Annotated in this window: 96 protein-coding genes and 1 tRNA gene (1 of these 97 running past the window's edge); 58 read left to right on the top strand and 39 right to left on the bottom strand. The window is 58.6% G+C overall.

Annotated features, from left to right (window positions below; genetic code table 11):
- The 7 genes from K3G63_RS09280 to K3G63_RS09250 form a co-directional block, all read left to right on the top strand.
- Positions 1 to 2,733: the 3' portion of a SusC/RagA family TonB-linked outer membrane protein gene (locus K3G63_RS09280; protein ID WP_220613754.1), read on the top strand. The gene continues 333 nt to the left of window position 1, outside the view; 2,733 of the gene's 3,066 nt are visible here — the last part of the coding sequence; the start codon falls outside the window, past its left edge; its stop codon occupies positions 2,731 to 2,733.
- 22 nt (positions 2,734 to 2,755) lie between these two features.
- The gene (locus K3G63_RS09275) at positions 2,756 to 4,321 is read left to right on the top strand and encodes a RagB/SusD family nutrient uptake outer membrane protein (RefSeq protein ID WP_220613753.1); all 1,566 of its coding nucleotides are present in this window, start codon (positions 2,756 to 2,758) and stop codon (positions 4,319 to 4,321) included.
- Between the two features lie 107 nt (positions 4,322 to 4,428).
- Positions 4,429 to 5,997: an alpha,alpha-trehalase TreF gene (treF, locus tag K3G63_RS09270; RefSeq protein ID WP_259404320.1), complete on the top strand. Its 1,569-nt coding sequence runs from the start codon at positions 4,429 to 4,431 to the stop codon at positions 5,995 to 5,997.
- Between the two features lie 306 nt (positions 5,998 to 6,303).
- Entirely contained in the window at positions 6,304 to 7,578 is a 1,275-nt protein-coding gene (locus K3G63_RS09265; protein ID WP_220613752.1) for a glycoside hydrolase family 2 TIM barrel-domain containing protein, read from the top strand.
- Positions 7,579 to 7,695: 117 nt separating this feature from the next.
- Positions 7,696 to 8,055 carry a hypothetical protein gene (locus K3G63_RS09260; protein WP_220613751.1) on the top strand — a complete coding sequence of 120 codons (360 nt, stop codon included), beginning with the start codon at positions 7,696 to 7,698 and terminating at the stop codon, positions 8,053 to 8,055.
- 17 nt (positions 8,056 to 8,072) lie between these two features.
- Positions 8,073 to 8,579 carry a GNAT family N-acetyltransferase gene (locus tag K3G63_RS09255; protein ID WP_220613750.1) on the top strand — a complete coding sequence of 169 codons (507 nt, stop codon included), beginning with the start codon at positions 8,073 to 8,075 and terminating at the stop codon, positions 8,577 to 8,579.
- Entirely contained in the window at positions 8,576 to 9,103 is a 528-nt protein-coding gene (locus K3G63_RS09250) for a GNAT family N-acetyltransferase (protein WP_220613749.1), read from the top strand. The genes K3G63_RS09255 and K3G63_RS09250 overlap by 4 nt, the downstream gene beginning before the upstream one ends.
- 160 nt (positions 9,104 to 9,263) lie before the next feature.
- Here the strand turns inward: K3G63_RS09250 and sbcD are convergent, their stop codons facing one another.
- The 5 genes from sbcD to K3G63_RS09225 all read right to left on the bottom strand — a co-directional run bounded on the left by sbcD (position 9,264) and on the right by K3G63_RS09225 (position 13,150).
- The gene (gene sbcD, locus K3G63_RS09245; RefSeq protein ID WP_220613748.1) at positions 9,264 to 10,496 is read right to left on the bottom strand and encodes an exonuclease subunit SbcD; all 1,233 of its coding nucleotides are present in this window, start codon (positions 10,494 to 10,496) and stop codon (positions 9,264 to 9,266) included.
- 69 nt (positions 10,497 to 10,565) lie between these two features.
- Positions 10,566 to 10,919 (bottom strand): DUF6970 domain-containing protein, encoded by a 354-nt coding sequence (locus K3G63_RS09240; RefSeq protein ID WP_220613747.1) that lies wholly within the window; start codon positions 10,917 to 10,919, stop codon positions 10,566 to 10,568.
- Positions 10,920 to 11,032: 113 nt separating this feature from the next.
- Positions 11,033 to 12,415 carry an MBL fold metallo-hydrolase gene (locus K3G63_RS09235; protein WP_220613746.1) on the bottom strand — a complete coding sequence of 461 codons (1,383 nt, stop codon included), beginning with the start codon at positions 12,413 to 12,415 and terminating at the stop codon, positions 11,033 to 11,035.
- 277 nt (positions 12,416 to 12,692) lie between these two features.
- On the bottom strand, positions 12,693 to 13,034 hold the full coding sequence (locus K3G63_RS09230; RefSeq protein ID WP_220613745.1) for a hypothetical protein: 342 nt from the start codon (positions 13,032 to 13,034) through the stop codon (positions 12,693 to 12,695).
- Positions 12,974 to 13,150, bottom strand: a complete 177-nt coding sequence (locus tag K3G63_RS09225) for a hypothetical protein (RefSeq protein WP_220613744.1) — start codon at positions 13,148 to 13,150, stop codon at positions 12,974 to 12,976. Before K3G63_RS09225 ends, K3G63_RS09230 begins: the two co-directional genes overlap by 61 nt.
- A 213-nt stretch (positions 13,151 to 13,363) precedes the next feature.
- Between K3G63_RS09225 and K3G63_RS09220 the strand changes: the two genes are divergently transcribed.
- The gene (locus K3G63_RS09220; protein WP_220613743.1) at positions 13,364 to 14,950 is read left to right on the top strand and encodes an amino acid permease; all 1,587 of its coding nucleotides are present in this window, start codon (positions 13,364 to 13,366) and stop codon (positions 14,948 to 14,950) included.
- A gap of 114 nt (positions 14,951 to 15,064) precedes the next feature.
- Here the strand turns inward: K3G63_RS09220 and K3G63_RS09215 are convergent, their stop codons facing one another.
- Positions 15,065 to 15,274: a DUF2945 domain-containing protein gene (locus tag K3G63_RS09215; RefSeq protein ID WP_220613742.1), complete on the bottom strand. Its 210-nt coding sequence runs from the start codon at positions 15,272 to 15,274 to the stop codon at positions 15,065 to 15,067.
- Between the two features lie 185 nt (positions 15,275 to 15,459).
- Between K3G63_RS09215 and K3G63_RS09210 the strand changes: the two genes are divergently transcribed.
- The 7 genes from K3G63_RS09210 (at position 15,460) to K3G63_RS09180 (ending at position 28,508) form a co-directional block, all read left to right on the top strand.
- Complete coding sequence (locus K3G63_RS09210; RefSeq protein WP_220613741.1) at positions 15,460 to 18,522, top strand: amidohydrolase family protein; 3,063 nt, start codon at positions 15,460 to 15,462, stop codon at positions 18,520 to 18,522.
- 158 nt (positions 18,523 to 18,680) lie between these two features.
- On the top strand, positions 18,681 to 19,985 hold the full coding sequence (locus K3G63_RS09205; protein ID WP_220613740.1) for an amidohydrolase family protein: 1,305 nt from the start codon (positions 18,681 to 18,683) through the stop codon (positions 19,983 to 19,985).
- A 230-nt stretch (positions 19,986 to 20,215) separates the two neighbouring features.
- On the top strand, positions 20,216 to 20,893 hold the full coding sequence (locus tag K3G63_RS09200; protein WP_220613739.1) for a response regulator transcription factor: 678 nt from the start codon (positions 20,216 to 20,218) through the stop codon (positions 20,891 to 20,893).
- An 893-nt stretch (positions 20,894 to 21,786) separates the two neighbouring features.
- A complete protein-coding gene (locus tag K3G63_RS09195) occupies positions 21,787 to 23,829 on the top strand; it encodes an RICIN domain-containing protein (protein ID WP_220613738.1) in 2,043 nt (680 codons plus the stop codon).
- Positions 23,830 to 23,966: 137 nt separating this feature from the next.
- Complete coding sequence (locus tag K3G63_RS09190) at positions 23,967 to 24,884, top strand: DUF6929 family protein (RefSeq protein WP_220613737.1); 918 nt, start codon at positions 23,967 to 23,969, stop codon at positions 24,882 to 24,884.
- 136 nt (positions 24,885 to 25,020) lie between these two features.
- Entirely contained in the window at positions 25,021 to 28,014 is a 2,994-nt protein-coding gene (locus K3G63_RS09185) for a DUF2723 domain-containing protein (RefSeq protein WP_220613736.1), read from the top strand.
- A gap of 215 nt (positions 28,015 to 28,229) precedes the next feature.
- Positions 28,230 to 28,508, top strand: a complete 279-nt coding sequence (locus tag K3G63_RS09180; RefSeq protein ID WP_220613735.1) for a hypothetical protein — start codon at positions 28,230 to 28,232, stop codon at positions 28,506 to 28,508.
- Positions 28,509 to 28,617: 109 nt separating this feature from the next.
- Here K3G63_RS09180 and K3G63_RS09175 read toward each other — a convergent pair whose 3' ends face one another.
- The 8 genes from K3G63_RS09175 to K3G63_RS09140 all read right to left on the bottom strand — a co-directional run bounded on the left by K3G63_RS09175 (position 28,618) and on the right by K3G63_RS09140 (position 36,934).
- Positions 28,618 to 29,700: a hypothetical protein gene (locus tag K3G63_RS09175; protein ID WP_220613734.1), complete on the bottom strand. Its 1,083-nt coding sequence runs from the start codon at positions 29,698 to 29,700 to the stop codon at positions 28,618 to 28,620.
- Positions 29,701 to 29,810: 110 nt separating this feature from the next.
- Positions 29,811 to 31,037 carry a carboxypeptidase-like regulatory domain-containing protein gene (locus K3G63_RS09170; RefSeq protein WP_220613733.1) on the bottom strand — a complete coding sequence of 409 codons (1,227 nt, stop codon included), beginning with the start codon at positions 31,035 to 31,037 and terminating at the stop codon, positions 29,811 to 29,813.
- Between the two features lie 199 nt (positions 31,038 to 31,236).
- Positions 31,237 to 32,877 carry an NAD(P)/FAD-dependent oxidoreductase gene (locus K3G63_RS09165; protein WP_220613732.1) on the bottom strand — a complete coding sequence of 547 codons (1,641 nt, stop codon included), beginning with the start codon at positions 32,875 to 32,877 and terminating at the stop codon, positions 31,237 to 31,239.
- 256 nt (positions 32,878 to 33,133) lie between these two features.
- Positions 33,134 to 34,711, bottom strand: a complete 1,578-nt coding sequence (locus K3G63_RS09160; RefSeq protein ID WP_220613731.1) for a polyamine aminopropyltransferase — start codon at positions 34,709 to 34,711, stop codon at positions 33,134 to 33,136.
- On the bottom strand, positions 34,704 to 34,919 hold the full coding sequence (locus K3G63_RS09155; RefSeq protein ID WP_220613730.1) for a DUF350 domain-containing protein: 216 nt from the start codon (positions 34,917 to 34,919) through the stop codon (positions 34,704 to 34,706). The genes K3G63_RS09160 and K3G63_RS09155 overlap by 8 nt, the downstream gene beginning before the upstream one ends.
- A gap of 124 nt (positions 34,920 to 35,043) precedes the next feature.
- Positions 35,044 to 35,235: a hypothetical protein gene (locus K3G63_RS09150; protein WP_220613729.1), complete on the bottom strand. Its 192-nt coding sequence runs from the start codon at positions 35,233 to 35,235 to the stop codon at positions 35,044 to 35,046.
- Positions 35,236 to 35,252: 17 nt separating this feature from the next.
- Positions 35,253 to 36,500 carry a DUF4178 domain-containing protein gene (locus K3G63_RS09145; protein ID WP_220613728.1) on the bottom strand — a complete coding sequence of 416 codons (1,248 nt, stop codon included), beginning with the start codon at positions 36,498 to 36,500 and terminating at the stop codon, positions 35,253 to 35,255.
- An 80-nt stretch (positions 36,501 to 36,580) separates the two neighbouring features.
- Positions 36,581 to 36,934: an S-adenosylmethionine decarboxylase family protein gene (locus K3G63_RS09140; protein ID WP_220613727.1), complete on the bottom strand. Its 354-nt coding sequence runs from the start codon at positions 36,932 to 36,934 to the stop codon at positions 36,581 to 36,583.
- A gap of 368 nt (positions 36,935 to 37,302) precedes the next feature.
- Here K3G63_RS09140 and aspA point away from each other — a divergent pair, with 368 nt between their 5' ends.
- The 10 genes from aspA (at position 37,303) to K3G63_RS09090 (ending at position 49,294) form a co-directional block, all read left to right on the top strand.
- Positions 37,303 to 38,721 (top strand): aspartate ammonia-lyase, encoded by a 1,419-nt coding sequence (gene aspA / locus K3G63_RS09135; RefSeq protein WP_259404319.1) that lies wholly within the window; start codon positions 37,303 to 37,305, stop codon positions 38,719 to 38,721.
- Between the two features lie 93 nt (positions 38,722 to 38,814).
- A complete protein-coding gene (locus tag K3G63_RS09130) occupies positions 38,815 to 39,246 on the top strand; it encodes a hypothetical protein (RefSeq protein ID WP_220613726.1) in 432 nt (143 codons plus the stop codon).
- A gap of 146 nt (positions 39,247 to 39,392) precedes the next feature.
- Positions 39,393 to 39,848: a hypothetical protein gene (locus K3G63_RS09125; protein WP_220613725.1), complete on the top strand. Its 456-nt coding sequence runs from the start codon at positions 39,393 to 39,395 to the stop codon at positions 39,846 to 39,848.
- 382 nt (positions 39,849 to 40,230) lie between these two features.
- Complete coding sequence (locus K3G63_RS09120; protein WP_220613724.1) at positions 40,231 to 40,518, top strand: helix-turn-helix transcriptional regulator; 288 nt, start codon at positions 40,231 to 40,233, stop codon at positions 40,516 to 40,518.
- 241 nt (positions 40,519 to 40,759) lie between these two features.
- Positions 40,760 to 41,914 carry an efflux RND transporter periplasmic adaptor subunit gene (locus K3G63_RS09115; protein WP_220613723.1) on the top strand — a complete coding sequence of 385 codons (1,155 nt, stop codon included), beginning with the start codon at positions 40,760 to 40,762 and terminating at the stop codon, positions 41,912 to 41,914.
- Between the two features lie 15 nt (positions 41,915 to 41,929).
- The gene (locus tag K3G63_RS09110) at positions 41,930 to 45,109 is read left to right on the top strand and encodes an efflux RND transporter permease subunit (protein ID WP_220613722.1); all 3,180 of its coding nucleotides are present in this window, start codon (positions 41,930 to 41,932) and stop codon (positions 45,107 to 45,109) included.
- Between the two features lie 5 nt (positions 45,110 to 45,114).
- A complete protein-coding gene (locus K3G63_RS09105) occupies positions 45,115 to 46,542 on the top strand; it encodes a TolC family protein (RefSeq protein ID WP_220613721.1) in 1,428 nt (475 codons plus the stop codon).
- Between the two features lie 88 nt (positions 46,543 to 46,630).
- The gene (locus K3G63_RS09100) at positions 46,631 to 46,906 is read left to right on the top strand and encodes a helix-turn-helix transcriptional regulator (RefSeq protein ID WP_220613720.1); all 276 of its coding nucleotides are present in this window, start codon (positions 46,631 to 46,633) and stop codon (positions 46,904 to 46,906) included.
- A 190-nt stretch (positions 46,907 to 47,096) separates the two neighbouring features.
- Positions 47,097 to 48,221: an LLM class flavin-dependent oxidoreductase gene (locus K3G63_RS09095; protein ID WP_220613719.1), complete on the top strand. Its 1,125-nt coding sequence runs from the start codon at positions 47,097 to 47,099 to the stop codon at positions 48,219 to 48,221.
- A 26-nt stretch (positions 48,222 to 48,247) separates the two neighbouring features.
- The gene (locus K3G63_RS09090) at positions 48,248 to 49,294 is read left to right on the top strand and encodes an LLM class flavin-dependent oxidoreductase (RefSeq protein WP_220613718.1); all 1,047 of its coding nucleotides are present in this window, start codon (positions 48,248 to 48,250) and stop codon (positions 49,292 to 49,294) included.
- 249 nt (positions 49,295 to 49,543) lie between these two features.
- Here the strand turns inward: K3G63_RS09090 and K3G63_RS09085 are convergent, their stop codons facing one another.
- The 6 genes from K3G63_RS09085 to K3G63_RS09060 form a co-directional block, all read right to left on the bottom strand.
- Positions 49,544 to 50,365: an SDR family oxidoreductase gene (locus K3G63_RS09085; protein WP_220613717.1), complete on the bottom strand. Its 822-nt coding sequence runs from the start codon at positions 50,363 to 50,365 to the stop codon at positions 49,544 to 49,546.
- Between the two features lie 86 nt (positions 50,366 to 50,451).
- Positions 50,452 to 51,354: an AraC family transcriptional regulator gene (locus K3G63_RS09080; protein WP_220613716.1), complete on the bottom strand. Its 903-nt coding sequence runs from the start codon at positions 51,352 to 51,354 to the stop codon at positions 50,452 to 50,454.
- Positions 51,355 to 51,528: 174 nt separating this feature from the next.
- Entirely contained in the window at positions 51,529 to 51,927 is a 399-nt protein-coding gene (locus K3G63_RS09075) for a DUF2809 domain-containing protein (RefSeq protein ID WP_220613715.1), read from the bottom strand.
- Positions 51,928 to 53,300: 1,373 nt separating this feature from the next.
- Complete coding sequence (locus tag K3G63_RS09070) at positions 53,301 to 54,170, bottom strand: SDR family NAD(P)-dependent oxidoreductase (protein ID WP_220613714.1); 870 nt, start codon at positions 54,168 to 54,170, stop codon at positions 53,301 to 53,303.
- Positions 54,171 to 54,291: 121 nt separating this feature from the next.
- On the bottom strand, positions 54,292 to 55,194 hold the full coding sequence (locus K3G63_RS09065; protein ID WP_220613713.1) for an AraC family transcriptional regulator: 903 nt from the start codon (positions 55,192 to 55,194) through the stop codon (positions 54,292 to 54,294).
- Positions 55,195 to 55,632: 438 nt separating this feature from the next.
- Entirely contained in the window at positions 55,633 to 55,962 is a 330-nt protein-coding gene (locus tag K3G63_RS09060; protein ID WP_220613712.1) for a PDDEXK nuclease domain-containing protein, read from the bottom strand.
- A gap of 763 nt (positions 55,963 to 56,725) precedes the next feature.
- Here K3G63_RS09060 and K3G63_RS09055 point away from each other — a divergent pair.
- From K3G63_RS09055 to K3G63_RS09045, 3 genes are all read left to right on the top strand, one after another.
- The gene (locus K3G63_RS09055; protein WP_220613711.1) at positions 56,726 to 57,001 is read left to right on the top strand and encodes a hypothetical protein; all 276 of its coding nucleotides are present in this window, start codon (positions 56,726 to 56,728) and stop codon (positions 56,999 to 57,001) included.
- 144 nt (positions 57,002 to 57,145) lie between these two features.
- On the top strand, positions 57,146 to 57,967 hold the full coding sequence (locus tag K3G63_RS09050) for a GLPGLI family protein (RefSeq protein WP_220613710.1): 822 nt from the start codon (positions 57,146 to 57,148) through the stop codon (positions 57,965 to 57,967).
- Between the two features lie 135 nt (positions 57,968 to 58,102).
- Positions 58,103 to 60,799 carry a carboxypeptidase-like regulatory domain-containing protein gene (locus K3G63_RS09045; RefSeq protein WP_220613709.1) on the top strand — a complete coding sequence of 899 codons (2,697 nt, stop codon included), beginning with the start codon at positions 58,103 to 58,105 and terminating at the stop codon, positions 60,797 to 60,799.
- Positions 60,800 to 61,156: 357 nt separating this feature from the next.
- Here K3G63_RS09045 and K3G63_RS09040 read toward each other — a convergent pair whose 3' ends face one another.
- From K3G63_RS09040 to K3G63_RS09015, 6 genes are all read right to left on the bottom strand, one after another.
- Positions 61,157 to 61,375, bottom strand: a complete 219-nt coding sequence (locus K3G63_RS09040; RefSeq protein ID WP_220613708.1) for a phage integrase SAM-like domain-containing protein — start codon at positions 61,373 to 61,375, stop codon at positions 61,157 to 61,159.
- A gap of 68 nt (positions 61,376 to 61,443) precedes the next feature.
- Entirely contained in the window at positions 61,444 to 61,773 is a 330-nt protein-coding gene (locus K3G63_RS09035) for a hypothetical protein (RefSeq protein WP_220613707.1), read from the bottom strand.
- 109 nt (positions 61,774 to 61,882) lie between these two features.
- Positions 61,883 to 61,964: transfer RNA gene (locus tag K3G63_RS09030), tRNA-Leu, on the bottom strand.
- 25 nt (positions 61,965 to 61,989) lie between these two features.
- Positions 61,990 to 62,526 (bottom strand): Fe-S protein assembly co-chaperone HscB, encoded by a 537-nt coding sequence (hscB, locus tag K3G63_RS09025; protein ID WP_220613706.1) that lies wholly within the window; start codon positions 62,524 to 62,526, stop codon positions 61,990 to 61,992.
- Between the two features lie 124 nt (positions 62,527 to 62,650).
- The gene (locus K3G63_RS09020) at positions 62,651 to 62,965 is read right to left on the bottom strand and encodes a putative quinol monooxygenase (protein WP_220613705.1); all 315 of its coding nucleotides are present in this window, start codon (positions 62,963 to 62,965) and stop codon (positions 62,651 to 62,653) included.
- A gap of 151 nt (positions 62,966 to 63,116) precedes the next feature.
- A complete protein-coding gene (locus tag K3G63_RS09015; protein WP_220613704.1) occupies positions 63,117 to 63,899 on the bottom strand; it encodes an S-adenosyl-l-methionine hydroxide adenosyltransferase family protein in 783 nt (260 codons plus the stop codon).
- Positions 63,900 to 64,086: 187 nt separating this feature from the next.
- On the opposite strand from K3G63_RS09015, the gene K3G63_RS09010 reads away from it, so the two are divergent.
- From K3G63_RS09010 to K3G63_RS08950, 13 genes are all read left to right on the top strand, one after another.
- Entirely contained in the window at positions 64,087 to 65,193 is a 1,107-nt protein-coding gene (locus K3G63_RS09010) for a PhoH family protein (protein WP_220613703.1), read from the top strand.
- A 169-nt stretch (positions 65,194 to 65,362) separates the two neighbouring features.
- Positions 65,363 to 65,800, top strand: coding sequence for a GNAT family N-acetyltransferase (locus tag K3G63_RS09005; protein ID WP_220613702.1), 438 nt, complete (start codon positions 65,363 to 65,365; stop codon positions 65,798 to 65,800).
- 149 nt (positions 65,801 to 65,949) lie between these two features.
- On the top strand, positions 65,950 to 68,187 hold the full coding sequence (locus K3G63_RS09000) for a ComEC/Rec2 family competence protein (RefSeq protein WP_220613701.1): 2,238 nt from the start codon (positions 65,950 to 65,952) through the stop codon (positions 68,185 to 68,187).
- 177 nt (positions 68,188 to 68,364) lie between these two features.
- Positions 68,365 to 69,177, top strand: a complete 813-nt coding sequence (locus tag K3G63_RS08995; protein WP_220613700.1) for an enoyl-CoA hydratase/isomerase family protein — start codon at positions 68,365 to 68,367, stop codon at positions 69,175 to 69,177.
- Positions 69,178 to 69,362: 185 nt separating this feature from the next.
- Positions 69,363 to 69,863: a sterol desaturase family protein gene (locus K3G63_RS08990; RefSeq protein ID WP_220613699.1), complete on the top strand. Its 501-nt coding sequence runs from the start codon at positions 69,363 to 69,365 to the stop codon at positions 69,861 to 69,863.
- A 27-nt stretch (positions 69,864 to 69,890) separates the two neighbouring features.
- Positions 69,891 to 70,817 carry a MerR family transcriptional regulator gene (locus K3G63_RS08985; protein ID WP_220613698.1) on the top strand — a complete coding sequence of 309 codons (927 nt, stop codon included), beginning with the start codon at positions 69,891 to 69,893 and terminating at the stop codon, positions 70,815 to 70,817.
- A 296-nt stretch (positions 70,818 to 71,113) separates the two neighbouring features.
- Positions 71,114 to 71,629, top strand: coding sequence for a sigma-70 family RNA polymerase sigma factor (locus K3G63_RS08980; protein ID WP_088843003.1), 516 nt, complete (start codon positions 71,114 to 71,116; stop codon positions 71,627 to 71,629).
- A 219-nt stretch (positions 71,630 to 71,848) separates the two neighbouring features.
- Positions 71,849 to 73,330, top strand: a complete 1,482-nt coding sequence (locus tag K3G63_RS08975; protein ID WP_259404317.1) for an NAD(P)/FAD-dependent oxidoreductase — start codon at positions 71,849 to 71,851, stop codon at positions 73,328 to 73,330.
- 97 nt (positions 73,331 to 73,427) lie between these two features.
- A complete protein-coding gene (locus K3G63_RS08970; RefSeq protein WP_220613697.1) occupies positions 73,428 to 74,270 on the top strand; it encodes a phytoene/squalene synthase family protein in 843 nt (280 codons plus the stop codon).
- An 80-nt stretch (positions 74,271 to 74,350) separates the two neighbouring features.
- Positions 74,351 to 74,878, top strand: coding sequence for a hypothetical protein (locus K3G63_RS08965; RefSeq protein WP_220613696.1), 528 nt, complete (start codon positions 74,351 to 74,353; stop codon positions 74,876 to 74,878).
- Between the two features lie 317 nt (positions 74,879 to 75,195).
- A complete protein-coding gene (locus K3G63_RS08960) occupies positions 75,196 to 76,395 on the top strand; it encodes a carboxypeptidase-like regulatory domain-containing protein (protein WP_220613695.1) in 1,200 nt (399 codons plus the stop codon).
- A 385-nt stretch (positions 76,396 to 76,780) separates the two neighbouring features.
- Entirely contained in the window at positions 76,781 to 77,629 is an 849-nt protein-coding gene (locus tag K3G63_RS08955) for a 4-hydroxy-3-methylbut-2-enyl diphosphate reductase (protein WP_220613694.1), read from the top strand.
- Positions 77,630 to 77,696: 67 nt separating this feature from the next.
- Entirely contained in the window at positions 77,697 to 78,449 is a 753-nt protein-coding gene (locus K3G63_RS08950; RefSeq protein WP_220613693.1) for a fatty acid desaturase, read from the top strand.
- A gap of 49 nt (positions 78,450 to 78,498) precedes the next feature.
- Here the strand turns inward: K3G63_RS08950 and K3G63_RS08945 are convergent, their stop codons facing one another.
- A complete protein-coding gene (locus tag K3G63_RS08945; RefSeq protein WP_220613692.1) occupies positions 78,499 to 79,236 on the bottom strand; it encodes a LytTR family DNA-binding domain-containing protein in 738 nt (245 codons plus the stop codon).
- Between the two features lie 272 nt (positions 79,237 to 79,508).
- Here K3G63_RS08945 and K3G63_RS08940 point away from each other — a divergent pair, with 272 nt between their 5' ends.
- Positions 79,509 to 80,078: a hypothetical protein gene (locus K3G63_RS08940; protein WP_220613691.1), complete on the top strand. Its 570-nt coding sequence runs from the start codon at positions 79,509 to 79,511 to the stop codon at positions 80,076 to 80,078.
- 88 nt (positions 80,079 to 80,166) lie between these two features.
- Here K3G63_RS08940 and K3G63_RS08935 read toward each other — a convergent pair whose 3' ends face one another.
- The 3 genes from K3G63_RS08935 to K3G63_RS08925 form a co-directional block, all read right to left on the bottom strand.
- Entirely contained in the window at positions 80,167 to 80,538 is a 372-nt protein-coding gene (locus K3G63_RS08935) for a heavy-metal-associated domain-containing protein (protein ID WP_220613690.1), read from the bottom strand.
- Between the two features lie 102 nt (positions 80,539 to 80,640).
- Entirely contained in the window at positions 80,641 to 82,935 is a 2,295-nt protein-coding gene (locus K3G63_RS08930) for a TonB-dependent receptor domain-containing protein (RefSeq protein WP_220613689.1), read from the bottom strand.
- A 76-nt stretch (positions 82,936 to 83,011) separates the two neighbouring features.
- Positions 83,012 to 83,461, bottom strand: a complete 450-nt coding sequence (locus K3G63_RS08925) for an HYC_CC_PP family protein (protein ID WP_220613688.1) — start codon at positions 83,459 to 83,461, stop codon at positions 83,012 to 83,014.
- 306 nt (positions 83,462 to 83,767) lie between these two features.
- On the opposite strand from K3G63_RS08925, the gene mraZ reads away from it, so the two are divergent.
- The 13 genes from mraZ (at position 83,768) to ftsZ (ending at position 100,388) form a co-directional block, all read left to right on the top strand.
- Complete coding sequence (gene mraZ, locus K3G63_RS08920) at positions 83,768 to 84,244, top strand: division/cell wall cluster transcriptional repressor MraZ (protein WP_220613687.1); 477 nt, start codon at positions 83,768 to 83,770, stop codon at positions 84,242 to 84,244.
- The gene (gene rsmH, locus K3G63_RS08915; protein WP_220613686.1) at positions 84,241 to 85,182 is read left to right on the top strand and encodes a 16S rRNA (cytosine(1402)-N(4))-methyltransferase RsmH; all 942 of its coding nucleotides are present in this window, start codon (positions 84,241 to 84,243) and stop codon (positions 85,180 to 85,182) included. The genes mraZ and rsmH overlap by 4 nt, the downstream gene beginning before the upstream one ends.
- Before the next feature lie 9 nt (positions 85,183 to 85,191).
- Positions 85,192 to 85,932 (top strand): FtsL-like putative cell division protein, encoded by a 741-nt coding sequence (locus tag K3G63_RS08910; RefSeq protein WP_220613685.1) that lies wholly within the window; start codon positions 85,192 to 85,194, stop codon positions 85,930 to 85,932.
- Complete coding sequence (locus K3G63_RS08905; RefSeq protein WP_259404316.1) at positions 85,916 to 88,273, top strand: penicillin-binding protein; 2,358 nt, start codon at positions 85,916 to 85,918, stop codon at positions 88,271 to 88,273. Before K3G63_RS08910 ends, K3G63_RS08905 begins: the two co-directional genes overlap by 17 nt.
- Before the next feature lie 81 nt (positions 88,274 to 88,354).
- Positions 88,355 to 89,830, top strand: coding sequence for a UDP-N-acetylmuramoyl-L-alanyl-D-glutamate--2,6-diaminopimelate ligase (locus tag K3G63_RS08900; protein WP_259404315.1), 1,476 nt, complete (start codon positions 88,355 to 88,357; stop codon positions 89,828 to 89,830).
- 109 nt (positions 89,831 to 89,939) lie between these two features.
- Positions 89,940 to 91,160, top strand: a complete 1,221-nt coding sequence (gene mraY / locus K3G63_RS08895) for a phospho-N-acetylmuramoyl-pentapeptide-transferase (protein WP_220613684.1) — start codon at positions 89,940 to 89,942, stop codon at positions 91,158 to 91,160.
- 83 nt (positions 91,161 to 91,243) lie between these two features.
- The gene (gene murD / locus K3G63_RS08890) at positions 91,244 to 92,614 is read left to right on the top strand and encodes a UDP-N-acetylmuramoyl-L-alanine--D-glutamate ligase (protein ID WP_220613683.1); all 1,371 of its coding nucleotides are present in this window, start codon (positions 91,244 to 91,246) and stop codon (positions 92,612 to 92,614) included.
- A gap of 57 nt (positions 92,615 to 92,671) precedes the next feature.
- Positions 92,672 to 93,853, top strand: coding sequence for an FtsW/RodA/SpoVE family cell cycle protein (locus tag K3G63_RS08885; protein ID WP_220613682.1), 1,182 nt, complete (start codon positions 92,672 to 92,674; stop codon positions 93,851 to 93,853).
- Positions 93,854 to 93,918: 65 nt separating this feature from the next.
- A complete protein-coding gene (murG, locus tag K3G63_RS08880; RefSeq protein ID WP_220613681.1) occupies positions 93,919 to 95,028 on the top strand; it encodes an undecaprenyldiphospho-muramoylpentapeptide beta-N-acetylglucosaminyltransferase in 1,110 nt (369 codons plus the stop codon).
- Positions 95,029 to 95,055: 27 nt separating this feature from the next.
- Positions 95,056 to 96,498 carry a UDP-N-acetylmuramate--L-alanine ligase gene (murC, locus tag K3G63_RS08875; RefSeq protein WP_409070861.1) on the top strand — a complete coding sequence of 481 codons (1,443 nt, stop codon included), beginning with the start codon at positions 95,056 to 95,058 and terminating at the stop codon, positions 96,496 to 96,498.
- Complete coding sequence (locus K3G63_RS08870; protein ID WP_259404314.1) at positions 96,482 to 97,246, top strand: cell division protein FtsQ/DivIB; 765 nt, start codon at positions 96,482 to 96,484, stop codon at positions 97,244 to 97,246. The genes murC and K3G63_RS08870 overlap by 17 nt, the downstream gene beginning before the upstream one ends.
- 84 nt (positions 97,247 to 97,330) lie before the next feature.
- Positions 97,331 to 98,734: a cell division protein FtsA gene (gene ftsA, locus K3G63_RS08865; protein ID WP_220613680.1), complete on the top strand. Its 1,404-nt coding sequence runs from the start codon at positions 97,331 to 97,333 to the stop codon at positions 98,732 to 98,734.
- A 115-nt stretch (positions 98,735 to 98,849) separates the two neighbouring features.
- Positions 98,850 to 100,388 carry a cell division protein FtsZ gene (gene ftsZ / locus K3G63_RS08860; protein WP_220613679.1) on the top strand — a complete coding sequence of 513 codons (1,539 nt, stop codon included), beginning with the start codon at positions 98,850 to 98,852 and terminating at the stop codon, positions 100,386 to 100,388.
- Positions 100,389 to 100,668: 280 nt separating this feature from the next.
- Here the strand turns inward: ftsZ and K3G63_RS08855 are convergent, their stop codons facing one another.
- From K3G63_RS08855 to K3G63_RS08830, 6 genes are all read right to left on the bottom strand, one after another.
- Positions 100,669 to 101,784, bottom strand: a complete 1,116-nt coding sequence (locus tag K3G63_RS08855; protein WP_220613678.1) for an acyltransferase — start codon at positions 101,782 to 101,784, stop codon at positions 100,669 to 100,671.
- 58 nt (positions 101,785 to 101,842) lie between these two features.
- On the bottom strand, positions 101,843 to 102,976 hold the full coding sequence (locus K3G63_RS08850) for a cytochrome-c peroxidase (protein WP_220613677.1): 1,134 nt from the start codon (positions 102,974 to 102,976) through the stop codon (positions 101,843 to 101,845).
- Positions 102,977 to 103,102: 126 nt separating this feature from the next.
- Entirely contained in the window at positions 103,103 to 103,630 is a 528-nt protein-coding gene (locus K3G63_RS08845) for an NADPH-dependent FMN reductase (protein WP_220613676.1), read from the bottom strand.
- Positions 103,631 to 103,765: 135 nt separating this feature from the next.
- Positions 103,766 to 104,521 carry a succinate dehydrogenase/fumarate reductase iron-sulfur subunit gene (locus K3G63_RS08840; protein WP_220613675.1) on the bottom strand — a complete coding sequence of 252 codons (756 nt, stop codon included), beginning with the start codon at positions 104,519 to 104,521 and terminating at the stop codon, positions 103,766 to 103,768.
- Positions 104,522 to 104,713: 192 nt separating this feature from the next.
- Positions 104,714 to 106,648 (bottom strand): fumarate reductase/succinate dehydrogenase flavoprotein subunit, encoded by a 1,935-nt coding sequence (locus K3G63_RS08835; RefSeq protein WP_220613674.1) that lies wholly within the window; start codon positions 106,646 to 106,648, stop codon positions 104,714 to 104,716.
- Between the two features lie 19 nt (positions 106,649 to 106,667).
- Positions 106,668 to 107,342 carry a succinate dehydrogenase cytochrome b subunit gene (locus tag K3G63_RS08830; RefSeq protein ID WP_220613673.1) on the bottom strand — a complete coding sequence of 225 codons (675 nt, stop codon included), beginning with the start codon at positions 107,340 to 107,342 and terminating at the stop codon, positions 106,668 to 106,670.
- A 235-nt stretch (positions 107,343 to 107,577) separates the two neighbouring features.
- Between K3G63_RS08830 and K3G63_RS08825 the strand changes: the two genes are divergently transcribed.
- Positions 107,578 to 110,442, top strand: a complete 2,865-nt coding sequence (locus K3G63_RS08825; RefSeq protein WP_220613672.1) for a gliding motility-associated C-terminal domain-containing protein — start codon at positions 107,578 to 107,580, stop codon at positions 110,440 to 110,442.
- Positions 110,443 to 110,674: 232 nt separating this feature from the next.
- Positions 110,675 to 111,562, top strand: a complete 888-nt coding sequence (gene fabD, locus K3G63_RS08820; protein WP_220613671.1) for an ACP S-malonyltransferase — start codon at positions 110,675 to 110,677, stop codon at positions 111,560 to 111,562.
- A gap of 189 nt (positions 111,563 to 111,751) precedes the next feature.
- On the opposite strand, the gene folK is transcribed toward fabD, so the two are convergent.
- Both folK and K3G63_RS08810 read right to left on the bottom strand, forming a co-directional pair.
- Positions 111,752 to 112,234, bottom strand: a complete 483-nt coding sequence (gene folK, locus K3G63_RS08815) for a 2-amino-4-hydroxy-6-hydroxymethyldihydropteridine diphosphokinase (protein ID WP_220613670.1) — start codon at positions 112,232 to 112,234, stop codon at positions 111,752 to 111,754.
- A 620-nt stretch (positions 112,235 to 112,854) separates the two neighbouring features.
- On the bottom strand, positions 112,855 to 113,724 hold the full coding sequence (locus K3G63_RS08810) for a S9 family peptidase (protein WP_220613669.1): 870 nt from the start codon (positions 113,722 to 113,724) through the stop codon (positions 112,855 to 112,857).
- A 160-nt stretch (positions 113,725 to 113,884) separates the two neighbouring features.
- On the opposite strand from K3G63_RS08810, the gene K3G63_RS08805 reads away from it, so the two are divergent.
- Positions 113,885 to 114,865 carry a polyprenyl synthetase family protein gene (locus K3G63_RS08805; protein WP_220613668.1) on the top strand — a complete coding sequence of 327 codons (981 nt, stop codon included), beginning with the start codon at positions 113,885 to 113,887 and terminating at the stop codon, positions 114,863 to 114,865.
- Between the two features lie 95 nt (positions 114,866 to 114,960).
- Here K3G63_RS08805 and K3G63_RS08800 read toward each other — a convergent pair whose 3' ends face one another.
- Positions 114,961 to 115,269 carry a hypothetical protein gene (locus tag K3G63_RS08800; RefSeq protein ID WP_220613667.1) on the bottom strand — a complete coding sequence of 103 codons (309 nt, stop codon included), beginning with the start codon at positions 115,267 to 115,269 and terminating at the stop codon, positions 114,961 to 114,963.
- Positions 115,270 to 115,343: the final 74 nt, after the last annotated feature.

Genomic DNA, 115,343 nt, shown 5'->3' with positions numbered 1-115,343 from the left:
ACCGGCAAGACTTCGGTGCAGGTGACGCTCCGCGACGACGCCAAGGCCCTAGAAGAGGTAGTAGTAGTAGGGTACGGGACGGTGAAAAAGACTGACCTGACGGGGGCCGTAAGCGCCCTCGACCCCAAAGATTTCAACAAAGGTACCTTTGCTTCCCCCGATCAGCTGATTCAGGGCCGGGCGTCGGGCGTGCAGGTAACCCAGAACAGCGGACAGCCCGGCGGCGCTTCTACCATCAAAATTCGCGGCAACTCGGCCGTAACGGGCACCGGCCAGCCCCTGTACGTGGTTGATGGCGTACCGCTCGATGGGCGCTCGGCCCGCCCCGGCCTGAATACGGCCTTCGGCGACAGTCCTGATAGTAACCCGCTCAACTTTTTGAACCCCAACGATATTGAGTCGATTGATATTCTGAAGGACGCCTCCGCCACGGCCATTTACGGCTCGCGGGCGGCCTACGGGGTAGTAATTATCACCACCAAAAAAGGCAAAGCCGGGGAGCCCCGTCTGGACGTGAGCGTATCGGGCGGCTTCTCGGAGATTATGCGGCGCATTGAGGTGCTCAACGCCAACGAATTCCGGCAGGCGCTGGCCTACTACGGCGCCTCACCTACCAACGACCTGGGCCAGAGCAACGACGCGCTGGGAGCCATTTTGCGCACTGCCCCGCTCCAGAACTACAACGCGGCCATCAGTGGGGGCAACGAAAACGCCCGCTACCGCCTTTCCCTCGGCTACCTCGACCAGCAGGGCATCATCAAGAAAACGGGCTTTAAGAAGTACAGCGCCAGTTTCGGCACCAACATCAAGTTTCTGGAAAGCAAGCGCCTGGGCGTGGATGCGAGCATCACGGCCAGCCAGTTCCGCGAGCAGCTGGCCCCCATCACCAACAACGGCGACTTTCGGGGTAGCCTCATCGGGCAGGCTTTGCAGTGGAACCCCACTGACTCGTTGTACAGCGCCAACGGGCAGCCGGTGTCGCGCCTGGGTAGCTCCGTGATTAACCCGGTGGCTATGCAGCAGTACTACAACGATAACTCGCGGGTAACGACGGCCCTGGCGTCGATTTCGCCCTACTACAAGTTTACCGACTGGCTGGAATACCGCGCCCTGGTTTCGGCCAACTACAGCACCGGCATCCGGCGCACTTCCATTGATCAGCGCCTGAACATCTCGGACTACCAACGCCTGGGTTTCGCCGCCATCGGGAATAGCGAGCTGCTGACCCAGCAGATGACCCACACGCTGACCTTGAACCGCAGCATCAACACGTCTTTGCGCGTGAATGCCCTGCTGGGCTACGAGTACCAGCGGTTCAACAACTCGGGCACGAACCTGAGCGGGCGGGGGCCCGTCAACACGCTGACGGGGGCGCCCATTGGCTTCGGTACCTACGGGCTGGATTACACCAACTACCTGCAGTTTTCCAACCCCTCGGGCCGACTTATTTCCTCCTACGTTGACCCCATCACGGAGCTGCAGTCGTACTTCGGGCGGGCCATCCTCAACTACAAAGACCGGTACCTGCTGACGGCCACCCTGCGGGCCGACGGCAGCACCAAGTTTGGCGAAAACAACAAGTACGGCTACTTCCCGTCGGTGTCGGCGGCCTGGGACATCAGCCAGGAAGACTTTTTCTCGGTGGAAGCCGTGAATCAGCTGAAGGCGCGGATTGGCTACGGGCGCACCGGCAACCAGGAGTTTCCGGCCGGCTCGGCGCGGGGGCAGGTGGTGTTTCTGCCCAACAACGAGGGCACCCGCCAGGTCAACAACCCCAACCCCGACCTGAAATGGCAGTCGGATGAGCAGTATGACGCGGGCCTCGACGTGGCCTTGTTCAACAACCGCCTGACCCTGACGGCCGACTACTTCTACAAGCGCACTACCGATCTGCTGTATCCGCTGGCGCCCATTCAGCCGGCGGCGCCCGGCGGGGCCGTTACCTGGAGCAACCTCGACGGGGAAATTGTAAACAAGGGGGTAGAGCTGATTGCCGGCATTACGGCGCTGGATAACCCCCGCTTCGGCCTGAGCTTCAACGCTAACGCCACCTTTGTCAAGAACACTGTATCAGGAGTGCGCGGAGTCATTCAGACGGGGGCGCTCAGCGGGCAGGGGCTGTCGGGGGTAACGGTAGAGGTAATCCAGAGCGGTCTGCCCATCAACGCCTTCTTCACCCAGCAGTTTCTGGGCCTTGACCCGGACACGGGCCAGTCGTTGTACGCCGATAACGGGACGTTCCGCTACCTGGGCAACCCGAACCCTACTGCCCTGGCAGGGCTGAGCGCCAGCCTCCGCTTTCTGAAGCTCTCGATGACGGCCAACTTCAACGGGGTGTTCGGCAACAAGATTTACAACAACACTTTCAACAGCGTGCTCAACGTGAGCCAGATTCAGGGCGGCAAAAATATTGCCCGGGATTTCTACGAGTCGTCCACTAAGGAAGCCCTCAGTAACCGGCTCGCGCCCTCCTCCCGCTTTCTGGAAAGCGGCAACTACGTGAAGCTCTCCAACCTGACGCTCTCCTACGGCCTCGGCGACGTAGCCCAGGTGTTTAAAGGGGCCACCGTGTCGGTTATCGGCCAGAACCTGTTTGTGCTGACTAAGTATCGGGGCTTCGATCCGGAAATCAACACCAACAAGGCCGTGAACGGGGTGCCCTCGGCGGGCATCGACTACACTGGCTACCCCACGGCCCGCACGTACACGCTTGCCCTCAACTTCTCCCTGTAAGCCACCCACTAGTAGTTGCGTTATGAAAAAGGTACTTAGCGCGGCGGCTTTGCTGGCCGCGTTGCAGCTGGCCACGAGCTGCGAGATAAAAGAAGAATTTCAGGGGGCTACGCTGGCGCAGCCCGGCACCAGCGGCGCTTCCAGCGCCGCCTCCCTGCTCGACGGGGTATATAGCTCTATGCGGAGCCCATTTCAGGGAGCTACCCAGGTATTTGCCCTCTCGGAGGTGACCACCGACGAGCGCCTGATGCCCACGCGCGGGGGCGACTGGGACGATAACGGCAAGTGGCGGCAGCTGCACCTGCACAACTGGGATGCTAACCACCAGGAAATCCGCGACGCGTTCAACAACCTCAATGGGGTAGTATTCGCGGCTACTGATCTGCTGCGCTACAACCCCTCCGCGCAGCAGCAGGCGGAAGCGCGCTTCCTGCGGGCCTGGGCCATGTACTGGATTCTGGACCTTTACGACCAGGTACCCTACCGGGAGCCCGGCGAGCAGGTAACGCAGTTGGCCCGTGTGCGCAAAGGCACCGAGGCCCTCGACTACGTCATCAGCGAGGTGAATGCCGTGCTGACCAACCTGCCCGACGCCCCAGCCTACCGGGCCAACAAAGACGCGGCCCGGGGCTTGCTGATGAAGTGCTACCTTAACCGGGGAGTGTACGCTAACCGCGCTGCCCCCACGTTTGCCGCCGCCGACATGAACCAGGTAATCAGCCTGGCCGACCAGATCATCAACACCGGGCGTTACCGGTTTGCCACCAACTACTTCGACAACTTTGCGCCGGACAACACCAACATTGGCACCGAGAACATCTTCACGGAGCTGAACGTGGGCGGGGTCAGCAGCGGGGCTCAGTTTGACCTGTGGCGGTTTATTTCGCACTACAACATGCTGCCCAGTGGTTACAACGGCCCTACGGCGCTGTCAGATTTCTACGATAAGTTCGGGGCCAACGACATCCGCCGGGGTACGGTGTACACCTACGCCAACGGCCCGACCAACCCCGGCAAGCGCCAGAACGTGGGCTTCCTGATTGGCCAGCAGTACAACCTGAACACGGATGCTCCCCTGACGGACCGTAGCGGTGCCCCGCTGGCCTTCACCCGGGAGGTAAGAATCATTGAAACCGACGCCAGAACCCTGGAGCGAACGGGGATTCGGCCGATGAAATACCCTCCCGACTTCACCAACAACTCCGCCGGCACCACCGACAACGACATGGTACACCTGCGCCTGCCCGATGTGCTGCTGATGAAGGCCGAGGCTATTCTGCGGGGCGGCACGGGCACTACGGCCGGTGCCTACGGCGCTACCCCGCTGGCGCTGGTTAACTCCATCCGTACCCATCCTTCGCGCAATGCCGGGGCCCTGGCCAGCGTAGACCTAACCACCCTCTACGATGAGCGGGGCCGGGAACTGTACCTGGAGCAGTGGCGCCGCCAGGATATGGTACGCTTCGGTACCTTCCTGGGCCCCATTCAGGAAGGCCCCACCAGCAGCTCGCCAACCTACCTCATTTTCCCCATCCCCAACCAGCAGCTAGCCGTAAATACCAACCTCACCCAGAACCCAGGGTATTAACCCAAGAGCAGCAAGCAGTGCCGCAAAACAGCGCAGCGGGTAGCGTCAGCTGGCCGCTGCGCTGTTTTGCGGCCTCGTTTTAGCTTTCACCCGATGCACGTTTACCTATGCTGACCATAAAGAAAATGGGAGCCGCCGGCCTGCTGTTGCTACCCCTGCTGGCCCTGGGGCAGCCCACCCCGCGCCAGCTCTACCCGGGCCTGTTTGAGGCCGTGCAGATGGGGCAGGTGTACCCCGATGGCAAAACCTTCGTGGATATGTTGCCCACGGCGGCGCCAAGTGTGGTGCTGGCCGCCTATCAGCAGGAGAAAAGCCGCCCGGGGTTTGATCTGAAGGCGTTTACCAAGCGCTACTTTTACCTGCCTGCCGCCGATACGGCCGTGTACCGCAGCGACGTGAAAGCCGGTATCCGTGCCCACCTCGATACGCTCTGGACCGTGCTGCGCCGTCCGGCCCAGCAGCAGGCTCCGCCCTATTCCTCCCTTATTCCGCTGCCGCATCCCTACGTGGTGCCGGGGGGGCGTTTCCGGGAAGTGTACTACTGGGATTCGTACTTCACCATGCTGGGTTTGCGGGAAGCCGGCCGCCAGGACCTGGTGCGCAACATGGTGGATAACTTTGCCTACCTGCTGGATAAGCTGGGCTTTATTCCCAACGGCAACCGCACCTACTACCTTACCCGCTCCCAGCCCCCTTTCTTTGCCCAGATGGTAGGCCTGCTAGCCGAAGGCCCTGACTCCGTAGCCGTGCTGGCCCGCTACCGGCCCGCCCTGGCCCGCGAATACGCCTACTGGATGGCCGGCGCGGAAGCTCTCGGGACCGGGCAGGCCGACCGCCGCGTGGTGCGCCTGTCTGGGGGCGAGGTCCTGAACCGCTACTGGGACGACAGCGACCAGCCCCGGGAAGAATCGTACCGCGCTGATGTGGAAGCGGCCCGCCTCACTACGCAGCCGCTGCCGCAGTTTTACCGCAATGTGCGCGCCGCCGCTGCCTCGGGCTGGGATTTCAGCACCCGCTGGTTCGGACCCGATGGGCAGCTGGGCTCTATCCGCACTACGGAGCTGGTACCCGTCGATTTGAATTGCCTGCTGCTGACCCTGGAGCAGTCGTTGGTGCGTGCCTACCGTGCCGCGGGACAGGCGGCGCGGGCCGCTGAGTACCAGCAAAAGGCCCAGGCGCGGGCCGCCGCCATCCGCCGCTACTGCTGGGACGCCGACGCGGGCTGGTTTGTCGACTACGACTGGCGCCAGCGCCGCCTGGCTACGGCGCGCACCCTGGCCGGCGTGTTTCCGCTTACGTATGGGGTAGCCACCCCGGAACAGGCGCGTCTGGCCGCCCGCCGCCTCGAAACCGAGTTTCTGGCCCCTGGCGGCTTGCTTACTACTACCCGGGCCAGCACCCAGCAATGGGACGCCCCCAACGCCTGGGCGCCCTTACAGTACACGGCCATAACCGGCCTGCGCCGCTATGAGCAGGCAGGCTTGGCAGATAGGATTTCTGGTCGTTGGATAGAGCTGAATGTGCGCGTGTTTACTCAAACCGGTAAGCTGCTGGAGAAGTACAACGTCACCGATTTGAACCGGCCCGCCGGTGGCGGCGAGTACCCGCTCCAGGATGGGTTCGGCTGGACCAATGGCGTGTTGCTAAAGCTTCTCAACGAACAGAAAAATCAGTAAGGCAAGTCTTCTGACCAGGGCTACTCGGCTGCAAGCCCGCTTCTGTAACCCGGGAAACGGAGGAAGCTGGCAGTTTAGGTATTGAGCAGGGGTAAGGCCCGCCAGGATTCTTCCTGCTAGGGTGCTGGGCTGAAGCGGTATCGGTGGCTCGAAGGAGGTAAGCTGAAGCGCCAGGAAGCCTAAACGAGCCAGGTTTGTGGTGGAGCGTGGGGTAGCAAAGAAGGATTAGCAGGTGTGTGCTACGAGGCTGGAGAAATACCGCTTAATTTGGGCGCCCCTGCACTCCTCTATTCCTTTTCCTACCCCATGAAATCCCACTTACTTTTTCCGCTGCTCGCCCTGACAGCTACTGTTCATGCCCAAACCAAGCCTGTAAAGGTGGAAGTAAAACAAGCCAACGGCCGCTACGAGCTGCTGCGTGGCGGGCAGCCCTATTTCATCAAAGGAGCCGGGGGCGGCCAGTATCCGGAGCGTGTGAAAGCCTACGGTGGCAACTCCCTCCGGACCTGGAGCACCCACAACGCCGATCAAGTGCTGGCCGAAGCCCAGAAAAACGGCCTCACCGTGATGCTGGGCCTCGATGTGGCCCGGGAGCGGCACGGCTTCGACTACAACAACCCCCAGGCCGTGGCCGAGCAGCTGCAGAAGCTCCGTGCCGAAGTGCTCAAGTACAAAGACCACCCCGCCGTGCTGTTCTGGGGCATCGGCAACGAGCTGAACCTGGAGTACACCAACCCCAAGGTGTGGGACGCCGTGCAGCAAATTGCCCAGATGATTCACGAGGTAGACCCCAACCACCCCACCAGCACCGTGCTGGCCGGCCTCAACCAAAAGGAAGTCGACTACATCAAGGCCCAGTGCCCGGCCGTGGACATCCTCAGCATCAACACCTACGCCGGCCTGGCCGAAATTCCGCAGCAGGTGCGCACCACCGGCTGGACCGGCCCCTACGTGGTAGCCGAGTGGGGCCCCACCGGCCACTGGGAAAGCCCCGTTACGCCCTGGAAGGCTTCGGTGGAGGAAACCAGCAGCCAGAAAGCCGCCGTGTACCAGAGCCGCTACGAGGCCTCCGTGGCCAAAGACAAAACCCAGTGCCTGGGCACCTACGTGTTTCTCTGGGGCCAGAAGCAGGAGCGCACGCCTACGTGGTACGGCATCTTCACCGAGGATGGCAAGGAGTCGGAAGTGGTGGATGTGATGCAGTACCTCTGGAGCGGCAAGTGGCCCCAGAACCGCGCCCCGCACCTGACTAGTTTTAAGCTCGATGGCAAGCAGGCTACCGACAACGTACAGCTGCAGCCCGGCCAAAGCTACCCCGCCGTAGTGGCCGTAACCGACCCCGACAAGGACGCCCTAACCTACCGTTACGAGCTGCTGCCGGAAAGCACCGACCTCAAATCGGGCGGCGACCGGGAAAGCCGCCCCGCCGCCATTCCGGGCCTCATCCCGGCCGGGGCCAAAGCCCAGACTACCCTTAAAGCCCCCACCAAGGAAGGTGCCTACCGCCTGTTCGTGTACGCCTACGACGGCAAGGACAACGTGGCGACGGCCAATATTCCGTTTTATGTGAAGGGGAAGTAGATTATGGAAACCAGCCTGAAATTACACGAACGTCATTCCGAGCGCAGCCGAGGAATGACGTTGTTTCACTCCAAGTTTACTACTAACTCAGGTAAGTATTCTGCTAACGAATAGGGAATGAATGAATACTCATTTAATGAGGAGTTATGCTCTTATCTTGAAAAATACCTTTCCGAAGCTTTTCGTGAGTCGGAGCAAAAAGAAATTAAATCATTGTGGTGTGATGGTGTATTACTGCCGATACTAGAAAGTCAGCTTACAAAAAAGAGTGTGAATGATACAAGAGAAGTAAGAACCAGCGCATTCATTGGATGTGGCGATACTCATAAATTCGAACTCATCATTTGCTTCGGAAAATATTCTCTGAGGAGGTATGCAAAAGAAAAAAGCCTACTAGATTGCCTCGCAGCTGAACAGAAGATGAGATGGATAAAAGTGGATGTTACTGGGCGTACCATAGAGTTACAATTAAAATAACTAGTTGACCTTGCCCTATGGCCTCTTACTTCACCCTCCGTCCCTGGGCTCCGGCCGATTTGCCTAGCCTCGTCCGCTACGCTAACAACCCGGCTATTGCCCGGTACATGAACGACCAGTTTCCGCATCCCTACACGGAGGAAGATGGTCGGGACTTCATTGCTATGGCTATGGAGGAAACCCCAATCAACATTATGGCCATTGAGGTAGGGGGCGAGGCGGTGGGCGGTATCGGGCTGCATGTACGCGCCAACATTGAGCGCAAGAATGCCGAGCTGGGCTACTGGCTGGGTGAGCCGTTCTGGGGTCAGGGCATCATCACGGAAGCCGTGCGGCAGATGGTGGACTACGGCTTCCGCACCTTTGATATCACCCGCATCTTCGCCCGACCGTTTGGCACCAACCCCCGCTCCCAACGGGTGCTGGAAAAGGCCGGCTTTGTGCTGGAAGCCCGCTTCGAGAAAACGTTCTTCAAGCACGGCCAGTACATCGACGAGTTGATTTACGCGGTGCGCCGGCCATGACCAGCCTGCAAACGCCCCGCCTGCTTCTGCGCGAAATCACCTTGGCGGACGCGTCCGGTATCCTGGCCCTCGACTCCAACCCGGATGTGCTGCGCTACGTGCCCAACCGGCCCATCAGTACCCTCCCCGAAGCAGAGGCCATTATCCGCTACATCCGGCAGCAGTATGAGCGCAACGGCCTCGGCCGCTGGGCCGTGGAGCGCCAGGATACGCGGGAGTTTATCGGTTGGTGCGGCCTCAAGCTGGTGAATGACAGCGAGGTGAACAGCCGCACGAACTACTACGACATTGGCTACCGTCTGCTACCCCGGCACTGGGGCCAGGGCTTTGCCTCCGAAGCCGCCAGCGCTACCCTCCGCTACGGCCTGGACGTGCTGCAACTCCCGGAAATCAACGCCACCGTCAGGCAGGAAAACACCGCCTCCCGCCGGATTTTGGAAAAGCTGGACATGCAGCTACGGGAAGAATTCACGGAGCCCGATGGCAGCTTGTGGTGCTGGTATGGGAGACAGAATGCTCGGTAGTAAACCAAGCGTTACAGAGTAAAAAGGGCGTGTCATGCTGAGCTGATCGAAGCATAACACGCCCTTTTTGCTACCCTAATTGATTCGCCAGAAGTAGAGAGGCTTCGGCTGCGCTCAGCCTGACACGCCCCCTAGTAGCACCACCGAACTTTCTATCTGCTTACATCCGCTCCAGCAGCTCATCGAAGGTGCGGAGCAGCTCGGCGCGGTGGTCTTCGGGCTCGGCTTCTAGGCGCTGCTCAAATACCTCGCGTGCCGTATAGTCGTGGAGGCTGCGGGTGAGGGGCGTATCGTCGGTTTCTTCGGCCTCGCCGAGGGCACGGAGCTTTACGAGGCGGAAATGGCGGCGGGCCAGCACCTCCACGTGGCGGCGGTCCAGCTCCTGAATTACTTTGAGCAGGGCTTCGGCTACTTCCAGCTGCGTTAGCTCCGAGTGAACCTGCACATCGGCCCAGGCGGGGAGGAGGTAGCCGGTGTTGTCGTAGGTAGTAAGGCCCTGAGTTACCTCGTCCAGAGTACCGTGGAAGCGCACCAGCCGCCGCGCCCCCGGCACCGGCAGGCTCTGCAACTCCGCCAGCTTGCCCTCCCGGAAATCCAGCAGCAGCACTTCCTTGGGGTGGTCAATTTCTGAGAACGACAGCGGAATAGGCGAGCCCGAGTAGCGAATATGCTCCCGGCCGCCTACCCGCTGCGGGCGGTGCAAGTGCCCCAAGGCCACATAGTCGAACACGGCGGGGAAGTGGTCGGCGGTAATCTGGCCGAGGTTGCCCACGTGAATGGTGCGCTCCGAGTCGGAAGGGGCGGCGCCGGCAGCGTAGAGGTGGCCGGTAGCCAGCACGGGCAACCCCAGGCCTTTTAGTTGCCAGACCTGCTCTACCTCGGCGCAGCGGGCATAGTGGTCGGCAATGCCTTGCTTGATGCGGGCCTCGCGCGCCTCCGCCGATTCGCCGGGCACCGAAAGCCGGATGTCCCGGTCGCGCAGGAAGGGTACGGCGCACACCACCAGGCCGGGCTTGCCCTGGGCATCGTCCAGCACCAGCACCTGGTCCTCGAAGCACTCGGGCACACAACCCACCACGTGCACGCGCAGGTGACGGAGCAGGCGGGCCGGGGCGTTGAGAGTAGCCGGCGAGTCGTGGTTGCCACCTACCACCACAATGTCGCGGCAACTGGTTTGGCGCATGCTCAGCAGAAAGGAGTAATATAGCTCCAGGGCCTGGTTGGAGGGTGAGCCGGTGTCGAAAATGTCGCCGGCCACTACCAGCACTTCTACCTGCTGCTCGCGCACGGTTTGCACCAGCCACTCCAGAAAATGACGGTGCTCTTCGGTTCGCTCGTGGCCCTGAATAAACCGCTGGCCCAGGTGCCAGTCGGCGGTGTGTAGTACGCGCATGACTACGAAGATACTTCTTCTCGGCGGGAAGAAGAAAGCCCCGGCAGAACCACCGCTTTGGCCCGGGGGCTAGCCGCCCGTGGCCTGCTGCCAGATGGTGCGTCTGAATTCAGCCTTGGCAAAACTCTCGCCGTTGATGGTGGTAGTGCCAACGAAGCCGCCCAGGTAGCCCAACTGGTTGCAGTTCTCGTCTACTACCTCGTCGCTGCCATCGGCAATGCAGTGGCCCGAGCTGAGCACGTATACCGTACGGCCCTGGAACAGGTATTCTTTCACGAAAGCTCCCTCGTCGCAGGGCGTTTCCCGACTCAGGTTGATGGCTTTCTGCCGGATGCAGTCCGGGGTTTCCTTCTCGATGTCAATTTCATCGCAGGCGCTCAGCAGGAGCGCAAAAGCAGCCAGCGGGTAGACGATTTTTCTCATAGTTAGGAAGTAGAGGGAGCCTGATATAAAAGCACATGACCAGGACTGCTACCAGCCTGGTCATGGGAAGAGCAACCTCTGGACGAAGAGGTTGCACCACTACGGAATCTGCGCTAGGCGTGGGCCGACTGGGGCTGGAAGGTGGTAATAGCCTCGCCTAAATCGTAGACGGGCACGCCAGCCGGGAGGGCGGCTTGCAGGATGCTGGCTCCGGCCGCCGAACGGTAGCCCCCGGCACAATGTACCAGCACCGGCTTGGTGGTAGGCACCTCATAGGCCCGCTCGCGCAGCTCGGGCAGCGGAATCAGCAGGGCGTTATCAAAAATAGGCTGCTGCGCCTCCGTGCGGTTGCGGATATCAACAATGGTAAACTCGTGGGGCTGCTGGCGCACGCGCTCCACGTCGGTGGCCGGACTGGTAGCCGGCAACTCGCGGGGCGCCAGCAGTGCGGCTTTAATGTTACCCTCGTAGCCAATTTTGGCGGCTTTACGGATAACTGTGTCCAAGGCAATCTGAGAGTCGGCAATCAGGTAGAACGACTCATCAGGTCCCACCACCGAGCCAAGCCAGGTTTCAAACTTGCCGCCGTCCATCAGGTTAATGGCCCCAGGCAGGTGGCCGGCCCGGAACTGCTCGGCCGGACGCGTATCGATGATAACTACGCCGGGCTCCAGCACGGCACCGGTGTACAGTCGCGGCACGGCCCGCACGCTGTCCTCGAAGGACGAGGCGCCTTGCTTGTTCAGCAGCACATCGTGGCCGAAGTACTTCGGCACGAAGGGCTGATCTTCGAGCAGTACTTTGATAAACTCTTCCTGCGACATGGGTTGCAGGGCGTAATTGCTTTTCAGCTCCTTGCCAATGGTGCTGTCGAGGTCCGGGCTGGTGGTTTTCCCGCACAGTGAGCCGGGGCCATGAGCTGGATACACCCGGGTAGTAGCAGGCAGGGTCATGAGCTTTTGGCGGGTGCTTTGGTAGAGCTGGGCAGCCAGCTCCTCGCGGCTGTGCCCACCCACGATGTCGGATTCGCGCAGGTCGGGCCGGCCCACGTCGCCTACAAATAAGGTGTCGCCGGTGAAAACGGCCCGCGTCTGACCTATCTCGTCCATCAGCAGAATGCTGATGGAGTCGGGCGAGTGACCGGGGGTATTAAGGGCATGCAGCTCCACCGTGCCGAGCGTAATGCGCTGCCCGTCGTCAAACGTCTGGTGGGGGTAGGTGGCTTTCACCAGCTTGCTGGTGTAGATGGTAGCGCCGGTTTCGCGGGCAATTTCCAGGTGGCTGCTGACGAAGTCGGCGTGAGGGTGGGTTTCGATGACGGCGACAATCTTCGCGTCGTGCTCGTCGGCGAAATCATAGTACTGCTGCGGGTCGCGGGCCGGGTCGATGATGGCCACTTGGCGGCCGCTGCGGATGGCATAGCTCGCGTGGGCCAGGCCTTTGTCGTAAAACTGCTGAATCTGTACCGAACCGGTACTACTAGGCAGAGGACTCATGGGGTGTTGGATGTGGTGGTGCCCCGGGCTGGCTTAGCCGTTGCCCGGGTGCATATTCTCAAATATAAGCAAGAAGACAGCCCTGCCTATGGTTGAGTTAAATATTGGGGGTAGCCGATACAGTACCAACCTACCGGCTGGCGCGTTGCGCAGCCGGTAACGAGGAATAGTAGCCAGCCGGTTCCGGACTAGTTGGCCTCCGTGCGGCCGCCTACCCTGCGGGTAAACGAAAAGCCCCGGCCAACTGGCTGGGGCTTCATGAGAAAAAGAAAAGAAATTAGCTTTTGGCCGGGGCCTTCATTTTGCCGGCGCCTGCTTTTCGCTGCTTTGGGTTGTCGCGTTTGTCATCGCGCAGGTGGTCGTACGTGGCGTACTGGTCGGCGGTGAGTACAGCTTTGAGCTGGGTGTCGTGTTTGTCCTGGAGCGCCTTCAGTTCCTGGCCCCGGCCCGAGCCGTTGCCTGGGGCAGCAGACTGCGCGCGCAAAGCCTGGCGCTCCTGCGCCAGGGCAATAGTGCGCACCTGCGCCGTTTGCTCGGCTGAAAGGCGTAGCTGCTTGGTCAGGCGTTGAGCTTGGATGGCAGCGCGTTGGCCGGGCGTGAGCTGCTGGCGGCCACCCATGCCCCCTGGTGGGCCATGCTGCGAGGCTTGGCAGAAGTGGAGGGGGTAGTGGTTTGGGCAGAGGCTACCCCAGCAGTCAGGGCAAACGCGGTGAGCAGAAGAAGCATCTTTTTCATCGGGAAGGAGTCTTTGGAAGAGTTCTGCCGGGTTAGAATCCTAAGTGTAGGCCGGGTTTAGTCGGGTAGCCAAAATCTTCCCGACAACAACCCAGCTAAGGTCAGCAGTCCGGATAAAGGGCTATATTCGGCCCACGTAGCTGCTTGCAGGCGGCTTTTTTTGCAAATTTCATAATCCCCGTCTCACCTCTTTCTTTTCTCTCATCAACCTGTATGGCAAATATTTTCGCCAAAAAACCGCTGGCCACGCTGCTGGGTGAAGCCAACTCCTCGGGGGAAGGCTCACTGAAGCGCACCCTGGGCGCGGGTAACCTCGTGGCGCTGGGCGTCGGGGCTATTATTGGGGCTGGTTTGTTTGTGCGCACGGCTGCCGCCGCTGCGCAGGCCTCAGGTCCGGGCGTTACGCTGGCCTTCATTGTGGCGGCTATTGGCTGCGCCTTCGCTGGCCTCTGCTACGCCGAGTTTGCGGCCATGATTCCGATTGCCGGCTCGGCTTACACCTACGCCTACACCACCATGGGCGAGTTTGTAGCCTGGGTTATCGGGTGGGCCCTGATTATGGAATATGCCCTGGGGGCCGCTACGGTTAGTATTGCCTGGAGCGAATACCTCAACAAGCTCTTAGAGGCGTTTCATATATCCCCGATAAGTTACGAGTGGAGCCACTCGCCGTTTGAAAGCGCCGCCGTTGATGGCGTTATGCACAGCGGTATCATCAACCTGCCTGCGCTGCTCATCATCGTGGCGTTGTCGTTGCTGCTCATCAAAGGCACCCAGGAATCGGCCATGTTCAACGCCATTGTGGTGTTTCTGAAGGTAGCTATTGTGCTGGTATTCATTGCAGTTGGCTGGCAGTTCATCAACCCCGCTAACCACGAGCCCTACCTGATTCCGGAAAATGCTGAGCCGGTGAAAAACGCCGCCGGCGCCGTAGTGCGCGAGTACACGGGCTGGAACAAGCACGGCTGGGGTGGGGTGCTGGGCGGTGCGGCCATCGTGTTCTTTGCCTTTATCGGGTTTGATGCCGTGTCCACGGCGGCCCAGGAAGCCAAGAACCCCAAGCGCGACATGCCCATCGGTATCCTTGGCTCGCTGGCGGTGTGCACGGTGCTCTACATCCTGTTCGGCCACGTGCTGACGGGCGTTGCCAACTGGCGCGAGTTTGCCGACCCGGCCAAGGGCGGCGAGGCTTCCGTGACGTACGCCATCAAAGCTCACATGCCCGGCTACGAGTGGCTGGGTACGGCCGTAACCATGGCTATTTTGCTGGGTTTCTCGTCCGTAATTCTGGTAATGCTCATGGGCCAGAGCCGCGTGTTCTTCTCCATGGCCAAGGATGGCCTGATGCCCAAAGCCTTTTCCGACCTGCACCCCAAGTTCCGGACGCCCTACAAGTCGAACCTGGCGCTGCTTGTGTTCGTGGGTGCCTTCGCGGCCTTCGTGCCCGGTGCCCTGGCCGGCGACCTAACCTCCTTCGGTACGCTGCTGGCCTTCGTGCTGGTGTCGGCTGGCGTCTGGATCATGCGCAAGTCTGACCCCGCTCAGCCCCGGCCGTTCCGGGCTCCGCTTTCGTCGCCTACCTTCCCCTTCGTACCCATCATGGGGATGGTGGTGTGCTTGGGCATGATTGCCGCTCTCGACGAGTTCACCCTGAAAGTAGCTCTGGGCTGGATGCTGCTCGGCTTCATCGTCTACTTCATCTACGGCAAGCGCAACTCCAAGCTCCAGCAGGGCATTGTGGTAGTGCCCACCGAAATGGAGGAGCAAGCGTTCATCGAGCCCGACCCCAAGAACGCCTAGGGTACACTAGCGCACAAAACAGCAGCCCCACCGATACCTCGGTGGGGCTTTTTGTTGCGTTAGGGGGTAGGAAGTAGGGCAGTACTTCGCGGCTTAACGCAGCTGGGCGGAGCATTACTTGGCCGGTTTTACCTCGCTTTGAAGCTTAAGTACCCGGTCGCCGTTCTCTTGCACAATAAGGTAGGCGGGGTTGTCGGGGGTGCCGTGGCGGGTGATTTCGGCGCCTTGCAGCTTCTTCGTGACCGACTCTTTATGCGTTTCCTCGATTTTGCCGGTGGCCGTGCCCGTGCCGTATTTCCAGGTTACTTGGGTGCCTTTGCGCATGAGATGGTGGATTTGTCGGGTTTTGGTGCGTAGTTAGGTCGTCATTCAGGCATACTGTCGCGGTGCAACTCTGGTTGCTGCAGGTGCTTCTTTCCTAGCCCATCCGCTAGCTAGAGGCAGCCACACCACCTGGGCACTTGCCTTGCACGCTTTCATTTTTTTCCTATTCCCCATACCTCTACTCCATGCACATTGACCTTCGCCGGCTAGGGTTGGCCGGTGGGCTCGTGGCCAGCAGCCTCACGGCGGCTCAGGCCCAGCAGCCCGCTACCTTCCCCCGCAACGGCGTCTACGACCAGCGCCCGGGCGTGTACGCCTTCACCCACGCCACCATCTACACCGACTACAAAACCCGCCTTCAGGATGCTACCCTGCTCATTCGGGACGGCAAGGTGGAGGCCGTGGGGCCGAACGTGAAAATTCCGGCCGGGGCCGTGGTGCAGGACCTGAAAGGCCGCTTCATCTACCCAGGCTTCGTGGATTTGTACGCTTCCTACGGGGTGCCCGAGGTGAAAGCGCCCGAGCGCCAGGGCCGCCGCGCCGGCCCCCAAATGGAAAGCACCAAGGCCGGGGCCTACGACTGGAACCAGGCCGTGCACCCGGAAGTAAACGCCGCTGAGCTGTTCCGCGTCAACGCCGACCAGGCCGACGCCTACCGCCGCCTGGGCTTCGGGGCGGTGCTCACCCACCAGCCCGACGGCATCGTGCGCGGTACGGCCGCGTTGGTGAGTTTGAACACTACCCGCCGCGAAAGTGAGGTGTTGCTCCAGGACCGCGCTGCCACTGCCTTCAGCTTTGATAAGGGCAGCAGCACCCAGGACTACCCCTCATCCTTGATGGGAAGCATTGCCCTCCTGCGCCAGAGCTACCTCGATGCCGACTGGAACCAGCGCAACCCCACCCGCGAACAAAACCTCTCGCTCCGGGCCCTGAACCAGCAGCGCAGCTTGCCGGCTATTTTTGAGGTGCGAGACAAGTTGAGTGCGTTGCGGGCCGATAAGCTCGGCGACGAGTTTGGGGTGCAGTATATCATCAAGGGCCGCGGCGACGAGTACCAGCGCGTAGCCGACCTGAAGGCCACCAAAGCTCCGCTCATCCTGACCCTGAACTTCCCCGATGCCTACCAGGTCGATGACGTGTACGACGCGGCCCGGGTGAGTTTGCAGGAGCTGAAGCACTGGGAAATGGCCCCGGCCAACGCGGCTATGCTGGCCAAAGCCGGCGTGCCCTTTGCCTTTTCCGCCGCCGACCTCAAGGACAAAAAGAAGTTTCTACCCAACCTGCGCAAAGCCGTGCAATACGGCCTATCGGAGGAGCAGGCCCTGCAGGCCCTCACGGCTACCCCCGCCGCCCTGGTAAACGTGCAGGATAGGGTAGGGGCGCTGAAGCCCGGCATGGAAGCCAACTTCCTGGTGTGCTCCGGCCGCCTGCTCTCCGACGACAACGTGCTGCTCGACAACTGGGTACAGGGCGAGCGGTACCAACTCAGCACCATCCCGGCCGACTACCGCGGCGTGTACACCCTGCAAGTGGGCCAACAGCCCGAAATGAAGCTGCTGCTGGCTGGCAAGCCCGAAGTGCCCGAGCTGAAAATTGCCAAGGCCGCCGGCGACACGGTGAAAGGCTCCCTGAGCGTGAACGGGGAACTGGTTACCCTTGTCTTCAACCCGAGCCCCAAAACCAAAGGCAGCGGGGCCATCCGCCTCAGCGGCTACTACACCGCCGAGAGCCGTACCTTCCAGGGGGACGGTCAGCTGCCCGACGCTACGAACGTGAAGTGGACGGCCCGCCGCTTGGAAGAAGCCTCCCGCGCCGCCCGCCGCGACTCCGTGAAAGCGCCCGTGCCGCCCCAGCTGGGCGCGGTGCAGTATCCCTTTGTAGCCTACGGCCGCGCGGAAGTGCCCACCCAGCAAACCGTTCTGATTAAGAACACCACCGTGTGGACCAGTGAGGCTGCCGGCAAGCTCGAAAACACCGACGTGCTGCTGCAAAACGGTAAAATCACGAAGATTGGCCGCAACCTCTCCGTGCCCAGTGGGGGGCGCAGCATTGATGGCACCGGCAAGCACCTCACGCCTGGCATCATCGATGAGCATTCCCACATTGCCATTTCTGAGGGGGTAAACGAAGGCACGCAGTCGGTAACTTCCGAGGTGCGCGTGAGCGACGTGGTGGACCCCGAGGACGTGGACGTGTACCGCGACCTGGCTGGCGGGGTAGTGGCCGCCCAGCTCTTGCACGGCTCCGCCAACCCCATCGGCGGCCAGTCGGCGCTGATTAAGCTGCGCTGGGGCATGACGCCGGAGCAGATGAAGATTGCCGGGGCGCCCGGCTTCATCAAGTTTGCCCTCGGCGAGAACGTAAAGCAAAGCAACTGGGGCGAGGCCAACGTGGTGCGCTTCCCCCAAACCCGCATGGGCACCGAGCAGGTGTTCGTAGATGCCTTCACCCGGGCCAAGGAGTACGAGCAGGAGTGGAAAGCCTGGAACAAGCTCAGCAAAGGCAAGCAGAAAAAGGGCGAGGCCCCGCGCCGCGACCTGGAGCTGGAAGCCCTGGTAGAAATTCTGAACAAGCAGCGCTTCATCACCTGCCACAGCTACGTGCAGTCGGAAATCAACATGCTCATGGGCGTGTCGGACCGCATGGGCTTCCCGGTGAACACCTTCACCCACATCCTGGAAGGCTATAAAGTGGCCGATAAGATGAAGCAGCGCAACATCAACGCCAGTACCTTCTCCGACTGGTGGGCCTACAAAAACGAGGTGCGCGACGCCATTCCCTACAACGCCGGCATCATGCACGACGTGGGCCTGAACGTGGCCCTCAACTCCGACGACGCCGAAATGAGCCGCCGCCTCAACCAGGAAGCCGCCAAAATGGTGAAATACAGCAACCTCTCGGAAGAGGAAGCCTTGAAGATGGTGACCATCAACCCGGCCAAAATGCTGCACCTGGACAAGAACATGGGCAGCATCCGGGAGGGCAAGGACGCCGACGTGGTGCTCTGGACCGATAACCCCCTGAGCGTGTACGCCCGCGCTGAGCGCACCTTCGTGGATGGCCGCGAAATGTTCAGCCTGGAAAACGACCAGCAGCTACGCCAGCAGATGCAGCAGGAGCGCCTGCGCATTGTGCAGAAAATGCTGGAGGCCAAGAAAGGCGGCGCCGCTACCCAGCTACCCACCGCCAAACCCAACAAGCACTACCACTGCGACACGATGGGCGAGGAGAAAGAGCTGGATAAGTAGCTTTTGGCTGTTCAGTCTACCATCCTTCGTCATGCTGAGCGCAGCCGAAGCATCTCTACCGCTTCGTTGCACTAGCATGGATTAGTCAGAGGTAGAGATGCTTCGACTACGCCTCCGGCTTCGCTCAGCATGACACGTTCCAGATAAATAACAACCCCATGAAACATATCTTCTTTTCCCTGGCTTTGCTGGCCGCTACCCCCGCTCTGGCCCAGGTGCCGGCCCCGGCGCCGGCCCAGAACAAGCCGGTGCTGCTGCTGGGCGGCACCCTGCACGTGGGCAACGGCACCGTAGTGCCCGATGCCGCCGTGGCGTTCGACAAAGGCCGCATTACCTACGCCGGCGCCCAGGGCGGTTTCAGCCAGGACCGCGCCGCCTACGAGGTTATCGATGTGAAAGGCCAGCAGATTTACCCCGGCCTGATTCTGCCCAACTCTACCCTGGGCCTCACGGAAGTGGAAGCCATCCGGGCTACCGTGGATGCGCGCGAGGTAGGGGAGTTCAACCCTAACGTGCGCAGCCTCATTGCCTACAACACCGATTCCGACATCATCCCGACGGTGCGCACCAACGGCGTACTGCTCACCCAGGTAACGCCCCGCGGTGGGATTCTTTCGGGCCAGAGCAGCGTGGTGCAGCTGGATGCGTGGAACTGGCAGGACGCGCAGGTGAAGGCCGACGACGGGCTGCACCTGAACTGGCCCGCCATGATTATCAAAACCAACCCCGCCGACGACGCCCAGGTGCTGGAGCGCCGCGAAAAGGCCCGGCAGGAGCAGCTACGCCAGCTGGAAAGCCTGCTCCAGGAGGCCAGCGCCTACCGTCAGCAGCCCGCCGGCCGCCGGGAAAACCTGCGCCTGACTTCTCTGGCCGGCCTCTTCGATGGCTCCAAAACCCTGTTCATCCATGCCGACTATGGGAAGGAACTGCTGGAAGCGGTGCGGTTTGCCAAGCGCCTGGGGGTGCAGAAAGTAGCCATTGTGGGGGCCCGCGACGCCTGGATGATGCTCGACTTTCTGAAGCAAAACGACGTAGCCGTGGTGCTGTCCCGCATCCATGCCCTACCCCGCCGCGAGGGCGACGACTACGACCAGCCTTACCGCCTGCCCAGCCTGCTCCAACAGGCCGGTGTGCGCTTCTGCCTTGATTACGAAGGTAGCCAGGAAACCTCCGGGGCCCGCAACCTCGCCTTTATTGCGGGCACGGCTGCTGGTTACGGCCTTAACAAAGAGCAGGCTCTGGAAGCCGTAACGCTCAGCCCGGCCCGCATCCTGGGCATCGACAAGGACTTTGGCTCCGTGGAAGCGGGCAAAAGCGCTACCCTGGTTGTCAGCCGCGGCGACCTGCTCGACATGCGCACCAACGACGTAACCCGCGCCTGGATTGATGGCCGCTCCTTCCGCCTCGATACCAAGCAAACCTACCTGCGCGACAAATTCCGGGGCAAATACGGCCTGAAGTAAGCCCAGGCAGTGCCCGCCAGGAGCCCGGTGCTGGCGTCCGGCCCGACCCGTAGCGGTAGGAGCCGACGCCGGTGCCGGGTTTTTACTTAGCGGCAGCGGGGGCGAGAGGGCTGGCTGCCTACCTATAGAATATAGAAGCAATATTATATTGATGGTGAAAGAAGATTATAGTATCTTTCTTTGTAGGCCGGGCGCTATTTGGCCTCCGGAAGCCAGAGTGGTTGTCAGCCATGCGTACTATGCCCGAGTCATTACCAGAAGAAGCAACAATCTCACTTTTGCTGGTGGATGACCACCCGGTGGTGGTAGAGGGTATTAAGGGCATGCTCAAGCCCGAAACCAGCTTGCGCGTGATAGCGCAGGCATACAGCGGGGCTGAAGCCTTAAATATTCTGGCCAAGTACTACACGCAAGTGCAGGTAGCCGTCCTGGATTTGAATATGCCGGAAATGTCGGGGATTGAGCTGACGCGGACCATCCGTACGCGCTGGCCCAGCGTGCGGGTATTAATTCTGAGCATGTTTCACGACCATGCTACCGTTGCAGAAATGCTAGAGGCCGGCGGCTCAGGATACGTGCTGAAAACAGCCACGCGGGCCGAACTTAGCGAAGCCATCCGGCAGGTAGCCTCCGGACGGAGCTACTTCAGCCGTGATGTTGCCACTACGCTGCTGCAAAACCTGCATATTCCGGCCTCTCTGGAAGGAAAGCCCGCGGAGCTGACTTCCCGTGAGCGAGAGATATTACAGCTTATTGCACAGGAATACTCCAACCAGGCAATTGCCGAAGCCTTGTTCATCAGTGAGCGAACCGTGGAGACGCACCGGCGGAATCTCTTTGCAAAGACCAATTCCAAATCGGTGGTGGGGCTGATCCAGTATGCCCTGCGCCACAAGCTGATTGCATAGCTATACTGCATAGCAGGAGAATATACAATTATCTGGTTTAATGAATAATAGGGTATTGGCTGCCACTGCCCAGCCTTGCTATGCTCACCAGGCAGCTGGTAAATGGCACGGGCTTGTCACCAGGCGCAGCAAGGACAGGTAAGCTAAATAAGACAGCGCCGGCGGGAGGTGTACGGTGGGTTTTGGCAAACTATAGGCTTTAACTGTGTTTAAAAAGCACTTTTTGCATAAAAATAAGCGGCAGCTGTCGAGGTACGCGGCCTGGTACCCCGCCAAAAGGGAGTAGCCAAATATCCGTACTAGCACGGATCAAAAATCAGGGGTGCTACTTATTTACATTTAAATAAGAAAAAATATACCTTAGCATCGTTCAATCAAATGATAATATGTTTATATTTGAGCTGAACAAAAATGGGTTTAGTGCCCTTAAGTGCAGTTTTTTCTCATTTAACCACAGATTTGCCAGTGTCGAAACATCTAACCACCAACGGAAAGCAAGCCATGCCATCGAAAATTCTCTCCTTCATTTGTCATGTGCCCGGAACAATTCCCGGAGCGTACCCCGCCGTTCCAACCAGTTCCGCTGCCAGCTCCAAAGCCGCTGAGCGTAAAGCAGAGCCAAAACGCAGTGGAGGGCATTTTACGGCCATCTACGAAAACGACAAGTTTGTCCGTTTCAAGTATATCAGCAATAATTAAGAACTGCCACCACCGGCTTATCCTTTCCTGGCATCCGCCTTCGGTAGGCGCCAAGCGCTGCCGAAGAACCCTATCGCACGAACCCTCACACAACAAGGCGCTGCTTCCTGGTCGGGAAGCAGCGCTTTTGCTGCTGTACAGGGGCTGGTACGGATTTCGGCTAACTTGCGCCCCGGTCTATCCGTTTTGCGTGCATGACAAATCTGTTGTTTCGCTTGGCGCTGTCGTTGCTGGCACTGCTTTTTTCGGCTACCACTACGCTTCAGGCCCAGGTAGCTTTTATTCCCGATGAACACGCTTGGTACGGGGTTATTGCGCGCAGCAGTGGCCGCTGCCTGGACATTACCAATGCCTCGTCGGAGGCCGGCGCTACGGGCGTACAGTGGGAATTTACCCACGCCAATAGTCAGCAGTGGCGCTTTGTGCCCGCTGCTAAGGGTAGCGACTTTTACCGCATTGAGGCCCGGCACAGCGGCAAGTGCCTTACCCTGGAAAAGCCCGATGACAACGCGCCTATTGTGCAGCGCCCCTGGACGGGGAGCTTCTACCAGCAGTGGAAGCTGATTCCGTCGGGGCCCATCGGCAGCTTTATTCTGGTTAGCCGCGGCAACGACAAGTGCGCCTCGCTGGCTGCCGCCGACAAGTTTAATGGCACGCCGGTGGTAGGGCAACGGGTGCAGAACCGGGCCACCCAGCAGTGGAAGCTGTTCAAGCTGCGCCTCAACGTAGATAATACCCAGCCGGGCTTTGGCCCTCCCGAACCCCTGACTGCCCTGAACACGCCCACCGGCAACGAACTGCAACCTGTGCTGACGCCCGATGGGCGGACCCTGTACTTTGTGCGCACCCGCTTTGCCGGCAACACCGAAGGCGTAACCGAGTCCGGTGACATCTGGACAAGTTCTTCCGCCGACGAAGGCCGCAGTTGGGGGCCGCCTACCCGCCTCGATGCCCTGAACACCACCCAGCACAACGGGGTTATGGCGGTAACCAATAAGGGCAAAACCCTGCTACTGCGCGGGCACTACGAGCGGGACGGCTCGTTCCGCGACGAGGGCCTGAGCCAGGTGCCGCGTGGGGCTACTGGCAAAAATGCGCACCCTGTGCCTCTAGATATTGCCAACTATTATTCGGCGGGTCCGGCTACGTCGTTTTTTATGACGCCCGATGAGAAGATTCTGCTGCTTTCCCTGGAGCGCGGCGACTCCCAGGGCGGCAACGACCTGTACCTTAGTCGGCAGGGGGCCGATGGCATCTGGAACGAGCCGCAGAGCCTGGGGGCCGTAATCAACTCGCCGGGTTTCGATTTCGCTCCGTGGCTGGCTCCCGACGGCAAAACCCTGTACTTCAGCTCTTACGGCCACGCCGGTTACGGCAGCGCCGATATTTTCGTGAGCCAGCGCCTCGACGATTCCTGGACCCGCTGGAGCGAGCCGCGCAACGTGGGGGCCCCGCTGAATGGGCCCGGTTTCGACGCCTACCTCAGCCTTTCGGCCGATGGCAAGCAGGCCTACTACGTGGCTTCGCGCACGGCCAATGGCCCCGCCGACCTGTTCCGGACCGTGACGGGGGTAGCCCCGAGTGACACAGCTACGGCTCCCGCATCCGAGCCGGTAGCGCCGGCCGTTGCGGCCCGCACTCTGCTCACGGGCCGCACTCTGGATGCCAAAACGCGCCAGCCCCTGGCCGTGGAAGTAAAAGCCATCCGGCTGGGTAATGACTTGGCCTTTAATGCCACGGCCCGCACCGACGTGGCCGGCGGCAACTATCAGCTTACGCTGCCGCCCGGCCAGTACCGACTGCTGGCCTCCCGCGTAGGCTACCTGACAGCTACCGATACGGTTACTATGAGCGGATCGCGCAGCCTGGAGTTGTTGCTGGTACCCGCCGCGGTAGGCTCCAGCCTGGAGCTGCCCACCCTCATTTTCGCCCAGGGTAAGTACACTTTGCTGCCGGCCTCCTATACCGAGCTTAACCGCCTGGCCCGCACCCTGCAGGATAACCCTACGGTCAATATTCGTCTGGAAGGCCACACCGATAACCAAGGCCGCGCCGACCTGAACGTGAAGCTTTCCGAAGAACGAGTGGCGGAGGTGAAGCGCTACCTTGTGAAGCGGGGCGTACCCGAAACCCGCATCAGCACCATTGGCTACGGCGGAAGCAAGCCCCGGGCTTCTAACGACAAAGAGGAAACCCGCAAGCTGAATCGGCGCGTAGAGTTTACGATTGTGAAGTAAGCCTTTGGAAGGGTAGGAGCCGGGTCGTTGTGCCGATGCTGAGCCGAGCTGCTACAGCTGCTTAGTCCGTCCATCCGCAAAAAACCTTCTGCCGTTCTCCGCGCAAGAACCTTCTATCACCTGTAAGCCCCCAACCTATGCAGGCTCTTATTCGAAATGAAGCGGTGTTGCCCAATTTGCCCTCAGCGTCGGGGGTAGAAGTAGTGGGCAGCGTGGCCTACGTCATCGGCGACGATGCGCCTTACCTGTATCAGTTGAACGCAGCCACCCTGGCCGCCGGCGAACCAACCCGACTGTTTGAAACCGCCCATTTTAGCAGCGGCCGCATTCCGAAAGAGCTGAAGCTGGACCTGGAGTGCCTTACGGCCCTGACTACTCCCACCGGCGAAACTGGCCTGCTGGTGTTTGGCTCCGGAGCCACGGCGGCGCGGGAGCAGGGGTTTTGGGTACCGCTGCCGAAGGCTGGGGGAGGGGTAGGAGCCGTGTACCCCATTTCGCTGAGCGGCATTTACCACGCCTTGCGCCAGTTGCTACCCCCCGGCATTGTGCTAAACCTGGAGGCTGCTGCCGCCACGACTACCGAGTTGCTGTTGTTTCAGCGCACGGTAGGTTCGGCCACCGGCAATCTGCTGTTCCGCCTACCCTTGGCCGCTACCCTCGACTACCTGCATCATCGTGCCCAACAAGTGCCCGCCGTGCAGCAGCAGTTGTTCGAGTTGCCCGTCATCGACGGTAAGCCCGCCGGCTTTTCCGGAGCGGTCTGGTTTGATGAGAAGCTGTTCGTGACGGCCTCGGTAGAGGATACCCAGGATGCGGTATTGGACGGAGCAGTTTTGGGCTCCTTTGTGGGAGTACTGCAGCTGCCCAAGCCCTCGAACAAGGTATTGCCCGTGCGCCTGGCACAGCTGGAATTGCCTGGCGGCAAGCCTTACCGGGGCAAAGTAGAAAGCGTGGCCGTGCGCCGGCAGCTGGGCCCAGGCCGCTACGAGCTGCTGCTGGTAACCGATGATGACGCGGGCGGCTCCACGGCTGTGACCGTGGAGCTGAGCTTATAGAATGGGGTAGCGGTTCACCTAAAAAACGTACAGGTTTTGGGGCACAGGCAACGGCCCAGAGCAAAAACGCATCCGGCCATCTGGAAGTCATTCCGGGCGGCCGGATGCGTTTTTATTCACCCTGACTTGTTACCCTATGCCGTATTCTCGATTAAAGCAAGTGCTCAGTGGCGTGCTGTTTCTGCTGGCGCTGGGTGTGTACTGGGCCACCCTGGAGCCCACGGCCTCCTTCTGGGACAGTGGCGAATTCACGGCCAGCTCCTACAAATTGCTCGTGCCGCATCCGCCGGGTGCTCCGCTTTACCTGATTTTGGGGCGGCTGGCTTCGCTACTGTCCTTCGGCGATGCCACGCGCGTACCAGTGCTGATCAACTTGGTATCGGCGGTAGCCAGCGCCCTTACGGTGGCGCTGTTGTTTGGCATCATTACCCACTTGGCCGAAAAGCTGGTGCAGCCCGCACCCGCTTCCACGCCTCTGCGGGGCGCATCGGCGGCTTTGGTGCTGGGGGCCGGGGTAGTGGGTGCGCTGGCCTTCGCCTTCTCCGATTCGTTTTGGTTTAACGCGGTGGAGGCCGAGGTGTACGCCCTTTCTACGCTCGGTACGGCGGCGGTGGTATGGCTGATACTTCAGTGGGAAAAGCGGGCCGATGAGGCTGGCGCTGACCGGTGGCTGGTGCTCATTGCCTACGTAATCGGGCTGGGGATTGGGGTACACCTGCTGAATCTGCTGGCTATTCCGGTGCTGTGCCTGGTTTGGTACTTCCGCCGAACCAGGCAGCCCTCGGGGAAGGGTATTCTGCTGGCTCTGGTAGGCGGTAGCGTGCTGGTGCTGCTGGTGCTGGAAGGAATCATTCCGGGCTTGCCCACGCTGGCTGGTGCCAGTGAGGTCTTTTTTGTGAACAGCTTCGGGCTGCCGTACAACTCGGGGCTGGTGCTGTTTCTGCTGCTGTTTGGGGGGCTGTTGGGGGTAGCATTCCGGTATGCGTGGCGCTCCGGGCGCCAGGGCCTGCACACGGCGCTGCTGGCTTTCACGTTTGTGCTGATTGGCTACTCTAGCTACCTGATTGTGCCCATCCGCAGCTCTTTCAACCCCACCATCAACGAAAACGCCCCCAACGAGGTCCTGTCTTTCGTGAGCTACCTGCGGCGTGAGCAGTACGGCGACCGGCCCCTGCTCTACGGCCCTCACTTGTTTGCCCAGCCTACGGCCCAGGAAGATGGCGCCCCGCGCTACACCCGGCAGAACGGCCACTACGTCATCACCGATTACCGCCCCGAACTACGCTACGAAGCGTCGGATAAGATGCTGCTGCCCCGCATTTACGCGGGCCCAGCTGGTACTAGCCCCGAGCTGGTGCGCCAATACCGCAAGTGGGTTACTGATCTGGAGGAAGGCCGCAAGCCCACCATGGGCCAGAACCTGAGCTTTATGTGGCAGTATCAGTTCGGGCATATGTTCTGGCGCTACTTCGGCTGGAATTTCATTGGGCGGGAAAGTGACGTGCAGCACGCCGGAGTGCTCTGGCCCTGGGATACTGCCCAGTCGGTGCCCGCCAGCGTAGCCGAAAACCGGGGCCGCAACGCCTTCCTGGCCTTGCCGTTTCTGCTAGGGGTAGCCGGCCTGGGGTGGCAGTTGCGCCGTAACCGCCAGCAGGCGCTGGTGGTTGGGCTGCTCTTCGCCCTGACGGGGCTAGCCATTGTATTCTACCTTAACCAGCCGCCCCAGGAGCCCCGCGAGCGGGATTACACCTTTGCCGGGGCCACGCTGGCTTTTAGCATCTGGATTGGGCTGGGCGTGCTGGCTCTGCACGCCGCCCTAAGCCGCGTGCTTGCCGCGCCCCGGCTGCGGGTGGGCTTGGCGGCAGCGCTTGGGCTGGTAGTGCCGGCCCTGATGGCCACCGAAGGCTGGAACGACCACAACCGCACCGGACGCTTCAGCTCCGTCGACTACGCCAAAAATGTGTTGAACACGCTGGCTCCCAATGCCATTCTTATCACCGAAGGCGACAACGACACCTTTCCGCTCTGGTACGCCCAGGAAGTAGAAGGCGTGCGGCCCGATGTGCGGGTGATGGTGTCCAGCTACCTCAACACCGACTGGTACGTGGAGCAGATGCGCCAGCGCAACTATCAGTCGGCCCCACTGCCACTCTCCATCAGCACTGCGCGCTACCGCCAGGGTACCAACGACTATTTGCCCTTTGTAGAAAACCCGGCGGTGCGCGAGCTGAATATCAAGGAGTTTGTGCAACTGGTAGAGCAGAACAGCCCCTTGCTGCAGGTATCCTACGGCGACGGTTCCCGGACCTTGCTTTCCTACCCCACCACGCGCCTGGTACTGCCCATCGATACGGCGGCAGTGCGGCGGAGTGGCATTGTTCCGTCGGAGCGACTCGGGCAGGTAGTGCCGCGCATGGAATGGGAAGTAAGCCGCGGGGCGCTGGAAAAGAAAGACCTAGCGCTCCTGGACGTGCTGGCTTCCAACAACTGGCAGCGGCCCGTGTACTTCGCCAATACCGTGAGTCCGGGTAACATGCTGGGGCTGGAGCCCTTCCTGCAACTGGAAGGCTTGGTGTGTCGGGTGCTGCCGTGCCGGGAGCCCGCGGTGCAAAAGGAAATGCGCCTCCCCGAGGAAGGCGTGGTAGCCAAAGACCTGCTCTACGATTCGTTGATGCGCAAGTACAGCTACCGCAACCTCAATAACCCACGGGTGTATTTCGATGAAAATCAGCGCTTCACGCTCACGGCGTACCGGCAGCAGTTTGCCCGGCTGGCCCGCGCCTACGTAGAGGCCGGCAACCAGCCCCGCGCCCGCGAAGTGCTGCAGAAGTGCCTCACGGTGCTGCCCGACACGGCCCTGCCCTACGACGCCTACACCCCCGACCTGGTGTCCTCCCTCGTGGCAGTAGGCGAAACCCGGCGGGCCCAGGAAATTATGGATACGCTCACTACCCGCACTACCCAGCACTTGGCCTACTACGCCGCCCGCCCCGATGCCGCCCTCTTCGAGCGGGAAATTGGGATGCAGCTGTTTACGCTCCAGCACCTTTACCTCGCCGCTGCCGATACCGGCGATGCGGCGCGGGCAAATCAGCTGGCCGGCATTCTGCAGCAGTACGGGGGTAGATAATCATGGTATTCCAAGTCCAAGTCAGGAACCTACGTGGCTCACCAAGAGGCTAACGCAGGTTCCTGACTTAGACTTGGAATAACAGGGTTAGTGGGGGTATGGTAGGAGGTAGAAAAACTGAGTGATAAAGTAGGGTAAAGATCAGCTAGCCAGGAATCAAGTCGCGTCAGATAGTGTTGACAACTCAGAACAATTCGGCTTGATTTTCTGACTTCATGATTCTCTTCAACACCCGTTTTCTCTATCCGGTTAGCGCCGTGAAACTGCAGGAACAGCAGGGTTTGCTACCCGCCGAGTTTCTGCAAACCATCCAGACCTTGCAGCCTTTCCTGGAAAAGGAAAAAGCCTACGGCGACATCTGCAGCACGCAGGTAACCTCGCCCCGCGGCCGGCAACTGGTGGTGCACTACCGCAAAACCTACTCGCCGGATAATGGCTTCGTAGTAGAAATCCTGGACGCCGAAATAGTACGTCCGCTGGCCAACGCTGCGTAGCGGCTTTTCTGCCAGGCTTATTTTAACGCAAGAATCTTCTCTCGCTGCTACGTTCTGGTTGCAGTGGGAGAAGGTTCTTGGCTTTGGTGAGGAAGCACTTCAGTTTAAGTTAAGCGCCGCGCCGCCAGATAAAGCCATCCAGCACGTAATGCGTGGCCTGGGGCAGGGCGAGCAGGGGCACCAGCAGACTAAGCCAGAGCGAATCAGTTACGGCTGGGAGCTGCTGAAACCAGCCAAACACGGGGGCGTGCTCCCGCCATACCAGCCCATCCCAGATGCCTTCCTCGAGGTACGCCAGCCCAAACAGCAGCCCCAAAAACAACGCTACCCCATAACGGCCTTGCCACCACGGGCGCCCCAAGTGTTGGGGCTTTGCAGTTGCGGAGGGGGTAGGCTGGCTGGTTGTCCAGATGAGGGCGAGGTAGGGAATGCCGTGCGCAACCACGTTGAGCAGGGTAAACGCTAGGTCGCCGTTGAAAAGCACGATGCCCACGTACCACGAAGCCGCCGTGCCCAGTACCAGCAGGTTGCGCGGCAGGTTCAGGTGGTGCGTGTGCTGCCACTGCCGGGCTTCTTTCAGCAGGTACAACCCCAGCAACCCCAGGTAAAGGACCGTAAGTAGGTGGCGGCCCAGCGGCCAGTCGTGCTGCACAAAGTCGCCATCCACAAACCAGTTAAAGTTGCGGGGCGCCGCCAAGTGCCACCACAGCAAGGGGTAGAGCGTGGCGGCGTATATCACTACCTGATCCAGGGCCCGAAAAGCGGCCGGGGCGGTTTCCTGGCGCGCGTACAAGCGCAGGAAACCGTATTGCTGACGGATAAAATGAAATACCGCCGCGTATGCCAGCACGCGCCAAAACCACAAGCTACCCGCGTAGTGCAACGCTACTCCTGCCACGTAACAACCTAGCGGTACTACCCACAGCAACGTCCGGAACCGTTGGCGACGCACCGGGTCAAAATACGTCCGGAACAGGGTGCTGTACACGTGAGCTACATCAATTAGCACCACCAGTCCTACCCAGGCCAGCACCGGCATATGCCCCGAATTGCGGTAGGCAGGTGGCAGACCCGCTACTACCAGCAATGCCAGAAACGGCGGCCCTAAAATCCAGAGTCCATCAAACCAGGCCGAGCGAATCCAGGGCTGACGAAAAACGACGGATGGCGGCTGAGCGGTAGCAGTAGGCATGAGGCGAAAGAAGACAGCCGAAAGTAACGGTTCGGCTGCAATAGCCAGCTGGCCAAGCCTCTTCGGGCTGAAAAAGAGGTAGGGCTCACTGCTGGTAGGGGAGCCGTGGGCTAGTTTGATGCTCCGGTAGGCGGCTCGTAGTTGAGCGGAAGAAACTCACCGATTTTCTCAAAGCCCCAATATTCCTCCGTTAAAACCTCCAGCGGGTTAGTCGGCTGACCATTCGCTTGTAAGACCACGCGCGGAGCCAGCAGGTGCACTACCGAAACCTGGGTAGCGGGCAGTGATGGCGCCGGACGGCCCACTGGAGCGGTACGTGCCAGATGTTGCGCGTAAGCTGGGTCGGGCTTTTCCCGGTCGTAGGTTACTTGCAGCAAATCTGGAAACTGAAGGGCCACGTGGCCTGAGTCCGGGAGGGTTTGCCGAAACGCGCCGGTAGGCAGTGGCTTCGTGTAGAGATACTGCAACTGGGCGGGCACTTGCACCAGCATGCTAAGAGAGTCGTCGAACCGAGCTGGGTTGAGCGCGCGCCGCCGGCTTGACTGCTGCCGCATAACTGCCAACAAACTATCGGCCTGGGCGCGGGCGGGGTTGGTTATTCGACGCAGGCGTAGCACCTGAAAGCCTTCTTCCGCCACTCGGTTTTGGTATACGCTCCGCAAAAAGTGCGTCAGGGACCCCAGGTAGGCCGCACGGCGGTTGGCTTCCCAGCGGCGCTGCTGCCGGGCCGAATGGGTGCGCAGGGGCTCCATAATCGGCCAGCCGTAAAAGGCCATCCACTGCTCCCGGAAGTTCAGCCGAAAGTCGAGGCCGTAGTATTTGATGCGGTAGCCCAGGGCGCGGTTTTCTACCGTCACAAACTCGGCGCAGGTGGCCCGCAGTTCGTTATCCTTGGCGTTGTAGTGTACGCGCACGGCCTCGGGGTCCAGGATGCGGCACTGACGCGAAAAGCTGGTGCTACCCAGAAACGTTTCGGCAAACTTGCGGTAGTCGTCGGGGTTGTTGCGGGTGGCGCGCACCACTACTTCGCCCAGCGCGTTGGCCGCTGGCGGCAGCCGAAACGTGAGCTGTTGCGGCGTGGTGCTAATAACTACCGCCTGGCGCCTCAGCTTGTAGCCCAGGTAAGAAGCTACTACCTCGTAAGTGCCGGGCGGCACCTGTTCAAACACAAACTGCCCATCCTTATCGGTGCTGTTGCCCAGGGTAGTATTGGCTAGAAATACGGTGCCGAAAGGAAGGGGCTGCTGCGTAAGCGAATCTAGCACTACCCCGCTCAGCCTGGCCTGTGCCCACCCCATAGTAGGTACCGCCAGCCCACCCAGCAACACCAGGAGCATTGTAACTAAGCTGAGGGGTAGTGAATACAAGCGCCGCATGCGTGAAAAAAGGTCGAAAATAAGTCAGCACCATCGGGTAGAACCATTCCTCCGATGCCGTGCCTCTTAGGGAAACCAAATATTACGACTTATTCGTAATAATACGAAAGTTTCGTAAAGAAGGTAAAGTTTCCAGTTTAGCACGAGAAAAAACAGCGCATCAGGCTACGGCGGCTACCTCTGCGGCGGCCCGTAAGCCTTGGTAAAAGCCCTCCTCGAAAATGGAAATGCCGCTTAAATCGGTGTGGGCAAAGAACAGCTTGTCTTGCCAGGGTAGCGCGACTTGTTGGCGGGCCGTGCCCCACACGAAGCCGGGGGTAGGCGCTACCATGCCATGCCCCCATACCCACACATCGGCGCGCTGCACGTGGGGCGTAAGGCCGGGGTGGGCCGTTTCCAGCTCGGCCAACATGCGGCGCACCCACTCGTCGTAGCTGGTTTGGTAGACTTGCTGGCGGGCCTCTGCTGGTTTATCAGCGGGGAGGGGGAGGTAACAGGTAATGACCTTGGGGCCGCCCGCATTGAGGCTCAGGCTTTGGTGGGTGGCATTCACATAGCCCACCGAATCGGTGCCGTAAAGCACATTATCCCAGCTCAGCGGCGCCCCGGGGCCCTGGGGCAAGCCATCTACGGTAAGGTTAATAATAGCCCAGGGCGCACGATGGCAGTTTAGCGGCCGAAGCGGGGTAGCCGGCAGCCCAGCCAGTAGCCGCTCGGTGATAAACCAGGGGGTAGCCAGCACCACGCGCCGAGCCTCAACGCGGGTAGTTTGGTGGGTCGTTACGTCGTAGCAGTCGGCGGCTAGGCCGCCGGGCGTTTCCTGGAGGGCGTAGGCAACGGTGTTGGGGAGGATGGGAGAGGTAGCCTGCCGGCGCAGTTGTTCCACCAGAAAGTTGTTGCCCTCGGGCCAGGTCAGCACATCGGAAGCAACTGCATTGTGGGCGCGGCCCTTCCTCGAGGCAAAGTAGTGCAGGCCTGCCCACGCTGATACCTGAGCGGCTGTGGCGCCGTAATCATCCTTGCACGAATAGTCCAGGTACCAGCGCAGGTGAGGGCTGGTGAATCCGTGTTGGTCCAGGTAGGCCGCAAACGAAACCGTATCCAGCCGTCGGAACTGCTCATCAGCCGACGATTCGGCCAGCGGAATCCGGAAGGCGTCGCGACCATCAGCACCTACGGCGCCGCGCATTTCTTCAATCATCTTGAAAAACCGAGCTATTTGCTGCTTTTCTTCCGGGGGCACGCCTAGCTCCGGCACGAGGCCGTTTTGCCAATGCCCGCGCAGGTAGAGGCGCTCCTCGGGGTCGTGGCAGAGGTGGTATTCGTTATAGATGGGCAGGCCCGATGCCGCATCGGTGCCCGTAATGACGCCCGCTTCCTGTAGGAATGCCAGTAGCTCGTGGTTGCGCGGGTCGGGGAGGGGGAGGTAATGGGCACCCCAGGGGTAGGCTGTCACCTCGTTGCGGCCGGCGCGGGAGTTGCCGCCGGGCTGCTCGTCCAGTTCTACCAGCAGTACCTGCTCGGGCCGAAAGCCGCGCCGCGCCAGCTCCCGGCGGGCAGCCAGGCCAGCTACCCCGCCGCCTACTATCAGCACCTCTACCTGCCGGGTATGGGTAGGAGCTGGCAGCCGGGAAGCGTCGCGCAGCAAATGGCCCGTGGCGTGGTTGGCCCCGTGCATACTACCCCGAATGTGGCTACGACTAGTGCCCGGCGCGCAGGAGTGCAGCCCCGCTAGCGGCGCCAGCAGCAACCCTGCCCCGCCCGCCGCGGCCTGCTTCAGAAAGTTACGCCGGGTAGGCATGAGTGGTGAAGTTGTGAGTTTGTGAAGTTGAACGGCGGCAGGGATGCTTTATCCAGGTTGTTATGCTGAGCCCCGCGAAGCAACTCTACCGCTGGCTAGCTCTGCTGGTGCAACGGCAATTCCTCATAGAACAGGGGGTAAACCCTGGGCTAGTAAACAGCAACGAAGCAGGAGAGATGCTTCGCGAAGCTCAGCATGACAGTTCTATATTAAAATAAGGACAGCACATCCGACGCCCATAGTGCCAGGGTCAAAATCAATGCACGTACGGGCCCCAGTCTTCCTCGAAGTAGCGCACCAGGGCCTGGTTGTTGAGCTGGTTGATGTCGGTAGGAATTTCGCTCATATCGGGCGGGAAGAAGCGCATGTCGCGGATGGTGGCGGGCGTTACGTAGCGCAGGCCAGGGGGTAGGGGGCCAGCATCGGGGCGCCAGTGGGCGTTGCGGCCAGCCAGCACAAAGCCCCACTCCCCGAACGAAGGCACGTAGCAGTGGTAGGGCAGGGTAGTAAAGCCGGCGGCCTGCAAGGTGTGGGACACACACCAGAACGACTGCCGGGCCACGTACGGCGAGGTGCTTTGCACCACTACCCATCCGCCGGGCGCCAACCGTTTTTCCAACTCCCGGTAAAACGCCGCCGAGTACAGCTTGCCGATAGAGTAATTGCCCGGGTCCGGAAAGTCCACCACAATACAGTCGTAACGAGTGGTGTCGTGGCGCACCCACTGGTAGGCGTCGCCATTGATAACTTCCACTTTGGGATGGAGCAGAGCGCGTTTGTTCAGTCCCAGCAGCATCTCGTTGTGGCGGAACAGGTGGGTCATGCCCGCATCCAGATCCACGAGGCGAATACGTTGGAGTTGGGAGTACTTCAGCAACTCGCGCACGGCTAGGCCGTCGCCGCCACCCAGCACCAGTACCCGACGGGCCTGGGGTAGGGCCTGCATGGCGGGGTGCACCAGGGCCTCGTGGTAGCGGTATTCATCCAGGGAGCTGAACTGCAGGTTGCCGTTGAGGAACAGGCGTAGCTCGCGCTGGTTTTTGGTGAGCACAATGCGCTGATAGGTAGTGCTTTTGGAATAGATAACCTGATCCTGAAAGGCTAAGCCTTCGGTGTACGTCTGGATGCGTTCGGCGTAGCCAAAGCCCACGGCCAGGGCCAGCAAGGAAACCACCAGCGCCCCGCTAAGCCCCCGGCGGAAAGGCCGGGTTTCAGGAAAACGGTACAGGGCTATGCCGGCCACTACCACGTTCAGGGCCCCAAAGAGCAGGGATGTCCGGATGAGCCCGAGCTGGGGCACCAGCACCAGCGGAAATATCAGCGAAGCCAGCAAGGCCCCGATGTAGTCGAAGGTAAACACCCGCGAGACGAGGTCCTTGAACTCGAAGCGGTTTTCCAGAATCCGCATCAGCAGCGGAATTTCCAGCCCCACCAGCACGCCCGTCAGGCCTACCAGGGCGTACAAAATCAGCCGAAACGAGGTGACGTACTCAAACAGCACGAACAGCAGCGGCGCCGAGAAGCCGCCCACTATCCCCACCAGTATTTCCAGCCGGATAAACCACCGCAGCAACGACCCGCCCAGGTAGCGCGAGAGCCAGGAGCCAATGCCCATCGAGAACAGGTAGGCCCCGATAATGGTAGAAAACTGCGTTACGGAGTCGCCGAGCAGGTAGGACGCCAGCGTGCCCGCAATCAGCTCGTAAATCAGCCCGCAGGTAGCAATAACAAACACCGAACCCAGCAGCAACGCCGGGCGGTAATCGGCCGGAGCGGGGAGGGGGGCGGCTACCGGAGCAGCCGGCCGCGCCCGGCGCACGGGTACTTTATCCATGAATGGCCGAACTGATAATCAGGGCCACGGCGAGCATAAAGGCGCCCGCCACAATGGCCAAAGCCGTGTTGTGCTCCTCCATGATTTCGCGCCAAAGCGTGCGCGGCGTCATCTTCTCAAAAATGATGAAGCTGATAACCAGAATGGCAATGCCGATTACTGAGTAAATAACCGAAGCGGCAATAAGCTTGAAGTTGAGGTATTCCATAAAGTGAAATGGTGAATGGGTGACTGAGTGAAGGAGAGCGAATAGTGAAATAAGAGCCTGCTTGCTCGGGCGCAACGTGCACCGGCATAACGGCAACTCACTCAATCACTCATTCGCTCATTCACTATTTGTGATAGAAGCTATTGCGGCCACCGGAGCCGGTGGTACGGCTGTTGCCGTTTAGGTTTTCCTCGTTTTCGTCATCGGAGCCCAGCCACCGCCTCCCCTGCAGTCCTGACCACAGGAAGCCCCCGTAGGTGAGCACAGCAAACAAGGCGTAAAAGCGAATTTTCCAGAGGGAGCGAAGCCAATCCATGGGGTAGGAAACAGTACTTATGCGGCAGAGACGGGACCAAAATCACTGTTTTCCCAGCGCCGCTGCTCGTGGAAGTAGCGCCGGGCGTATTGAATAGCAGGGTAGAGCAGCAGCAGAATCAAGGCCAAGAAGGCATTGGAGCCAAAGGACGCCCGCGCCTGCACCGTTACGCGGAAGGAAACGGGGTTCTGGTTGCTGGCATCGGCGGCGGGGTAGAAGTTGAGGTGGTAGCGGCCGGCCGGCACACTGGTAAGCAACGCATCGGCTTGGGTACTACCCTCGCTCCAACTTTCGCCGCCTTCTACCCCATGGTAGTATTCCATGCCGCGGGTAACCTCAAACAGCTGACCGGTTTGCTCGTTTACTACCGTAAAGGGAAGCTCCAACCAGCTGTTGTCCACGTTGGCCCACAGCTGGATGGAAAGCGCACCGTTGCCAGGCACCGTAAACGAGGGCGAAACGTGCACGGGCCGGTCGCTACTGCTGCCTACCGGCTGGGCCAGCGGCACGGTGGCGGGGCTGCTGATGAAGTCGGCGTCGAGCACCGTTTCGTTGCCCCAGGCCATTAGAAACAGGTGGGTAGCTACTACCAGCAGTGCTACAACCAGCGAGAAGGTGCGTAGAATAGGCCAGGAGGCTTGGCCCGGTGCGGGCTCGATGGCGCCGGTGCCAACCCGGGCAGGAATGTGGCTGTTGGTAATGCCGAAGCCATTCTGGATAGCGAGCGGGTCGAGGTGGCGGGCCAGAAACCAGCTGACCCGTTTGCTTTTGTTTCGTTCGCGCACCAGCATCAGGGGCGGACTGATGAACTCCGAAACAGTCAGCGCTTCATCGTCCAGCACGTTCCAGTCGAACTCGCCTTCGGCATACAATACGCGCGGTGAGTAGCGGTTGTACAGTACAAAGGTAGAGTCAGTGGTTTCCACGAACGACTGGCGGCTGTTTTCCTGCTGCACGCGGTATTGTTCCTCGGTGGGCTCAATCAGCATCCAGTGGCCCTGGTACACGGCTAGTTGGTGGTAAGCGCCGGTTTTTTCGTGCCGAAGCTGATACTCCTCCCAGTGCGCCGTGGTTTTGGCTTCGCGCCGCCACATGTAGCCCGTTACGCGGTAGGGCTCGCCCTCCAGGGTTCCCGTGGTTCCCAGGGGTAGCACGCGCTGCATGTAGGGCTTTTCCTTGAACTGGCGCAGTAGCTTAGGTTTGCCTACCTCCGGATACTCGAAGAACGCCTGGCACTGCGGGCAGCCAAAAAAGGCGCTGTTCACCGCATCAAAGTAAGAAACCTGGTGCCAGCAGTTTGGGCACTCTACCTGGGCAGGCCCTACGGGGGGAGTAAGCGGTGTACTCATCGGCGCACCTCCGTTCTGGACTGTTCCTCGCCCCCGAAAAAAGCCAGCGTAGCGGCGTACAGCTCCCGGGCCCGGTCGGCGTTGTCGCGGCGGAAGTTGGAGAGGAATACGTCGAAGGTCGCTAACCCGTGCTCGGGCCAGGTATGAATACTCAGATGCGACTCGGTAAGCGCCAGCACGGCCGTGAAGCCACCTTCCGGGAAAGCATGGTAGGCTTCGCCCACGCAGGTAAGGCCCAGCGCGGCCACCTGCGCAGTAAAGAAGGCCCGGCAAGCCGGCGCATTGAGAAGGGTAGGGGGCGGGGCCGTGAACGTGGCCAGGATATGGAGGCCGGGTGCGTAAGAATGCATCAGATAACCAAGGCGCTGCTCAACTACAGGAAGCCCATCAGCAATACTACACAGGGTCCGGCTGGTATCAAAACCGGCGGCAGGTTGCTGCACTACGGTGGGGGTAGGGAGAAGGCGCAAGTAAGCGGAAACGGCCCAGGGCGCAGCTTCTGCTGGGAGAAGGTAAACAGGGTAGAATAGTGCTAAAATCAAGCCCTCTGGAAATAGCTCAACCCCTGAGGAATGGAAGCAGTACAGAGGCTCGGCAATGCCGTGGCTGCCCGGCTTCAAACCTCAACTTTGGAGCGAGCCTTCTACCTTCGCGCTTGCTTTGTATGCGCGCGCTAAGCCCTGGTTGGTTAAGCGCGCTATCCTCTTGTTTTCCACCCATGCTTTCTGCTATGCAAACCACCCGGCTTGAACACGATTTCCTTGGCGAACGGGCTATTCCCGATGAAGTATATTATGGTATCCAGACCCTGCGGGCCCTGGAAAACTTCCACATCACGGGAATTCCGCTGAAATCGGAGCCGCTGTTTGTGCAGGCCCTGGCCTACGTGAAGAAAGCCGCCGCCATGGCCAACCGCGACCTGGGCGTACTGGACTCGGCCATGGCTGAGTGCATCATCAACGCCTGCGACCGGGTAGCTTCCGGCGACCTGAACGACCAGTTCCTGACCGATATGATTCAGGGCGGGGCCGGCACCTCCGTGAACATGAACGCCAATGAGGTAATAGCCAACGTAGCCCTGGAACTGCTGGGCAAGCGCAAGGGCGAGTACGAGTTCTGTCATCCCAACAACCACGTCAACTGCTCGCAGTCTACCAACGACGCCTACCCCACCGCCTTTCGTATAGCCCTCAGCAACAAGCTGGTGGGCTACAGCAAGGCCCTCGGGGAGCTGGCCGATGCCTTTGCCGCCAAGGGCGAAGAATTCCGGAACGTGCTGAAAATGGGCCGCACCCAGCTCCAGGATGCCGTGCCCATGAGCATGGGCGACGAGTTCAAGGCTTTTGCCACCAACCTGCGCGAAGAACTGCTGCGCATTGAGGACAGCCGCCGCCTCATCAGCGAAATCAACATGGGCGCCACGGCCATCGGCACCGGCGTAAACGCCCCCCACGGCTACGCCGACCTCGTAACCAAGTACCTGCGCGAGGTAACCGGCCTCGACCTGAGCCTGGCCGGCGACCTCATTGAGGCTACCTACGATACTGGCGCCTACGTGCAGCTTTCGGGGGTGCTGAAGCGCACGGCCGTAAAGCTCTCCAAAATCTGCAATGATTTGCGCCTGCTGTCCTCGGGGCCGCGCACGGGGTTGTTTGAAATCAACCTGCCGCCTTTGCAGCCGGGCTCCAGCATCATGCCTGGCAAGGTAAACCCCGTAGTGCCGGAGGTAGTTAACCAAACGGCGTTCTACGTTATCGGGGCCGACCTGACGGTGACCATGGCGGCCGAAGCGGGCCAGCTGCAGCTCAACGTGATGGAGCCGGTTATTTCCTTTGCCCTGTTCACTTCCATTTCCTACCTCACCAACGCCTGCCATACCCTGCGCGAGAAGTGCGTGGTTGGCATTACGGCCAACGCTCAGCATGCCGAGAACATGGTGCGCAATAGCATCGGCATTGTCACTCAGCTAAACCCGGTGTTAGGTTACGAAGCCTCCGCCGAAATTGCCAAGGAAGCCCTTAAAACCGGCAAAACGGTGCATGATATTGCCGTGACCGACCGCCAGTTGCTGAGCCAGGAGAAGTGGGATGAAATCTTCACGTTTGAGAATCTCATCCGCCCCGATTTTATTCAGTAGACCTCTTTTTTTGTCTGGAAGCAGCCTGTCAGGCCAGCCCGTGTCCTTCGGTGCTTTCTCTGATTACGCTTATCTCGTTGCTTACTTCTCTCCATGAAGCACCCCGTTCGATTCCGTCAATGGCTTCGGCATGGCCTGACAGGTACTATGCTCAACAATCTGAAAGTAGGCGATGCTATTGAGGCTTATGGGGGAAAACGGGAGGTGACCCTGGATGATTTGAAAGACGTGAGTTTCAAGCGCGAGAACTGCGTTATGCTAGCCAGCGGAATCCTGGACGCTGCGGGGCAGGAGCTGTACGAAACTGATGTGGTACAGGTCTTTACGCAGTCGGGCAACACCGGCCCATCGTATTTCGCCTACGTATTCTTCGACTCCGCGCGTGGCTTCGTGCTCCGAAACGCCAAGGATGTTCCCCTAACGGCGGTGCCTCACAAGCGAGTGTGGGCGAACTTTTACGCCGAGCCTCACTGGCGGCAGCAGTTTGAGCATCATGCCAGCTTTATTCAGGAACACTGGGCTTAAGTGCAGCCCCGCCACAAGTTGCTTTGCTTACCAAGCCCCGGCACCTGCCGGGGCTTGATGCATTCAGGAGTTTTTTCAACCCCGAGAATACTAGTACTTTAGCCGTAGTGTCAACAGACCTCTATTCGTTGTTTGGTAATCTATCCATGAGACCCCAACAAGACAGTGCACAGGTAGCGGAAGGAACAATAAGTACCCCCGCCGCGCGGCTTCCCGCTGCCGCCGGTGCTCCCGACGCTACTCCCGCTGCCACGGCTAGTAAGCGCGACAAACTACTGGTTTCTACGGCTACCCGGCTTTTGCCTTTGCTGGAGTTGCTGGAAAGAATAAAGCCGCACGTCGGGAATAATACGGTCTTTAGCTCTCGGCGCGAAAAGATTGACGCCCAGATAGCTCTGGTGTATGAGCAGTTAAAATCCGATCAGCCCAAGCGTCAGGCCCTCACCGACGCTTTCAAAACCCTAAGCGACTTCGTGCTGGAAGAAACCCACGAAATCAGTAAAGACGAGGTAAAGGAGTCCGCAAAACGCTTTGTGCTGGCCACGCTCAAAAATGCTCCTAATCTCATCAGCGCCGCCAAGCAGGCGGGGTTACTTTCTTAAAAGCTGCATGCCTTTCGCAGTAGATAGCTGCTACGTGAAAAACAGCGAGGCCTCACTACTCGTCAGTAGTGAGGCCTCGCTGTTGTAGTACCCAGAGCCGAGGTGCTAAATCGACAAATCAGGTAAGAACTGTCAACTCATCATAGGATAAGACAGGCTAGGGTTGCTTAGAAGGTGACAGCGGAGTAGCTTCCTAGCAAGTTTTCCAGTTGCCATACCAGCCCGTTTGTCATGAGCAGTTAGGCAGTTTGCTGATACTGTTATGCCACCTGTTTACCAAGGCTGGGCCCTACTTGATGGTCGAACTTTATCAATAGGCGCATGGTTGTCTACACATCAACTCATGCGCATGAGTCCTGAGTAATGCGTACCTTTACCTTCTATGGATATCAAGTCCCTCGTTAAGCTAGCCAAATCGCTGAGCGACCCTACCCGTCTTCGCCTGGTGCAGCAGATTGCCCAAGGCAACACGATGGGATGCACCGAATTGTATGCGTGCGTGCCCATCAGTCAGCCTTCTATGTCGCAGCACCTCAAATCCCTATCTGACTCGGGCCTGATCGAGTCGCACAAGGAAGGCCGGAATATGTACCTGCGCATCAACCCGGAAAAGCTGCGGGAGTTGGAGGACTTTCTGCAACTGCTCAAACCAGTCCCTGCTGCTCAGTAAGCATTATAGATACCGTTACCCGTTGGCGGCCCCAACGGGTTTTTCTTTATTTAAAAACATAATCGGTTGCTTATGAATTTATGTGAAGTATCTTTGCCGCCGCATACGGGAAAGCCTTTAGGGCGATTTTTTTTGCCCTTTCACATAAACATATAATTATTGGTTTATGCAATAGGGCAGTTTATTCTCCCCTTCCTCACTCTCAACCTCGCCCTTACTCTTCTACCTGGGCTCCTACCTTATGAAAGTAACCTCTCTTTTGGCCGGCACCCTGCTGCTGGCGGGCTGCACCGAGCAGCAGGCTCCGCAACAAGCTGTGGCTCCCCCGGCCCTGCCGGTGGCCCCGGTGCACACCGGCACCGAAACCACGTATCAGGAGTACCCCGCCTCGATTGAAGGCGTAGTGAACGTGGAGATTCGGCCGCAGGTAACGGGCGTGCTCGACCGTATTCTCGTCGAGGAGGGTGCGGCGGTGCGCAAAGGCCAGCCGCTGTTTACAATCAACGACGCGCCCTACCGCGAGCAACTCAACAATGCCCTGGCCGCCCAGCAGGCCGCGGCCGGGGCCGTTACCAGCGCGCAGGTCGAGGTGGACCGCTACGCGCCGCTGGTGCAAAACAAGGTTGTTTCCGACGTGCAGCTGAAAACGGCCCAGGCGGCCCTCACGGTGGCCCAGGCCAACCTGCAGCGTGCCAAGGCCGCGGTCCGTAGCGCCCGCATCAACCTGGGGTATACTACCATTACGGCTCCGGTCAGCGGCTACTTGGGGCGGCTGCAAACCAAGCAGGGCAGCCTGGTCAGCCCCACCGATGCCCAGGCCCTGACCCAGCTCTCCGACGTGCACGAGGTGCACACCTACTTCGCCCTCGGCGAAGACGACTTCATCACCTTCCGCAACCAGTATGCGGGCCGCACCCTGCAGGAAAAGCTTCGGCACTTGCCCCCGGTGGCCTTGGTGCTCTCCGACCAAAGCACCTACCCCTCCCGGGGTAAGGTGGACGTGGTGGCCGGGCAGTTTGACCGCACGACGGGCTCCGTGACCTTGCGGGCCACCTTCCCCAACGCCGACGGCCTGCTGCGCTCGGGCAACACGGGCACCATCCGCCTGCCCTTGCAGCACCCCAACGTGCTGCTGGTGCCGGCCGCCGCGACGGTTGAGTTGCAAGACAAAGTGTTCGTGTACGCGCTGGGCGACAGCAACCGCGTCAGTCGCCACGCCATCACCATTCTGGGCAAAAGCGGCGCCAACTACCTGGTGGGCGAGGGCGTGAAAGACGGCGACCGGATCGTGCTGCAGGGGGTGGATCACTTGCAGGAAAATCAGATCATTCAGCCCACTGCTCCGGCTGCGGCCAGCGCCGCCGCGGTTAAGGCCACGGCTTCCTCTACGTTGTAATAAGCTGCCAACAAGATGTTTAAAGTATTTATTGAACGGCCGGTTCTCTCGACCGTCATCTCGATCCTGCTGGTGATTCTGGGGGCGCTGGCGTTGTGGAAGCTGCCCCTCCAGCAGTTTCCCGACATTGCGCCCCCGGCCGTCCAGGTAACGGCCGTGTATCCGGGGGCCAACGCCGAAACGCTGCTGCGCTCGGTGGCCCCTTCACTGGAAGAAGCCATCAACGGCGTCGAGCACATGGTGTACATGAGCTCCACGGCCAGCAACGACGGCTCGCTGGTAATCAGCGTCAACTTCCAGCTGGGCACCGACCCCGACCAGGCGGCCGTGAACGTGCAGAACCGCGTGGCGCAGGCCACCAGCCAGCTACCAGCCGAGGTAGTGCAGCAGGGCGTGACCGTGGCCAAGCAGCAAAACAGCTTCGTGATGCTGCTCAACCTCTACTCCGAAGACCCCAAGCAGTACGACCAGACGTTTCTGGACAACTACGCCCAAATCAATCTGGTGCCCGAGCTCAAGCGCATTCCAGGCGTGGGGTCGACGGCGCTGTTCGGCGGCAACCGCGCCTATTCCATGCGCATCTGGCTGAACCCCGCCCAGCTAGCCAGCTACAACCTCACCCCGGGCGAAGTGATGGCCGCCATCCAGGACAAAAACCTGGAGGCCGCCCCCGGCCGCCTGGGCGAAAGCAGCCAGGAAGCGTTTGAGTACGTGATAAAATACAAGGGCAAGCGCAGCCAGCCCCTGGACTACGAAAACATGGTACTCCGGGCCAATGCCGACGGCTCGATGCTGCGCCTCAAGGATGTGGCGCGGGTGGAACTCGGCTCGACCACCTACAACAGCCACGTCCGCATCTCGGGCAAGCCGGGCATCAACATCGGTATCTTCCAGTCGGCCGGCTCCAACGCCAACGAGCTGCAGATTGCCGTGGGCAAGGCCATGCAGAAGCTGGAAAAAGACTTGCCCCAAGGCGTGAAGCAGCAAACCATGTACAGCACCAAAGTGGCCCTGGACGCCTCCATCGAGCAAGTGGAGCACACCCTCATCGAGGCCTTCATCCTGGTGTTTCTGGTGGTGTTTCTCTTCCTGCAGGACTTCCGCTCCACGCTGATTCCGGCCATTGCCGTGCCGGTGGCCATCGTGGGCACGTTCTTCTTTATGCAGCTGGTGGGCTTCTCCATCAACCTGCTCACGCTCTTTGCCTTAGTGCTGGCCATCGGCATCGTGGTCGACGACGCCATCGTGGTGGTCGAGGCCGTGCACAGCAAGCTGGAAGAAGGCACCTACTCGGTGAAAGCAGCCACCAGCAGCGCCATGAGCGAAATTACCGGGGCCATTATCTCCATTACCCTGGTCATGGCCGCCGTGTTCTTACCGGTGGGCTTTCTGGAAGGCTCGACCGGGGTATTCTACCGGCAGTTTGCCTTCACCATGGCCATTGCCATCATCATCTCGGCCGTGAACGCGCTGACCTTGAGCCCCGCCCTGGCGGCGCTGTTCCTCAAGCATACACCGCATGACGCCGAGCACGCTGCGCCAAGCACGTTCAAGACCCGCTTTTTTGCGGGCTTCAACCGCAGCTTCGAACGGCTCACTAACCGCTACGTGGGCAGCATCAAATTTCTGGTGCGCCACAAGTGGGTAGGCCTGAGCGGCCTGGTACTGGTGGCGGTGCTCACCGGCTGGCTGGCCAAGCGCACGCCCTCGGGCTTTATCCCGTCCGAAGATCAAGGCTTTATTGTTATGTCGATGGCGCTGCCGGCGGGCTCGTCCTTGGACCGCTCCAACCAGGTGGCCTTGCAGATCGAGCAGCAGCTGGAAGGTATGCCGGCCGTCGATAAAATCAACCTGCTCTCGGGTTTCAGCATCCTTACCTCGTCGAGCAGCTCTTCGGCCCTCACTTTGTTCGTTATTTTGAAGCCCACCGAGAAGCGGGGGGCGGTGAAGGATATCAACGCCATCATGGCGGCCATGCGCGAAAAGGCGGCGACCATCAAGGGGGCCGATACCTTCGTGTTTACCACGCCCACCGTGCCGGGCTTCGGCAACGTGGAAGGCCTGGAAGTGGTGTTGCAGGACCGCACCGGCGGCCCGCTGCCCAAACTCAGCCAGGTAGGCCAGGAGTTTATCGGCGAACTAATGAAGCAGCCGGCTATCGGTGTGGCCTTTACCTCATTCCGGGCCGACTACCCCCAGCTCGAAGCAGAAGTAGACGAAGTGAAAGCCGCCCAGTTGGGCGTGAGCGTGCAGCGCGTGCTGCAAACCATGCAGGCGTACTTTGGCAGTGCTCAAGCCTCGGACTTCAACCGCTTCGGCAAGTACTACCGCGTGATTGTGCAGGCTGAACAGGCCAACCGCGCCGACCCCACGGCCCTGAACGGGGCGTTCGTGAAAAACGACCGGGGCGAGATGGTGCCCCTGCGCACGCTGGTGCGCCTCAAGCGGGTGTACGGGCCGGAAACGGCCTCTCGCTTCAACCTCTTCAACTCGCTGACCATTAACGCGGTGCCCAAGCCGGGCTACAGTTCCGGCGACGCCATCAAGGCCGTGGAGGCCGCCGCGGCGGCGCACCTGCCCTCGGGCTACAGCTACGAGTTTTCGGGTCTCACGCGCGAGGAAATCTCGTCGGGTGGGCAGTCCACCGTCGTCTTCCTCATGTGCCTGGTGTTCGTGTATTTCCTGCTGGCGGCCCAGTATGAGAGCTACATCCTGCCGTTTGCCGTGCTGCTCTCGCTGCCGGCGGGCATGGTCGGGGTGTTTGCCGCCATCGGTTTTGCGGGCATCACCAACAACATCTACGTGCAGGTGGCCCTGATTATGCTTATCGGCCTGCTGGCCAAGAACGCCATCCTCATCGTGGAGTTTGCCTTGCAGCGCCGCCAGGCAGGTGAGCCGCTGGTGCAGGCCGCGCTTAATGCTTCGGCCTCCCGCCTGCGCCCCATCCTGATGACCTCGCTGGCCTTCGTGGTCGGCATGCTGCCCATGATGCGGGCGCAGGGGCCTTCAGCCCTGGGCAACCACTCCATCAGCATCGCGGCGGCGGGCGGCATGCTCACGGGCGTGGTGCTGGGCCTGTTCCTTATCCCGCTGCTATTCGTGATTTTCCAACGTTTGAACGAGCGCCTTAGTGGCACGCCCTACCCCGCCCCGGCCAAGCCGGCCCGGGTACCGGCCCACGCCACGGCGAGTTAATATCCATGAGTAATCTTCCTACTACCCCCTGGCGCCGTCTGGTGCTGGGGCTGGCCAGCCTGCTGGTCGTAGCGGCCTGCAAGGTGTCGAAAGATGTGCCCCTGCCCACGCTGCCTTTGCCCGCAACTTACCGCACGGCCCTTACCGCCGATACAAACTCGGTGGCCAGCCTGCCTTGGCGCAGCTTCTTCACCGAACCGGCCCTGCAGCAGCTGCTCGACAGCGCCACCGTGCGCAACAACGACTTGCAGCTGGCCCTCCAGAACATCGCCTCGGCCCAGGCCACCCTCCGGCAGGCCCGCCTGGGCTACCTGCCGGCCGTCACGCTGCAAGCGGGCGTGACCACCAACCGGCCTTCGGGCAACAGCCTGAACGGCATTTCCCTCACCCAGTTTCTCGGGACCAAGCACATCGAGGACTACAACCTGGCGGCGGCCCTGAGCTGGGAAGCCGACATCTGGGGCAAAATCCGCAGCCGCAAGCAGGAAGCCCTGGCGGCCTACCTGCAAAGCCAGGAGGCCCGCAAGGCCGTGCAAACCCAGGTGGTGGCGCAGGTGGCCCAGGGCTACTACAACCTGCTGATGCTGGACACCCAGCTGGCCGTAGCCCGGCGCAACGTAGCCCTCACCGACAGCACCTTGCGCTTCACGCGGCTCCAATTCACGGCGGGTCAGGTGACGGCGCTGGCCGTGCAGCAGATCGAGGCGCAGCGCCTCACGGCGGCCGGCCTTGTTCCGCAGTTTGAGCAGGCCATTACGGTGCAGGAAAACGCCCTGAGCATCCTGGCTGGGCGCCTGCCCGGCGACATCCGCCGCAGCGGCAACCTGCTGGCATTGCAGGTGCCCGTGGTGGCCGCAGCCGGCGTGCCGGCGGCCCTACTGGCCCACCGGCCCGACGTGCGCAGCGCCGAGCTGGCCCTGGATCGGGCCAACGCCACGGTGGGCTACACCAAGGCCCAGCTCTACCCCGCGCTGAGCATCACGGCCCAGGGGGGCCTCAACGCCTTCCAGGCCAGCAACTGGTTTAGCTTACCGGCTTCGTTGTTTGGCACAGCCTTCGCGGGGCTTACGCAGCCGCTGTTTCAGCGCGGGGCCCTGCGCACCCAGTACCAGCAGGCCCAGATTGACCGGGAGCGGACCGTTATTGAGTTTCGCCAGCAGGTGCTGGTGGCCGTGGGCGAGGTGTCGAATGCCCTCGGGCAGGTGGAGCGCACCCAGACCCAGCAGGCCCTGGCCACGGACCGCGTGCGCACCTTGCGCGAGGCCACCAAGAACGCTAATCTGCTGTTTCGCAGCGGCTTGGCCAGCTACCTCGAAGTTATCACGGCCCAAAGCAACGCCTTGCAAAGCGAGCTGGAGCTGGCCTCGCTCAAGCGTACCCAGCTCGAAGCCACTGTCGAGCTGTACCGGGCCGTGGGTGGCGGCTGGCAGTAGCCCCCTCACGTGCCACCGTTCACCGTACGAGCGCCCCAACTGCAGCCAGCGAAGGCCGGCGCAACGCGCCTACTTCCACCCCTTTTCTATGGATACCAAGTCCCTCGTCAAGCTAGCCAAGGCGCTGAGCGACCCGCACCGCCTATGCCTACTTCAGGAAATTGCCCAGAATGAGGGCATGCGGTATTGTGATCTGCTGGAGTGCGTGCCGATCAGCCAGCCTTCGATGTCGCAGCACCTCAAGGCCCTGGTAGAGGCGGGCCTGGTGAAGTCGGAAAAGGTAGGCCGGTCCATCCACACCACTCTTAACTGGGCTAAGCTGCAGGAGTTGGAAGACTTCCTGCAGTCGCTGAAGATACGCTAGCTCTCTGACCGCCCTGCTGAACAATGCGTTTTCAGAACGGGCCGAAGGAGGCCATCGTCGTGGGAACGAGAAAAAAACGTGGCCAGCTGTGCTACAAATCATGGTTCAGGGCATGCAGGACAAGATTAACTAAGGCCTACGTCCATCCATGGGCAAACTCCTACCAAGTCAACGGCACGCATTCAACCTCATGAACAACAGAAAAACACTAAAACTGGCCGCGGTCATTGACGGGCCGGGGTGGAATTTTTCCTCCTGGCGCCACCCCGACATGCCTGCCGACGCCGGCGAAAACATCGATTTTTTCATTAAGCAGGCGCAGTTGGTGGAACAGGCCAAGTTTGAAACCCTGTTTCTGTACGATGTCAGCCACGTTGGCCCCGGCAACATTCCCTACTACCTGAGCATGTTCGAGGGCGGGACGCTCATGTCGGCCCTGGCCATGAAAACGGAGCGCATCGGCCTCTCCCTAACGGCTTCGACCTCCTACACCGACCCCTACAACCTGGCCCGGCAGGTGTTGTCGCTAGACAAAATCAGCAAGGGCCGGGCCTCGCTGAACGCCATCACCTCCAACCCCGGGGGGATGGTGAACTTCAGCCGGGGCCACCTCAGCAAAGCCGACCAGTACCCCATGCACCAGGAGTTTCTGGAGATTCTGCTGGGTTTGTGGGACACGTACGAGGACGACGCCTTCCCTCGCAATAAAGAAACTGGCGTGTTTCTGAATCCGCGCAAGATGCACCCCATCAACTACCGGGGCAAGTACTTCTCGGTGGACGGGCCGCTGAATCTAAGCCGCTCGGTGCAGGGCCGACCGGTGCTGTACATGGCCGGTAGCTCCCCCACCTTCGTGGACTTGGCCACTTCCTACACCGACGGCGTGTTCATGGCGGGCAGTTCCTTCGAGGAAACCTTGTCTCTCTCCAATGCGCTGGCTGCTAAGCTGGTTGAAAAAGGCCGGCAGCCGGCAGACTTCGTGCGGTCGGTAGCGCAAAACCCCATCGTGGGCCGCACCGATGCCGAGGCCTACGCGAAGTACCAGGCAATCCGCTCCCTAGGTCCGTATTCGCACCGGCCCGTTCCTTTGTTCATGGGCTCCGCCGAACGCATTGCCAACGAGATACAGAAGTGGTATGAGGCCGGAGCAATCGATATGTTGATGATTCAGCAAGACCATCCGTATGGGATACAAGACTTTATCGAGCTGGTAGTGCCCATTTTGCAGGAGCGCGGCCTCTTCCATACGGAGTACGAAGCGCAAACCCTGCGGGGAAATCTCGGCTTACCAGCACCCGCGTTCCGAACCATTTAACCAGCGGCCACTTACCTACATAAGCCATGCCTACGCCCATCAACGAGTCCAACCGCCCGGAAAAGCAGCCAGTCGCTTATTCCATTTTAGACCTCGCCATCGTCTCGCAGGGCGAGACGATGAAGCAGACCCTCAGCAATTCGCTGGCGCTGGCGCAGGCCGCCGAGGCAGCCCACTACACCCGCTACTGGCTGGCCGAACATCATAACGCCGATAACATCGGCAGCAACGCCCCCTCTCTGCTTATTGGATACGTAGCCGAAAATACGACGACCATCCGCGTGGGCTCCGGGGGCATTATGCTGCCCAATCACTCGCCCCTGCTAGTGGCCGAGCAGTTTGGCACCCTGGCGCAACTCTATCCGGGCCGCATCGATTTGGGACTAGGCCGGGCCGCAGGTACCGACTCGCCGACCGCGCGAGCCATCCGGTCGGATTTCATGCAGGCGGCCCAAGCCTTCCCGCAGGAAATCAGCAAAATTCAAACGTACTTCTCCCCGGCCAACAAACAGGCCGCCGTGCGGGCCCCTATAGCGGAGGGTACCGAAGTGCCCCTGTACATCTTAGGGTCCAGCACCGATAGTGCGCACTTGGCGGCCAAGCTGGGCCTGCCTTACGCGTTTGCCAGCCACTTTGCCACCACCCACCTGCACGAGGCACTGCGGATTTACCGCGCCGAGTTTCAGCCTTCGGCCGTACTGCAACAGCCCTATACCATCGTGGCCATCAACGCCTACGTGGCCGCTACCGACGAGCAGGCCCAACAGCTGTTTACGTCCCTGCTGCGGATGTTTGTGGCGCTGCTGACCGGCGGAGCACGGGAAGCTTTGTCTCCGCCTACCGCCTTCAATGAGGAACTAGCCGAGATGTGGCGGCATCCGGCCGTGCAGCAGATGCTCAAATACTCTTTTGTTGGCAGCAAGCAAACCGTCAAGCAGCAGGTGCAGGCGTTTCTGGCCGAAACCCAGGCTGATGAGCTAATTACGGCCTCCGCCATGTACGCCCTGGAGGACCGGCTAACTTCTACTCAGCTATTCGCCGAACTGATGGCGGAGCTGAACGGGGAGCTGTAGTAGAAACGCTAGTGATGCTCTGCATTTGATAAATAGCATAGCTTCCTTAGGTAATAAGGATCACATAGCATGCGTAACAATGATAAGGACATTAGTTTGGCTCTAGGAACAGTTCTTTCCTCCGGTAGCTGAACACTAAGTTCACTAAAAAGAGGAACAGGGAACTACCCTTTCGACTACAGCCCACGTTCTGTTCCACCTGTGCCCATGCCTAAAAGATACGTGCTGGAAAGGCCGTTCTGCCCTGGGCTACTTGCCGCCATTGGTGCGGTTGATGAGGCCGGCGAAAACCTTATGGGGCAGCAGCCAGCGTAGGAAATACACCAGTTTGGGCTGCGTGCCGGCCAGCACGCGGGCCTGCCTGCCGCCCCGCGTGCTGGCCGCAAACACGACGCGGGCGACCGACTCCGGCGTGGCCGCGTGGGCGTAGCTGGCCAGCGTTTGCTCGTGCACGCGCTGAGCATAGGGGTCGTAGGCTGGGGCCGGTACGTACTGGAGGGCGGCCGTGAAGTCGGTGCGCACCGTGCCCGGCACGATGGTGCGCACCTGAATGTTGAACTGCTTCACTTCGTATTGCAACCCTTCCATGAAGCCCTCCACGGCGAATTTGGTGGCGTTGTAGACGCTGTAGAGCGGGAAGGCCATGTGCCCGCCCACGGACGTAGTGGTCAGAACAAGTCCCTGTTTGCGTTCCCGGAAATGGGGTAGCACGGCGCGCGTCACGTTCATCACCCCGTACACATTCGTGTCGAACAGCTGCTGCACCTGCGCGGGGCTGATGGCCTCAAAGGCGCCGGCCAGAGCATAGCCCGCGTTATTAAAGAGCACATCCAGGCCACCGAAGGCGTGCAGCGCGGCGGCCACGGCGGCCTCAATGCTGGCCACGTCCAGCACATCGAGCGGCAGCACCAGCACATTGGCCAGGGAGTGCAGGTCGGCGGGGGCCTTGTGGGGGGTGCGCATGGTGGCGACGACCTGCCAGCCGCGCTGAGCAAAGTAGCGGGCAGTTGCCAGCCCAATGCCGGAGGAAGCGCCGGTAATAAGAATCGTTTTGTTGGGACTAGTAGCCATCGGATTGAAAGTCAGAGCGTGTTCGACAAAGGTATTTGGACCCTCTCCCGGCTTGTTAACGACTTTCAAACCCCAATTGACCCAAATCAAACCTGGCGCGCCTGCGTAGGGGTGCACTGCGCGTGCCGTTTAAAAAAATGCGTGAAATGAGTCTGCTCATCGAACCCCAGGCAGTACCCAATCTGGCCGATGGGCCAGTCGGTGTGCCGCAGCAAGGCCCGTGCTTCCTGCACCAGCCGCTGGGCCAGCAACTGCGAGGTGGTGTTGCCCGTGGCGGCCTTGAGTGTGCGGTTGAGGGAGTTGACGTGCACGGCCAGCCGGTCGGCAAACGCCTGGGCCGTGTGCAGCTCTAGCCGCTGACTCGGCGAAACGATGGGAAACTGCTGGGCCAGCAGCGTCCGAAAAGCGGCCACCAACCGACTGCCGACCAAGACGGCTGAGGCCGCCGGGGCGAGCTTGAGCGCCCCGTGTACACACTCCATTACATAGTAAAAGAGGAGCTCGTACTTCTGGGCGTAGTCCGAGGCCTGCTCCGCCAGCATCTTCTCGAAGAGCGCCCCGAACGCGGCGGCCTGCGCCGTATCGAGGTAGAAAAAAGGCTGTCCCTGCGCGTGAAACACCGCCAGGTTGGTGGGCTGCAGGCGGGTATGCGCCGGCAAAAAGTCCTCGGTAAACACGCAGCAGTAACCGGTGTAGGGCAGGCCGTGCAGCTCCCAGCTGTAGGGCACCTGTGCGTTGGTAAACACCAGCGCATGCTGCCCGGGGGCCAGCAGGGCCTGCTGCGCGCCGTAGTGATAAGTGGCGTGCCCGGTGCCGAGCATGATTTTGTAAAAATCCTTGCGTCCGTACACCGCCGCCAGGTCGGTTGAGGTGGGGAAATCTTCCAGCCGGAACACGGCAAAATGCCCGTCGCCTCGCCGCAGGTCAGGCAGGGGCTGCTGCAGCTTGGTGGCGTAAAAGTCCGGTAGGGTCTGCGTAGGGGCCATCATACGAGCTTAAACAACCTAGTCGCCTGGAAAGATTATGGCCGCCGCTTCCCCCACGGCATTGTGGGTAAGGCACACCTAGTGCCTTCCTCGGAGAAGCCCACTGCTTGCCGCATGTTGCCCGGTGAGAACCGCTTGATGCGGTAGGAGGGAAATGCCACGAAGTTCACAAAACGGTTATTTTACTAAACCTGGTTGCTTCTCCCGGCGGGAGAGCTTTTTTCGTTCGACCCACAGCACGAGACCTGTGCCGATACCATACGCCAGCACGTCTGCCCAGGCAAAACCACTGCCCAGAATGAGGTTAGCCAGCAGCGACTGCTCCAGGCCGAGCCAGTGAATGAAATGGACCGCTTGCAGGCCTTCGATTACGAGAGCAAACAGTAGGACCGCACCTGCCCCGCGCCAGGGAGCGGCCTGCCAAAAACTGCCTAGAAAGCAATACAGCAGCACAACGACCAGCACATCCCCGCCATAGGGACGAAGCCAGCGGTCATGGGCCAGGGCGGCAATAAGAATCTCCACCAGCAGCAGCAGCAGGAAGGACAGGAAATAGGATCGGTGAAAGCGCCACATAGTTCCGACAAGATAGCGGCTCACCAGAAGATACAGCTTATCGGGCTACAAGTCGAGCCTGTGAAGGCTTGCCCACTTCTTACCCCATCACATAACAGTAGCAACCCCTGAAAACGGCCCCGAAACGTAGGTTTTCGGGGCCGTTTCTTAGTACCGTTTATTGGAAGCCAAAAACAGGAGCTTAGCTAAAGCAATTGAAAGCTTCGCGTCCATGGCAGCCACTACTTTCCGGACGTGTTACGTGATAGGTTAAATGTGACCAACCCAAAAGGGAGACATGAAAATAACACTACCCCTGCCCCCAGGTCGTTACTTAGTTTGCTACCTAGCCAAATGGGTAGCAAGGCCAGTACTAGAGCCATGACTTTAGAAGTAGTTGCCGATGTTGATCGAGCTAGCCAAAAGAGAGGGTAACTCATAGCTAGTATCAGTGGGGCTAGCAGCAATAAGCCAGCTAAAGATATGGGGGTAGATTCCGATAGAAGTAGAGTGAGCACCATGGACAACATGGGGTAGGGTAAGCGGGTTAACAGTAGTCAATAAGGATGAGCTGATAGGGTTTGATACTCTCTTATGGCATGCTACACAGAATTGAAGTACACTTCCCTTGTTCCTGCTAAGGTTCAATAAGCAAAGGCTATTAGTCCGTGGGGCCAATGATTTGAAGCACCCATTACCAAATAGTCAATGGTAATACTATAAGTACAGGTTTCTCATGTAGAAGGTGTTTCTTCTATACGTTGCACCCTGTAACAGTTCAGTAAACTAATTTTCGGCCTGTTAACCCTCTTTTCCTAAAGTTCGCTTGCTCACAAGAGTATACAGCGAAATGAGGGCATACTATCAGGACAAGACACTCATGAGAACCCGACGTTGAAAGCATACGCCATGACAACCCCGATTGCCAGCAGAGCGAGAAGGCAAAGCATGAACAGGAGCCAGCGTAACCCGCACCGCCGGCCGATGGCGTGCGAAGGCTTTCCAGCCCAGGGATACAAGCGCTGCCCCTAACAAAACCGACAGGATCGTGCCCCCAGATCCTATCAATTGAAAGGCTTTGCCAAGGGCGCTGGATTCATCTAACAGGAATGGCTGCACGGGTGGCTGATTGACTTGTGCTGGGACAAAGCAGCGGAAAGGTAAAGCCATTCGTGCGCGCCACCCGCCTGCCTGTCAGATCGTTAAGATAAACGCTCCTACTTACGTCTTACGCAGACCTTGCTTGAGACGGACAAATTAACGGCATGCTAAGGCAAATAAGGCCGCGCAGCGGGTGGCCTTGGCGGCGGCTGCGCAGGGCCGGAGTAGAGAGGAGTGAAGCGGCCCGCCTAGTTTCCAGAAATTGGGACCAGGCGGGCCACCTTTCGAAAACGCTAGGCGTGAGTCAGCTCGGCGGCGGTGGCGTACGACAGGGCTTGCCAGCTTGCCATGTCTGCCTGTAAGCTCTTGATCTTCGCCTCGGCCAGGCCGTAGGCGTCAGCGCCCAGCAGCAGGTGCAGGGGCGGGTTGAGCTCGGCGGCCATCCGAATCAGGGCCGTGGCGCCTTTCGCGGGGTCGCCCAGCTGGGAGTTGGCTTCCCGCACCTGCTCGTGGTAGGCCTCGTTGTCGCGCACTACTTGGTAGGCCGGCAGTTTGTCGGCAGCCAGCTTCAGGGAGCCGGACTGCAGGAAGTTGGTGCGGAAATAGCCGGGTGCCACCACCGTTACCTTCACCCCGAACGGAGCAACCTCGGCGGCCAGGGCTTCGGAGAGGCCTTCAACCGCAAACTTGGTAGCGCAATACACGCCCCAGCCGGGGAAACCGCCCTGAATGCCGGCAATGGAGGAGAAGTTAATAATGTGCCCCCGCTGCTGCTCTCGCAGTTGCGGCATGGCCTGGCGAATGACATTGAGCGTGCCAAACACGTTGACATCGAAGTTTTCGCGGGCCTCGGCGTCGGTTACTTCTTCCAGGCTACCCAACTGGCCGTAGCCGGCGTTGTTGACCACCACATCTAGGCGGCCGAACTGCCGCACGGTGGCCGCAATGGCTTCGCCTACGCGGGCTTCGGCCGTCAGGTCCACGGCCAGCGGCAGGAAGTTGGGGGATTCGGAGCCAACGGCGGCGCGCAGCTCCTGGGCGTCGCGGGAAGTGGCCGCTACCTGGTGGCCTTGGGCCAGCAGTTGTTTCACTAGTTCGAGCCCGAAGCCTTTGGAGGCCCCGGTGATAAACCAGACTTGCGGATTGTTTGCTTGAGTGTCCATGCGGGGGTGATGGTTGAAATGAGGGCTTGCGCGTTAGTTCGAGCAGCTCGAGTAACGACAGCAAAGATCAGGTCACTACCCCGGCAGGAGCTTATGAGATTCAAGCTGATACTTATGAAATTCAAACCCGCCGAAAAGCGGAAGGCACCAGCCCGGTCTGCTTTTTGAAAAAGTAGTTGAAGTTGGCGGGCTCATCGAAGCCCAGGCTGTAGCCGACTTCGGCAATGTTCCAGTCGGTGTGCCGGAGCAGGGCCCGGGCTTCGCCAGCCAGGCGTTCGGCGATATGGTCGGTGGTGGTTTTGCCGGTGGTGTCGCGCACGCAGCGGTTGAGGTGGTTGACGTGCACGGCCAGGTGCCGGGCAAAGTCGCTGGCCGAGCGTAAGGCAAACCGGCGAGTAGGCGACTCGATGGGGAACTGCCGCTCCAGCAGCTCCAGAAACACGGACGTCAGTCGTGATTTGGCATCGGGGTGCTGGTAGCGAGCCTCGGCGGGCCGCAGCTTGAGCGCATAATGAATCAACTCTGACGTGTAGTTGCGCAGCAGCTCGTATTTAAGGGGGTAGTCGGAGTCAAGCTCCGTCAACATTTTACTATATAGCCCACTGACCGCTTCATCTTGCGCGGCCGTGAGTGGGTAAGCGGGAGCGCTACCCGGCTGAAACAGCGGTAATTCGATGAGCGGTGGGGTACCCCAGCCGTGAAAGAACTCTTCGCGGAAAATGCAAAAAAACCCGGTGGTGTCGTCCGACAGCGGCTGCCAGGTGTAGGGTACCTGAGGGTTAAAAAACAGCAGCGTCGGCCCGGTTATTTCCAAGCTTTTGTCGGCGTAATGGTAGGCGTTGTGGCCCCGGATGAGTGTGATTTTGTAGAAGTCGCGGCGGCTGTACTGCACCGGCTCGGCGCTAGGGGCCAGTACGTCCTCCAGCCGAAATACGTTGACCTGACCCCGCTCCAGGGGGCGGATTGCGGGTTGCTCCTGGAAATGATGCTGGTAGAATTCGGCTAAGCTTTCGGGCTTTGACATAGAGTAAAGTTATCAAATTCAAGCCTCTCGCGTACGGCGGCTTTTAGTTGTCTTGCCCCAACGTTGTTTCCTCCATCTACCTAATCAGTAAGTTCAGTTGAAGAAGCATTTTAGTGAACATTCAATTACAGAGCGTCATGAACAGGTGCTTATACGGCCTGATAAGTAAGATTTATCGGACCTATTCATCAAACTAAATGCCGCTCGTGAGAGCCGCAATTTGAGTGTTCTAGTTAAAAGCCATCGGAACCTATTGTGGCAATCAAGCTCGTGCTTGATTTAACTAATGGCAACGTCCCTTTCTTTGGTTAGCCAGGAAGTTAGGCAGGGGTTCCTTCTGCTATGTCGGGTGGCGTTGGCTCGGAGGTGCTGTGTCGAAGGGGGCTGCTTCAAAGAGGCAATGCTGGGTAAGGAGTCCACTAGCCTTTTGAGCAATGCCTAAGTCAGGCGGTAGTCCGCAATTCCAATCGGTTTAGGTAGGTCGCGCCAGGCCTGTTCCGCCACAACCTTGTTGCGGCTCCTGCATAAGAGCAGCTTGGTGCTGGTCCCAACCTGCGGATGTCGCCGCTGCTGGTCCACTGCCGTGAGGCAGAAATTGAGTTTGCCGGCGTACTCGGATCTAAACTCCATAATCCTGAGCTCAACGACGACGTAGGCCCGCAACCGCCGACGATAGAAGAGCAGATTCAGAAAGTAGCGCCAGCTGTAACAGTTGCCTTCTCTAGAGCACTTTATCGAGTCAGGATAATACCCTACTTCTGGTTGCATAACTGAACTTCAGCTGTGGATTTATATAACTTTTTTATATTTAGGTATTATACAAAGATGAAATGTCACAATTTGTCCCTGCAAACCTGGCTTAAATCACGTCAGCAATTATAAAACAACCTTACAGTCTTTCTGAGGACACTCAAGGATAGTCTGCCTCACGGAGATTAGGGAAAAGAGGATTATATCCTTGTCACAATACTCCAATGATCGGCCTTTCTGGCTGTAAGTATTCATGCCACCTTTGAGTATTAAGAATCCCGAGTGTCATTCAGTTTATCCTTTTTCAGTATCCATCATGAAAAATCTTTTCAAAACTATTGCTCTCACCTGTGCCTTAGGGCTGGTGAGTCCGCCCATGTTTGCTACTGGCTCGGACTTATCGTCGCGTATACCAGCAGTCACTCCCGTCAGTTCAGCAGCTCCCACGCTCAGGTTGCTGGCCCCAATCAAGACGACCGTGGTGTCCTCCTTTCAGTGCACTGCGACCGCAACTGTCGAGGTAAGTGGCACCAAAGTGGTGCTAACGGCTACCGCAGCCAGCTGTGGCGAAGCCGCAGGCATGCTGTTAGAGCAGATATACGGCTACTAGACTCGGCTTTGCTCCTTGGCGCCTCCTCTGGCAGTGGGTCATAGAACGCCTGAGCGCCTGATTGGCGGCAGGCTAAGTGGAGCAACAACTAGCCTTACTGAAGAAAGGCGGTAGCTGAAAAGCCTTTAACAGAGTAAGCACATTTCATTATCCCATTCAATCCTATCACGCATGAAGAATCTTTGCAAAATTGCTATTACGGGCTTAGTACTAGCCTTCTCAACTGTTTCCATGTCAGCCTCTGCTGCTGCGCCACTGCGGGCAAAAGCCCCACTAACTCAAACGCAGTCGGCTTCTGCCCTTGAAAATCTGCAAGTCGAGTTTAATGCCCTTAATGAATGCACGGCTACTGCGTCTGTGGAAGTTTCCGGCGTAAAAGTGGAACTCTCTGCTACGGCTCCTACGTGTGCCGAGGCTGTGAAAATGCTGCTGGCAGTTGTTCATTAATCGTCCCGCCCGGTGTGGCACTCTATCGCTAATTAGCGCTTTGCGCAGCCACCACGTTGCCGTTTAGGTGAGGTTCCTGTTACTCTTTCATAGTAGCAGGAACCTTATTTTATTATTCCACCAGCTTTCTATACTTCTGGTACTATGCTGTCATTTTTCCCCTGTTTCCATCGTCACCTGCTGACTGGGTTTCTCTTGCTGGGAGCGATAATGGGCTTTCTGCCTAGCTGGGCCCAGGAAACTCCTGCCTTAAAAACGAAGAAGGCTTCCACCACCCAAGCTCCCCTGGGAAGCGTCATTTACAAACAAAAGATGGGTACCGGCACGGGAGGAGACCCGGTTGGTACTTTGGTGTTTAATAGCACCAAGTCGCTCTATTACTACGAGAGAAAGGATGTTGTGCAGGCTTCGAAAAAGCTGGAGCAGCGCAGTGAAAACGAGTATGTGCTGGACATAAAAGACCAGGAAGGCTATACTGTATTCCGGGATAATACCGCCAAGACGTTAACCAGCCGGTCTTTTATCTATTTTATCAGTCAGTACGTGGTAGTGGAAGAGGCCACTCCCACGTTCTCTTGGCAGATCACCAACGAAACGAAAACGATGGCCAATCACTTGGTGCAAAAGGCCACCACCTCCTTTCGTGGCCGCCAGTATACGGCCTGGTTTGCCCCTGATATTCCAGTAAACCTGGGGCCATGGAAATTCGCAGGATTGCCTGGCTTAATTCTTCAGGTAGCGGATCAACAAGGTGAATTTACCTTCGAGGCTGCTTCTATTGATTTGCCCGCCAAAGTACTTACCCCACTGATTGCTCCCACGCAGGGCCGCAAGGTTATTGGGTGGGAGGCATACCGTAAGCTAGTGCAATCCAGCGCAGATAACTGGGTGAAATCCATTCAAGCGCGGGGCCCTGGCATGAATGCCAAAGCCAATCTGCAAGACTGGATTGAAGTGATGAACTAACCCCAGAGATGCCTGACGACAGCTGGTACTGCTTGCCCAGGTATCCTGCGGCTTTAGGCCGAAAAAGCATGCATAACGGAATGGATCCAGTAGCAGAAGCACTGCATGTTTTTACGAACAACTTCATCTTGGTACTTGCACACGGCCCTGCTGACCCTACTGATAGCAATGTGGCTGGGGGGGGGCGTGCGGGTGCAGGCTCAAGTAACCATGTCCATTCATGGGCGGGTAACGGATAGCTTGCAGGCTCCTTTGCCGGGGGTTTCAGTTTACATCACCACGCAAAAAAGCTTAGTGGGCCTTGTGTACGTCGCGACCGATCAGGACGGGACGTATTCCTGCGCCTTCCCAGCCCGGCCGGGAGATACCGTAAATGTGCACCTGCGTATGATCGGCTTTAAGCCCGTGGTTCAAGCCGTGGCCGTGCCAGCGCAGGCTAACCTGCGCTACAATTTCGTCCTGCTGCCTTACTCTACGCTTATCAACGAAGTAATAATTCATGGCACCCGGCCGCGAATTGCGTTCAACGACACGACCACGTTCCAGGCCAAGGACTTTACCGCCGGCACCCCCACTACCCTAGAAGGAGTACTACGAAATGTGCCCGGATTCCTCGTCTCGCCCGAGGGCATTATCACCTATAAAGGCACGACCATTTCGGGGATCTACATCGAAGGTGAGAACCTAACGGGCTCCAATTACCAGCGTATCGCGCACAACTTAGATGCCACGTTAGTTGATAAAATTCAGCCCATTGAGCATTTCGTGGAAAACAAGCTGCTCGGCGGTTTGGTGCGCTCAGAAACCACGGTGCTTAATATTACCATTCCTGAGGATCGTAAAAACAACCTCTTTGGAAACGCCTCCCTGGAAGTGGGTCTTACGGGGCGGCGTAACCTGGCAGCAAATGTCTTTTCCTATCGCCCGAAGAACAAGCTGTATTTTATTGGGGCCAGCAACAACATCGGCCTTAATCAAGATCCCGTGGCAGCCTCGCTGACGAATCCAAGTGGCGTCGGATTAAAAGCCAGTGTTCGGACCCTCCACCCCCTGTTGCCTGACCCGGTGCTGGTTTCATCTACTTTCCGTCCGGATTTATCGAATTTGAACAATGAACATACGGGTGGGCTAATTAATGTCTTTAAGCCCAGTGTGCGATGTAAAATCCTAACGGATATTTCCTACTACAGCAATACTACTCAGCAACAACTCGAGAACTTAACCCGCTACCTGCTGGCCCCCCTTGATTCTTCTTTCTTGCGCTTGCAGGAGAACACCCAGCTTAAAAAACAGCTGCGAAGCGCCCACATGCGCAACAACCTGTTTGCCGTGTTGGGGGAGAAATCTAATCTGACGTATGAAAACCGATTAGATATTACCCGCTCGCGAACGAGCAGCCAGCTAGAGTTAGAAACCCAGACAGCACAACAATCTATTTCGGAGATTATTCTTCAAGGGTACCGCAACACTCCGGTACGATTTGGCCAGAACTTACTGGTTACCAAACGGCTGAATGCCACTGCGGCGCTACAGGGGCAACTACTGCACACCTATGATGAAGTGGGAGCCAACCTAGGAGTTAGCTCCACGCTGCCAGCGCGCTTCGCTGAGCTAGTGGCAGATTCGTTGAGCAATCAGGCCGATCAGCGCACCGTGGTCAAGCAAACGGCTATAAGCGGTGAGCTCGAATACTTTAAGACCGCCCCCGCCATCAACTACTCTGCCGTTGTAGGGTTTGACTATTCCTATGCGGCCTTAGCTACGCTGTTCGCTGGCAGCGGGGAAGAACCCTTGTCGCGCATGCAAGAAAACCGAATTTCTCTGTCACAAAACCGGGCGTACGCCAAACTGAAGCTGGATAAAACGTTTCATAAGTTTAGTACGACGGGCGAAATAGCCTTGGTTCAAGCAAGCAATCAAGCGAATGGGCTGGGTGTGAGGACCCAATACTCTACTTTTCCTACCTTGTCACTTATTGCGCGCTATCGATTTGATATTAAATCACTTCTGGGGCTGAGTTATAGCCTTGAGCGGAGCTTTTCCAACGCCCATAACTTGTTACCCCAAGAAGTTCTAACGGATTACCGTTCCTTTTACCGGGGCTTGCCGGCAGTGGTAGAGCAAGAAAAGCATACACTTAACGCAACGTATACTTATGTTGACAATCTAACGCTGTCTGAACTGCAGGCTTCCGTAGCCGTGGGCTTGGCGCGGAACTCGTTTGGTCAGGCTTCTGAGGTCAGCGAGTATACCACCACCACGGCCTGGTTTGTGGCGCCCGATACTAGAAATGCCAGCTTTCAAGTAAAGGCTTCCAAGTTTATCAAGTCACTTTCCTTGCGTGCTCAGATGGAAAGCACCAATACCTACGTAGAATCGTATAGTTACCTGGGTAATTCTTCTTTACGCTTCAATAGATTTTTAATGTACAAGAATAGCGTAAAGCTCGGAACCGCTTTTTCCGGGCCGGTTAATGTCTACGTAGGCGGGAGCTTTATTCACAACACCCTGCTAGTTCAAAGCATAGAACAGGAGCTCAGGGTGAGTAATAGCCGCTGGCAAGCAGACTATCAACTCGTTTTTCAACGCCAAAAGCTGTACATAAGCCTGCAGGCAGATCAGCTCCTGATTTACAATAACCACTATACCTTTTTCGGAGGCACTGCCCGGTATAGTCCGGCAAAAGGTAAATTAGTGTATTTCCTGACGATGAAAAACCTACTGAACACGAAGTCTTTCAAGCAATTTAGCATTACCGACTTAGTTTACTCTCAGACTAGTTATGCTATAATGCCTCGGGTCACTATGCTAGGGGCAAGCTACCGGTTTTAGAGAAGGAGCCAGGCTAAAGTGAGACTTTCCCTTCGTAGACCGCAGCTGTGGTGGGTCTGCCTAGTGTACGTGTGGCTGAGGCACCCGATGCTGCACCTACTGCACCAACAGCAAATTATACTACGACTTAGACCAAAGTAGAAGACTGACTATAGGCTTTACCGGCTCCATTGTGTAAGTGATATCGGAGTTCTTATCAGAAAAAATCAATAAAAGACTTACTAATATAACTACCCAGTAAAAGTTAAACCATTGGCCTTAAAGGTGCAAATCCAATTAAGTGAGGTGGCATAGACGATTGAGAATATTAATTACTCTTGCTACAAGTCTCTTTGCGGGCCAGAGCTAGGTACGCTTTTACATCCCGGTGCCGGCCCCAGCCGTATTCACCGCCCGAACGTGCTGCACCAGGTGCGCGCGCCAGTCCTCGACGAGCTGAGGGCTGAGGTCATAGAACGGAATCGACTTGCGGAACCGCTTCACCTCCCGCAGGGTGCTGGTGTGGTTTTTCCTCGTGGATTCCTTGATTTTCTTCTTCCGGAACCGCTCGATGATTTTGGCCTCCATCCAAGCCACGAAGTCGTTGCTGCTCTCCTCCGTATTGAAGGCGTAGAGAAAGCCGTCCCGGGTAAGGTTCTTCTTACTCAGGTAGTGCTGGGTGAATATGCCGTTGGCTTTGGCCGGCCCTGACCGATGATGAGGGTGTAGGCCTCCGCCCGCGCAGCCAGGAGTTCCTGGGTGCCCCCGGCCCAGATCTGGGCGGCCGTCAGCAGCTGGTCGTAGCCAGCCGGCCGCTGGGCCTTGGGCAGCGCCGCGAGACACTGGCCATGCTGCGCATCGAACAACTCCGGAAACCAGGTGATACCCAGCTTGACGGGAATAATCTTTCGTCGAATAATTACCTGCAGCCGCACCAGGCAGGTTCCATCTTTTCGGGCCGGGGTGCGCCGAACGACGTTGGCGGAAAATATCATGGGTAAACAAATGGGGTGCGCCGAAATGGAGAAAGCCCGAAAACCGCCCTTCCAGTTTTGCTGGAAAAGCCGTTTTCGGGCTGATGCGAGGGTTTCCTACCCCTCTAAGTACCCAGAGCCGGGGTCGAACCGGCACACCTTGCGGTATTGGTGTTTGAGACCAACGCGTCTACCGATTCCGCCATCTGGGCATTTCATGCCGCTCGTGTCGGTAACTCACGAACGGGTAGCAAACTTAGCCAGACTTTCGCGAATGCGCAAGAGGTAGCGTTTTTTCAGATAATAGGTGCGCACTTGCTCCAATGCTCGAGGACGGGCATCCTGGGGCAGCATGTCGTAGCCAGCCAGCACTGGTTCAATGCCGGCTTCCAAGGTGTCTGTCAGGGCGTTGACTTCACTTTCCACGCGCTCGGCAACGGCCGAATCGGGCTCGAATTCCAGCTCCATAAGCTGTTCATTTAGCTCCATAACTTCCATTAAAAAATCCGGAGGAAGCTCCTGTTTGCCCTCTTCCAATAAGCCATGTCGGCTTAAAATGTACGCCATCCGCTGGTCAGCATCCGAAAGGGTGCGGTAGGCGTTGGTGTTTAGCGTGGCCAACTGCAGAATTTCTTGCTGGCGCTCGGTACTTTCGGTGGCGTGGAAATCAGGGTGGTATTCGCGGCTGAGGGCGTAGTATCGGCGCTTAAGGGCTGCTTCGTCGGGCCGGAAGGTTTCGGGAAGGTCGTAGAATTCGAAGTAGTCAGGCGTCATGGTCGGGAAAGGAGGCGTTTTTTCACGCAGGATATTGACTCCTACGAAAACCGAGCAGGTATAGGTCGCTTAGTATCTCCTTGAATATGGGGTGAAACGAAGGGTAGGAGAGGAATGTCCCCGCTTACGCCAGATCTGCTGGCAGGCTGGCAGCATCTACCTGATGAACAGAAAATGCGACTGGTGCAGCTGCGAATAAGGTTTTGGTAGCCGGCCATACCTGCCCAAACAATTCAGAGCGGCGGTAAGCATTCAAGGCATCGGCGGAGTCCCAGCGGCTGTGCGTGCAGAACACATTGGGCTCATCAGCATCTTGCCACAGCTCCAGAAACCGGCATCCCGGCATGTGCCGAATCTGCTGCTCCGAATCCCGGAAGATCTGAAGAAATTCTGGTACCCGTTCTGGAATAAAGGTCATGCGCACAATTCGGGTCAACATGGAGCTAGGGCAAGAGTGGAAGCATAGTAACTGAACAGCAAAAACAACGACGAGAGCCTGCCAGGCTGTCATCTTTCACTTAACATAATAAATAAATAAGATTTAAAATTCATTGTACAGGCCTGTAGGGGCATTTTCAGGGTGGGGTAGGCTAAGAAATATCATCCAGTGGAAACCGGACATCAACCTGCGAATCAAAGTGCAGCCCGAGCAGCTCCGAGGCGTTGCCCTGGTTGACCCCGATGCAGAGCTGGTCGTTGCTATTGAAGATGCACACGGCCTCGCCGGGGGAGGTAGCCTGAAAGTGCGGGACGATTTCGCGTACAGTTTCGCGGGCAAAGTGGATGGTGCAGGGGCGGCTCCGGCCAATAACTTCCACGGCTGTGCGGGTAATGTCGGTGACAAGGTTGCCGTAGTGGTCTACGTGCACCACGTGGCCGGTAATGCGGTTGTCCTGCAGGCGAAGCTGACGGTTCAGCAACTGATAGACCTCTGTTACCGGCGAGCCGAGTGCGGTAAGGGCTTCTCCCTGGGCCAAACGCACGGCAGCGGGAGCCAGCAGGTCGCGGGTGGGCGAGGGGGTAGGAGCTTGGCCGGCACCGAGGGTTACTAGCTCCTCCGGCTTTCCGTCGCAGAGCAGGGGCAAGAGGCCGTTATCGGCCGCTACAAAGTAGTGCCCCCGGAAGCGCGCTGCGTACCAAGCGGCACGGGACGAGCCCAGGTCGTTTACGCCAATCAGGTGTACCGTGCCCACTGGGAAATCGTGGTAGACGGAGCTGAGCACGTGCAGGGCGTGGGCAATGTTAAACGGCTCGATGCCGTGCGTGATATCTACCACCGGCACCTGCGGAGCCAGCTGCAGAATCCGCGCCTTGACGGCCGCTACATAATGGTCGCGGTATCCAAAGTCAGACAGAAACGTTATCAAGCCCATGACCGGAAATTCGGAGTTATTCGTACTATTGCCAGGACCCCTGCGGGGGCGGCAAAAGTAGGCGTTTTGCCGCGAATCGGTAGCAGCAACGATTCGTAGGTTTTTGCTGTTATCACCTGCAGGAGGCTCCGTGGGCTGCGGCTCACCCGTTCTTTTCCTTTCCTTTCGTGCTTAAATTCCCTTTAGTTTGGTCGAGAAAGTCATCACGCTTGAGAATGTGTCCCTGGTAGAATTCCTCGGACCGGATAATCAAAATATTCGTCAGTTGGCAGCTGCCTTCCCGGGTAGCAAGATCATTTCCCGCGGCAACGAAATCAAAATTCAAGGCCAAACGGCCGTCATTAGCCGCATCAACGAAATTTTGTCGGCTCTGCTGGAGCACTATCACCAGTACGGCCAGATTACCGATAAAACCGTGAGCCAGTACCTCTCGTCTTCGGATGAGGACCAGCAGGACCGAATGCTGGCGGCCTCGCCCGACGTGATTCTGTTCGGGGCGAAAGGCGGCGTTATCAAGGCCAAAACGGCCAACCAGCAGCGCTTGGTAGATGCCGTGCTCCGCAACGACCTGGTGTTTGCGCTGGGGCCGGCCGGTACGGGTAAAACCTATATTTCGGTGGCCTTGGCCGTGCGGGCCCTCAAAAACAAAGAGGTCAAGAAAATCATCATTTCGCGCCCCGTGGTAGAAGCCGGCGAAAGCCTCGGGTTTCTACCCGGCGACATGAAGGAGAAAGTAGACCCCTACCTGCGCCCGATCTACGACGCGCTGGAAGACATGCTGCCGCCCGAGAAGTTTAAGTTCTACCTCGAAAACAAGACCATTGAAATTGCGCCGCTGGCTTACATGCGGGGCCGGACGCTGAACAATGCCTTCGTGCTCCTGGATGAGGCCCAGAACACTACTCCCAGCCAGCTCAAGATGTTCCTGACCCGCATGGGCCCGAACGCCAAGGTGATGGTAAACGGTGACCGTAGCCAGATTGACCTCCCTACCAAGCAGAAATCGGGTCTGATTCAGGCCCTGGACATTCTGCGCGATGTGAAAGACATTGGCTTCGTGGAAATGACTTCGGAGGACGTGGTGCGTCACCGGTTGGTGAAGCAGATTGTGCAGGCCTACGACAAGTTTGATGTGCAGCAGCAGAAGGAGCAGGCCAACCGTCCGCCCCGGGAGTACCAGCAGTCCTACCGCCGGCGCCAGGATGAAGTTGCTCACCATGACCCCGGTAAGCACCCGGACGCTCGTCGAGAAGACGACGGTACCCGCGACCTACCCGTAAACCACGAGCAATAAGGCAGGCGCAAGCTAGCCTGAGCCAAGTAATGTTGATACCAGCAACAACAGCCGCCAGCAAGGTGGCTGTTGTTGTTTTAGGCAAAGGCGAAGCGGAGTTGCTACCTTCGTCCGGAAACCAAGCGCGTCGGCGACGGCCACGCCTGTACTACCCTAGAATACCGCCGCAATGCAGGTAAACCGCATTTCCTCTCCCCAGTCGCCCGACCTCGATGATGCACTGGCTGTTCGCCATACCGTGTTTGTGGTGGGCCAAAACGTACCCGCCGACCTGGAAAACGACGCGCACGACCGCACCGATGCTACCCACTACCTGGCCCGTGCTACTGATGGCACACCCTGCGGCGCGGCCCGTTGGCGCGTTACGGAAAAGGGCGTGAAGCTGGAGCGCTTTGCCGTGCTGGAAGCGTACCGGAATCAGCAGGTAGGCGCGGCGCTGTTAGCGGCCGTTGTGCAGGATGTGCGGGCCAGCCATCCGGAAGCTACCGTGTACCTGAATGCCCAACTGCCCGCCGTGCGCTTCTATGAACGACACGGATTTGAGAAAGTAGGGGAGCTGTTTACGGAAGCCAACATTGCGCACTACACCATGAAGCTGAAACGATAGGTATCTTTTCAAATGCTTTGCTACGCGCCCTGCTTTCTGCCCGGAGAGCAGGGCATTCTTTTGCTGTTTGGCTTATTTTCTTCATTTTGACTACCCGATAGAAGCGAGCTACTACCTCCGCAATACGTATCAGCTAGTTACCGTGACGTATGGAAATCAAATGGGCCCCGAATGCCTTCGTGCGGCTGACTCTGCCCCTTATGGCAGGTATCTTAACGTACCTATACGCGGGCGAAAGTTTGCCTGACCTGCTGCCCATGGTGGTAGTAGTAGCAGCAGTGTTTGTCGGTGTACAGATGTGGGCGGCCCGGCGGCCGGACCCAGCGGCTACGGATGCGGCGGGTCTGCTGGCCGTAGCTACGCTCTACCTAGCTGGCGCGGCCTTAACCCAGCAAGCCACTGAAAGCCGCGCCCCGGACCACCTCTACCGCTTCGGGAGCCACGTGGAGTTTTACCGGGCCGTAGTAGACGACTATATCGTGGTGCGACCCGCCACCTACGCCACCACCGTCCGCGTATCGGCGGTGCGGGTAGCCGGCAAGTGGCAGCCAGCGCGGGGTGGCATCCGGGTAAGTATTCCGCGCGAAGCGGGGGTAGCCGCGCCCCAGTACGGCGACGTGTGGCTGGTGCGCGGCGCACCGGCCCCCAGCAAGCCGCCCCTCAATCCTGGCGAGTTCGACTACCGCCGCTACCTGCAGTACCACCAGGTATACCATCAGCAGTTCATTCACCCCGACCAGTACCAGAAAATTGCCGTGGACCCGCCCAGTTGGGTGCGGGCCGTGGCCATGCGGGCGGCGCGGGTGCTGGACGGGGTGTTTCGCCAGTACGTGCACGCCAAGCGCGAATATGCCCTGGCTTCGGCGTTGGTGCTGGGGATGAAGGATGACGTGGACCAGCAGACCAGGCAGGCCTACGCCAACACCGGCACTACCCACATCATGGCGGTATCGGGGTTGCAAGTAGGGCTGCTGTTTGGGGCCGTTACGTGGCTGCTGGGTCGGCTACCGGGCCGGCGCGGGCCGTGGTTCCGGCTGCTGACGGCGCTGCTGGGGCTGGCTACTATCTGGAGCTACGCCTTCCTGACAGGGCTTTCGGCTTCGGTGCTGCGGGCCGCCGTGATGTTTTCGTTTATCATTGCGGGACGGGCCAGCGGGCGGCAAACGTCCATGTATAACCTGCTGGCGGTGGCGGCTTTTTGCCTGCTTTGCTACGACCCCTACCTGCTCTGCGACGTAGGATTTCAGCTGTCCTTTTTAGCTGTGCTCAGCATTGTGTACCTGCAGCCCCGCATTGGCCGCTGGCTGCAGCCCAAGCAGTACTTTCTGGGCCGGCAGCGCCCCTGGCAGCCGAAGGCCGTACAGAAGGGCTGGCAATGGCTGGGCATAGGCGGGGAGTACGTTTGGCAGGCCACGGCTCTGTCGTTGGCGGCGCAGGTGGCCACGTTTCCGCTGGGCCTGTTCTATTTCCATCAGTTCCCGCTCAGCTTTCTGTTCTCCAACCTGGTAGCCGTTCCTATTTCCAGCTTGGCCGTGTACGTAGGCCTGGGGCTGCTGGCCCTGAAAGGACTAGCAGCGGTAGGCGGCCTGATTTCAGCGGAAGCAGCAGCGGTGCTGGATTGGCTTCCGCGACTAGTCGCGTGGCTATTTGAAAAGCTGATTCTGGCCTTCAATGAATATATTTTCTGGATTGGCAAGGCTATGCCCGGTGCCCTCATGTCGGGCATTCACGTTACGGCGCCGCAAGTAGGGCTGATTTTCGCCACACTTCTGACCCTGCTCGTGTTTTTCCGGCTGCGTAGCTTGCCGTGGCTGGCGGCTGCCTGTGCGCTGCTGGGCGTATTAGCCGGAAGCCGGGTGTGGGCGGCCCGGCGGCTGGCCCCCGATGCGCGGCTCCTCATCTACAGCATCCCGCGCCGCTCCGTAGTGGGCTTCTGGCAGGGCGCGGCGGCCGACGTGGTAACCGTTGACTCGCTGCCTCTCTCCGAAACCGAGCGCACCTACCGCATTGTGCCTGGCAGCATTCAGCGGGAAGCCCGGCGGGTACGCCACTGGATTGGCTGGCGCGGCTGCTCCGTGCCGGCGCAAGTAGCCGAGCCGGGCCTGACGCTAACTGCCTGGCGCGGCGTACGGGTAGCTTTTGTGAGCAGCCGGCTGAGTGGAGCCCGCTACCCTCTGCCCGGGGCGCAGGCCGTGGTGTTGCGGCATAATGCCCGGGTAAAGCCCGCGGAACTGGCAGCTGTGTTTGGCACCCAAGCCCCAATTATCTTTGACTCTTCGTGCAAAAGTTGGTACGTGGCCCGGCAGGATTCTGCGTTGCAGTTGGCTGGTTTTCAGACCTATGACGTAACAACGCGCGGGGCGTTTACCGTCTTGGCTGGACCGTAGGCAGCGTGAGCTGCAATGGTGGCCGAAACTTACGGGGGCCTCCCTACGCTATAGCATGTAGAGTAGCACCAATTTTGTTAGGTTTGGTTTTCACGTCCTTCTGCTGTGACTAGTGCTGAGAGGTAGTAGTCAGTAGCCTGAGGTCTTTCTTCTCACCGATCTGCAACGCCCCGGACTATGGAAAACATGGCCACTCAGGAACTGGAAGACCTCCGCTTCATCCGCTATGAGGCGCACGACTCCATTGGATATATTACCCTCAACCGCCCGGAAAAGCGCAACGCCCTGAGCGCCGATGTTGTGACGGAACTCAAGCAGGCTTTTGAGTATGCGGAAGAAGATGAGTCCTGCAAAGTAATCGTGCTGCGGGCCGAAGGGGACGTTTTCTGCGCGGGTGCCGATCTTACCTACATCCAGGAGCTGCAGGGCTTTGGCTATACGGATAACCTCGCCGACTCCACCCACCTCATGCAGCTCTTTCACCAGATTTACACCCTTAAGAAGGTCGTAATCGGGCAGGTGCAAGGACATGCTCTAGCCGGGGGCTGCGGCTTGGCTACTATCTGCGACTTTGCTTTTGCTGTGCCGGAGGCCAAGTTTGGCTATACGGAAGTCAAGATTGGCTTTCTGCCGGCTATTGTGAGTGTATTCCTGCTGCGCAAAATCGGAGAGGCCCGTACCAAGCAGTTGCTCCTCACTGGCGACGTAGTGTCGGCGCAGCTGGCCCTCGATTTTGGCTTGGTGAACTACTTGGTGCCCCAGGCTGAGCTTGCCAGCCGGGTGTATCAGTTTGCCCGCCGCCTGTGCACCGAAAACTCGGCGCAGAGCATGGAAACTACCAAAGAAATGCTGGCCCGTATCCCCGAAATGCCGCTGGAAGACAGCCTGCGCTACGCCGCTCGCATGAACGCCGAGGCCCGGACCTCCGACGATTGTCGCCGGGGGATTGCGGCCTTTCTGGCCAAAGAAAAAATCACGTGGGAAAACTAAGGTCAGCTTGCTGCCAGCAGCACCGTGTCTTAAATCACAACAGCCGCCCTCCTCAGGGCGGCTGTTGTGATTTATGGCCCGCGCACTGAGTCCGCTGATGGTTTAATCAGCTGTTTGACGGAAGATTAGTAACTTTCTTCCTGCAAATTTTTCAAACTTCTCAAGAATACGGCGGTTAGAACCTTATGACAACGCTGGCAGCCGTAGCCGTTACCACGGCTACCTTTTTAGGAATGGAGTTCGTGGCCTGGTTTATGCACCGGTTTGTGCTGCACGGGCCACTGTGGTTTTTGCACCGCTCGCATCATGTGCGGCACCCGCACCGCTTAGAGCGCAACGACTTCTTTTTCCTGTTTTACGGCTCGTTGTCTATGTTGCTGATTGTCTATGGCTCCGACGCCAAGGACTTCCGGTTTTGGATGGGAGTAGGTATTGCAGCCTACGGCACGCTCTACTTTTTCGTGCACGACGTGCTCATTCACGGCCGGTTGCGGTTCTGGCGCAAGTCGCGCAATACCTACCTGCGCGCCCTGAACATGGCCCACAAGATGCACCACAAAACCACCGGCCGCGACGGCTCGGAGGAGTTCGGGCTGCTGTGGGTGTCACCGAAATATTTTGCCCTCGCGCTGCGCCGCCCCGCTCCAACGCGGGTATTACGGGCGCGGTCTGATGCGGCAGCTTAAGCATTAGTTGAGAGGGAGAACTGTACCGTGGGACATTTTTCGATTAGCGACCTGGAGCAGCTATCCGGCATCAAGGCGCACACCATCCGCATCTGGGAGCAGCGCTACGGCATTTTGCGGCCCGTGCGCACGGCTACCAACATCCGCATGTACTGCGACGATGACCTGCGGCGTCTGCTGAATGTGGCCACGCTCTGCAACCGCGGCTACCGCATCTCGCAGGTAGCCAAGCTCAGTGAGCAGGAGCTAGTAAAAGCCGTCATTTCCTGCGACAATGAATCGCATAACTACTGTCAGCAGGTGAACGGCTTGCTGGCGGCCATGCTGGAAATGGATGAGCTGCAGCTTACCCAACTGCTTAACCGGGCCATTCAGCAAAGCGGCTTCGAGCAGGCTATTTTGCACGTGGCTTACCCATTTCTGCAGCGTATTGGCGTTATGTGGCAAACGGGCACGGTAAACCCGGCCCAGGAACACCTAGTTACCAACCTGCTCCGGCAGAAGCTGCTGGCTGCCACCGATGCTCTTGCCCCCGTGCAGCCCGCCACGGCCCGGCGCTGGGTGCTGTTCCTGCCCGAAGGCGAGATGCATGAGCTGGCACTGCTCTTTATGAACTACATCCTGCGGGCCCGGGGCCACCATGTTCTGTATCTGGGGCAGAACTTGCCGGTGTCGGAGCTGAAAGCGGTGTGTACGGCTTACCAGCCTTACGCCGCGCTTACCGTGCTGACCGCAGTGCCGGAACGTGATGAGGTACAGGATTTTGTGAATGAGCTGCACCGGACCTGCCCCGATATCACGCTGTTTCTCTATGGCCCGCTGGCGCAGTTAAGCTTCAAAATGCCCGCCAATGCGGTCCGCCTGCGTTTAATTACTGATTTTATTGCTTTGGCTGAGGGCATCTGCGCCTGCGCCTGCGACCGGAAGGTGGAGCTTCCGCTGGAAGCTTCATAAAAGCTTAACCGATTCTTGTTCAACCAAGCCGCCGCCCGGCCGTAGGAGTAACATCCATTCGGCCGGGCGTTTGCGTAGGTCAGGATAGGGTTTCTGATAGGCAACAGGGGTAGCAAATCTCTTTCTGAGTAGAAGAGGAGTTACTTGCTTATGCATTGATTATCAGATATATAGTACGAATTAGCTGGTTTTTGCGGCGGGAGAGGGCAGAAAGAAAAATAAATTAATGTAGGTACTGATACTCTCAGATACGCTCGTATATTTGTTTAACTTTTTGCCACGAAAAGCTAAACAGTATGACCTCTTTGGAATTCACCAACCAAGTACAGAAGATTTCTTACTCTCTAAAGCCCGTGGCGATGAACCTGACCCGCGACGCCGACGATGCCAAGGACCTGGTGCAGGAAACCTTGCTGAAAGCGCTGCTGAACAAGGACAAGTTCAAGGCGGGCACCAACCTGAAGGCGTGGTTGTACACCATCATGCGCAACACCTTCATTAACAACTACAATAAGATTACCAAGCGTAACAGCAATATTGATAGCACGGAGTATTTCCAATATTTTAATACCGACGAAAATTACATTACGCACAACGGTGCCACTTCCGATTTCGTAGTAACAGATATCAACGAAGCCATTGCCGGCCTTTCCGCTGACTACCGGACTCCGTTTATGATGTATTACATCGGGTACAAGTACTTGGAAATTGCGGAAAAGCTGCAGATTCCGATTGGAACCGTTAAAAACCGTATTCACATCGCCCGCAAAGAGTTAAAGCAGGCGTTGAAGACATACGCCCCCGGCGTGTAGGGAATAGGGAGAGAGTACAGACCCGCCCCGGGCGTATCGCGGGCCGCGGACGACGTTTGCTTCTGGCGGCGTGGTTCGCGGCCCGTCTGTTTTTATCTCGTGGGTAAACCTGGCGCTGCCTGAAACATATGGCCAGTTACACAGTATGTACTACGCCCCGCCGCCCGCTATCCGAATAGTTCTCACCTTCGCGCTCATACCCTGCCAATCCTGCTCAGCTTGACCACCGCTACTTCTAAACACGTCATCGTTATCGGGGCAGGCTTTGCCGGGCTGGCCGCCGCCACCTCCCTGGCCCAGCGGGGCTACCGCGTAACCATCCTGGAAAAAAACGAAGGTCCGGGTGGCCGGGCGCGGGTATTCCGCGCCGAGGGCTTCACCTTCGACATGGGTCCGAGCTGGTACTGGATGCCCGATATTTTCGAGCAGTATTTTGCCCGGTTTGGTAAGAAGGTAGCCGACTACTACCAGCTGGTGCGCCTCGACCCCTCGTATCAGGTAATATTTCAGGGCGCTGAAGCCGTAGACATCCCGGCGGGCATGCCGGAGTTGCGGGCCTTGTTTGAACGCTATGAACCCGGTAGTGCGGCCCGCCTCGATGAGTTTCTGCGACAGGCGGCTTATAAGTACAAGGTAGGCATCGGCAAATTTGTGCACATGCCCGGCCGCTCCCTGCTGGAATTTATGGACCCGCGGCTGGTGATAGATGCCGTGCGCCTGGATTTGCTGCAGAGCATGCACCAGCACGTGCGCAAGTTTTTCAAAAACCCGCGGCTGCTGGAGCTGGTAGAATTCCCGATTCTGTTCCTGGGAGCTACCTCCGAGAATACGCCGGCCCTGTATTCGCTGATGAACTACGCCGACCTGGCCCTGGGCACCTGGTATCCCCTGGGAGGTATGCACAAAATTGTGGAGGGTATGGTGCAACTGGCCCAGGAGCGCGGTGTACAGATCGAATACAGCACGCCGGTGCAGCAGATTATAGTGGAGCGGGGCCGCGCCACGGGCGTGCAAACCGCTGCCGGTTTCCGGCCGGCCGACGTGGTAGTAGCCGGCGCCGACTACCACCACGCCGAGCAGCACCTGCTAGCCCCGGAGTGGCGTCACTACGACGAGAACTACTGGGACTCGCGCACCCTGGCGCCCTCCTCGTTGCTGTTCTACGTGGGCGTCAGCAAGCGGCTGCCGAAGCTGCGCCACCACAACCTGTTTTTCGACGAGGATTTCAGCCTGCATGCCCAGGAGATTTACGAGGACCCGAAGTGGCCCAGCCGACCGCTGTTCTACGTCTCGGCACCTTCCCAAACCGACCCCTCCGTTGCGCCCGAAGGCTGCGAAAACCTGTTTCTGCTGATTCCGGTAGCGCCTGATCTGCCCGACCCCGAGGCCACCCGGGAACACTACTATCACCTGATTATGGAACGGCTGGAACGGCACTGTGGGACCAGTATCCGCGACGCTGTGGTGTACAAGCGCAGCTACGCCCACCAGGATTTCGTGCAGGACTACCATAGCTACAAGGGCAATGCGTACGGACTGGCCAATACGCTACGGCAAACGGCTATTTTAAAGCCCGCCCTCAAAAGCAACAAGGTGAAGAATCTGTATTTTACCGGTCAGCTTACGGTACCGGGGCCGGGGGTACCCCCTTCCCTGATATCGGGACAGGTAGTAGCCGGCGAAATCGAAAAAGAAAACTGAGCAGTATATATACTGCTGTACGACACGCTTTGCGTTCCGTGAGCGGTTTGGCCGTTGCGGCGCATATACACTCCAGGTAGCCAAACCCGTTAGTCTGTTGGATCACGTTGCTCTTTTTACCGAAACCAGCCGGGCGTGTAGCAAGCTGATTACCAAGCGCTACAGCACCTCCTTCACCCTGGGCATCCGCACGCTCGACCGCCGGTTTCACTTGCCGGTATACTCGGTCTATGGCTTTGTGCGCTGGGCCGATGAGATTGTGGATACCTTTCATGCCTACGATAAGCCGGCACTGTTTCAGGATTTCAAGCGGCAAACCTACGAGGCCCTGGAGCTGCGGCTGAGTCTGAACCCGGTGCTGCACGCCTTCCAGGATGTGGTGCATCAGTACGGCATCGACCGGGAGTTTATTGATGCTTTTCTCTACAGCATGGAAATGGACCTTGATGACCGGAGCTATAATCAGTCCTTGTACGAGAAATATATCTACGGCTCGGCAGAGGTAGTGGGGCTGATGTGTCTGCGTATTTTCTGCGAGGGCGACGCGACCATGTTCCAGCGGCTGCGGGAGCCGGCCCGCCGTCTGGGCTCCGCTTTCCAGAAAATTAATTTCCTGCGCGACATCCGCTCCGACTACGAGGAGCGGGGCCGCGTGTACTTCCCGGGGGTGCAGTACGAGCGGTTCACCGACGACGTAAAACGCGCCATAGAAACCGACATCCGGGCCGATTTTGAGGCCGGTTACGCGGGTATTGTGCAGCTGCCGCGCGCGGCCCGCCTGGGCGTGTACCTGGCCTACGTGTACTACCTCAAGCTCTTCCATAAGATTCGGCAATTGCCCGCCGAGCGTATCCTAGGCGAGCGGGTGCGCGTACCTAACAACACGAAGCTGCTGCTGCTGCTGGGCTCCTACTTCCGTTACCGGCTGGCACGGGTGTAGGGCACCGGCCACCAAGCCCGGATTTTATCAGCAACTTTGCAGCGGGTTGTCTCTGTGTAGTTGTCTGATTTCTATGCCGCATGAAGCTAGTTTCCTTTCTTATTCTTACGTCCTTTCTGACCTTCGCCACTCCCGTGTCTACTGAAGCCAATCCGTACTCCGTAATCCACCTGCGCCGCCAGTATCAGCAGGCGGCTACCAGCAAAGAAGCAGGGGAGAAGTTCTACCAGCTGATGGCGGCTTACACCCAGCAAGATGCTGTGGTACTGGCCTACAAAGCCGCCGCTGAAGCCATCCGGGCCCGCGACGCCTCCATGTTCAACAAGCTGACCTACGTGCAGAATGCCAGCAAGCTGTTTGAGCAAGCCGTTAAGCTTGATTCCGACAACGCCGAAATTCGTTTTCTACGCCTAAGCGTGGAAAGCAACCTGCCGGGTTTCCTGGGTCTGAGCCCGCACGTGGAGGAAGACCGGCAGTTTCTGGTAAGCACTCTGCTACGCCACCCTAACTCCGGTTTGGACGCGGAATCGTTCGGGCTGGTGCGCACGTTCCTGGTTGATCGGGGCCACGTTTCGGATGCCGAGGCGCAGAAGCTCCGGCAACTGTAGCTTGTCCAGGATGTAGTTTTGTTTGTATGAAAGCTCCTGCCTGGCAGGAGCTTTTTCGTTCCTGCTCCTGGAGTAGACCCCGGCAAAACGACAGACCGAGGTGGTGGGCGTCGCCGCCTTGCCAGGGTTTGAGGACCAGAGGCTTAGGGCAAGGCTAGGGCGCCAAGTAAAGCAGGGCCTGAGTTTCTGGCACGTTTTGAGTAGCTCGCAGGTGGTAGAAAATTCTAGTTTCAGGACATCAAAAGCGCAGGGTGCACGTTTGTAAGGCACCCAAGCTGCCTCCCGCCGCTATTCCCCTTTACTTTCCTCTCCGCCGAATGAAACATGTGTTAACCCTGACGCTAGCCCTGGCTACTGCTTCGCTGGCTCAGGCTCAGCAGCTTACTATTAAAGGCAAAGTGCTGGACGAGCAGCGCCGGCCCGTGCCCTATGCCAGCGTAGGGCAGCTCAACAATGAGCCTGGCACGGCTACCAACGAAGCCGGCGAGTTTAGCCTGCGCGTAGCTAGCCTACCCCGGAAAATAACCGTTATCAGCCTGGGCTACGCTCCCACTACAGTCGACGTTAAGTCGGCCACGGAGCCGCTAGTAATTTCTTTGAGTGCCAGTACGGTAGCCCTGCCGGAAGTGCGGGTGCGCAACCCGGAGCAGGTGGCCAGTGAGCTGGTGAAGCGGGCCTATGCCAAGCTGGCCCGGCACCAGCGCCAAGAGCAGTATGGCAAGGCATTTTACCGGCAGAAGCAGCGGCATAACGGCACTTACTCGGAGTTTTTGGATGCTTTCTACGACGTGCGCTTCACCAGCCAGGGGGTGGGCGGCTGGCAACTGGAGCAAGCCCGGTATGCTACCGCGGCCGAGGATACGGGCGTAGATATGACCAACTTCTCGGCTGCCGTGCGCCTCATTCCGGTGTTCGAGCCCAAGCCCAGCCGCCGCACCCTGGCTGTGCCATTAAGCCCCCTGGCCGAGAAGCAGTTTAAGTTTCAGCTACGGGAAATCCTGCAGGATAAGGGCCAGCAAACGGCGGTTATTGACTACACGCCGCGGCTGGACTTAAACCAGCCGGCCACCTTCGGCACCCTGTATCTGGATATGGAGTCGGCGGCCCTCCGGCGTGTGGAGAGCAATGTGCCCATCGGCAGCCTGATGTCGTTGCAGTTCTCGGAGGGTACTACGCTCTCGTCCCAAAGCTTTCGAATGGTCACGGATTTCAGCCCCGTCGCGGATTCACTAAGTCGTCTGCAGGCTATCCGGGCCGAGCAAACTATTGTGCTCAGCTACCAGGGCAAGCCTGACACGACCAGTATCAGCGGCAACCTGTTCTTTTATCAGCACACAGCCAAGCCAGCTGCCAAAGGCTACAAAACAACGGGCGTAAATTACAACGACCTCAAGCAGGCCATGAAGCAGAACTACAATGCCAAGTTCTGGCGCGACCGTGAAATTCTGCGGGCCAGCCCGGTGGAAGAGCAGGTAATCCGGGACCTGGAGCGGCGTAAAGCGTTTGGCTCTTTTTAAATGCATTAAGAGGAAGGCTGAGCTTTTGCACCTAGCAACGTACGGGGTGCAAAAGCTCCCCTTTATTAGCTTAGCCTCGGCCGTCAAAACCCACCAAGGCCAAGCCTACGTACGTACACTTGCGGGCAGGCTTCGCTGGCAGAGCCGTATTGCCTTTGGGAGCGTATAGGGCCTTGGCTGGTCAAGCCACCTGAAGGTAGCTGTAGGAGTCCGCTTCCGGTCCCGCACTGTCGGCAACGGCGGGAGTGCCAGTTTATTAACTTTCCGGCGACAGCCTTTGTTGTTATGCCAGACCAGCAGCCACTAGGACAGAAAGAATGCTAAACGCCTCGTATCTTCTGCCCGTTGTAACCTTCTGGTCAACTCGACAGTTTGTCTGTTCGTTATGCCGTACCACCTGAGCGTCCGTATCGACCCCAATTCCGGCTTTTGTTTCGGCGTAATCTATGCTATTCAGATGGCCGAAGACTTGCTCGATGAACAAGGCTACCTGTATTGCCTGGGCGACATTGTGCACAATGACGAAGAAGTGGAGCGCCTGGAGCAGCGGGGCCTGCGCATCATTAACTACGAAGAGCTAGCCCAGCTGCGCAACGAAGCCGTCCTGATTCGGGCCCACGGCGAGCCCCCGAGCACTTACCAGATGGCCATGGAAAATAACCTGACCCTGATTGATGCCTCGTGCCCGGTGGTGCTTAAGCTCCAAAACCGCATTAAGAGCAGTTACGACCGCCAGGACCGGATTTTTATTTACGGCAAGCATGGGCATGCCGAGGTGCGCGGTCTGCTGGGACAAACCAGCGGCGAGGCAGTGGTATTCGAGAATCTGGAGGAATTACTGCGCCACGAGCTACCCGCCAACATCACGCTCTACAGCCAAACTACCAAGAGCACGAACTCCTTCTACCGCATCAAAGACGAGCTGGAGCAGCGCGGCTATCTGGTAAACGCCAACGACACCATCTGCCGGCAGGTAAGCAACCGCGACAAGGACCTGCGCAAGTTTGCCGCCCAGTTTGATCAGGTAGTGTTCGTATCGGGCACTAAAAGCTCCAATGGCAAAGTGCTCTACCAGGTGTGCAAGGAAACCAACCCGGCTACGCATTTCGTCTCCAAGGTAGAAGAGCTGTGCCCTTCCTGGTTTCAACCAGGGCAGTCAGTGGGAATTTGCGGCGCTACCAGCACTCCTATGTGGCAGATGGAGCAAGTTCGGGACGCCTTGCTTGCTATGTAACTGGGAACTGCCGTTGGGGGCACTACTTTTGGGGCCGTGCCGGCCTTTTGCCACTGTCTCTTCTTTCATGGGTACTTCCTTCGCGCCATCCTCTCCCGTTTCTGCCTCCCCGGTTCGGGTGCGGCCTACCCCGGTAGGATACAAAGGGGTAGTAGTGGCCGGACTTATTTTGCTGGCCTGGGCTACCTTGCTGGCTTACCTGCTGGCTTGGTACCACCCCAACTGGCGTAGCCCAGGCCCCTACCTGCTGGCTCTGCTGCAGATGCACCTGTACACCGGGCTTTTCATTACGGCCCACGATGCCATGCACGGCGTAGTAAGTGCCAACAAGCGCCTTAATAACGGGATTGGCTTGCTGACGGCCGGCTTGTTTGCCTTTAACTGGTTTCCCGGGATGCTGCCCAAGCATCACGCCCACCACCGGCACGTAGCCACCGACCAGGACCCGGACTTTCACGATGGGCACCATTCCAGCTTTCTGCTGTGGTTCGGGCGCTTCGCCTGGAACTACGTGACCCTGGCGCAGGTGGTACTGATGGCCCTTACTTACAATGTGCTGAAGCTGTTTTTTCCTCAGGCCAATGTCATTGCGTTCTGGATGATTCCGGCCGTGCTGGCTACTCTACAACTCTTTTATTTCGGCACCTATCTGCCCCACCGCGGTGAGCATGCCCCCGACAACCCGCATAAGTCGCGCAGCCAGTTGCGGCATCACGCGTGGGCATTTATTAGCTGCTACTTTTTTGGCTACCACTACGAGCACCACGACCAGCCCTACCTGCCATGGTGGCGGCTGTGGCGGGCCAAAGAAGCGGGCTAGACGTTAGAGGCAAACCGCTTCCGTATTCCCGCCGCCGTGACACCCCCGCTCAGTTTTGCCGCCGGATCAGGGAGCGGTTCACGATGCGCTCTGTTACCCGCTCCCGGTAGGTTTGTCCCAGGGGTAGGGCGTGGCCGCCCACTTTCACCTCCAGGTTACTTACCGAGTCGATGCGGGCAGCATTGACCAGATAGGAGCGGTGCGTGCGCACGAACAGACCAGGGGGAAGTTGCTCCTCCAGGTTCTTCAGGTTCACCAGCGTCAGGTGCGTACGGCCATCGGCGGTGTTAATTTTCGTGAAATCTTTCAGGGCCTCAATGTAAAGTACCTCCCGGTAATGCAAGCGCACGAACTGGGCGTCGGTCCGGATAAAAAAGGAGCCCCAGCCCGTCAGGGCATCGGCCTGGGCATCGGAGCCGACTGTGTTAACCCGCAGAATGCCCGCTACCTTGTTTACAGCTTTCAGAAATCGGTCCAGGGAAATAGGCTTGAGTAGAAAATCAATTACGTCGAGGTTGAAGCCCTCCATGGCGTACTGTGGGTAGGCTGTCATCAGTACTACCAGGGGCGGTTGTTGCAGGGAGCGTACCAGGTCCAGCCCGCTCAAATGGGGCATGGTAACGTCGGAGAAAAGCACTTGTACTTGGTTTTCCACTAGGTAGCGATGGGCATCCAATGGGTCAGTAAAGGCGGCTTTTACGTCCAGAATATCCGTCATTACTACGTAGGCCTGCAAAAGGTCCAGCACAAGGGGGTCATCATCTAGCAGCAGGCAAGAAATTTTCATACAACTTATTCATTCCGGGTGATAGGCTCAAGATAAAGAGATAAAATCGAATCGTCTTATAAATTATTAAAAGAAAACAATTTTAGGCAGCTGTATTTCCCTGCTGGTCTACTTTTCCAGCGCTTTACTCTACTTTAAGCCTATCACCTTTAGGGGATTATCTACCTTCTCCGTAGTAAACTAGCTGCTAAGTGCTTCTGTGGGTTGCCTGCCCTGTGTCGCGTCCTATCCTTGTCTCGCCCGTGACTGCACGCTCCGGTATCTCGTTAGCCATGAAACCCCTACCTGTTGTCCCGCCCGCCACTGCGCCCCCCGTTATTTTGGGCGTCGGCCTCACCATTGCCCACAACGAAGGCCTGCGCCGTTCTCTGCGCACAGCTTTCGGGCTGAGTACGCGCGCTATTAACCTGCGCATCGACCCCGGCATGGACCTGATTTTTCTCTGCGAAACCACGTTGCCGGGCACGCTCCCCTGTCTGGCTTCCCTAACGCATCCGGGCGTCACGACCGTAACCCTACGTGAGGCGTGCCTGACGTGGAGCCAGCCCCCTGGGCAGGCCATTGGGCGGGGTACCCCCACGCTGGGGGCCTTGGAAAGTGGTAGCTGTTTTCTGACCGCCAACGGCCGGAAAGTGCCTATTGCAACCTTCAGTCCGGAAAACATCCATTCCTCGCGCATCGAAATGGAACTGCAAGGCCAGCCTAACCTGCTGGAATTTCTGCGGGCAGAATGGTTTACCCTGGAAATATCCGGCACGAACCGGCGGCGCCTGACCCGGCCACTGGCCTTCCAGACAAGTCTGCAATTCGAAGTACGCCTAGCGCCCGCTATTACGGCTTAGTCTCCCTGCGCATAATTTCGCAGCTCTACACAACAGAACCGCCCGACTACTAGGTAGTAATCGGGCGGTTCTGTTGTGTAGGGGCAGTTTAGTGGGTAGCGTTGGTTTTCTTGCAGCAGTCGGGCAGCCGGTCGTAGGCGCGGGCTTCGGCCTGCTGCTCATCGGCATCGTAGCCCGTCTGCTGCACAGCGGCGCGCAGGGCAGCTGGAGTGGTTTTCTCGGGCCGATACGTTACGGTTAGAATTTTGCTGGCTACGTCGAGCTGGGCCTGCTGCACCCCCTTTTCGTAGGCCATAGCTTTTTCCAGGCGCGCCTTACACATGTCGCAGACGGCCGAGGTTTTCACTTGCAGAACTTGCGTGGCCGGCCCCCCGCCTTTCGACTTGCTGGTTTGCGCCAACGCGCCAAATGAGCCAAGTAGAAAAGAAAGTACCAGGCAGAAAGATGCGAAAAGTTTCATAAGTCAGAAACAGCGAAGAAAGAAGAGAAAGTGCCGAAGTAAAGAAAGAAACGTGCCAGAAACCGCCGCAGTCAGGCAACGCGCTGCGGCGGTTTCGGCGCCTTAGTGTAGGGTAAAGCGCAGGCCCGCGTAGGTCAGCCGGCCGTAGACCGGCCCCCAGATCATGGCCGCGTCAAAATCAGGCCCGAAGGGGGCGTAGGCCCCCTGAATGGGGTCGGTCTGGCGGTAGTTGGTCAGATTTTCGACGCCTGCGTACACCTCAAACCGCTTGAAGGCGCGGGTTAGCTGGGTGTTCAGCAGGGCGTAGCGCGGGGCAAAAGGCAGGGTGTTCTCACCGGTGCCGTGCTGATGCCCACTGCTGCCCGGCTCATGAGCCAGGGGCCGCTTACCGAAGCCCTGTACCGTGAAATCAGCCCGCCACTTGTCGAAGGCGGTGGCGTAGCCCAGGTTGAGAAAGAGCCGGTGCCGGGGCGTGAGCACCTTGGGCAGCAACTCGCCGTTGTAGGTGGTAGCTACATCGAGATATTTGTAAGCCGCTTTGGCCTGCAGGCCTTTCACGGGCTCCACCTGTACTTCGGCCTGGAAGCTGCGCGAATAGGAGCGCCCGCCGGCCACCAGGTTCGTGATAAGCAGCTGCTGTGAGTTGGTATAAGGGTCAGCTACTACCTGATTCTCAAACTCGGTGTGGTAGTAGTCAGTAATGAAGGTGGCCGGGTGGCCGAAGGCGTTGAAGTACTGCGTAAAGGAGCCGCCTACGTTCCAGGCCGTTTCGGGGCGTAGCACCGGGCTAATGACAAACTCGCGGGAACTGACCAGCATGCCGGCATTTTCAGCAATAGGGTTGGCCGTGCGGAAGCCGCGGCCGGCCGCCAGCCGCAGCACTGTATTCTTGGCCGGGTCGTACTTCACGTTCAGCCGCGGAGTCAGGTACCAGCCGTAGAGGTTGTGGTGGTCGAGGCGCAGGCCCCCAACTACGGTCAGGTTACGGGTGTTCTGGTACGTGTACTCGGCAAAAGCGCCCGGCACCTGCTCCAGGCGGTTGCGGTGCTCCCGGGCGTAGCGCTGCGCCACGGTTTCGGTGGGGTAGGTGAAGCCCGTTTTGTATACCTCACGGTAGTCGTCGTGCAGAAAGCTCAGGCCGGCGCGGTAAGTGTGCGCGGTAGTGCCCAGAATGCTTTGGAACAGCAATGTAGCCAGGCCCGTGCGCTGGGTGCCATCGTAGGTGCGCAGGCCGTAGCGGGAAGCAAAGTCATGGTTGGTGCCGCTGAGCAGCAGCCCCAGGCTCTGGTAGGGCCGGCCGGGCCAAGTGTAGCTGGTTTTGGCGTAGCCGGTGTGGCGGTTCGTTTCCTGGGTAGTGCCGTAGAAGCCGCCAGGGTTTTCCTGCCGGTAGCCCAGTTGGCCGCCCTGCCGGGTTTCGCGCAGAGCCCCCAGGCCTACCTCCAGCACCAGGCCCTTGCCCGAAAGGTACTTCCACTTATTGAACACGTTGTACTGGGTAGCCAGGGGCAGATCCAGAAAGCCATCCTGGTTGCGGTCGACGCGGCGGCCAAGGTGGTCGGTGTGCAGCAGCAGGGCCGTGCTTACCTTTTTGCCGACGGGCGTGGCCAGGTTCAGATTCACGTCGAACTTGCCCAGGTCATTGCCATAGGCGTTAAACAGCAGCCGCTCGGCTTTGTCGGGCTCCTTCAGGCGTACGTTTACTTGCCCCGAAATCGATTCGTAGCCATTCACTACCGAGCCCATACCCTTGATGATGTCGATGCTCTCGATCCAGGGGCCGGCCAAATAGCCCAGCCGGTAGGGAGAGGCCAGCCCGCGCAGGGCCGGCAGGTTGTCAATGGTCAGCAGGGAGTAGGCGCCATCCAGCCCCAGCAGCTGAATCTGCTTGGCTCCGGATACGGCGTCGGTGGTGGATACTTCCACCGAGGCGTTCGTCTCGAAGCTCTCGGCCAAGTTGCAGCACGCCGACTTGGTTAGGTCGCGGCTGGTAATTACCTGGGTATTAGTGGGCGTAAGCCCGGAGTAGGAGGGGGCCCGTCCTTCCACTTTCACCTCGCCTAACTCGGCCGAGCGGCGCAGCGGAATGCGCAGGTAGCCGCCGCCGGCCCGCACCGTATCGGACTGATAACCCAGGAAGCTGATAATGAGGCGGGCGTCGGCACCTGCGGGGCGCACCAGGGAAAAAGCGCCCTGCGCGTCGGTGGTGGCTGCCTCAGTAGGCGTACTTAGCCACCGTATAACCGCGCCGGGTACGGGCGAGTTGGTAGAGCCATCGAACACCTGCCCGCGTACGGGAGCCGTTGAAACATCGGAGGTTTGGGCCGTAGCAGTCAGGGCGCTACCCAGCACAAGGCTAGCAACCGTCAGCCGACGGGCCGGACCAGCAAAAGAATTCATATCGTCAGTGAGTTAAGGTTTCTCTTCGAGGAACCCAACGGGCACCACAGCCCGCCAGGAAACGGGAGAGAAAACCCTAGACGACAAGCACGCTCACAAACGTGAGCAAAGTGCGCCCCGCTCGTAGTGGGGGCGAGGAATCAGCCGCGTACCAACGCAGTTCGGCCCGCAGCTGGGGGGTAGTAGGTACGGAAGGCCACACAGTAGCCGCGGGCCAGGCAGGCATCAGGGCCGGAACGGGCGCTTTTACCCAGGCCAGTTCCGCCGAGGGGGCGTCGAGCTTGTGAAAATGCGCCCCGAACTCGCAGCAAGCCTTCTTAAGTTGAGCTTTGCCGGTCTGGTGCGAGTCGTGCCCTGCGGGCTTGGAAGCCGGGCAGCCATGATGCGCCGGGCTGAAGATGATAGCCGCCGTATGCTTGCCGCTCTCCCGGCAGGTATGCTGCTGCACCGTCAGGCCCACCGACGTGGTGAGCACGAGCAGAGCCAGCCAAATGCTGAAGAGCCGATGAAGCAAGGGACGTTTCATTTCAACTACAAATATACAACATGGAGGCCGCTCGGGCAGGTGCAGAATCCTGAAATGAAATGTACAGAATCCTATCCTCGCAGCGGCGCAAGCTCGACGCTAAGACGAGGCCAGCGCTTTCCATTTCTATCTGACATTCTGTCAAGATTGAGCTGCTTGCCTACCTCACCTGCGTAAAAACAGCGCGTAAGGGCCCAAAACGACTGGTTTTCGTGGTGGTAGAAAATGGTAAATCGTGGTGGCCTTTTCCGGCGGGTTCCGTACTTTTGCTATAGCCCGTTCCCATGCCTACCCGAAGCCCCCGTTATGACCCAGCTGCTCTCCGGCGAATACGAGTGCAAGCTCGACCCCAAAGGTCGGCTGGTGCTGCCGGCGAAGGTGAAGGCCAATCTGCCGGAAGCATCGGGTAACCAGCTGGTGCTGGTGCGGGGCTTTGAGCCCTGCCTGGTGCTCTACCCGCGGGCTGCCTGGCGCGTAATTCACGAGAAGGTGATGGCGCTGGATGAGTTCAATGAGGAGTACCGGCAGTTTCAGCGCAACTTCTTCCGGGGCATGACGGAGGTAGAGCTGGATACCATTGGCCGGTTTATGCTGCCGCGCACCATGCTGCGCTACGCCGGCATCGAGAAGGAGGCCATCATTGTAGGGCTGGGCAACCGCTGCGAAATCTGGGACCCGGAGCGTTACGATGATTTCCTTATTAAAGACCAGCAGAGCTTCTCAAAGCTGGCCCAGAAATTTTTGACCACCGAAACCGGCCCCGGCGGCCCCCTGGCCGCATGAGCAACGCCTTGAACGACTACCACAACGATACCGCCTACCACCGCCCCGTGATGCTGCGCGAGTGCCTCGAAGGCCTCGACCTGCAGCCTGGTGGCCGCTATGTGGATGTTACCTTCGGCGGGGGCGGCCACTCCGCCCGCATTCTGGAGCGGCTCGGGGAGCCGGGGCACTTGTACAGTTTTGACCAGGACGCCGATGCCGAGCGCGAAGCCGAGAAGCTGGCCCGGCCGCAGTTTACCTTCATCCGCAGCAACTTCCGCTACCTGCACCAAGAGCTGAAACGCCACAACGCCCTACCGGTAGATGGCCTACTGGCCGACCTTGGGGTGTCGTCGCATCAGTTTGATACGCCGGAGCGCGGCTTTAGCACCCGCTTCGATGGGCCTCTGGACATGCGCATGAATCCTGAAGGCGACGATGCCTCAGCGGCTGATATCATTAATGCCTATTCGGAAGCCGACTTGCACCGCATCTTCGGCATGTATGGGGAGGTAACCAATGCCCGCACCTTGGCGGCTACGGTAGTAGCCGCCCGCCGCGGACAAAGCATCACTACCATTGCCGGCCTCAAAAAGGCCATTGCGCCGGTTACGCCCCGGGGCAAGGAAAACAAGTATCTGGCCCAGGTATTCCAGGCCTTGCGTATCGAGGCCAACGATGAAATGGCGGCGCTGCAGGAAATGTTGGAGCAAACGGCCCAGGTTTTGCGTCCTGGGGGCCGCTTGGTTGTCATGAGCTATCATTCCCTGGAAGACCGCCTCGTGAAAAACTTCATTGCCAAAGGCAAATTCTTTGGGGAAGTAGAAAAAGACCTTTTCGGAAGAAGCAGCGTGCCTTTTGAGGCTCTCACCCGCAAGCCCATTGAAGCTTCTGAGGAGGAAATAGCGCTGAACAGCCGCGCCCGAAGCGCCAAGCTGCGCATTGCAGTTAAGAATTGAGAACAGAAAATGGCTACCAATACTCTCCGCCCAGCTAACCAGCCCCGCGTGAATGCGCCGCGCCAGATAGCGCCTATAGCGCCCGAGCCGGTGCGTTTGCCGGAACCGGAGCCAGCCCCAGCTCCGGCGCCTAAGCCGGCCAAAGCCCCGCGGGAGCCGCGGCCGGCTGCGCAGAAGCGGAGCTCCTGGAGTGTGTTTTCGCTGTTAGAGCGGGTAACGCGGGTGGATGGGCTGTTTCGGGAAGGCTTGCCGGTGCGCTACCTGCCGCACCTGCTGTTTATTATGTTCCTGACGCTGGTCTACATCGGCAATACGCACTACGCCACCCGCATGAACCGGAGCATTCAGAAGCTCAAGCTGGAAACCGAGGACCTGCGCGCCGACTATACTACCCTGAAATCGGACTACATGGAGGCCAGCAAGCAAAGCGAGGTAGCCCGCAAAGTAGCTGCCTACGGCTTGGTGGAAAGCTCCTCGCCGCCCTTCCGCATTACTGTACCGGCTGGCCGCCTTGATGAAGCTGAGTTAGACCGGCTGCCCATCCTGACGGCCGACTCCGTGGCCGCCATGACGGCCCGTGCCAAAGCCGATTCGCTGCGCCGCGCCGGCGGCCCTACCGTCGGCGACTCGGTAGAGGTAGGCGCGCCGCCCGTTCCTATCGGCACCGACCTCAACGGCGAGCCCGCTACAACTGATCCTACCTCTTCCAATCGTTCAGCCCCTACCCGCCGCAATGAAAGGAAACGTTAAAAAAAGTATTGTTACCCGCGTCCGCCTTGCCTTTTTAGGCGTGTGCCTGTTCTCCTGTGCCATTGTGTGGCGCGTAACCCACGTGCAGTTCAAGGAAGGCGCCAAGTGGAGCGCCCTGGAGCAGGAGCGTCGCATCGTGTACCAGCCGGTATTTGCTACCCGTGGCAACATCTACTCCGACAACGAAAGCATCATGGCCACCTCGCTGCCCTTCTACCGGGTAGCCTGGGACCCCAGCGTGGTGAATCAGTCCTTGTTTGAAGCCAAAGTCGATTCGCTGGCTGGAATGCTGGCCGGCTTCTTCGGTGACCGAACGAAATCAGAGTACAAGCGCCGCCTGAAAGACGCCAAAAACGCTAAGCCGGCCGTACGCTACCTGCGCCTGAACTCCCGGCAAATCAACTTTCAGGAGAAAAAGGAGCTGGCGAAGTGGCCCATTTTCCGGGAAGGCAAGAACAAGGGCGGCGCCATCTTCGAGAAGGTGGATAAGCGCTTCCGGCCTTTCGGCGGGCTGGCCCAGCGCACCATTGGCTTCGTGAACGAAGACAAGAACGGGGCGGGGCTGGAGTTTACCTTCAACCGCCACCTGGCCGGTAAGGACGGGGAAGCCTTATTCGAGCGTTTGCCTGGCGGCAACAAGCCCATCTACGACGGTACTGAGGTAAAGCCCCAGCCTGGCTACGACGTGAAGACTACCCTGGACATCAACCTTCAGGACGTGGCCGAAAACGCATTGTACAAGTCGCTGGTAGAAAACAACGCCCAGTACGGTACCGTCATTCTGATGGAGGTGAAAACCGGGGAAATTAAGGCCGTAGCCAACCTGGGCAAGGTAGATGAGGGCGTGTACCGCGAGGACTATAACTACGCCATTGCCGACCAGGGCCGTACCGAGCCGGGCTCCACCTTCAAGCTGGCCTCCATGATGGCCGCTTTTGAGGAAGACCCCGACCTGCAGCTAACTGACACCATCAACACGGGCAACACCGGTTCCATGAAAATTGGGGGCGCCGTCAAGACCGACTCCCACCCCTACGGCCGCATCACGCTGCAGCAGGTGTTCGAGAAGTCGTCGAACATTGGGGTAGCTAAGCTCACGGATCGGGTGTTCAACAAGAACCCTGAGAAGTACACCGACTACCTCAAACGCTTCGGGCTGGATAAGCCCTTGGGCTTCCAGATGGCTGGCGAGGCCCGGCCTTACATCAAGGACCCGCGCGACCGGAGCTGGAGCCGTACTTCGCTTACCACCATGAGCATCGGCTACGAGCTGAAGCTGGCACCCCTGCAAACGCTGGCCTTCTATAATGCCGTAGCCAATGGCGGCGTGAAGGTGCAGCCCATGATTGTCAAGGAAATCAAGCAGGCCGATAAGGTGCTGGAGCGGTTCGAAACGCAGGTCCTGATTCCGAAAATATGCTCCGATGAGACCTTGCAGAAGGTTCGGGCCATGATGGAGGGGGTAGTGGAACACGGCACCGCCCGCGGCATCCGCACCAGCGACTACCTGATTGCCGGCAAGACGGGTACGGCTTGGAAATTCAAGAACGGCGCCTACACCCGTACGTATTCCACCAGCTTCTGCGGCTATTTCCCCGCCGATAACCCCAAGTACTCCTGCATTGTCGTCGTCGACTCACCTAAGAACGGCCGCATTTACGGGGCCGACGTAGCCGCTCCCGTTTTCCGCGAGTTGGCCGACAAAGCCATGGCTCGTGATGTAGCCTCTCAGCGCCCTTTGCTAGCCCGTGCTCCTGTGCGCAAGTCGCGGGTGCCGGCCGTGCCAGCTGGTATGCAGGATGAGCTGTCGATGGTATTCACCAAGCTGGGCGTTACCCACAACGGGGGGAATGGCGCCGAAGACTGGGTGCGCACCATCCCCACCGACGCCGATGGCGAAAGCCTAAACCTGAAACCGATGGCCGTGCGCCCCGGCCGGGTGCCCAACGTGCAGGGCCTGACCTTGCGCGATGCTCTCTTCCTGCTGGAAAACCGTGGCCTCCGGGTGCGGGCTCTGGGAACCGGTAGAGTGAAAGCGCAGTCGATAGCGGCCGGGGCAGTGGCCCGCCGCGGTGCTACCGTGGTTTTGCAGCTAGAACCAATTGGAGGCCGCCTGGCCGCTCCTGTGCCCGCCGCCCCCCCGGCTCCCGGTTTGGCCACGATGGCCGACGCTCGGGCGCACAAGGCCGAAACCGCCACGGCCACGAGCAGCAACGGTGGGCAATCTTCTAAACCAAAGCCTGCCACCACTCCCAAGCAAACCTCTTCTGCTTCGGCTAAAGCCGCCACCCCCAAGGCAACAGCCGCGGTAGGAAAAAGCAGAAGCAAGCCCAAGGCTTAAGCTGCCTCCCCCTCAGAATACCTCAAACCCATGCGTGGCCCGTTCTCAGGGATGCGCAGTTGATGACTACAGCCTCACACCTTGACTTACGATACTACCCTTGCTGCTCTCCTGAAAGCCGTTACGGTTCGTGCCCAACAGGGCCCCGCCGATGTAGCCATAACCAGCCTCACGCTTGACTCGCGACAGGCGGGTCCGGGCACGGTGTTTTTTGCCTTGCGGGGCACCGCCACCGATGGTCACCAGTTTATTCCGAAGGCGGTGGAGCAGGGAGCGGCGGTAGTGGTGGTAGAGGAGTTGCCGACCGAGCTCAACCCCGGTACTACCTATGTGCAGGTGCCGGATAGTGCCGAGGCTATGGCCCGGATGGCCGCCGAGTTCTATGGTAACCCCTCGCGGGAGCTGCAGTTGGTAGGCGTTACCGGCACTAATGGCAAGACCACGTGCGCCACCATGCTGCACAAGCTTTTCCGGGAGCTGGGCTACCACTGCGGACTGCTGAGCACGGTGCAAAACCAGATTGACGAGGAGGTTATTCCGAGCACCCACACCACGCCCGATGCTATCCGGCTGAACGAGCTGTTGGCCCGCATGCTAAAGGCTGGCTGCACGCATGTGTTCATGGAGGTTAGCTCCCACGCCGTAGTGCAGCACCGCGTAACAGGCCTGCACTTCGCGGGCGGCATCTTCACCAACCTCACCCACGACCACCTCGACTACCACGGCACCTTCGATGCCTACCTCAAAGCGAAGAAGGGGTTCTTCGACATGCTGCCGAAATCGGCCTTCGCCCTCACCAACGCCGATGATAAGCGCGGCCCCGTGATGCTGCAGAACGTAGTAGGCCGGCGCGAAACGTACTCGTTGCGCAATGCGGCTACCTTCCGCGGCCGTCTGATCGAAAATGCGGTCCATGGCCTGCACGTGGAGGTAGATGGCCGCGAGGTGCAATTCCGCCTGATTGGCGTGTTCAATGCGTACAACCTGCTGGCCATTTACGGGGCCGCAGTGCTGTTGGGTGAGGAGCCCACGGAAGTCCTGACGGTGCTGTCGGGGCTGACTTCGGCGCCGGGCCGGTTCGAGCCGGTAGTATCAGAGCGGGCGCGTATTACGGGCATCGTGGATTACGCCCACACGCCGGATGCGCTGGAAAACGTGCTTCAGACCATTGCCGACATTCGTCAGCCCAGCCAGCAGGTAATTACGGTGGTAGGCTGCGGCGGCAACCGCGACGGCGCCAAGCGCCCCATTATGGCGCGCCTGGCTACCCAACTCTCCGACCGCGCCGTACTCACCTCTGACAATCCGCGCTTCGAGGACCCCAACGACATCCTGACTCAAATGCAGGCCGGCGTGCCCATCGAGAATCAGGGCAAAGTCCTGACGATTGCCGACCGCCGCGAAGCCATCAAGACGGCAGTAGCGCTGGCCCAGCCCGGCGACATTGTGTTGGTAGCGGGCAAAGGCCACGAAACCTACCAAGAAATCAAAGGCGTAAAAACCGACTTCGACGACAAGCAGGTGCTTACCGAAATGTTCGGGTTATTAGGCAAATAGCGCTGAATAATCCAAAATCCGGACAAACGCAACGTTTGACCAGCTTTAAAAAACCTGAACCTTTGCAGCTTGGATACCCTCTGAACCCCAACTGCTGACCCTCGCGCCCATGCTCTATTACCTCTTTAACTACCTCTACAAAGTGCATCACCTGCCGGGCGCGGGTGTATTTCAGTACATTTCGTTTCGGGCGGCGCTGGCGGTAGTTACTTCCCTGATTATCGCGCAGTTCTTTGGCGCGCCGCTTATCCGGGCTTTGCAGCGCCGGCAGATTGGCGAAACCGTACGCGACCTGGGCTTGCAGGGCCAGATTGAGAAGAAAGGCACGCCAACCATGGGCGGGCTTATCATCCTGCTGGCTATTCTGGTACCGGTGCTGCTTTTCGCCAAGCTCGACAACATTTACGTGGTCCTGATGCTGCTGAGCACCGTGTGGCTGGGGCTAATCGGTTTCGTAGATGACTATATCAAGGTAGTTAAGAAGGATAAAGAAGGCTTGGCCGGAAGGTTCAAGGTGCTGGGGCAGGTAGGGCTGGGCGTGACGGTGGGCTGGGTGCTGTTCTTCTCCAACGATGTGACCGTGCGCCAGTACGCGCTGCCGAACGGCTCGTTCTCGGCCGTAGATGCCAGCACCGTGTACCAGGATGTGAAGCTGATGATTACCACAGTGCCCTTCCTCAAAAACAACGAGCTGAACTACGGCGACCTGTTTGCTACCGCCGGCGACTTCTTCAACGAGTACTACGCCTTCTTCTACATTCCTATTGTCATCCTGATTATTACCGCCGTCAGCAACGGCGCCAACATCACCGACGGCCTCGACGGGCTGGCGGCAGGCACCTCCGCTATTATCGGGATTACGCTGGCTATTTTCTGCTTCGTAAGCGGTAACGCGCTGCTGGCCGACTACCTCGATGTAATGTTCATTCCGAACTCGGGGGAGCTGGTAATTTTCTGCACCGCTTTTGTGGGGGCGTGCGTGGGCTTTCTGTGGTACAATAGCTACCCCGCGCAAGTGTTCATGGGCGACACCGGCTCACTGGCTATTGGCGGCATCATTGCGGTGCTGGCCATTATCGTGCGCAAGGAGCTGCTGATTCCGGTGCTATGCGGGGTGTTTCTCATTGAAAATCTTTCGGTTATGGTGCAGGTGAGCTACTTTAAGTACACCAAGCGCAAATACGGCGAAGGCCGGCGCTTGCTGCGCATGTCGCCGCTGCACCACCACTACCAGAAGCTGGGCTACCACGAGTCCAAAATCGTGTCGCGCTTCTGGATTGTAAGCATCATGCTGGCCGTCCTGACGTTGGTAACGCTGAAACTTCGCTAACCTGTAAGGCAGCAAGAGGGGTAGGAAAAGCACACTGTTGGGCCTTCTTTTCTCTTGCCGCTTTGCTCATCACCTGATATAACATGCACTACGTCGTACTCGGAGCCGCAGAAAGCGGGGTAGGGGCTGCGCTGCTGGCGCAGGCCAAGGGGCACACGGTGTTCGTGTCGGACCGCGGCGGTATCCGCGCCGACTATAAGGAGAAGCTGACGCGGGCCGGTATTCCCTTCGAGGAAAATCAGCACACCATGGAAGAAGTGCTGAAGGCGGATGAGGTAGTGAAAAGCCCCGGCATTCCGGAAAAAGCTCCCGTTATTCAGGCTCTTCGCGCGCAGAACACGCCCATTATTTCAGAAATTGAGCTGGCCGGGCGCTACACCCAGGCCAAGTGCATCTGCATTACCGGTACCAACGGCAAGACCACAACGACCCTGCTCACGTATCACTTGCTGAAGGAAGCGGGCCTGAAGGTAGGCTTGGCCGGCAACGTAGGCTACTCGCTGGCCGAGCAGATTCTGGAAGACCAGCACGAGTACTACGTGGTAGAGCTCAGCTCCTTCCAGCTCGACGATACCCATGAGTTTCAGCCCTGGGTTTCGGTATTGCTCAACATCACCCCCGACCACCTCGACCGGTACGACTATTCGCTGGAAAAGTATGCTCAGTCCAAGCTGCGCATTACCCAAACCCAGGACAGCGAACAGTACTTTATTTACAACGCCGACGACGAGACGATTCAGCGCTACTTCCCGGCGGCGTTGCGCCCCGTTATTCAGCTCCCGTTCAGCCTGCACCGCCGCCCCGATGTGCAACTGGCCGGTTACTACACCCATGAGGATTGCCTCTGCACCAACTTGGTGCCGGGCATGGGCCTTGATGGAGAAGAGGTAAGTGTAGCTAACTCGCCGCTGATTGGCCAGCACAACCGTCAGAATATGCTGGCCGCTGTGCTCTGCGCCCGCATTGCCGGGCTAACGGCCGAGCAGATCGAAGCCGGCTTGGCTACCTTTCGCAACGCGGACCACCGCCTGCAGTCTGTGGGCGAAATCAATGGCGCTACCTTCATCAACGACAGCAAAGCCACCAACGTGGAGGCCGCCTGGTATGCCCTCGACGGCATTCGACGGCCCATCATCTGGATTGCCGGCGGTACTGATAAAGGCAACGACTACACTACCCTGATTCCGCTGGCCAAGTCGCGGGTAAAGGCCCTGATATGTTTGGGTGTAGATAACGAAAAGCTCAAAGCCAGCTTCGGTAGCGTGGTGCCGCATATAGAGGAAACCCAAAGCGTAACTACGGCCGTGCGTCGGGCCGCTGAGCTGGCTGCTCCCGGCGATGTAGTGCTGCTCTCGCCCGCCTGCGCTTCCTTCGACTTGTTTCGCAACTACGAGGACCGGGGCCAGCAGTTTGCTGCGGCCGTGGCCGAGTTGCAAAGCACTCCACTCTCCTAGGCACCCGTCTGATCGTTTGCCCATCAACTCACTTCACCATTTCACTATTTCACCGCTATGGAACCCATCACCAATTGGCTGCGGCAAAATCTGAAGGGTGACCCCGTGCTGTGGGGCATCGTGCTGCTATTCTCGTTTATCTCCATTGCAGTAGTGTACTCGGCCACGGGTACGCTGGCATATAAGAAGATGGGCGGCAACACGGAGTACTTTCTGTTCAAGCACACCAGTCTGATTTTCGTGGGGCTGTTCTTCATGTGGCTGGCTCACCGCATCGACTACCGCTACTATTCGCGTCTGTCGCTCTACGCCCTGCTCATCTCGGTACCGCTGCTGCTTTTCACGTATTTTTTTGGCGGCACTACTTTCAACGATGCTTCGCGCTGGCTGACCATTCCGATTATCAACCAGACGTTTCAGCCCTCCGACTTGGCCAAGCTAGCCCTGATTTCACACCTGGCCTCCATGCTCAGCCGCCGTCAACAGAATGTTGGCGACTTTAAAACCACGCTGCTGCCTGTAATGCTGTGGGTAGGCGTTATCTGCGGCTTGATTATTCTTTCTAACGCCTCTACGGCCTTACTGCTATTTGCTACCTGCCTGCTGCTCATGTTCATTGGGCGGGTGCCATTAAAGCAGATGGCCGTGATGGTGGCCATTGGGGTACTTGTAGGAGGGGTAGGTCTGGTAGCTGGTCAGCGTTACAAGACGGTAATCTCCCGTATTGAGAACTTTACTGATAAGAGCAAGCCCGTGCCGTTTCAGCTGGAGCACGCCTACATTGCCGAGGCTACGGGTGGTTTGTTCGGCAAAGGGCCCGGCAAAAGCACGGAGCGCAACATCATGCCCCACCCGTACTCCGACTTTATCTACGCCATCATCATCGAGGAGTATGGCCTGTTTGGGGGGGTAGTGGTTCTGTTCCTGTATCTGGCCTTTCTCTATCGAGGGCTGAAAACAGTAATAAATAGTTACGGCGCCTTTGGAGGGCTGCTCTCGGCGGGGCTAAGTTTTAGTCTGGTGTTGCAGGCCATGGTGAATATGGGGGTAGCCGTGGGCCTAGGGCCCATTACGGGTTTGCCGCTACCCTTGCTGAGTATGGGCGGCACCTCCCTGATTTTTACCGGTATCAGCATCGGGATTATTCTGGCCGTAAGCCGGGGCGAGCGGGAAATCCGGCCGATGGTAGGCGAGCCCGAAGACACGGTCCGTATTCCGCGGGTATCACAGTACGCCTAGGCCAGATAAGAGGGGTAGCACCGTACCGGCTACCCGACGCCAAGCCCACGTTTAAGCACTAACGAATGAAGCTCATCATATCGGGTGGTGGCACCGGCGGACACATTTTTCCGGCGGTGGCCATTGCCAACGAAGTACGCCGCCGCTACCCCGAAGCGGAAATCCTGTTTGTGGGCGCCAATGGCCGCATGGAAATGACGCGTGTGCCGGAAGCAGGCTATGAAATTGTGGGCCTTGATATTACGGGCCTACAACGCAGCCTGACCCCGCAGAACCTGCTGTTCCCCATCCGGGTTATGCGCGCTGTGCGCAAAGCAGGCAAGCTTATCGAGAAGTTCCGGCCCGATGCCGTAGTAGGGGTAGGGGGGTACGCCTCCGCCCCGGTGTTGCTGGCAGCCACCTCGCGCAATATTCCTTCCCTCATTCAGGAGCAGAATTCCTACGCTGGCCTCGTCAACAAACTCCTGGCTAAGCGAGTGCAGCGCATTTGCGTGGCCTACGAAGGCATGGAAAAGTTTTTCCCCGCTGACCGGCTGATACTTACGGGCAACCCCATTCGTACCGAAATTGCCGATGGACAGCGGGCAGAAGCGCTAAGCTTTTTTGGGCTTGATGCTAACCGCCCGGTTCTGCTGGTAATTGGGGGTAGCCTGGGGGCCCGCACACTAAACCACGCTACGGCGGCCGCCTTGCCACGCCTGCGCGAGGCCGGGGTGCAGCTGCTCTGGCAAACGGGTAAAGGGTACTACCCCGAGGCCCAGCAGCAAGCCGCCCCATTCGCCGCGCATAACCTCCAGGCCCTGGAATTTGTACGCCGGATGGATTTGGCTTACGCCGCGGCCGATGTAGTGATTAGCCGCGCTGGAGCCTTGTCGGTTTCGGAACTGTGCCTCACGGGTAAGCCCAGCATTCTGGTGCCCTCGCCAAACGTGGCAGAAGACCACCAAACCAAAAACGCGCTTGCCCTGACGCGCAAGGACGCGGCGCTGCTGGTGCGCGATGCCGATGCCGCCGCCACTCTCTACAACCAGGCGTTGGCCCTGCTCGGCAACCAGGCGCAGCAGCAACAGTTGAGGGCTAATATTCTGCAATTAGCCCGGCCCCAGGCTACCGCCACTATTGTTGATGAGCTGGTAAAGCTCATGCCGGTAGGTGCTCGGGCCTTTCATTCTTAATAGCTCATTCTTAACTGCTCCCTGACCTTGAATCCTGTTGCGGCTTTCCCTCACGTATTTTTCCTGGGCATCGGTGGCATTGGTATGTCGGCCCTGGCGCGTTGGTTTCAGGCCAATGGGCATTCGGTAAGTGGGTACGATAAAACGCCTACCCCCTTAACAGAGGCGTTACGTGCTGAGGGCATTGCGGTGCACTACCAGGATGCAGTAGAAAACATTCCGGAGGAAGTACGCCAACAACCAGACAAAACCTTAGTAGTACTCACCCCAGCCATTCCCAAAGACCACCAGGAATGGGCGTGGCTCCGGGAGCAGGGGTACGACATCCGTAAGCGCAGTCAGGTGCTGGGACTGCTCACGCAGGGGCGTCCAACCATTGCGGTAGCCGGCACGCACGGCAAGACCACCACCAGCAGCATGGTAGCGCACCTTTTGCATCATGCAGCGGTGCCTAGTGCGGCCTTTCTGGGAGGAATTGCCGTCAACCTCAACTCCAATCTGCTGCTACCCCCACCGGGCGCTGCAACGGCTACTACTCCGGTAGTAGTAGAAGCCGATGAGTACGACCGGAGCTTTCTAACCCTGTTTCCTACGGTAGCTATTGTCACCAGCACCGATGCCGACCACCTGGATATTTACGGACACAAAGAGGCCCTGGTGGAGTCGTTCCGGCAGTTTGTGGGCCAGATTCAACCCGGCGGTACGCTTCTCATCAACCATACCGCCGACCCGAGCGTAGCGGCGGCGGCCCCAGAGGGCGTCCGGGTAATTCGCTACGGGCTCTCGGCTGAGCAAGGTCCGGAGTTATACGCCGCTAACATTACGGCCGAAGGGCACCGGTTTCGGTTTGCCATGCACGGGCCGCAGGGCACTGTGGCCGATCTGGAATTAGCCGTGCCCGGCTACCATAATGTGGAGAACATGCTGGCGGCCGCTTGTGTAGCCCAACTATACGGCCTGAGCGCGCAACAATTACAAGGAGCCGTAGCAGCCTATCAGGGAGTCAAGCGCCGCTTTGAGTTTATTCTGACGGCCGGCACAGTGGCGGAGCCCAAAGTTTATGTCGACGATTACGCGCATCATCCACGCGAAATTGAAGCTTTTCTTCGTTCCCTGCGGGCCCTGTATCCCGGCCGTCGGCTCCGGGTAGTATTCCAGCCGCATTTGTTCAGCCGGACCCGTGACTTTGCACCGGGATTCGCTGAAAGCCTGAGCCTTGCCGACGAGGTAGTACTGCTTGATATCTATCCAGCGCGCGAGTTACCGATGCCAGGCGTGACGTCGGAATTAATTTTGTCCCAAATAACCGCCCCCATAAAATCGTTGCAGTCCAAAGAAGAAATTTTGCGGAATGCCGAAACGGATACGAATTTTGACGTATTAGCCACCGTCGGGGCTGGTGATATTGACCAGTTGGTGCCTAGATTAAAGGATATTTTGAAAATTCGCTGGAATGGAGCTGAAGCGTAAAGCCAATAACCTGCTGTTTGCCACAGGCTGTCTGGGGTTGCTGCTCGCGTTGGGGGCCTTTGCCGCCGTGCGGCAAGCCAGCCGCCCCGTGGGTGGGGTTATTGTGTCCATTAGCAACGAGTTCAACAACTTCTTTATCAGCGAACGGGAGGTAACTAGCCTGCTCACCCGCCGCGGCGAAGAGCGCCTGGAGGGAACTGACCCCGCTGAGGTAGACCTGAGAGACCTGGAAGCCCGTTTAAAGGCTCACAGCTTTGTAAAAGAAGCACAGGTGTACCGCGACCTGGCGGGCAACCTGCATGCTGATGTGCGCCAGAATCGACCCATTGCCCGCCTAGTACACGCCGATGCCCGCCAAGATAGTTACCTGGATGCCGATGGTCACCGTTTGCCCCTGTCGCCGTTATTTACGGCCCGAGTGGTGCCTATTTCTCGGCTCGGTGGGCAGCCGCTGTCAGCCACGTTTTTCCAGGATAGCACCGGGCAGCGCTACCTGGAATTTCTGCGCTATATAGATGAAAAGCCCTTCTGGCGCGCCCAGGTTGCTGAAGTATTCGTAGGACCTAACGGCAAACTCTCCTTCACTCAACAAGTGGGCGACCAACGTATTGAATTTGGCTTTCCTGAGAATATTTCGGAAAAATTTGCGAAACTGATGGTATTTTACCGTCAAATTCCGCCTGTACTCGGCTGGGATACCTACCATCGGGTCAATGTCGAGTTTAAGGATCAAATAATCTGCGAATAAAATTATCGACCTAAAACGCTACCTTATAGCTGATTAGGCCAACTTCCTCCTGCAACCAACCGCAACTCTCTCGCCTTCCCTCCCATGCAACACGATAAGATTGTAGTCGGCCTTGACATCGGCACTACCAAAATCTGCGCCCTCGTAGGGCGCAAAAACGAGTTTGGCAAGCTTGAAATTTTGGGCATGGGTAAGGCCGTGTCGGAGGGGGTAGTGCGTGGCATCGTGTCGAACATCGACAAGACGGTTGACGCCATTAAGAAGGCTATTCGCCAGGCCGAGGAGCAGTCGGGTATTAATATTGGCGTGGTGAACGTAGGTATTGCCGGGCAGCACATCAAGAGCCTGCAACACAACGGCAGCATCACGCGCGCCTCCGCCGATAACGAAATCACCCTCGATGACGTGAATCGGCTGACCAACGATATGTACCGGCTGGTGACGCCGCCCGGCTCCGAAATCATTCACGTAATGCCCCAGGACTACAAGGTGGATTACGAGGAGGGTATTCTGGACCCGGTGGGCATGTCGGGTGTGCGGCTGGAGGGTAACTTCCACATTATCACGGCCCAGAGCACGGCTATCAACAACATCAACAAGTGCGTTACGAAGGCCGGGTTGGAAATCGATAACCTGATTCTGGAGCCCCTGGCGTCTAGTATGTCGGTGCTTTCCGATGAAGAGAAGGAAGCAGGTGTGGCCCTGATTGATATTGGCGGTGGCACTACCGACTTGGCCATTTTCAAGGATGGTATTATTCGCCATGCCGCCGTGCTGCCCTTCGGCGGCAACATCATCACCTCCGATATCAAGCAGGGCTGCCTGGTAATGCAAAACCAGGCCGAGCAGCTGAAGGTGAAGTTTGGCAAAGCCATTGCCGAGGAAGCCTCGGAGTACGAGATTGTTAGCATTCCGGGCCTGCGCGACCGGGCTCCCAAAGAAATTTCCCTTAAAAACCTGGCTTACATCATTGAGGCCCGGATGGAGGAGATTGTGGAGCTGGTGTACGCTGAGATTCAACGCCTGGGCTTCCATGATAAGCTGGCCGCGGGTATTGTCCTGACGGGTGGCGGCTCGCAGCTTCAGAACCTGGTGCAGCTGGCCGAATACGTAACCGGCATGGATACGCGCATTGGCTACCCCAACGAGCACTTGGGTAAAAGCAAGATTGAAGCGGTGAAGTCGCCAATGTACGCTACCACGGTGGGCCTCGTACTGGCTGGTTACCGTTCTATTGACGACCGGGTAGCGCAGCGCGGTTACGAGGAGCCCGAGCAGAATTACTACCGCGTGGCGCCGGAGCCCCGGCCTACGCCGGTTTCAACTCCGCAGCCGGTAGCACCCCAGCCCCAACCCCAGCAGGCTGCCCCGCAGCCGACGCCTGAGCCACCCACTAAGAAATCGTCTGGGGCCGGCGACTTCTTTCAGAAGATCATCAGCCGCACAAAAGGGCTGCTCATTGATGACTTCGACGATAAACAGTACTAATGTCAATTAAGAATTGAGAATTAAAAATTAAAAAATGAGCGTCAGAAAACACGTGCGCGCAGAGGAGTAGCTCAACTTTTAATTCTCAATTTTTAATTTTTAATTGACTCATCTCATGAATTTTACTTTCGATATTCCGGCACAGTCACGCTCCATCATTAAGGTGATTGGCGTGGGGGGGGGGGGCTCCAACGCCGTCAACCACATGTTCAGCCAAGGCATCAAGGACGTGGAGTTTGTCATTTGCAACACCGACAAACAGGCGCTGGCTTCCTCTACCGTGCCTAACCGACTGCAAATCGGGGCTGACCTGACGGAAGGCCTTGGCGCCGGGGCTAACCCTGAGCGGGGGAAGCAGGCCGCCATTGAAAGCCGCGAGCAAATCCGGGAACTCCTCAGCAATGGCACCAAGATGGTGTTCATTACGGCTGGTATGGGCGGGGGTACCGGTACCGGTGCAGCCCCGGTTATTGCCAAAGTCGCTAAAGAGCTGGGTATCCTCACCGTAGGTATCGTGACGGCCCCGTTCATGTTTGAGGGCAAGAAAAAGCGCCAGCAGGCTGAGCACGGCATTAAGGAGTTGAGCGACAACTGCGACACGGTGTTGGTGATTCTTAACGACAAACTGCGCGAGATTTACGGCAACCTGCCCATTCGTTCCGCTTTCGCCAAGGCCGATAATGTGCTAAGCACAGCGGCTAAATCCATTGCCGAAATCATTACCGTAACAGCGGATGTGAACGTGGACTTTGAAGACGTGAAAACCGTCATGAAAGACTCGGGCGCAGCGGTAATGGGTAGTAGCATCACCGAAGGCGAAAACCGGGCGCAGCGCGCTGCCGAGGAAGCATTGGCTTCGCCGTTGCTTAACAACACGGATATTCACGGGGCGCAGAAAATCCTGCTCAGCATTATGTCGGGTGACCAGGCCGAGCTGGAAATGGACGAACTCACGGAAATCACGGAGTACATCCAGGACAAAGCGGGCCAGAACGCCGAGGTGATTTTTGGCCACGGCATCGACCCTACCCTGGGCCAAAGTATTCGCGTAACGGTTATTGCCACCGGCTTCGCCCGCGATGCACACAACATTACCAACGTGGTAGCCCGCAGCAGCAACAGCAACAGCGAACCGGAGACGGCGGCCACAATCCAGGCTGACGCGCAGATCAACTTGTTTGACAAAGACCGCCAGGAGGCTTCGGCCGCCCCGGTAGTGCCTACGTTTGGAACTCCTGTTCCCGCGGCGCCGGAGCCCCAGCCCGTACGATTTGATCTGGAAACTTCTCCGGCCCCAGTGGGCTACGTACCGCCTGTGGTGTCGGCCCCGTCTACCCCGGCTCCGGACCCTGTATTGTACCAGCAGCCAGGAGCCGCGCCTACTGCTCCCCAACCAGCCGTAACGAATCATACCATGCCGCGCCCGTCGCTGGATGCCCGGGCCGAGGAGCGCCGTCAGCGCCTGCAGGCCCTTAGCAACGGCTTAACTAACGACGCTATTAAGGACCAGTTGGATACGCCGGCGTATTTGCGGCGACAGGTGAAGCTGGAAAACGTAGTGCCCTCTTCGGAGCAGAACATCAGCCGCTTCAACCTCTCCGACGACAACGAGCTACTGGGCGACAACCGCTTCCTGCACGATAACGTGGACTAGGCTGCCGGAGGCCTATGCCTAACATGTCAACAGGCCGCTTCCGTACTGGAAGCGGCCTGTTGGCTTTAGGGCCGAGGTGCGGCTAGAGAATCAGCCGGCGGGGCGGCCGAGTCTGCGGGGTAATAAGTGGGAGCCGCCATTTCCCGGTCGGGGTTGAGGGTGCGGCCCCGTTTGGTATGCGGAGCAAGCGTACAGGTAGTCAGCAACAGTACGCCGCATGCTCCGAGAAATAAACGGGAAAGCACCATATATGAGAGAGAAGCAACAGGTAACAAAAGGGTTAGGGAGTAGGGGCCGGCCGTAGCCACCGATTCAACGGTTCTTCTATTCCGTAGTGTAGCGCTATAGCCAGCAGATTAAGCACGATAAACAAAAGTCCGATGTGCGTGGTCAGGTGCACGGCCAGCCAGTCGCGCACGGCGCCCAGGTGAATCAGGTAGAAGGCATAGGAGCTTTTCCCGAGCACCCCAAGCAAGCGGGTGGAAAGTAGGCGCTGCACCCATGTTTTCTCCGTGAGCAGGCCAGCAAAGAACAGCATAATTCCGCCGGGAAGGACTACGTTATTCAGCGCAACACCGAAGGGGTGCTCCTGCCCGTAGATGTAACCTCCCTTCGTCCAGACCATGCCCCCAACTGCGGCCGTCATAATGCAAGCCCCCAGGACCGTAAGTAGGGCCGGTGGCCGGTAGCGCCGCAACCGGCCCTGCTGGTACCACCGTGCCAGCTGCATGCCGGCATAAAACTCGAAGCACCGCCCAAAAAACGTAAACAGCAGCATCAGGCGAAAGGAGCCAAAGAAGCCATACGTAAAGCTGGTAGCGGGACGTAGGGCCAGGACCAGTGCACACCCCACGCCCAACCATAAAAAGGGTTGCAGCCAAAGTGGCACGCGCTTGCGCAGCAGACAGAAAGCCAGCGGAGCCGCCAGGTAGAAGGTTTCTTCTACCGTTAAGGACCAAGCCTGGGCAATTCCGGCGTATTTGGCGTCTGTGAAAAATGCCTGGGTAAGAGTTAGGCTAAAAAAGAAATGATGCCCCAAAAAATGGTTTGACCGCCAAAAGGCATAATATGTGGCCAGGGTCAGCAGGAAGTAGAGAGGATAGATGCGCACGAAGCGGCGGCGCAGGTACCGCCCCCACTGCCGGCGGGGCGTAAGAGACGGTTGTCCGTAGCGGAGCGTGATAAGGAAGCCACTCAGTACAAAGAAAATAGGTACGCCAATGTGAAACTCAATAAGCCAGGCGCGCAGTCGGGGCCACTCCGGATTGCTCCAGAAGGGGTTAGCGTGGTGCAGAAACACGATGTACGCGGCCAGGGCCCGGACCCCGGTGAAGGCCGGTAGATAAGGTGAAGCAGGAATTGGGCGGGAATAGCTAGTGGCCGCGGAATTAGTCACGCAGTAGAGATAATGTACCGCTTAAACCTACAGCTTTCCGGCAAAAAAGTAGCGAACCTTATTGTTTGAAGGGGTCAGAGAAGCGCTTGTCGGTGATAAATGTGGAATCGGTAAGCGTATGCAGAAAGGCAATCAGCTGAGCTTTTTCCACGGGTGTTAAATCCAGCTTAGTGCCGCCAGGGGTATTGGACAGGAGAATGTTGGGGTCGAGGCCCGGGCTGGCCGTTTGCACGTGCTCGTTGTAGTGGTCCAGCACCTGCTCCAGCGTCTGAAAGCGGCCGTCGTGCATGTAGGGGGCCGTTAGAGCGATATTGCGCAGGGTAGGAGCCCGGAACTTGCCCCGGTCGGCGCTTTGGCCAGTAACGCCCGCCCGCCCGGCATCGGCAAAAGTTATATCCAAGCCATTATTGAAGAAGCTTGGCGAACTGAATAGTCCATCCTCACTGATGTGGCAGTGGTGGCAGGTGCCGCCCCGAATGAACAGGCCGCTGACCTCGCTCGGATGGTTAATAAACAGCCCCGCGCCGGCTCGCTCCGCTGCCGAGAGCGTGCCTTCCTTGCGCACGTACTTATCGTAGCGCGAGTTGGCTGAAATCAAAGTCCGCTCGAATTGGGCCAGGGCCTTGAGCACGTTGGTTTCCGTGATGGCGCTGCTCCCAAAAGCCTTCTGAAAAAGCGGAGGATACAGCGCTGTCTGCTGCAAGTGCCGCACTCCTTCCGCCAACGACTGATGCATTTCCAGCGGGTTTTCAATGGGCAACCGGGCCTGCTGCTCTAAATTGGTTGCCGCCCCATCCCAATTGAGCGTTTTTTCCCAGAGGACATTAGCCAACGACATGGTGCCGCGCGGGTGTGGCTGGCCATCAACCCCAACAGCGCGGGCCAGCCCATCGGTGAAAGCTTTGCTTTGCTGGTGGCAGCTGCCGCACGACTGCGTACCCGTCCGCGACAGACGCACTTCGTAGAACAGCTTGCGGCCCAACTCCACGCCTTCTACCGTCAGGGGGTTATCGGCTGGTACCCCCACGTTCTGGGGCAGGTTGGCGGGTAGCACCAGTTGGTAGGGCGTCGTAACGACCGGGTTCTCGCCCGATTCCTCGTGGCTGCTAGTGCTGCAAGCTACCAGCGTACCCCCTAGCAGTAGCCCTGCCGCTAGCTGCCAGATCCGTCCGGTACACGTAGAAAAGGTCATAGTTCGGATGGGGTAGGAGGAAGCCTAAACATACTGATTTCGTCCCGAACGTCTGCTCGGCCGTAGGCAGTTCCGCTCGTGCTCCTTTGGTTACAGAAAGGAGGTATTTTCTTTCCGCGGCCTAACCTAAAAAGCTAATAAGCGGGTAACCTGCTCGCGCAACAGTTGGTGATAGAGAGGTTCGGTAATCAGCCCCTCGGCCGTTAGGTGCTTATCAATGAAGGGTAGCCGGACCCGCTCCGGCAGCACGGCGGTGCCCAGGTACATAAGCACATCGGTAAGGTGATTGAGGGGGAGGATGCCACCCTGGTTTCCACTGCTTAAGCCAACCAGCGCCGCTTTTTTACCCCGAATGCCACCCGGGTAGGGTAGCCCATCAATGAAAGCTTTCAGGACTCCGGGAAAGGAACAGTTGTATTCCGGCACCACAAAAACCAGTTTATCGGCCTCTTCGGCCAGAGCTACTAGGCGGTTGAAGTCATCGTGGCGGCCGGTATTGTGGTAGAGAGCAGAAGTAGTGAAGTCCAGCGGTAGCTCAGTGAGGTCCAGCAGGTGGGCTACTACGCCTTGCTCAGCCAACAGCTCGGCGTAGAAATCAGCCACGCGGCGGGCGCGGGAGTTAGGACGGTTAGTGCCGGCAATGATGGTTATCATTAAGGAAAAGTGTAACGAACGATGAAGGCAGCTACTGAAGGGCAAACTGCCAGTAGCCAGACGAAAGAGCAACAAAAAAGCGAAACGGGAGTCCGTTTCGCTTTTTTGCAAAAGACACTGGAGTAACCGGCAACTCTACGCCAGGTTATTCGAAGTAGCTTTAGCGGCCAGGAATTCACGGTTCAGGATGGCAATATTTTCCAGTGAGATGCCTACAGGGCACTCGGCGGCGCAAGAACCAATGTTGGTGCAGGCGCCAAAGCCTTCCTTGTCCATCTGGGCTACCATGTTCTCTACGCGCGACTTGCGTTCCACATGGCCCTGGGGTAGCAGCGCCAGCTGCGACACTTTGGCCGATACGAACAGCATGGCCGAAGCATTTTTGCAGGAGGCTACGCAGGCTCCGCAGGCAATGCAGGTAGCGGCTTCGAAAGCCCGGTCCGCAATTTCCTTGGGAATCGGAATTTCGTTGGCGTCGGGCGTACCGCCGGTGTTTACCGAGATGTAGCCGCCAGCCTGAATGATGCGGTCGAATGCGGAGCGGTCCACACTCAGGTCCTTGTTTACGGGAAAGGCATTAGCGCGCCACGGCTCAATGGTGATGGTATCACCATCATTGAACTTGCGCATGTGCAGCTGGCAGGTGGTAGTACCGGGCTCCGGACCGTGGGCACGGCCGTTGATGAACAGGTTGCACGAGCCACAGATACCTTCGCGGCAGTCGTGGTCGAAGGCTACCGGCTCCTCGCCTTGGCGCAGCAGATCTTCGTTGAGTACGTCCAGCATTTCCAGGAACGACATGTCCGGGGAAATGTCTTTTACCTGGTAATCCACGATGCTACCTTGCGCGTTGCGGTTTTTCTGCCGCCACACCTTCAGGGTGAGGTTCATGGGTTTGGCATTGGGGTTACTTCCAGCCATTGTATGTTAGAGACTTAGGGACTTAGGTTGTTCGGGACCTGGGTGAGAGGCCAGTCCGGTTTCGGTCCTGTGTTTTCGAATAGATTAAAACAGCGGAACAAGCAGGAAGCTTGCGGGCTCCATAGTAAAACATAGTTTCGGAGCCCGCAATTCCCTAAGTCCCTATTTGTAGCTGCGCTGGGTAAGCTTCACGTTTTCGAAGTGCAGATCTTCCTTATGCAGCACGGAAGCCCGGTTGTCGCCGGTGTATTCCCAAGCGGCTACGTACGTGAAGTTCTCGTCGTCGCGCAGGGCTTCGCCCTCGGGCGTCTGGTACTCCTCCCGGAAGTGGCCGCCGCAGCTTTCGTTGCGGTTGTAAGCGTCGTCCACCATCAATTCGCCCAGCTCCAGGAAGTCAGCCACGCGGCCGGCTTTCTCCAAAGCCTGGTTCATTTCGGCTTCCGTGCCTGCCAGCTTCAGGTCGCTCCAGAACTCGCGGCGCAGCTTTTGAATTTCCGCTTTGGCGTGCTGCAGGCCTTCGGCCGTACGGGCCATACCACAGTACTCCCACATTATGTGGCCCAGAGCCTTGTGGAAGTCGTCGGGGGTGCGGGTACCGTTGATGCTCATCAGCTGCTGCACGCGGGCGCGCACTTCGGCCTCGGCCTGTTTGAAGGCCGGATGCTCAGTGGTAACGGGCTTGGGCGGCGTCTGGGCCAGGTAGTCCCCGATGGTGTAGGGAATTACGAAGTAGCCGTCGGCCAGGCCCTGCATCAGCGCCGAAGCCCCGAGGCGGTTGGCACCGTGGTCGGAGAAGTTGCACTCCCCCGTGGCGTAGAGGCCGGGAACGGTGGTTTGCAGGTTGTAGTCTACCCACAGGCCGCCCATGGTGTAGTGCACGGCGGGGTAGATGCGCATGGGCTGCTCGTAGGGGTTTTCGCCAGTAATTTTGGCGTACATATCGAACAGGTTGCCGTACTTCTGGCTTACCCAGTCGGCACCATTGCGTTTGATGGTATCAGCAAAATCCAGGAATACGGCCAGACCTGAGGAACCCACCCCGCGGCCTTCGTCGCACATCATTTTGGCGTTACGCGAGGCTACGTCGCGGGGCACCAGGTTACCAAAGGCGGGGTACTTGCGCTCCAAGAAGTAGTCACGGTCTTCTTCCCGAATGTCGCTTACCCGAATTTCGCCTTTGCGCAAACGCTCTGCGGTTTCCTTCGAAGCAGGTACCCATACGCGGCCATCGTTACGCAGCGACTCCGACATCAGCGTCAGCTTTGACTGGTAGTCGCCCGATACAGGAATGCAGGTAGGGTGAATCTGCGTGAAGCAGGGGTTAGCGAAGTAAGCCCCTTTCTTGTGCGCGCGCCATGCAGCGGTAGCGTTGCTATACTTAGCATTGGTGCTCAGGTAGAACACGTTGCCGTAGCCACCGGTAGCCAGTACCACAGCGTGGGCCGCGTGCTGCTCAATTTCGCCGGTAATCAGGTTGCGGGTGATAATGCCCCGGGCCTGACCATCAACAATTACTACATCCAGCATTTCGGTGCGGGTGTAGAGCTTTACCTTGCCATAAGCTACTTGGCGAGAAAGAGCCGAGTAAGCACCCAGCAGCAGCTGCTGTCCGGTTTGGCCGCGGGCATAGAATGTGCGGCTTACCTGAGCACCCCCGAAGGAGCGGTTAGCCAGCAGTCCACCATACTCACGAGCGAAGGGAACACCTTGAGCCACGCACTGGTCAATGATGTTTACCGATACCTGCGCCAAGCGGTACACGTTGGCTTCGCGGGCACGGTAGTCGCCACCTTTGATGGTGTCATAGAACAGACGGTACACTGAGTCACCGTCGTTCTGGTAGTTTTTAGCGGCGTTGATACCACCTTGGGCGGCAATGGAGTGCGCCCGGCGGGGCGAATCGTGGTAGGTGAAGGCCTTGACGTTGTACCCCAGCTCGGCCAGGGAAGCCGCTGCCGAGGCACCGGCCAAGCCGGTGCCTACCACGATAATGTCGTATTTCCGCTTGTTAGCGGGGTTTACGAGCTTAACGTTGAATTTATGCTTGTCCCACTTTTCGGCCAGCGGGCCTTCGGGAATTTTGGAATCCGGAAACATCGGCTGTCGAGTTTAGGACTTATTTGAAAAAGAAGAAGTAGATCGGCATGGCGGCGAAGGCAGCGCACACGATGATCGAGAAGCCGTAGCCAATGAATTTAATGGCCGGCGTGTACTTGCGGTGCGTGAGGCCCAGCGTCTGGAAAGCGCTGCTAAAGCCGTGGAGCAAGTGATAGAGCAGGGCTACCTGACCGATGACGTACAGCACCACGTAGAACGGGTTCTTGAAGGCGGCCAGCACCAGGGCGTAAGCATCCTCGTTACCGTTGGCGTCGCGCGGCACGTCGGTGAAGCGCAGGGAGCCGAAGAAATTGTACAGGTGTACAATCAGGAAGAATAGTACAATAGAGCCCAGCAGGGCCATGCTACGCGAGTGCCAGGAGCTGTTCTGCTCAATATGGTCTACAACATAGCCTTGGTTGCCACGTGCTGCCCGGTTTTTGGCAGCCAGCGCCAAGCCTTCGTAGATATGGAAGCCAAAGCCCAGCACCAGCACGATTTCCAGCGTGCGGATAAGCGGGTTATGGCCCATAAACTCAGAGTACGCATTAAATGCTACACCATTATCGGCCTTAAACAGCTGCAGGTTGCCAACCAGGTGTACTACCAGGAAGGAGCAGAGAAACAGGCCCGTAACGGCCATGATGATCTTACGGCCGATGCTACTGGAAAAGGTTTTTGTAATCCAACTCATAGAGAGCTACTGAAGGGGTGTGGGTAGGTCAGTTGTACCGGCCAAAGGTAGGCCCCAACCTAGTAGGAAACAATCTGAATAAGCCTTTGGCGTTAGAGTGAATCTATACCTGGCCAACTCCGTTAGTACCTAACGCTAGAATCTTAACTCAAGTGCCCGTTTTTTGTTAGGTTCTAGCTAGGTTTTTGCTGAACTTCCCTTCCCTCGTTCTCCCGCCTATTAAGACGTTGACTCTATGAACCTTTCGCTACTGAACCGCCCGGTACGGCTCTGGCTGGCTGGGCTACTCCTGCTAGTAGCCTCTCTGGGCCTGACGCCCGCCGCCACCGCTACCCACTTGCGGGCCGGCGACATCCAGGCCACGATTGATGCCTCCAACTTTAGAACCGTCCATTTTCAGATGGTGCTCTACATTGCCACTGGGGCTGGTATTGCCACTGAAGATGACGTAACCATCTTCTTTGGCGATAATACTTCCAGCGGCCTGGATGCTATTAAAGTGGATAGTAAAACGCAGATAGCACCGGGCATCCAGCGCAATATTTTTAAGTTCGACCACACGTACAACGCGCCGGGAGCCTACCAGGTAAGTTACATCAGTGTAAACCGGGTAGAGGGGGTAGTGAACATCACTAACTCCGTGGCACAGTCGTTTTATATCTCTACGCTGGTTACCATTGACCCCTTGCTGGGTATTAACCGCTCGCCTGTACTCACGGCTCCGGCAATTGACCGGGCCAGCCGCCGGCAGGTGTTTCTGCACAATCCGGCCGCGTTTGATGCCGATGGCGACTCGCTCTCCTATGAGTTGCGCCGCAGCCAGTCCGCCGGCTCGCCCGAGGAAACCATTGCGCGCGGTAACGTTATTCGGGCCGCCGCAGCTCTAGGCTTCCGCTTTCCCGATGACCCCTCGTTTGGGGCCATTCAGGTGCCCTACAGCGGGCCGCCCGTAGGTCAGCCGGGACAGGCGGCCATCTTTCAGCAGGATATTCGGACCGGCCAGATTGTGTGGAACTCACCTGAGGTGATAGGGGACTACAACGTGGCTTTCGTAGTGCGGGAATGGCGCCGGGTGCGTGGGGCCCGGCCGCGCCTGATTGGGGAAGTGATACGCGACATGCAGATTACAGTAACCCCGAGCCTGAACCTGCGGCCGTTGCTGGTGGTGCCCCCCGACATATGCGTGGTAGCCGGTACGCCCATTCCGCCGGTGGTAGTAACCGCTACCGACCCGGATAACAACCCCATAACGCTGGAGGCTTTCGGTGGCATTATTCCGCCCGCCACATTTGTGCGCAACTCCTCGGGCCCGCCCACGGCCCGCGGCACGTTCAACTGGACGCCTACCTGCGCCAATATTCAGTCTGAGCCGCACCAAGTGGTGTTCAAGGCTACCGACCAGCCTACCTCCGGCACGCCCCTGATTGATGAGCGCCCATTCCGGATTACGGTGGTAGGCCCTCCTCCGCAAAACCTGCGCGTTACCCCCGTAGGTAACACTGCCCGGTTGGATTGGAGCAGCTACACCTGCCAGAACCCCGGGGCGCAGATTCGCGTTTACCGGCGCGAAGGGCCCAGCGGCTGGACCCCGGGGCCCTGCGAAACCGGTATTCCGGCCTCACGGGGCTACACCCAGATTGGAACCATCAATAACGTAGGCAGCCAAACGTTTCTCGACGACAACAACGGCCGTGGTCTGGAACGGGGTAAGACCTACTGCTACCGCATTTACGTGCAGTTCGCCTTGCCGGCCGGGGGAGCTAGTATTGCCTCCGAGGAAGCCTGTCTGACCATAACTGGCCGCTCAGCTCGTCTAACCAACGTGACCGTGGACCGCACCGACGCCACAAATGGCCAGATTACCGTACGCTGGAACAAGCCGACGGCTAGTGTGCCTTTCACTGCTCCCAATGGTTACCGCTTGTACCGGGCCGTGGGGCAAAACCCAGCGGCTGGCAGCTTCACCCGTCTGCCGCAGGTATTTGGTCTGAACGACACGGTGCTCGTAGATACTGGCTTGAACACCACGGCTAACTCCTATACCTACCGGCTGGAGTTCTTCCGGGCTGCTACCACCAATGCCAGCGATACGACTCGTATTCGGGAGCAGCCTGCTCCTGCCTCCAGCGTGCGCGTGACGGCTACCCCCAATCCGTTGGCTGGTAATGTTAGCCTGAGTTGGACGTATGCTGTGCCGTGGGACAATTCCCGGCGCCCCACTACCATTTACCGCCGCACACAGACTGGAGGCGCATTTGTGCCTATTGCAAAGGTTACAGGTACTACTACCGGCGGAACCTTTGTAGACCAGGGTACCCCTGCCCGCCCGCTGGTCAAAAATGAAACGTATTGCTACTACGTCAAGACGAACGGGGTCTACGACGTCACCTCTCAGGACTCCCTGATAAACCTAAGCCAGGAGCAGTGCGTCTCGTTGCTGCCCGTGCCGTGCACCCCGGTTCTGACTCTGAGGCCCACTAACTGCGACAGTCTGGCCAGCCGCCTGTTCGACCTGCCGGCTACTACCCCTACTACGGGTGAGGTATTCAGCAACTACCTGAGCTGGACCCTGAGCAGCCAGCCCACTGCCGACTGCAGCCGCGACATTACGGAGTACATTATCTATTACGCTCCTAACGATGCGGCCGAACTAAGCGAGTTGGCCCGCGTGCCTGGTACGCAAACCACCTATGTGCATCAAGGGCTGACTTCAGCGGCCGGCTGCTACGCCGTGCGGGCTGTGGACCGTAATCAAGCAGTAAGCGCGTTCAGCAATAAAGAATGCAAGGACAACTGCTTGCTGTTCCTGCTGCCCAACGTGTTTACCCCGAACGGGGACGGCAAGAATGATACGTTCCGGCCCAAGGTGTTTAGCCCGATTGAGCGGACTACAGTGCGCATCTATAACCGGTGGGGAACCAAGGTATACGAGAGCGACAAAGACCCGCTTATTAACTGGAGCGGCGGCAACACAGGTGCCGAGTCGGGGGCTGGCAGTCGGGTATCCGAGGGCATGTATTACTACACGGCCGAAGTTGAGTTCAAGGACCTCAACCGCACCAAACGCACCTTTAAAGGCTGGGTGCAGATCAATCGTTAAGCCTGCTGCTTAAGTATTTGGAGGGCATACACCACAGGGCGTCCGGACATCCGGGCGCCCTGCTTGCATATACGGAGCGGCCTTCGCGCAGCACTGGGGTGAAGCTGGTCGCCGCCCAATCGTTTGGGGGTAATAGACGTTTTGTGCAGCTTGCGGCTGAATTGGGCCGTACTGCTTCTGTGGCACTACGATGCATTCCACCCGAACCCATTCCTCTCCAATCCCCGCAACAATGAAAGCAGTTATTTTCCCCGGTCAGGGCAGCCAGTTCAGCGGTATGGGCCGCGACTTGTACGAGCAGCACTCCGCAGCCAAGCGCCTGATGGACCAGGCCAACGAAATCCTGGGCTTTTCCCTGACCGAGGTAATGTTCACCGGCTCCGACGAGGATCTGCGCCGCACCGATGTCACCCAGCCGGCTATCTTTCTGCACTCCGTGGCGTTGGCCGCCGTGCTGCCAGCGCTGCAGCCTGCTATGGTAGCGGGCCACTCCCTGGGCGAGTTTTCGGCCCTGGTAGCTGCCAAGGTGCTTAAGTTTGAAGATGCCTTGCAACTCGTGGCGCAGCGGGCCCAGGCTATGCAGGCGGCCTGCCAGGAGCAGCCCGGTACTATGGCCGCTATTCTGGGTCTTGATGACGACGCCACCGCCCGTATCTGCCGCGAGATTACCGATGGCGGCAACGTGGTCGTAGCCGCCAACTACAACTGCCCTGGCCAGCTGGTTGTGTCCGGCTCCCGGCATGGCATTGAACTGGCCTGCGAGCAGTTGAAAGCAGCAGGTGCCAAGCGTGCCCTGCCGCTGCCCGTGGGGGGGGCGTTCCACTCACCCCTTATGCAATCGGCTGAAGCGGCCCTGGCGCACGCTATTGCGGGCACGACCTTCTCGGCCGGCATCTGCCCGGTATACCAGAACGTGGACGCCGCTCCCCACACCGACCCCGACGAAATCCGGGAGAATCTGGTGCGCCAGCTCACGGCGCCCGTCCGCTGGACCCAGAGCGTGCAGCGCATGGTGGCCGATGGCGCCACGGAGTTTGTAGAGTGTGGCCCCGGCAAAGTGTTGCAGGGCTTGGTGAAAAAAATTGCCCCGGAGGTCTCCGTAAGCTCGGCCACGATTTAAGTAGGCAGCGGTTTCGTAATGTCTGCCGCAGGTAAAGTAAAAACGCCCGCCCCCAAGCGGGCGTTTTCTATTCCGTCTGTAGGCTGCTTGCTTTTTCTATTCCGTCTGTAGGCTGCTTGCTGCTGGTTGCAGTGCGTAAGAAATCAGAAACCAGTCTGGTGCAAGTTAATGAGGCACTGGTGGCTGAGGCTATGGTAGCTGTTGCACTTCTAATGTATCTGGGCAAACTGCCAGTAACTCCGCTACCGTACAACCCAGGCTCGGATGCACTACCGCGGCGGCAATTTCAGTTAGCGGCACCAAGACAAACCGCCGCTCCGGCAGGCGAGGATGGGGTAGGGTCAGGCGCGCGGTTTCCAGGATAAGGTCATCGTAAAGCAAGATATCCACATCGAGGGTGCGGGCGCCCCAGCGGACCAGCCGCTCCCGCCCGGCGCGTTGCTCGGCGGCCTGGCAGGCTTCAAGAAGCGGAATGGGTAGCAGAGAGGTGTGCAGACAAATGGCCTGGTTCAGGAAAGCGGGCTGGTCTTCCAAGCCCCAGGCCGCAGTTTCATAAAGCGACGAGGCTGCTACCAGCGTGCCAGCTGTAGCAGTCAGGTGCGCCACGGCTTCACGCAGAATAGCGGTCCGGTCGCCGAGGTTAGAGCCGAGTAGAAGGTAGGCGGAGGGCAATTAAGCAGAAATAAAAGAGGGTAAACGGAAGCGTCGGTAAACTGCCCAAGCCACTATCCAAAGGATGGCCAAGCTAAGAAATACGTACGCTCCTACTGTTCCAGCAGGGCCGGAGAGATAAGCGAGGAATGCAGATAGGAGTAAGCCCACAGCCAACAAAGCGGCGGCTGGAAAGGAGGGATACGAAAAAAAGCGGACTAGCCCTCTGTAGAAGCACCTATACACTAACGATAAGCTGAATAACTGAGGGAGTGTAAAAGAGCTACCCTCACTCAGACCATCCAGAAGATTACCGGGCAATGCAACGGTTACTAGCAGTAGAAGAAATACTGGAATGCGGCTGATAGAGAAGGTTGTATGGTGAGCTAGTAAGTCTGTTTTACTGCTATTGCCAACTACCAGTTCACCTGGGCTAAAAAAGGGAAAGTGCCGACGACTTGCTTGGTATAAAAGGCATAGAAGCAGTGCCGCTACCGGGATAAAAAGGCCAGCCAATTGGGGTATGGGCCCTTGGTCAGCGGTATACAAACCCGCCGCAATACCAAGGGCAAAGCAAGCAAAGTAAAAATTGACAGCTACCACGAAAAGCGTAGTAATGAGTTTTTTCATACCCGCAATAGCTACAGCACGCGGCCCAGAAACTCCATAGTTACCTCAGCGGCAGTCAGGGCCTGAGCGGGCAGCTCAGCGGCCGGCCACGGGTGGCTGCCCCCAAAGTTATGCGTCACGCTGGGCAGAATGGCCAGCTCGGCGTCCGGCTTCCAGCGCTGAAGGTCGTGGGCGCGCTGCACGGGCACGGTTTCATCCTGGTTGCCGTGCAGAACCAGGAGGGGCTGCCAAAGCTTGCGGCGCACGTTGTGCGGAATGTCCAGCCGCAGGCGGTTCTGGTGGTAGTCCTCCACAATCTGATAGTAAAGGGGTAGCTGCTGCTTGGTGCGGCTGTTTTCCACGTAGTATACACCCTGCTGCTGCCAGTGCTGCATCAGCTCCTCCGTCCAGCCGGGATTCACGTTAGTAATAGCAGCCCACGTAACCACGGCTTTTACGCGGACATCTTCGGCGGCTTTCAGCAACACCAGTCCGCCCCCCCTGCTGTGGCCGATGAGGGCCAGGCGCGTCAGGTCCATCTCGGCGCGTGCGCGTAGTGCTTCGTCTGCGTGGTGCAGGTAGTCGAGCAGGACACCGATGTCATCCAGCTCCAGGGAAAAGTTGTTGCGGCCAAACGCCTCCAGATCCTCCAGGTCGCCGGAGCCGTCGATGACCAGGCCGTTGTGCGAGAGGTTTAGCTTCACGAACACTACCCCTTGCCCGGCAAACCAATCAGCCAGCAGATTAAAATGCCCCCAATCCTTAAACCCTTTGAAGCCGTGCACGAACACCACCACCGGTTTGGGCTGCCCGGTGGGCAGGTAGCGCAGATCAGCGGCGAAGGGGCGGGCGTGGCGGGGGCTGGCGAGGCGCAGGTCGAGGCGAATGGGTTGAACGGGCATAAGTAGCGAAGGTAAGAGCGCAGCCAGTGTAACAAGTGCCCCCACCCGCCGGTTTGCCACTGCCAGCTTGGCTCGGGGCGCGGAAACGGCAAATGCCCCATTTCGCAATTTCAGCACTTCTCCTTTTTCCCCGTATCATTGCAGCGCTCAACACACCCGCATGACCGTTACGCTGGACCAGATACAGGCGCCCATTGCCGCCGAGATGGAGGAATTCGAGAAGAAATTCCGCCAGTCCATGCAAACCCGGCAGCTGCTGCTTGATAAAATTATGGGCTACATCGTGAAGCGCAAGGGCAAGCAGGTGCGGCCCATGTTTGTGTTCTTCACAGCCAAAATCAGCGGTGGCGACCCACTGCCGGAAGCCTCATTTCGTGGGGCGGCCCTAATTGAGCTGCTGCACACGGCCACGCTGGTGCACGACGACGTGGTGGACGAGAGCAACTACCGCCGCGGCTTTTTCTCTATCAACGCCCTCTGGAAAAACAAGATTGCCGTGCTCGTGGGCGACTATCTGCTGAGCAAGGGCCTGCTGCTGAGCCTGGAAAACAACGACTACGAGCTGCTCAAAATCGTGAGCAACGCGGTAAAGGAGCTGAGCGAGGGCGAATTGCTGCAGATCGAGAAAGCTCGCCGCCTCGACATCACCGAGGACGTGTACTTCGATATCATCCGCCAGAAAACGGCCTCCCTGATTGCCTCCTGCTGCGCCGTGGGAGCTGCTTCGGCTGGGGCCGACACCGAAACCATCGAGCGGGCCCGGCTTTTCGGGGAGAAGGTTGGCATGGCCTTTCAGATCAAGGATGACCTGTTCGATTACGGCACCGCGGAAATCGGCAAGCCCGTCGGCATTGACATTAAGGAGAAGAAAATGACCTTGCCGCTTATCTACGCCCTGCAACAGGCCGACTGGCTGACCAAGCGCCGCGTCATTTACAACGTGAAAAACAACGACGGCCGCAAAGACCGGGTGCAGGCCGTTATTGAGTTTGTCAAGCAGTCGGGCGGGCTGAACTACGCCATCCAGGTCATGGAACGCTACCGCGACGAGGCCCTGGAAATCCTGCGCACCTTCCCGGCTTCGGCTTCCCGTACCTCCCTGGAGCAACTCATCAACTACACCATTGAGCGGGAGAAGTAAGCTCATCGTTTCGTGACGGGCCTTGGCACGAAAAAGGCTCGCCAAACGGCGAGCCTTTTCTATTTCTATCGGATCAGTACCTGACCAGGCCGTGCTTAGTGCTCCGGCTCGGCTATCTGGTAGGCTACGCTGTCGGGGGCTACTTCCGACACCTCGAAATGCACGCCGTCGAAGGTGCTTTTCACGGTGATTTCGTGGGTCATGTCGCAGCCGGGGCACTTGATTTCTTCCGTCTCAAACTGGCCGTCGTCTTCCATAGAGTTAGCCAGGTGGTCGGGGGCGGGCACACCAATCAGGTCGGTGAATACTTCCGTATGACACTCGTTGCACTCAAATTTGAGACCTACCGTGCGGCCTTGCAGCTCTTCGAGTGGGGCGGGGGTGTTTTTTTGCTGAATCCACATAAGGAACCGGGAGTTTGGTTGTTAGAGAAAGTTCGGGAGGCCACGCTGGGCTACTAGGCTGTACGCGCGGAAGG

This window comes from Hymenobacter sp. HSC-4F20 (assembly GCF_019599275.1).
GTDB lineage: Bacteria > Bacteroidota > Bacteroidia > Cytophagales > Hymenobacteraceae > Hymenobacter.
This window is presented reverse-complemented; position numbering and strand designations above follow the sequence as displayed.

Bases quoted from the DNA above. Each gene is read 5' to 3' on its own strand.
- K3G63_RS09275 (WP_220613753.1), top strand. From the start codon at position 2,756: ATGAAAAAGGTACTTAGCGCGGCGGCTTTGCTGGCCGCGTTGCAGCTG.
- treF (WP_259404320.1), top strand. From the start codon at position 4,429: ATGCTGACCATAAAGAAAATGGGAGCCGCCGGCCTGCTGTTGCTACCC.
- K3G63_RS09265 (WP_220613752.1), top strand. From the start codon at position 6,304: ATGAAATCCCACTTACTTTTTCCGCTGCTCGCCCTGACAGCTACTGTT.
- K3G63_RS09260 (WP_220613751.1), top strand. From the start codon at position 7,696: ATGAATGAATACTCATTTAATGAGGAGTTATGCTCTTATCTTGAAAAA.
- K3G63_RS09255 (WP_220613750.1), top strand. From the start codon at position 8,073: ATGGCCTCTTACTTCACCCTCCGTCCCTGGGCTCCGGCCGATTTGCCT.
- K3G63_RS09250 (WP_220613749.1), top strand. From the start codon at position 8,576: ATGACCAGCCTGCAAACGCCCCGCCTGCTTCTGCGCGAAATCACCTTG.
- sbcD (WP_220613748.1), bottom strand. From the start codon at position 10,496: ATGCGCGTACTACACACCGCCGACTGGCACCTGGGCCAGCGGTTTATT.
- K3G63_RS09240 (WP_220613747.1), bottom strand. From the start codon at position 10,919: ATGAGAAAAATCGTCTACCCGCTGGCTGCTTTTGCGCTCCTGCTGAGC.
- K3G63_RS09235 (WP_220613746.1), bottom strand. From the start codon at position 12,415: ATGAGTCCTCTGCCTAGTAGTACCGGTTCGGTACAGATTCAGCAGTTT.
- K3G63_RS09230 (WP_220613745.1), bottom strand. From the start codon at position 13,034: ATGGGTGGCCGCCAGCAGCTCACGCCCGGCCAACGCGCTGCCATCCAA.
- K3G63_RS09225 (WP_220613744.1), bottom strand. From the start codon at position 13,150: ATGAAAAAGATGCTTCTTCTGCTCACCGCGTTTGCCCTGACTGCTGGG.
- K3G63_RS09220 (WP_220613743.1), top strand. From the start codon at position 13,364: ATGGCAAATATTTTCGCCAAAAAACCGCTGGCCACGCTGCTGGGTGAA.
- K3G63_RS09215 (WP_220613742.1), bottom strand. From the start codon at position 15,274: ATGCGCAAAGGCACCCAAGTAACCTGGAAATACGGCACGGGCACGGCC.
- K3G63_RS09210 (WP_220613741.1), top strand. From the start codon at position 15,460: ATGCACATTGACCTTCGCCGGCTAGGGTTGGCCGGTGGGCTCGTGGCC.
- K3G63_RS09205 (WP_220613740.1), top strand. From the start codon at position 18,681: ATGAAACATATCTTCTTTTCCCTGGCTTTGCTGGCCGCTACCCCCGCT.
- K3G63_RS09200 (WP_220613739.1), top strand. From the start codon at position 20,216: ATGCGTACTATGCCCGAGTCATTACCAGAAGAAGCAACAATCTCACTT.
- K3G63_RS09195 (WP_220613738.1), top strand. From the start codon at position 21,787: ATGACAAATCTGTTGTTTCGCTTGGCGCTGTCGTTGCTGGCACTGCTT.
- K3G63_RS09190 (WP_220613737.1), top strand. From the start codon at position 23,967: ATGCAGGCTCTTATTCGAAATGAAGCGGTGTTGCCCAATTTGCCCTCA.
- K3G63_RS09185 (WP_220613736.1), top strand. From the start codon at position 25,021: ATGCCGTATTCTCGATTAAAGCAAGTGCTCAGTGGCGTGCTGTTTCTG.
- K3G63_RS09180 (WP_220613735.1), top strand. From the start codon at position 28,230: ATGATTCTCTTCAACACCCGTTTTCTCTATCCGGTTAGCGCCGTGAAA.
- K3G63_RS09175 (WP_220613734.1), bottom strand. From the start codon at position 29,700: ATGCCTACTGCTACCGCTCAGCCGCCATCCGTCGTTTTTCGTCAGCCC.
- K3G63_RS09170 (WP_220613733.1), bottom strand. From the start codon at position 31,037: ATGCTCCTGGTGTTGCTGGGTGGGCTGGCGGTACCTACTATGGGGTGG.
- K3G63_RS09165 (WP_220613732.1), bottom strand. From the start codon at position 32,877: ATGCCTACCCGGCGTAACTTTCTGAAGCAGGCCGCGGCGGGCGGGGCA.
- K3G63_RS09160 (WP_220613731.1), bottom strand. From the start codon at position 34,711: ATGGATAAAGTACCCGTGCGCCGGGCGCGGCCGGCTGCTCCGGTAGCC.
- K3G63_RS09155 (WP_220613730.1), bottom strand. From the start codon at position 34,919: ATGGAATACCTCAACTTCAAGCTTATTGCCGCTTCGGTTATTTACTCA.
- K3G63_RS09150 (WP_220613729.1), bottom strand. From the start codon at position 35,235: ATGGATTGGCTTCGCTCCCTCTGGAAAATTCGCTTTTACGCCTTGTTT.
- K3G63_RS09140 (WP_220613727.1), bottom strand. From the start codon at position 36,934: ATGCATTCTTACGCACCCGGCCTCCATATCCTGGCCACGTTCACGGCC.
- aspA (WP_259404319.1), top strand. From the start codon at position 37,303: ATGCTTTCTGCTATGCAAACCACCCGGCTTGAACACGATTTCCTTGGC.
- K3G63_RS09130 (WP_220613726.1), top strand. From the start codon at position 38,815: ATGAAGCACCCCGTTCGATTCCGTCAATGGCTTCGGCATGGCCTGACA.
- K3G63_RS09125 (WP_220613725.1), top strand. From the start codon at position 39,393: ATGAGACCCCAACAAGACAGTGCACAGGTAGCGGAAGGAACAATAAGT.
- K3G63_RS09120 (WP_220613724.1), top strand. From the start codon at position 40,231: ATGGATATCAAGTCCCTCGTTAAGCTAGCCAAATCGCTGAGCGACCCT.
- K3G63_RS09115 (WP_220613723.1), top strand. From the start codon at position 40,760: ATGAAAGTAACCTCTCTTTTGGCCGGCACCCTGCTGCTGGCGGGCTGC.
- K3G63_RS09110 (WP_220613722.1), top strand. From the start codon at position 41,930: ATGTTTAAAGTATTTATTGAACGGCCGGTTCTCTCGACCGTCATCTCG.
- K3G63_RS09105 (WP_220613721.1), top strand. From the start codon at position 45,115: ATGAGTAATCTTCCTACTACCCCCTGGCGCCGTCTGGTGCTGGGGCTG.
- K3G63_RS09100 (WP_220613720.1), top strand. From the start codon at position 46,631: ATGGATACCAAGTCCCTCGTCAAGCTAGCCAAGGCGCTGAGCGACCCG.
- K3G63_RS09095 (WP_220613719.1), top strand. From the start codon at position 47,097: ATGAACAACAGAAAAACACTAAAACTGGCCGCGGTCATTGACGGGCCG.
- K3G63_RS09090 (WP_220613718.1), top strand. From the start codon at position 48,248: ATGCCTACGCCCATCAACGAGTCCAACCGCCCGGAAAAGCAGCCAGTC.
- K3G63_RS09085 (WP_220613717.1), bottom strand. From the start codon at position 50,365: ATGGCTACTAGTCCCAACAAAACGATTCTTATTACCGGCGCTTCCTCC.
- K3G63_RS09080 (WP_220613716.1), bottom strand. From the start codon at position 51,354: ATGATGGCCCCTACGCAGACCCTACCGGACTTTTACGCCACCAAGCTG.
- K3G63_RS09075 (WP_220613715.1), bottom strand. From the start codon at position 51,927: ATGTGGCGCTTTCACCGATCCTATTTCCTGTCCTTCCTGCTGCTGCTG.
- K3G63_RS09070 (WP_220613714.1), bottom strand. From the start codon at position 54,170: ATGGACACTCAAGCAAACAATCCGCAAGTCTGGTTTATCACCGGGGCC.
- K3G63_RS09065 (WP_220613713.1), bottom strand. From the start codon at position 55,194: ATGTCAAAGCCCGAAAGCTTAGCCGAATTCTACCAGCATCATTTCCAG.
- K3G63_RS09060 (WP_220613712.1), bottom strand. From the start codon at position 55,962: ATGCAACCAGAAGTAGGGTATTATCCTGACTCGATAAAGTGCTCTAGA.
- K3G63_RS09055 (WP_220613711.1), top strand. From the start codon at position 56,726: ATGAAGAATCTTTGCAAAATTGCTATTACGGGCTTAGTACTAGCCTTC.
- K3G63_RS09050 (WP_220613710.1), top strand. From the start codon at position 57,146: ATGCTGTCATTTTTCCCCTGTTTCCATCGTCACCTGCTGACTGGGTTT.
- K3G63_RS09035 (WP_220613707.1), bottom strand. From the start codon at position 61,773: ATGATATTTTCCGCCAACGTCGTTCGGCGCACCCCGGCCCGAAAAGAT.
- hscB (WP_220613706.1), bottom strand. From the start codon at position 62,526: ATGACGCCTGACTACTTCGAATTCTACGACCTTCCCGAAACCTTCCGG.
- K3G63_RS09020 (WP_220613705.1), bottom strand. From the start codon at position 62,965: ATGTTGACCCGAATTGTGCGCATGACCTTTATTCCAGAACGGGTACCA.
- K3G63_RS09015 (WP_220613704.1), bottom strand. From the start codon at position 63,899: ATGGGCTTGATAACGTTTCTGTCTGACTTTGGATACCGCGACCATTAT.
- K3G63_RS09005 (WP_220613702.1), top strand. From the start codon at position 65,363: ATGCAGGTAAACCGCATTTCCTCTCCCCAGTCGCCCGACCTCGATGAT.
- K3G63_RS09000 (WP_220613701.1), top strand. From the start codon at position 65,950: ATGGAAATCAAATGGGCCCCGAATGCCTTCGTGCGGCTGACTCTGCCC.
- K3G63_RS08995 (WP_220613700.1), top strand. From the start codon at position 68,365: ATGGAAAACATGGCCACTCAGGAACTGGAAGACCTCCGCTTCATCCGC.
- K3G63_RS08990 (WP_220613699.1), top strand. From the start codon at position 69,363: ATGACAACGCTGGCAGCCGTAGCCGTTACCACGGCTACCTTTTTAGGA.
- K3G63_RS08980 (WP_088843003.1), top strand. From the start codon at position 71,114: ATGACCTCTTTGGAATTCACCAACCAAGTACAGAAGATTTCTTACTCT.
- K3G63_RS08965 (WP_220613696.1), top strand. From the start codon at position 74,351: ATGAAGCTAGTTTCCTTTCTTATTCTTACGTCCTTTCTGACCTTCGCC.
- K3G63_RS08960 (WP_220613695.1), top strand. From the start codon at position 75,196: ATGAAACATGTGTTAACCCTGACGCTAGCCCTGGCTACTGCTTCGCTG.
- K3G63_RS08955 (WP_220613694.1), top strand. From the start codon at position 76,781: ATGCCGTACCACCTGAGCGTCCGTATCGACCCCAATTCCGGCTTTTGT.
- K3G63_RS08950 (WP_220613693.1), top strand. From the start codon at position 77,697: ATGGGTACTTCCTTCGCGCCATCCTCTCCCGTTTCTGCCTCCCCGGTT.
- K3G63_RS08945 (WP_220613692.1), bottom strand. From the start codon at position 79,236: ATGAAAATTTCTTGCCTGCTGCTAGATGATGACCCCCTTGTGCTGGAC.
- K3G63_RS08940 (WP_220613691.1), top strand. From the start codon at position 79,509: ATGAAACCCCTACCTGTTGTCCCGCCCGCCACTGCGCCCCCCGTTATT.
- K3G63_RS08935 (WP_220613690.1), bottom strand. From the start codon at position 80,538: ATGAAACTTTTCGCATCTTTCTGCCTGGTACTTTCTTTTCTACTTGGC.
- K3G63_RS08930 (WP_220613689.1), bottom strand. From the start codon at position 82,935: ATGAATTCTTTTGCTGGTCCGGCCCGTCGGCTGACGGTTGCTAGCCTT.
- K3G63_RS08925 (WP_220613688.1), bottom strand. From the start codon at position 83,461: ATGAAACGTCCCTTGCTTCATCGGCTCTTCAGCATTTGGCTGGCTCTG.
- mraZ (WP_220613687.1), top strand. From the start codon at position 83,768: ATGACCCAGCTGCTCTCCGGCGAATACGAGTGCAAGCTCGACCCCAAA.
- rsmH (WP_220613686.1), top strand. From the start codon at position 84,241: ATGAGCAACGCCTTGAACGACTACCACAACGATACCGCCTACCACCGC.
- K3G63_RS08910 (WP_220613685.1), top strand. From the start codon at position 85,192: ATGGCTACCAATACTCTCCGCCCAGCTAACCAGCCCCGCGTGAATGCG.
- K3G63_RS08905 (WP_259404316.1), top strand. From the start codon at position 85,916: ATGAAAGGAAACGTTAAAAAAAGTATTGTTACCCGCGTCCGCCTTGCC.
- mraY (WP_220613684.1), top strand. From the start codon at position 89,940: ATGCTCTATTACCTCTTTAACTACCTCTACAAAGTGCATCACCTGCCG.
- murD (WP_220613683.1), top strand. From the start codon at position 91,244: ATGCACTACGTCGTACTCGGAGCCGCAGAAAGCGGGGTAGGGGCTGCG.
- K3G63_RS08885 (WP_220613682.1), top strand. From the start codon at position 92,672: ATGGAACCCATCACCAATTGGCTGCGGCAAAATCTGAAGGGTGACCCC.
- murG (WP_220613681.1), top strand. From the start codon at position 93,919: ATGAAGCTCATCATATCGGGTGGTGGCACCGGCGGACACATTTTTCCG.
- K3G63_RS08870 (WP_259404314.1), top strand. From the start codon at position 96,482: ATGGAGCTGAAGCGTAAAGCCAATAACCTGCTGTTTGCCACAGGCTGT.
- ftsA (WP_220613680.1), top strand. From the start codon at position 97,331: ATGCAACACGATAAGATTGTAGTCGGCCTTGACATCGGCACTACCAAA.
- ftsZ (WP_220613679.1), top strand. From the start codon at position 98,850: ATGAATTTTACTTTCGATATTCCGGCACAGTCACGCTCCATCATTAAG.
- K3G63_RS08850 (WP_220613677.1), bottom strand. From the start codon at position 102,976: ATGACCTTTTCTACGTGTACCGGACGGATCTGGCAGCTAGCGGCAGGG.
- K3G63_RS08845 (WP_220613676.1), bottom strand. From the start codon at position 103,630: ATGATAACCATCATTGCCGGCACTAACCGTCCTAACTCCCGCGCCCGC.
- K3G63_RS08840 (WP_220613675.1), bottom strand. From the start codon at position 104,521: ATGAACCTCACCCTGAAGGTGTGGCGGCAGAAAAACCGCAACGCGCAA.
- K3G63_RS08835 (WP_220613674.1), bottom strand. From the start codon at position 106,648: ATGTTTCCGGATTCCAAAATTCCCGAAGGCCCGCTGGCCGAAAAGTGG.
- K3G63_RS08830 (WP_220613673.1), bottom strand. From the start codon at position 107,342: ATGAGTTGGATTACAAAAACCTTTTCCAGTAGCATCGGCCGTAAGATC.
- K3G63_RS08825 (WP_220613672.1), top strand. From the start codon at position 107,578: ATGAACCTTTCGCTACTGAACCGCCCGGTACGGCTCTGGCTGGCTGGG.
- fabD (WP_220613671.1), top strand. From the start codon at position 110,675: ATGAAAGCAGTTATTTTCCCCGGTCAGGGCAGCCAGTTCAGCGGTATG.
- K3G63_RS08810 (WP_220613669.1), bottom strand. From the start codon at position 113,724: ATGCCCGTTCAACCCATTCGCCTCGACCTGCGCCTCGCCAGCCCCCGC.
- K3G63_RS08805 (WP_220613668.1), top strand. From the start codon at position 113,885: ATGACCGTTACGCTGGACCAGATACAGGCGCCCATTGCCGCCGAGATG.
- K3G63_RS08800 (WP_220613667.1), bottom strand. From the start codon at position 115,269: ATGTGGATTCAGCAAAAAAACACCCCCGCCCCACTCGAAGAGCTGCAA.